General features: G+C 68.8%; 99 protein-coding genes and 26 pseudogenes (2 of these 125 cut by a window edge). 63 read left to right on the forward strand and 62 right to left on the reverse strand.

Going from position 1 to position 112,790, the window contains the following annotated elements; translation table 11 throughout:
• Positions 1-97 carry the final stretch of a BlaI/MecI/CopY family transcriptional regulator gene (locus ACV7NM_RS00275; RefSeq protein ID WP_463408286.1) on the forward strand. The gene continues 281 nt to the left of window position 1, outside the view, so only the last 97 of its 378 coding nucleotides appear in the window; the start codon falls outside the window, past its left edge; the stop codon is at positions 95-97.
• Positions 94-1,032 carry a M56 family metallopeptidase gene (locus tag ACV7NM_RS00280; RefSeq protein WP_463408287.1) on the forward strand — a complete coding sequence of 313 codons (939 nt, stop codon included), beginning with the start codon at positions 94-96 and terminating at the stop codon, positions 1,030-1,032. Before ACV7NM_RS00275 ends, ACV7NM_RS00280 begins: the two co-directional genes overlap by 4 nt.
• A 1,765-nt stretch (positions 1,033-2,797) precedes the next feature.
• Here the strand turns inward: ACV7NM_RS00280 and ACV7NM_RS00285 are convergent.
• Positions 2,798-4,042 carry an APC family permease gene (locus tag ACV7NM_RS00285; protein ID WP_463408288.1) on the reverse strand — a complete coding sequence of 415 codons (1,245 nt, stop codon included), beginning with the start codon at positions 4,040-4,042 and terminating at the stop codon, positions 2,798-2,800.
• Here ACV7NM_RS00285 and ACV7NM_RS00290 point away from each other — a divergent pair.
• Positions 4,043-4,237, forward strand: a pseudogene (locus ACV7NM_RS00290) (VOC family protein); the annotation flags it as partial.
• A gap of 69 nt (positions 4,238-4,306) precedes the next feature.
• Here ACV7NM_RS00290 and ACV7NM_RS00295 read toward each other — a convergent pair.
• The 7 genes and pseudogenes from ACV7NM_RS00295 to ACV7NM_RS00325 all read right to left on the reverse strand — a co-directional run.
• A pseudogene (locus tag ACV7NM_RS00295) lies at positions 4,307-4,636 on the reverse strand (transposase family protein); the annotation flags it as partial.
• Positions 4,627-4,932, reverse strand: a pseudogene (locus ACV7NM_RS00300) (DUF6415 family natural product biosynthesis protein); the annotation flags it as partial. The pseudogenes ACV7NM_RS00300 and ACV7NM_RS00295, both read right to left, overlap by 10 nt.
• A 44-nt stretch (positions 4,933-4,976) precedes the next feature.
• A complete protein-coding gene (locus tag ACV7NM_RS00305; RefSeq protein ID WP_463408289.1) occupies positions 4,977-5,159 on the reverse strand; it encodes a hypothetical protein in 183 nt (60 codons plus the stop codon).
• A 96-nt stretch (positions 5,160-5,255) separates the two neighbouring features.
• The gene (locus tag ACV7NM_RS00310) at positions 5,256-6,104 is read right to left on the reverse strand and encodes a Scr1 family TA system antitoxin-like transcriptional regulator (RefSeq protein ID WP_463408290.1); all 849 of its coding nucleotides are present in this window, start codon (positions 6,102-6,104) and stop codon (positions 5,256-5,258) included.
• 8 nt (positions 6,105-6,112) lie between these two features.
• Positions 6,113-6,667, reverse strand: a complete 555-nt coding sequence (locus ACV7NM_RS00315) for a DUF6879 family protein (RefSeq protein WP_463408291.1) — start codon at positions 6,665-6,667, stop codon at positions 6,113-6,115.
• Positions 6,624-6,901: pseudogene (locus ACV7NM_RS00320) on the reverse strand (hypothetical protein). Before ACV7NM_RS00320 ends, ACV7NM_RS00315 begins: the two are co-directional and overlap by 44 nt.
• Before the next feature lie 134 nt (positions 6,902-7,035).
• The gene (locus tag ACV7NM_RS00325) at positions 7,036-8,004 is read right to left on the reverse strand and encodes a hypothetical protein (protein ID WP_463408292.1); all 969 of its coding nucleotides are present in this window, start codon (positions 8,002-8,004) and stop codon (positions 7,036-7,038) included.
• A 395-nt stretch (positions 8,005-8,399) separates the two neighbouring features.
• Between ACV7NM_RS00325 and ACV7NM_RS00330 the strand changes: the two are divergent.
• Positions 8,400-8,695 (forward strand): annotated as a pseudogene (locus tag ACV7NM_RS00330) (SMI1/KNR4 family protein); the annotation flags it as partial.
• Between the two features lie 464 nt (positions 8,696-9,159).
• Positions 9,160-9,987: a hypothetical protein gene (locus ACV7NM_RS00335; protein WP_463408293.1), complete on the forward strand. Its 828-nt coding sequence runs from the start codon at positions 9,160-9,162 to the stop codon at positions 9,985-9,987.
• Between the two features lie 108 nt (positions 9,988-10,095).
• Here ACV7NM_RS00335 and ACV7NM_RS00340 read toward each other — a convergent pair whose 3' ends face one another.
• A complete protein-coding gene (locus tag ACV7NM_RS00340; RefSeq protein ID WP_463408294.1) occupies positions 10,096-10,833 on the reverse strand; it encodes a nucleoside/nucleotide kinase family protein in 738 nt (245 codons plus the stop codon).
• 273 nt (positions 10,834-11,106) lie between these two features.
• Between ACV7NM_RS00340 and ACV7NM_RS00345 the strand changes: the two genes are divergently transcribed.
• Positions 11,107-12,018 (forward strand): IS5 family transposase, encoded by a 912-nt coding sequence (locus ACV7NM_RS00345; RefSeq protein ID WP_463408295.1) that lies wholly within the window; start codon positions 11,107-11,109, stop codon positions 12,016-12,018.
• Here ACV7NM_RS00345 and ACV7NM_RS00350 read toward each other — a convergent pair.
• Both ACV7NM_RS00350 and ACV7NM_RS00355 read right to left on the reverse strand, forming a co-directional pair.
• The gene (locus ACV7NM_RS00350) at positions 11,981-12,517 is read right to left on the reverse strand and encodes a hypothetical protein (RefSeq protein WP_463408296.1); all 537 of its coding nucleotides are present in this window, start codon (positions 12,515-12,517) and stop codon (positions 11,981-11,983) included. The genes ACV7NM_RS00345 and ACV7NM_RS00350 overlap by 38 nt on opposite strands.
• A gap of 278 nt (positions 12,518-12,795) precedes the next feature.
• A pseudogene (locus tag ACV7NM_RS00355) lies at positions 12,796-12,957 on the reverse strand (antibiotic acetyltransferase); the annotation flags it as partial.
• On the opposite strand from ACV7NM_RS00355, the pseudogene ACV7NM_RS00360 reads away from it, so the two are divergent.
• Positions 12,941-13,340, forward strand: a pseudogene (locus ACV7NM_RS00360) (TetR family transcriptional regulator); the annotation flags it as partial. The pseudogenes ACV7NM_RS00355 and ACV7NM_RS00360 overlap by 17 nt on opposite strands.
• A 181-nt stretch (positions 13,341-13,521) precedes the next feature.
• On the opposite strand, the gene ACV7NM_RS00365 reads toward ACV7NM_RS00360, so the two are convergent.
• Entirely contained in the window at positions 13,522-14,400 is an 879-nt protein-coding gene (locus ACV7NM_RS00365; RefSeq protein WP_463408297.1) for a helix-turn-helix transcriptional regulator, read from the reverse strand.
• 104 nt (positions 14,401-14,504) lie between these two features.
• Between ACV7NM_RS00365 and ACV7NM_RS00370 the strand changes: the two genes are divergently transcribed.
• Positions 14,505-15,260 carry an alpha/beta fold hydrolase gene (locus ACV7NM_RS00370; RefSeq protein WP_463408298.1) on the forward strand — a complete coding sequence of 252 codons (756 nt, stop codon included), beginning with the start codon at positions 14,505-14,507 and terminating at the stop codon, positions 15,258-15,260.
• Between the two features lie 242 nt (positions 15,261-15,502).
• Positions 15,503-15,730 carry a hypothetical protein gene (locus ACV7NM_RS00375; protein ID WP_463408299.1) on the forward strand — a complete coding sequence of 76 codons (228 nt, stop codon included), beginning with the start codon at positions 15,503-15,505 and terminating at the stop codon, positions 15,728-15,730.
• Between the two features lie 19 nt (positions 15,731-15,749).
• Here ACV7NM_RS00375 and ACV7NM_RS00380 read toward each other — a convergent pair whose 3' ends face one another.
• From ACV7NM_RS00380 to ACV7NM_RS00395, 4 genes are all read right to left on the reverse strand, one after another.
• Positions 15,750-15,929 (reverse strand): hypothetical protein, encoded by a 180-nt coding sequence (locus ACV7NM_RS00380; protein ID WP_463408300.1) that lies wholly within the window; start codon positions 15,927-15,929, stop codon positions 15,750-15,752.
• Between the two features lie 18 nt (positions 15,930-15,947).
• Positions 15,948-16,277, reverse strand: coding sequence for a hypothetical protein (locus ACV7NM_RS00385; protein ID WP_463408301.1), 330 nt, complete (start codon positions 16,275-16,277; stop codon positions 15,948-15,950).
• A gap of 289 nt (positions 16,278-16,566) precedes the next feature.
• Positions 16,567-17,697 carry an IS630 family transposase gene (locus tag ACV7NM_RS00390; RefSeq protein ID WP_463408302.1) on the reverse strand — a complete coding sequence of 377 codons (1,131 nt, stop codon included), beginning with the start codon at positions 17,695-17,697 and terminating at the stop codon, positions 16,567-16,569.
• 73 nt (positions 17,698-17,770) lie between these two features.
• Positions 17,771-18,499: a dienelactone hydrolase family protein gene (locus ACV7NM_RS00395; protein ID WP_463408303.1), complete on the reverse strand. Its 729-nt coding sequence runs from the start codon at positions 18,497-18,499 to the stop codon at positions 17,771-17,773.
• A 314-nt stretch (positions 18,500-18,813) separates the two neighbouring features.
• On the opposite strand from ACV7NM_RS00395, the gene ACV7NM_RS00400 reads away from it, so the two are divergent.
• Together ACV7NM_RS00400 and ACV7NM_RS00405 are read left to right on the forward strand one after the other, a co-directional pair.
• Positions 18,814-19,470: a class I SAM-dependent methyltransferase gene (locus ACV7NM_RS00400; protein WP_463408304.1), complete on the forward strand. Its 657-nt coding sequence runs from the start codon at positions 18,814-18,816 to the stop codon at positions 19,468-19,470.
• A 52-nt stretch (positions 19,471-19,522) separates the two neighbouring features.
• Positions 19,523-20,605: an IS630 family transposase gene (locus tag ACV7NM_RS00405; protein ID WP_463413795.1), complete on the forward strand. Its 1,083-nt coding sequence runs from the start codon at positions 19,523-19,525 to the stop codon at positions 20,603-20,605.
• Here the strand turns inward: ACV7NM_RS00405 and ACV7NM_RS00410 are convergent.
• Positions 20,594-21,185: pseudogene (locus tag ACV7NM_RS00410) on the reverse strand (IS30 family transposase); the annotation flags it as partial. The gene ACV7NM_RS00405 and the pseudogene ACV7NM_RS00410 sit on opposite strands and share 12 nt — an antisense overlap.
• A 586-nt stretch (positions 21,186-21,771) precedes the next feature.
• Between ACV7NM_RS00410 and ACV7NM_RS00415 the strand changes: the two are divergent.
• Positions 21,772-22,961: pseudogene (locus tag ACV7NM_RS00415) on the forward strand (IS110 family RNA-guided transposase).
• Positions 22,962-23,115: 154 nt separating this feature from the next.
• Here ACV7NM_RS00415 and ACV7NM_RS00420 read toward each other — a convergent pair.
• A protein-coding gene (locus tag ACV7NM_RS00420; RefSeq protein WP_463408305.1) for an IS3 family transposase occupies positions 23,116-24,326 on the reverse strand; the annotation gives its coding sequence in 2 pieces (ribosomal slippage) (positions 23,116-24,035 and positions 24,035-24,326; 1,212 coding nt in all).
• 212 nt (positions 24,327-24,538) lie between these two features.
• Between ACV7NM_RS00420 and ACV7NM_RS00425 the strand changes: the two genes are divergently transcribed.
• The 3 genes from ACV7NM_RS00425 to ACV7NM_RS00435 all read left to right on the forward strand — a co-directional run bounded on the left by ACV7NM_RS00425 (position 24,539) and on the right by ACV7NM_RS00435 (position 26,915).
• Positions 24,539-25,720, forward strand: a complete 1,182-nt coding sequence (locus tag ACV7NM_RS00425; RefSeq protein WP_463413796.1) for a PP2C family protein-serine/threonine phosphatase — start codon at positions 24,539-24,541, stop codon at positions 25,718-25,720.
• Positions 25,721-26,331: 611 nt separating this feature from the next.
• A complete protein-coding gene (locus tag ACV7NM_RS00430) occupies positions 26,332-26,664 on the forward strand; it encodes a DUF6233 domain-containing protein (protein WP_463408306.1) in 333 nt (110 codons plus the stop codon).
• A gap of 23 nt (positions 26,665-26,687) precedes the next feature.
• Complete coding sequence (locus tag ACV7NM_RS00435) at positions 26,688-26,915, forward strand: hypothetical protein (RefSeq protein ID WP_463408307.1); 228 nt, start codon at positions 26,688-26,690, stop codon at positions 26,913-26,915.
• A gap of 19 nt (positions 26,916-26,934) precedes the next feature.
• On the opposite strand, the gene ACV7NM_RS00440 is transcribed toward ACV7NM_RS00435, so the two are convergent.
• Complete coding sequence (locus ACV7NM_RS00440) at positions 26,935-27,114, reverse strand: hypothetical protein (protein WP_463408308.1); 180 nt, start codon at positions 27,112-27,114, stop codon at positions 26,935-26,937.
• Positions 27,115-27,297: 183 nt separating this feature from the next.
• Here ACV7NM_RS00440 and ACV7NM_RS00445 point away from each other — a divergent pair, with 183 nt between their 5' ends.
• The 5 genes from ACV7NM_RS00445 (at position 27,298) to ACV7NM_RS00465 (ending at position 32,319) form a co-directional block, all read left to right on the forward strand.
• The gene (locus ACV7NM_RS00445; protein WP_463408309.1) at positions 27,298-27,567 is read left to right on the forward strand and encodes a hypothetical protein; all 270 of its coding nucleotides are present in this window, start codon (positions 27,298-27,300) and stop codon (positions 27,565-27,567) included.
• 101 nt (positions 27,568-27,668) lie between these two features.
• A complete protein-coding gene (locus ACV7NM_RS00450) occupies positions 27,669-28,004 on the forward strand; it encodes a hypothetical protein (RefSeq protein WP_463408310.1) in 336 nt (111 codons plus the stop codon).
• Positions 28,005-28,253: 249 nt separating this feature from the next.
• Positions 28,254-29,213: a terpene synthase family protein gene (locus ACV7NM_RS00455; protein ID WP_463408311.1), complete on the forward strand. Its 960-nt coding sequence runs from the start codon at positions 28,254-28,256 to the stop codon at positions 29,211-29,213.
• Positions 29,214-29,269: 56 nt separating this feature from the next.
• Positions 29,270-30,889 carry a prenyltransferase/squalene oxidase repeat-containing protein gene (locus ACV7NM_RS00460; protein ID WP_463408312.1) on the forward strand — a complete coding sequence of 540 codons (1,620 nt, stop codon included), beginning with the start codon at positions 29,270-29,272 and terminating at the stop codon, positions 30,887-30,889.
• Positions 30,886-32,319 carry an SDR family NAD(P)-dependent oxidoreductase gene (locus ACV7NM_RS00465; protein WP_463408313.1) on the forward strand — a complete coding sequence of 478 codons (1,434 nt, stop codon included), beginning with the start codon at positions 30,886-30,888 and terminating at the stop codon, positions 32,317-32,319. Before ACV7NM_RS00460 ends, ACV7NM_RS00465 begins: the two co-directional genes overlap by 4 nt.
• 890 nt (positions 32,320-33,209) lie before the next feature.
• On the opposite strand, the gene ACV7NM_RS00470 is transcribed toward ACV7NM_RS00465, so the two are convergent.
• Positions 33,210-33,599: a hypothetical protein gene (locus ACV7NM_RS00470; protein ID WP_030773773.1), complete on the reverse strand. Its 390-nt coding sequence runs from the start codon at positions 33,597-33,599 to the stop codon at positions 33,210-33,212.
• Between the two features lie 182 nt (positions 33,600-33,781).
• On the reverse strand, positions 33,782-34,003 hold the full coding sequence (locus ACV7NM_RS00475) for a hypothetical protein (RefSeq protein WP_463408314.1): 222 nt from the start codon (positions 34,001-34,003) through the stop codon (positions 33,782-33,784).
• 373 nt (positions 34,004-34,376) lie between these two features.
• On the opposite strand from ACV7NM_RS00475, the pseudogene ACV7NM_RS00480 reads away from it, so the two are divergent.
• Positions 34,377-34,748: pseudogene (locus tag ACV7NM_RS00480) on the forward strand (transposase); the annotation flags it as partial.
• 139 nt (positions 34,749-34,887) lie between these two features.
• Here ACV7NM_RS00480 and ACV7NM_RS00485 read toward each other — a convergent pair.
• The 5 genes from ACV7NM_RS00485 to ACV7NM_RS00505 all read right to left on the reverse strand — a co-directional run bounded on the left by ACV7NM_RS00485 (position 34,888) and on the right by ACV7NM_RS00505 (position 40,693).
• Complete coding sequence (locus tag ACV7NM_RS00485) at positions 34,888-35,457, reverse strand: lytic polysaccharide monooxygenase auxiliary activity family 9 protein (protein WP_463408315.1); 570 nt, start codon at positions 35,455-35,457, stop codon at positions 34,888-34,890.
• 370 nt (positions 35,458-35,827) lie between these two features.
• Entirely contained in the window at positions 35,828-36,925 is a 1,098-nt protein-coding gene (locus tag ACV7NM_RS00490) for a hypothetical protein (RefSeq protein ID WP_463408316.1), read from the reverse strand.
• A 7-nt stretch (positions 36,926-36,932) separates the two neighbouring features.
• Complete coding sequence (locus ACV7NM_RS00495) at positions 36,933-37,211, reverse strand: hypothetical protein (RefSeq protein ID WP_463408317.1); 279 nt, start codon at positions 37,209-37,211, stop codon at positions 36,933-36,935.
• A gap of 154 nt (positions 37,212-37,365) precedes the next feature.
• A complete protein-coding gene (locus tag ACV7NM_RS00500) occupies positions 37,366-38,376 on the reverse strand; it encodes an arabinan endo-1,5-alpha-L-arabinosidase (RefSeq protein WP_463408318.1) in 1,011 nt (336 codons plus the stop codon).
• A gap of 226 nt (positions 38,377-38,602) precedes the next feature.
• The gene (locus ACV7NM_RS00505) at positions 38,603-40,693 is read right to left on the reverse strand and encodes a pectinesterase family protein (protein ID WP_463408319.1); all 2,091 of its coding nucleotides are present in this window, start codon (positions 40,691-40,693) and stop codon (positions 38,603-38,605) included.
• 481 nt (positions 40,694-41,174) lie between these two features.
• On the opposite strand from ACV7NM_RS00505, the gene ACV7NM_RS00510 reads away from it, so the two are divergent.
• Positions 41,175-41,441: a hypothetical protein gene (locus tag ACV7NM_RS00510; RefSeq protein ID WP_463408320.1), complete on the forward strand. Its 267-nt coding sequence runs from the start codon at positions 41,175-41,177 to the stop codon at positions 41,439-41,441.
• 360 nt (positions 41,442-41,801) lie between these two features.
• Here ACV7NM_RS00510 and ACV7NM_RS00515 read toward each other — a convergent pair whose 3' ends face one another.
• The 3 genes and pseudogenes from ACV7NM_RS00515 to ACV7NM_RS00525 all read right to left on the reverse strand — a co-directional run bounded on the left by ACV7NM_RS00515 (position 41,802) and on the right by ACV7NM_RS00525 (position 44,706).
• Entirely contained in the window at positions 41,802-42,566 is a 765-nt protein-coding gene (locus ACV7NM_RS00515) for a hypothetical protein (RefSeq protein WP_463408321.1), read from the reverse strand.
• A 247-nt stretch (positions 42,567-42,813) separates the two neighbouring features.
• A pseudogene (locus ACV7NM_RS00520) lies at positions 42,814-43,399 on the reverse strand (alpha/beta fold hydrolase).
• A 242-nt stretch (positions 43,400-43,641) separates the two neighbouring features.
• Positions 43,642-44,706, reverse strand: a complete 1,065-nt coding sequence (locus ACV7NM_RS00525) for an ABC-2 transporter permease (RefSeq protein ID WP_463408322.1) — start codon at positions 44,704-44,706, stop codon at positions 43,642-43,644.
• A 79-nt stretch (positions 44,707-44,785) separates the two neighbouring features.
• On the opposite strand from ACV7NM_RS00525, the gene ACV7NM_RS00530 reads away from it, so the two are divergent.
• From ACV7NM_RS00530 to ACV7NM_RS00545, 4 genes and pseudogenes are all read left to right on the forward strand, one after another.
• Positions 44,786-45,250: a MarR family winged helix-turn-helix transcriptional regulator gene (locus ACV7NM_RS00530; protein ID WP_463408323.1), complete on the forward strand. Its 465-nt coding sequence runs from the start codon at positions 44,786-44,788 to the stop codon at positions 45,248-45,250.
• 395 nt (positions 45,251-45,645) lie between these two features.
• Positions 45,646-45,954, forward strand: coding sequence for a hypothetical protein (locus ACV7NM_RS00535; protein WP_463408324.1), 309 nt, complete (start codon positions 45,646-45,648; stop codon positions 45,952-45,954).
• A 397-nt stretch (positions 45,955-46,351) separates the two neighbouring features.
• Positions 46,352-46,437: pseudogene (locus ACV7NM_RS00540) on the forward strand (hypothetical protein); the annotation flags it as partial.
• Between the two features lie 36 nt (positions 46,438-46,473).
• Positions 46,474-46,962, forward strand: a complete 489-nt coding sequence (locus tag ACV7NM_RS00545; RefSeq protein WP_463413797.1) for a sensor histidine kinase — start codon at positions 46,474-46,476, stop codon at positions 46,960-46,962.
• A 225-nt stretch (positions 46,963-47,187) separates the two neighbouring features.
• Here ACV7NM_RS00545 and ACV7NM_RS00550 read toward each other — a convergent pair.
• Positions 47,188-47,564, reverse strand: a pseudogene (locus ACV7NM_RS00550) (MarR family winged helix-turn-helix transcriptional regulator); the annotation flags it as partial.
• 275 nt (positions 47,565-47,839) lie between these two features.
• Here ACV7NM_RS00550 and ACV7NM_RS00555 point away from each other — a divergent pair.
• The 4 genes and pseudogenes from ACV7NM_RS00555 to ACV7NM_RS00570 all read left to right on the forward strand — a co-directional run.
• Positions 47,840-48,913: an alkene reductase gene (locus ACV7NM_RS00555; protein WP_463408325.1), complete on the forward strand. Its 1,074-nt coding sequence runs from the start codon at positions 47,840-47,842 to the stop codon at positions 48,911-48,913.
• Positions 48,914-48,999: 86 nt separating this feature from the next.
• Positions 49,000-49,893 (forward strand): Rossmann-fold NAD(P)-binding domain-containing protein, encoded by an 894-nt coding sequence (locus tag ACV7NM_RS00560; protein ID WP_463408326.1) that lies wholly within the window; start codon positions 49,000-49,002, stop codon positions 49,891-49,893.
• Between the two features lie 322 nt (positions 49,894-50,215).
• Positions 50,216-50,383 (forward strand): annotated as a pseudogene (locus ACV7NM_RS00565) (SDR family oxidoreductase); the annotation flags it as partial.
• A gap of 546 nt (positions 50,384-50,929) precedes the next feature.
• A pseudogene (locus tag ACV7NM_RS00570) lies at positions 50,930-51,115 on the forward strand (hypothetical protein); the annotation flags it as partial.
• A gap of 337 nt (positions 51,116-51,452) precedes the next feature.
• Here the strand turns inward: ACV7NM_RS00570 and ACV7NM_RS00575 are convergent.
• From ACV7NM_RS00575 to ACV7NM_RS00585, 3 genes are all read right to left on the reverse strand, one after another.
• The gene (locus tag ACV7NM_RS00575; protein WP_463408327.1) at positions 51,453-52,067 is read right to left on the reverse strand and encodes a DUF7134 domain-containing protein; all 615 of its coding nucleotides are present in this window, start codon (positions 52,065-52,067) and stop codon (positions 51,453-51,455) included.
• 125 nt (positions 52,068-52,192) lie between these two features.
• Positions 52,193-52,459: a hypothetical protein gene (locus tag ACV7NM_RS00580; protein ID WP_463408328.1), complete on the reverse strand. Its 267-nt coding sequence runs from the start codon at positions 52,457-52,459 to the stop codon at positions 52,193-52,195.
• Between the two features lie 522 nt (positions 52,460-52,981).
• Positions 52,982-53,680 (reverse strand): alpha/beta fold hydrolase, encoded by a 699-nt coding sequence (locus ACV7NM_RS00585; protein WP_463408329.1) that lies wholly within the window; start codon positions 53,678-53,680, stop codon positions 52,982-52,984.
• 360 nt (positions 53,681-54,040) lie between these two features.
• Here ACV7NM_RS00585 and ACV7NM_RS00590 point away from each other — a divergent pair.
• A pseudogene (locus ACV7NM_RS00590) lies at positions 54,041-55,250 on the forward strand (IS3 family transposase).
• Positions 55,251-55,518: 268 nt separating this feature from the next.
• Here ACV7NM_RS00590 and ACV7NM_RS00595 read toward each other — a convergent pair.
• Positions 55,519-55,953: a winged helix-turn-helix transcriptional regulator gene (locus tag ACV7NM_RS00595; RefSeq protein WP_463408330.1), complete on the reverse strand. Its 435-nt coding sequence runs from the start codon at positions 55,951-55,953 to the stop codon at positions 55,519-55,521.
• A gap of 137 nt (positions 55,954-56,090) precedes the next feature.
• Here ACV7NM_RS00595 and ACV7NM_RS00600 point away from each other — a divergent pair, with 137 nt between their 5' ends.
• Complete coding sequence (locus ACV7NM_RS00600) at positions 56,091-56,981, forward strand: enoyl-CoA hydratase/isomerase family protein (RefSeq protein ID WP_463408331.1); 891 nt, start codon at positions 56,091-56,093, stop codon at positions 56,979-56,981.
• 447 nt (positions 56,982-57,428) lie between these two features.
• On the opposite strand, the gene ACV7NM_RS00605 is transcribed toward ACV7NM_RS00600, so the two are convergent.
• Entirely contained in the window at positions 57,429-57,875 is a 447-nt protein-coding gene (locus ACV7NM_RS00605) for a phospholipase (protein WP_463408332.1), read from the reverse strand.
• Positions 57,876-58,290: 415 nt separating this feature from the next.
• Here ACV7NM_RS00605 and ACV7NM_RS00610 point away from each other — a divergent pair, with 415 nt between their 5' ends.
• The 4 genes from ACV7NM_RS00610 (at position 58,291) to ACV7NM_RS00625 (ending at position 64,041) form a co-directional block, all read left to right on the forward strand.
• Positions 58,291-58,950 (forward strand): hypothetical protein, encoded by a 660-nt coding sequence (locus ACV7NM_RS00610; RefSeq protein WP_463408333.1) that lies wholly within the window; start codon positions 58,291-58,293, stop codon positions 58,948-58,950.
• 335 nt (positions 58,951-59,285) lie between these two features.
• Complete coding sequence (locus tag ACV7NM_RS00615; RefSeq protein WP_463408334.1) at positions 59,286-60,443, forward strand: PucR family transcriptional regulator; 1,158 nt, start codon at positions 59,286-59,288, stop codon at positions 60,441-60,443.
• A 1,053-nt stretch (positions 60,444-61,496) separates the two neighbouring features.
• On the forward strand, positions 61,497-63,158 hold the full coding sequence (locus ACV7NM_RS00620; RefSeq protein WP_463408335.1) for a glycoside hydrolase domain-containing protein: 1,662 nt from the start codon (positions 61,497-61,499) through the stop codon (positions 63,156-63,158).
• A 145-nt stretch (positions 63,159-63,303) separates the two neighbouring features.
• Positions 63,304-64,041 (forward strand): D-Ala-D-Ala carboxypeptidase family metallohydrolase, encoded by a 738-nt coding sequence (locus ACV7NM_RS00625; RefSeq protein WP_463408336.1) that lies wholly within the window; start codon positions 63,304-63,306, stop codon positions 64,039-64,041.
• Positions 64,042-65,003: 962 nt separating this feature from the next.
• Here the strand turns inward: ACV7NM_RS00625 and ACV7NM_RS00630 are convergent.
• Positions 65,004-65,836, reverse strand: a pseudogene (locus ACV7NM_RS00630) (IS5 family transposase).
• A gap of 248 nt (positions 65,837-66,084) precedes the next feature.
• Positions 66,085-66,731 (reverse strand): annotated as a pseudogene (locus tag ACV7NM_RS00635) (IS5 family transposase); the annotation flags it as partial.
• Positions 66,732-66,867: 136 nt separating this feature from the next.
• Here ACV7NM_RS00635 and ACV7NM_RS00640 point away from each other — a divergent pair.
• From ACV7NM_RS00640 to ACV7NM_RS00650, 3 genes and pseudogenes are all read left to right on the forward strand, one after another.
• Positions 66,868-67,599, forward strand: coding sequence for a hypothetical protein (locus ACV7NM_RS00640; RefSeq protein WP_463408337.1), 732 nt, complete (start codon positions 66,868-66,870; stop codon positions 67,597-67,599).
• A 167-nt stretch (positions 67,600-67,766) separates the two neighbouring features.
• A pseudogene (locus ACV7NM_RS00645) lies at positions 67,767-68,746 on the forward strand (IS5 family transposase).
• Between the two features lie 7 nt (positions 68,747-68,753).
• Positions 68,754-69,375, forward strand: a pseudogene (locus ACV7NM_RS00650) (IS110 family transposase); the annotation flags it as partial.
• Between the two features lie 82 nt (positions 69,376-69,457).
• Here the strand turns inward: ACV7NM_RS00650 and ACV7NM_RS00655 are convergent.
• Positions 69,458-69,694: a cold-shock protein gene (locus ACV7NM_RS00655; RefSeq protein ID WP_463408338.1), complete on the reverse strand. Its 237-nt coding sequence runs from the start codon at positions 69,692-69,694 to the stop codon at positions 69,458-69,460.
• A gap of 1,347 nt (positions 69,695-71,041) precedes the next feature.
• Between ACV7NM_RS00655 and ACV7NM_RS00660 the strand changes: the two genes are divergently transcribed.
• Complete coding sequence (locus tag ACV7NM_RS00660) at positions 71,042-71,380, forward strand: helix-turn-helix domain-containing protein (RefSeq protein ID WP_463408339.1); 339 nt, start codon at positions 71,042-71,044, stop codon at positions 71,378-71,380.
• A gap of 589 nt (positions 71,381-71,969) precedes the next feature.
• Positions 71,970-72,260, forward strand: coding sequence for a chaplin (locus ACV7NM_RS00665; RefSeq protein WP_463408340.1), 291 nt, complete (start codon positions 71,970-71,972; stop codon positions 72,258-72,260).
• 368 nt (positions 72,261-72,628) lie between these two features.
• Here the strand turns inward: ACV7NM_RS00665 and ACV7NM_RS00670 are convergent, their stop codons facing one another.
• From ACV7NM_RS00670 to ACV7NM_RS00680, 3 genes are all read right to left on the reverse strand, one after another.
• Positions 72,629-72,802 carry a hypothetical protein gene (locus tag ACV7NM_RS00670; RefSeq protein WP_463408341.1) on the reverse strand — a complete coding sequence of 58 codons (174 nt, stop codon included), beginning with the start codon at positions 72,800-72,802 and terminating at the stop codon, positions 72,629-72,631.
• A 566-nt stretch (positions 72,803-73,368) separates the two neighbouring features.
• Complete coding sequence (locus tag ACV7NM_RS00675; RefSeq protein ID WP_463408342.1) at positions 73,369-73,671, reverse strand: winged helix-turn-helix domain-containing protein; 303 nt, start codon at positions 73,669-73,671, stop codon at positions 73,369-73,371.
• Positions 73,671-73,796, reverse strand: coding sequence for a hypothetical protein (locus ACV7NM_RS00680; RefSeq protein ID WP_463408343.1), 126 nt, complete (start codon positions 73,794-73,796; stop codon positions 73,671-73,673). Before ACV7NM_RS00680 ends, ACV7NM_RS00675 begins: the two co-directional genes overlap by 1 nt.
• Before the next feature lie 512 nt (positions 73,797-74,308).
• Between ACV7NM_RS00680 and ACV7NM_RS00685 the strand changes: the two genes are divergently transcribed.
• Entirely contained in the window at positions 74,309-74,899 is a 591-nt protein-coding gene (locus ACV7NM_RS00685) for a GNAT family N-acetyltransferase (protein ID WP_463408344.1), read from the forward strand.
• 197 nt (positions 74,900-75,096) lie between these two features.
• Here ACV7NM_RS00685 and ACV7NM_RS00690 read toward each other — a convergent pair whose 3' ends face one another.
• Positions 75,097-75,678 (reverse strand): RICIN domain-containing protein, encoded by a 582-nt coding sequence (locus tag ACV7NM_RS00690; protein WP_463408345.1) that lies wholly within the window; start codon positions 75,676-75,678, stop codon positions 75,097-75,099.
• Between the two features lie 495 nt (positions 75,679-76,173).
• Here ACV7NM_RS00690 and ACV7NM_RS00695 point away from each other — a divergent pair.
• Both ACV7NM_RS00695 and ACV7NM_RS00700 read left to right on the forward strand, forming a co-directional pair.
• Positions 76,174-77,153 (forward strand): annotated as a pseudogene (locus ACV7NM_RS00695) (IS5 family transposase).
• 80 nt (positions 77,154-77,233) lie between these two features.
• Positions 77,234-78,040 (forward strand): class I SAM-dependent methyltransferase, encoded by an 807-nt coding sequence (locus ACV7NM_RS00700; RefSeq protein WP_463408346.1) that lies wholly within the window; start codon positions 77,234-77,236, stop codon positions 78,038-78,040.
• Positions 78,041-78,116: 76 nt separating this feature from the next.
• Here the strand turns inward: ACV7NM_RS00700 and ACV7NM_RS00705 are convergent.
• Together ACV7NM_RS00705 and ACV7NM_RS00710 are read right to left on the reverse strand one after the other, a co-directional pair.
• Positions 78,117-78,673: pseudogene (locus tag ACV7NM_RS00705) on the reverse strand (transposase); the annotation flags it as partial.
• A 19-nt stretch (positions 78,674-78,692) separates the two neighbouring features.
• A pseudogene (locus ACV7NM_RS00710) lies at positions 78,693-79,672 on the reverse strand (IS5 family transposase).
• Between the two features lie 661 nt (positions 79,673-80,333).
• Here ACV7NM_RS00710 and ACV7NM_RS00715 point away from each other — a divergent pair.
• The 3 genes and pseudogenes from ACV7NM_RS00715 to ACV7NM_RS00725 all read left to right on the forward strand — a co-directional run bounded on the left by ACV7NM_RS00715 (position 80,334) and on the right by ACV7NM_RS00725 (position 83,353).
• The gene (locus ACV7NM_RS00715; RefSeq protein WP_463408347.1) at positions 80,334-80,510 is read left to right on the forward strand and encodes a hypothetical protein; all 177 of its coding nucleotides are present in this window, start codon (positions 80,334-80,336) and stop codon (positions 80,508-80,510) included.
• A 286-nt stretch (positions 80,511-80,796) separates the two neighbouring features.
• Positions 80,797-82,017 (forward strand): glycosyltransferase 87 family protein, encoded by a 1,221-nt coding sequence (locus ACV7NM_RS00720; protein ID WP_463408348.1) that lies wholly within the window; start codon positions 80,797-80,799, stop codon positions 82,015-82,017.
• Between the two features lie 199 nt (positions 82,018-82,216).
• Positions 82,217-83,353, forward strand: a pseudogene (locus ACV7NM_RS00725) (glycosyltransferase family 4 protein).
• A gap of 111 nt (positions 83,354-83,464) precedes the next feature.
• Here ACV7NM_RS00725 and ACV7NM_RS00730 read toward each other — a convergent pair.
• Positions 83,465-84,136 (reverse strand): response regulator transcription factor, encoded by a 672-nt coding sequence (locus ACV7NM_RS00730; RefSeq protein ID WP_463408349.1) that lies wholly within the window; start codon positions 84,134-84,136, stop codon positions 83,465-83,467.
• Positions 84,124-85,401 (reverse strand): sensor histidine kinase, encoded by a 1,278-nt coding sequence (locus tag ACV7NM_RS00735; RefSeq protein ID WP_463408350.1) that lies wholly within the window; start codon positions 85,399-85,401, stop codon positions 84,124-84,126. The genes ACV7NM_RS00730 and ACV7NM_RS00735 overlap by 13 nt, the downstream gene beginning before the upstream one ends.
• 148 nt (positions 85,402-85,549) lie before the next feature.
• On the opposite strand from ACV7NM_RS00735, the gene ACV7NM_RS00740 reads away from it, so the two are divergent.
• The gene (locus ACV7NM_RS00740) at positions 85,550-85,696 is read left to right on the forward strand and encodes a hypothetical protein (RefSeq protein ID WP_463408351.1); all 147 of its coding nucleotides are present in this window, start codon (positions 85,550-85,552) and stop codon (positions 85,694-85,696) included.
• A 137-nt stretch (positions 85,697-85,833) separates the two neighbouring features.
• A complete protein-coding gene (locus ACV7NM_RS00745) occupies positions 85,834-86,007 on the forward strand; it encodes a CsbD family protein (RefSeq protein ID WP_463408352.1) in 174 nt (57 codons plus the stop codon).
• 668 nt (positions 86,008-86,675) lie between these two features.
• On the opposite strand, the pseudogene ACV7NM_RS00750 reads toward ACV7NM_RS00745, so the two are convergent.
• Positions 86,676-86,883, reverse strand: a pseudogene (locus ACV7NM_RS00750) (MerR family transcriptional regulator); the annotation flags it as partial.
• A gap of 23 nt (positions 86,884-86,906) precedes the next feature.
• Here ACV7NM_RS00750 and ACV7NM_RS00755 point away from each other — a divergent pair.
• Entirely contained in the window at positions 86,907-87,242 is a 336-nt protein-coding gene (locus ACV7NM_RS00755; protein WP_463408353.1) for an HIT family protein, read from the forward strand.
• Positions 87,243-87,892: 650 nt separating this feature from the next.
• Here ACV7NM_RS00755 and ACV7NM_RS00760 read toward each other — a convergent pair.
• Entirely contained in the window at positions 87,893-88,333 is a 441-nt protein-coding gene (locus tag ACV7NM_RS00760) for a hypothetical protein (protein WP_463408354.1), read from the reverse strand.
• Positions 88,334-88,904: 571 nt separating this feature from the next.
• On the opposite strand from ACV7NM_RS00760, the gene ACV7NM_RS00765 reads away from it, so the two are divergent.
• Together ACV7NM_RS00765 and ACV7NM_RS00770 are read left to right on the forward strand one after the other, a co-directional pair.
• Positions 88,905-89,258 (forward strand): transposase, encoded by a 354-nt coding sequence (locus ACV7NM_RS00765; protein ID WP_463408355.1) that lies wholly within the window; start codon positions 88,905-88,907, stop codon positions 89,256-89,258.
• Between the two features lie 386 nt (positions 89,259-89,644).
• Positions 89,645-90,205, forward strand: coding sequence for a hypothetical protein (locus ACV7NM_RS00770; RefSeq protein WP_463408356.1), 561 nt, complete (start codon positions 89,645-89,647; stop codon positions 90,203-90,205).
• 169 nt (positions 90,206-90,374) lie between these two features.
• Here the strand turns inward: ACV7NM_RS00770 and ACV7NM_RS00775 are convergent, their stop codons facing one another.
• The 9 genes and pseudogenes from ACV7NM_RS00775 to ACV7NM_RS00815 form a co-directional block, all read right to left on the reverse strand.
• On the reverse strand, positions 90,375-90,635 hold the full coding sequence (locus ACV7NM_RS00775; RefSeq protein WP_463408357.1) for a hypothetical protein: 261 nt from the start codon (positions 90,633-90,635) through the stop codon (positions 90,375-90,377).
• Positions 90,636-90,966: 331 nt separating this feature from the next.
• Positions 90,967-91,662 carry a hypothetical protein gene (locus ACV7NM_RS00780; protein ID WP_463408358.1) on the reverse strand — a complete coding sequence of 232 codons (696 nt, stop codon included), beginning with the start codon at positions 91,660-91,662 and terminating at the stop codon, positions 90,967-90,969.
• A gap of 199 nt (positions 91,663-91,861) precedes the next feature.
• Positions 91,862-92,008 carry a hypothetical protein gene (locus ACV7NM_RS00785; RefSeq protein WP_463408359.1) on the reverse strand — a complete coding sequence of 49 codons (147 nt, stop codon included), beginning with the start codon at positions 92,006-92,008 and terminating at the stop codon, positions 91,862-91,864.
• Between the two features lie 899 nt (positions 92,009-92,907).
• Positions 92,908-93,675, reverse strand: coding sequence for a glucose 1-dehydrogenase (locus ACV7NM_RS00790; protein WP_463408360.1), 768 nt, complete (start codon positions 93,673-93,675; stop codon positions 92,908-92,910).
• Positions 93,676-93,688: 13 nt separating this feature from the next.
• Positions 93,689-94,981 (reverse strand): MFS transporter, encoded by a 1,293-nt coding sequence (locus tag ACV7NM_RS00795; RefSeq protein WP_463408361.1) that lies wholly within the window; start codon positions 94,979-94,981, stop codon positions 93,689-93,691.
• 43 nt (positions 94,982-95,024) lie between these two features.
• The gene (locus ACV7NM_RS00800; protein WP_463413798.1) at positions 95,025-95,573 is read right to left on the reverse strand and encodes a cyclophilin-like fold protein; all 549 of its coding nucleotides are present in this window, start codon (positions 95,571-95,573) and stop codon (positions 95,025-95,027) included.
• Between the two features lie 20 nt (positions 95,574-95,593).
• A pseudogene (locus ACV7NM_RS00805) lies at positions 95,594-96,119 on the reverse strand (SDR family NAD(P)-dependent oxidoreductase).
• A gap of 22 nt (positions 96,120-96,141) precedes the next feature.
• Positions 96,142-96,552: a (R)-mandelonitrile lyase gene (locus ACV7NM_RS00810; protein ID WP_463408362.1), complete on the reverse strand. Its 411-nt coding sequence runs from the start codon at positions 96,550-96,552 to the stop codon at positions 96,142-96,144.
• 30 nt (positions 96,553-96,582) lie between these two features.
• Positions 96,583-97,599, reverse strand: a complete 1,017-nt coding sequence (locus ACV7NM_RS00815) for a zinc-dependent alcohol dehydrogenase family protein (RefSeq protein WP_463408363.1) — start codon at positions 97,597-97,599, stop codon at positions 96,583-96,585.
• Positions 97,600-97,815: 216 nt separating this feature from the next.
• Here ACV7NM_RS00815 and ACV7NM_RS00820 point away from each other — a divergent pair, with 216 nt between their 5' ends.
• The 6 genes from ACV7NM_RS00820 to ACV7NM_RS00845 all read left to right on the forward strand — a co-directional run bounded on the left by ACV7NM_RS00820 (position 97,816) and on the right by ACV7NM_RS00845 (position 101,753).
• Positions 97,816-98,697, forward strand: a complete 882-nt coding sequence (locus tag ACV7NM_RS00820) for a helix-turn-helix domain-containing protein (RefSeq protein WP_463408364.1) — start codon at positions 97,816-97,818, stop codon at positions 98,695-98,697.
• 405 nt (positions 98,698-99,102) lie between these two features.
• Positions 99,103-99,507: a resolvase gene (locus ACV7NM_RS00825; protein WP_463408365.1), complete on the forward strand. Its 405-nt coding sequence runs from the start codon at positions 99,103-99,105 to the stop codon at positions 99,505-99,507.
• Between the two features lie 264 nt (positions 99,508-99,771).
• Positions 99,772-100,353, forward strand: coding sequence for a DUF5994 family protein (locus tag ACV7NM_RS00830; RefSeq protein WP_463408366.1), 582 nt, complete (start codon positions 99,772-99,774; stop codon positions 100,351-100,353).
• Entirely contained in the window at positions 100,337-100,513 is a 177-nt protein-coding gene (locus tag ACV7NM_RS00835) for a hypothetical protein (protein WP_463408367.1), read from the forward strand. Before ACV7NM_RS00830 ends, ACV7NM_RS00835 begins: the two co-directional genes overlap by 17 nt.
• Positions 100,514-100,551: 38 nt before the next feature.
• Positions 100,552-100,824: a hypothetical protein gene (locus tag ACV7NM_RS00840; protein WP_463408368.1), complete on the forward strand. Its 273-nt coding sequence runs from the start codon at positions 100,552-100,554 to the stop codon at positions 100,822-100,824.
• Positions 100,825-101,549: 725 nt separating this feature from the next.
• Positions 101,550-101,753: a cold-shock protein gene (locus ACV7NM_RS00845; protein WP_463408369.1), complete on the forward strand. Its 204-nt coding sequence runs from the start codon at positions 101,550-101,552 to the stop codon at positions 101,751-101,753.
• A 686-nt stretch (positions 101,754-102,439) separates the two neighbouring features.
• Here the strand turns inward: ACV7NM_RS00845 and ACV7NM_RS00850 are convergent.
• Positions 102,440-102,853 (reverse strand): ATP-binding protein, encoded by a 414-nt coding sequence (locus ACV7NM_RS00850; protein ID WP_463408370.1) that lies wholly within the window; start codon positions 102,851-102,853, stop codon positions 102,440-102,442.
• A gap of 1,044 nt (positions 102,854-103,897) precedes the next feature.
• Positions 103,898-104,674, reverse strand: coding sequence for a PAQR family membrane homeostasis protein TrhA (trhA, locus tag ACV7NM_RS00855; protein WP_463408371.1), 777 nt, complete (start codon positions 104,672-104,674; stop codon positions 103,898-103,900).
• Between the two features lie 218 nt (positions 104,675-104,892).
• On the opposite strand from trhA, the gene ACV7NM_RS00860 reads away from it, so the two are divergent.
• Positions 104,893-105,453, forward strand: coding sequence for a hypothetical protein (locus ACV7NM_RS00860; protein ID WP_463408372.1), 561 nt, complete (start codon positions 104,893-104,895; stop codon positions 105,451-105,453).
• Positions 105,454-105,498: 45 nt separating this feature from the next.
• Here the strand turns inward: ACV7NM_RS00860 and ACV7NM_RS00865 are convergent, their stop codons facing one another.
• The 3 genes from ACV7NM_RS00865 to ACV7NM_RS00875 all read right to left on the reverse strand — a co-directional run bounded on the left by ACV7NM_RS00865 (position 105,499) and on the right by ACV7NM_RS00875 (position 108,532).
• Entirely contained in the window at positions 105,499-106,587 is a 1,089-nt protein-coding gene (locus tag ACV7NM_RS00865; RefSeq protein WP_463408373.1) for an HTTM domain-containing protein, read from the reverse strand.
• Positions 106,577-107,146: a DUF5819 family protein gene (locus ACV7NM_RS00870; RefSeq protein WP_463408374.1), complete on the reverse strand. Its 570-nt coding sequence runs from the start codon at positions 107,144-107,146 to the stop codon at positions 106,577-106,579. The genes ACV7NM_RS00865 and ACV7NM_RS00870 overlap by 11 nt, the downstream gene beginning before the upstream one ends.
• A 321-nt stretch (positions 107,147-107,467) precedes the next feature.
• Positions 107,468-108,532 (reverse strand): ice-binding family protein, encoded by a 1,065-nt coding sequence (locus ACV7NM_RS00875; RefSeq protein WP_463408375.1) that lies wholly within the window; start codon positions 108,530-108,532, stop codon positions 107,468-107,470.
• A 526-nt stretch (positions 108,533-109,058) separates the two neighbouring features.
• On the opposite strand from ACV7NM_RS00875, the gene ACV7NM_RS00880 reads away from it, so the two are divergent.
• The 4 genes from ACV7NM_RS00880 to ACV7NM_RS00895 all read left to right on the forward strand — a co-directional run.
• A complete protein-coding gene (locus ACV7NM_RS00880; protein ID WP_463408376.1) occupies positions 109,059-110,330 on the forward strand; it encodes a helix-turn-helix domain-containing protein in 1,272 nt (423 codons plus the stop codon).
• A 589-nt stretch (positions 110,331-110,919) separates the two neighbouring features.
• Entirely contained in the window at positions 110,920-111,339 is a 420-nt protein-coding gene (locus ACV7NM_RS00885) for a phage holin family protein (protein ID WP_463408377.1), read from the forward strand.
• Positions 111,336-111,824 carry a DUF3618 domain-containing protein gene (locus tag ACV7NM_RS00890; protein WP_463408378.1) on the forward strand — a complete coding sequence of 163 codons (489 nt, stop codon included), beginning with the start codon at positions 111,336-111,338 and terminating at the stop codon, positions 111,822-111,824. The genes ACV7NM_RS00885 and ACV7NM_RS00890 overlap by 4 nt, the downstream gene beginning before the upstream one ends.
• A gap of 302 nt (positions 111,825-112,126) precedes the next feature.
• A protein-coding gene (locus ACV7NM_RS00895) for a sigma-70 family RNA polymerase sigma factor (RefSeq protein WP_463408379.1) crosses the window boundary here: on the forward strand, positions 112,127-112,790 show its start. Its footprint extends 881 nt past the window's final position; the window shows 664 of its 1,545 coding nt (coding positions 1-664); its start codon is at positions 112,127-112,129; its stop codon lies off the right edge, out of view.

A 112,790-nucleotide genomic window follows, 5' to 3' on the forward strand; every position in this document is an offset into this window, starting at 1 on the left:
CCGCGGGGCCGTGCTGAGCCGCTTCGTCTCCCAGCTGAGCGGCGAGGACGAACGCCTGCTGCGCGCCCTGCTCGACGGGGAAGGAGACGCCCCGTGATCTCCACGGTCTGGCTCCCCCTGCTCGTGCCGTTCCTGGCCGCACCGGCGGGCAGGCGGCTGGCCTCGCATCTGCCGCCGCGGCAGGCGATCTGGCTGCTGACGGCGACCGCGGCCGGCCTCGCCGCGGCCAGCACCTGCGCGCTGGCCCTGCTCGTCGCGCCCGGCGCCACGCACCTCCACGCCGTCGCCGCGCTGGGCCACCTACTCACTCCTCTCAGCAACGGATCACCCGACGCCGTCATCGCGATCGCCGTCACCGCCGGGGCCCTCCTCGCCTGGTCCACCGCCAGGCTGGTACGGGGCGTTCGGCGACGCTGGACCCAGCTCCGCCGAGCCGGGAGACTGGCCGCCGAGGCAGACGGCGAGCTCGTCGTCCTGACGGACGATCACCCGGACGCCTACGCACTCCCCGGAAGCCCGGGCCGCATCATCGTCACCACCGGCATGCTCCGCGCGCTTTCGGGCCCCGAACGCGAGGCCCTCCTCGCCCATGAACGCGCCCATCTCACCGGCCGCCACCACATCTTCACCGCCGTGGTCGACCTGGCCGCCCTGTGCCACCCCGCACTGCGGACTCTGCGTGAGCCGCTCGGATACGCAGTGGAGCGCTCCGCCGACGAGTCCGCCGCCCGCGCCGTTGGCAGCCGGCGTCTGACCGCCCGGGCCATCGGCCGGGCCGCTCTCGCGGCCCACGCCCCATCCACCGGCCGTGCGCGTCCCGGTTTGGCCCTCGCGGCGACCGCCGGGCCCGTTCCCCGGCGCGTCGCCGCCCTCCTCAGCGAAGGCACCGAGGCCAGGACAACCCGGCCCCTCGCCCGACGCGCTGCGGCCGTCGCCCTCATGGCCTGCCTGGCGCTGGCCGCCGGAGCCTCCCTCCAGGCAGCCGACGACCTGCACGACGGCATCGAAGTCGCCCAGGGCGAAACTCCCTGAACAGCGATCAGACCGTCGGCAGTAGCTCCGCCGTGGGGCCGTAGGCGGTGAGGTCACCGTGCAGGCGCAGCAGGAACGCCGTCGTAGCCCTTAACCTCGCCGTAGGCGTGTTGAAGCACATCCATTGCCAGGCCCACCGCCACCCCGCCGAGGGCGCGACGACGTGGGTTCGTGTGCGGGCGCGAAGGCTGCGCGGGAGTGGGGCACCGTCGAGCAGGACCGTCCCGTCGTACGGGGTGCAGCCCGGCGAGGCAGCGGCCCAGGGTGGTCTTGCCGCTGCCGGAGCGGCCGATGGTCGGGCTGCCGGGGCCGGACGCCAACGGACGGGTAAGCAGGTGCTGCCGGCCGGCTGCGTGACGGCAACGTGCGACGGCGGCCGATGACCCAGCCGACAGCACCCCGGAGGAGAAGGCCACCGATGCGCCAGGTGGGCCCCTCGCCATGCCCCGTCCCACCTAATCCACCCGCGACGCACACCTGCGACCCGCCCCACACCTCCCGGAACCACCCGCGCAGACCCCAATACCGCGCCCGGCGGACCAGCGCAGTGAGTACGGGACCGCGGGCCGGCCAGTACGGAGGCACCAAGCGGTGTCCGGGCGGTGTATCCATGCGGGCCCGCTCCCCGGTTCAGCTGAGCGGGGTGGCTGGCTCCAAAGGAGACGCGGGACACGTGCCCGTACGCCGGACCTCGACCCGCTGGATGATTGGGCGGCCCGGCGCTACTGCCGCCAGAGCGCTCTGGTCACCGGGCCTCGCCCGCGCACGCCCTATCGACGCGGACTGAACCCGACGCTAGCCACCGCAAGCCGGCACCCGGTGGCAAAAGCACAGCGTTCGACATCCCGGGTGACATGTGCAGCCGATGGTTGACGCCCCGCGCTGACACCGGCCACTCCACAGCAGCCATTCCCCTTCCTACGACCGGCACCCTCCACGCGCCGGGCGGCAACCGCCCAGCCCTGGCGTCGCAATGGCAGAGGACAAGCGGCCGGCCCCGGCCGGGAGAGCAGCCGGTCCCGACCGCGGCCTCCTGGCGGGCCGTTGTAACTGTGCAGGCTGCAGGCAGCTCTCGCACGCGTGTGCCGGCGTACGGGCGCCCCGGAGGTGGTTGTGGGGTGTATGCGCGGAGTCGTTGCGGCGCTCGGATCCCCCGGCTTCGGGTCACAGGCCAGGCGTCCGGCTTGATGGCGGTCCTCCTGTGTGCCTGCCGCTGTGGCGCCGGGCCATAACAGCCCTCGTGCGGGTGGAGCCGAGACGGCCGGCGAACCGCCGGGCTCCGTCGTGCTGTCGCAGGGGTCATGAAGCCGATCGACGAACAGCACATCCAGTCGCTCGCCCGACTCATCTCGCACCGGGGACAAACGGCGGCTGGATCGCGGTGGCGCAGTACTCACACCCTGCGAGACCAGTGAGGACGTCCGCCAGCCGGCATCCGCGCGGGCAGCCACGGAACACTTGTCATACGGACGCTTGTGCAGCACGACGAGCAGCCGCTTCTGCTCCTCCCAGCCGTCCCCCATCACGAACCCATCAGGGAATGCACAGGTGCCGAAGCCAGAGAATGGCCGCCGGACCGGCCCATGGTGTTCGTCCGGTAGTGCGGATGCCCTCTCGGGCACGTGGGTCGGTCGGTGGAGTCACGCCCGCTCCTTGACGACCTCGAACGGGATATTACCGATGTACGCGGACTCACCCGGGGGCAGGCAGTCATACCGCGCCTTCACCCCTCGGCCGGTGAGCTTCCCGGCCTCGGGCCGCGGCCTCAGGAGCGGAAGGCCTCGCTCATGTCTCCGGGCTCGGTCTCCAGCGCCTCGCGGTCGACCGTCAGCATGACGAGGAAGAACAGCCCGCCCACCAGGAGGAGGCCGGCCACGGTCACGACGGAGACGAAGGCCTCTCTCGGCGAGACCAGCACGAACAGCGCGACGAGCGTCCACACCAGGGCGGAGATCGCGACCGGGAGCTCGAAGTGTCCGAGGTCGAACGCGCCCTTCTTGCGGTTCAGCCGCCCGCGCACCGCCAAGTAGAGGACGATCGTCGCGCCGTAGATGAGCGCCGGGAGGATCGTCGATGCCGTGATCAGCTCCAGCAGCGCTGCGCCCGGCAGCGCGACCATGAGGACGACCCCGAGGGCGAAGATCAGGACGGTCGCTGGAACCGGGGTCCGCGTCCGCGGGCTGACCTGTCGCATCAGCCGATGGGCCGGGAAGCGCCCGTCGCGCGCCATCGCGAAGACAAGGCGCGCGCACGCCGTCAGAGTTACGACCCCGGCGCCGAAGAACGCGAACGTGATGGCGACCAGTAGCGCCCGCTCCATGACCGGGCCGAGCTGGTCCCGCATGATGGCCGCGACCGGTGATCCGCTGGCGGAGATACGCGGAACGTCCTTGATCGCGACGGTGAGCGCGATCAGGAACAACATGCCCAGGACCGCCGCCGCCACGACCGATCCCACGATCGCGCGCGGAACGGTGCGGTGCGCGTCCTTGGCCTCCTCGGCCAGGTTCGCCGCGGAGTCGAAGCCGACCAGCCTGGCCAGGCCCGTGATCATCGCGAGCATCAGACCACCGCCGACGGCGAAGTAGTCGGGCGCATGCGCGGCGATCCCGCGTGAGGTGAGGTTGTCGGCCGCGCCGTCGCCGGTGACGAGAACAGCCACGGTGAGCGCGATCGACACCACCACGACCAGGGCCACTTCGATCCCGACGGCCGCCGTGTTGATGACGCTGACGATGCGGGTGGAGGCGATGGCGAGCACGGTCTGGACGAGCAGCACCACCAGTGTGATCACCCGTGCGGCGTCCTCGTCTGGCTCCATGCCGGCGAGCGGCATGAACGCCTGGCTCGCCAGCGCGTTGTCGACGGCCACCACGGCGACCGCCAGGAAGCAGAAGGAGAGCCAGCCGAACCCCCAGCCGACCTTCGGCGTGGCCAGCCGCGAGGCCCACTGGTACGAGGAGCCGCTGAGCGGGATGCGGGCCGCGAACTGTGCGACCACCAGAGCCACCGGAACCGGGTGCATCTTGATGTGCGGGTCGGCACAGGGCTCGTGGGTGACGAGCGCCTGGCCACACTCGAGGCCGAATGCGCACGGCTGATGGCGCTCGGCGCGAAACACGTGCTGACGCAGCGCGCCGATGGCGTCAACGAGTCGTGCATCACAATGCAGGACATCGAGGGCAACGAGTTCTGCCTCGCCTGATTCTCCTCCGAGACTGCGAGGGGGGGAGCCGTCTCCCGGGGACCTCTCAGGTCTCGTATGCGGCAGAAGCTATCCCGTGAGAGCGAGGTTGTGCAGTCGGGCGATGCCGAGCATGGCGTGTCGGACCCCGTCGCCCTTGAGACGGCAGTCGCGGAGGATCTTCCAGGTCTTCATGCGGGCGAAGACGTGCTCGACGCGGGCCCGGACCTGTTTGTGCGAGCTATTGTGCTCGCGCTTCCAGCCCCGCAACTCTTCGCCCGGGGTGCGGCGGTGGGGCATGAGGAGACCGGCGCCCGGATAGCCGCCGTCGGCCATCGTGAGGGTCCTGCCCACGGCGGCCTTCGCGCCAGACTCCTCCCATGCCCGGCAGACGTTGCGATTGGCGGGCAAAGGCTGCCCTCGATTGTCACGGACAGCCAGCCTTCCGCCTCCCGCAGGACGACGTCGGCGAGCGCCCGGGCGCCGCTGTCCTTCGGCAGCCGGTCGGCGCGGCGGCGGACGTCGGAGGCGACGGCGCGGGCGTGGCCGGTGAGCTGGAGGGCGATCTGTTCCACATCGCGGGTAGTGGGGGTGTCCTGGTCGGTCCAGGCGAGGACGGCCGTGACGAGGCACTCGTACGGTTCGCGATCCAGCGGGAGCCCCGCTTCGATCAGGCCGTCGGGGTCGTACAGGACCGTGTGGGTGCTGGTGTGCATGCCGGGCCTCGCTGCTCGGGCGTCATCGCGCGGGTGGCCGGCGGTCACCGCTGGGTGTCCTCGCTGCCGTCGGCGACATCGTCCTGGCCCTCGTTCTGCTGGGCGAGGAACCGGGCGAAGCCGCGGTTCGCGCGGGCCAGCAGCGCCGAGGAGGGGACGCCGTAGGCGGGCGACTGGAGGCCGCGGCCCTCCAGGGCCGAGGCGGTGCTGTCGGTGCGTGCGCGCAAGGGGGCCCCGCCTTCCGGCTGGTGGTCCGTCGGTGCCGTCGACGCTACGCACCTACGGTCCGCGCTCTCAACGAAGTTGCGCAGAATTGCGGAGGCTCACCCCAGGGTGTCGATCGCGGCCTGGATGAGGGCGCGGGCGGCGTCGCCGTGGACGGCCATCTCCGCGAGGCCGGCGAACGCCTTCGCGTAGTCGGCGAGCTCGCGCGGTTGCTTGACCTTGATCTCCGCCGTCAGCGTCTCCACCACAGCCGTGGTGTCGTCGTGGAGGTAGAACGCCTCCAGCGGCCATACGGTGCGCTGCGCGGTGAACGGGATGATCCCCAACGAGACCGAGGCGAGCGGCATCACGGCCAGGAGGTGGCGCAGCTGCCCGCGCATCGCCTCGGGGTTGGCGGTGCGGTAGCGCAGGACGGATTCCTCCATGAGGACGACGTAGCGGTGTCCGCCTTCGTAGAGGAACCGGAAGCGGGCGATGCGGGCGGCGACCGCTTCGGCGACGTCGTTGGGGGTGCCCTGGAAGGCGGTGATCTGCTCCATGAGGGCGGTGGCGAAGCCGGGGGTCTGGAATAACCCGGGCGGGACGTTGGAGACGTAGACCCGGCAGACGCGGGTGCGTTCGTGCAGGGTGTTCCGGTCCTGTTGGACCTTGCGCATGCCGGTGCGGTGCAGGCGGCGCCACTCCAGGTACATGGAGTAGACCGCGCGGGCGGTGGCGATGAGGTCGTCGGCCTGGTCGTCCGCGTCGCATGCCGCGCACCAGGTGCGGATGTCGGTGTCGGAGGGCGGGGCGTCGCCCTTCTGGATGCGAGTGCTCTTCGCGGGATGCCAGCCGCACCGGGCGGAGAGTTCCTTCCCGGTGAGGCCGGCGTCCTTGCGCAGGTGCGTGAGGCGCACGGCGAGCGCCTCACGGGCCGCTTGTGCGCTGGACGATGGGGAAGCGGGCACAGGGCTGCTCAGGGGGTCTGGACGGTGTATTTCTCGTGCGGGATGCCGCGTTCCCACACCGTCTCGAACGCCGTGGCGCACAGCGCGGCCGCGGCCGGATCGTCGGTGCGTTCCTTTCCGTCCGGCGCCCAGTCGCCGGTGCCGGTGAAGTGGTGGAACTGCACGACGCGCCCGTCCAGGAGCCAGAAGTCGTTGCCGGGCAGCGGAATGTCGCTCGCCTGGCGGCGGGGCAGCCAGCGCACGTTCTCTCCGGCCTGGAGGTTGAGCGGGGTGATGGCGTGCTCGTAGCGGATGTAGTCGGTGACCGGCTCGGAGACGATCCGCGCGCGGCGCATCACCACGCCACGGGCGACCGCGTCTTTGACGAGCGGCATCCACTGTGGCCAGAACGAGCGGCCGGGGTCGAGGTTCGGGACGCCGGTGCGCAGGAAGGTCTCGTAGTCCTCGGTTTCGTCGCCGACCGCGTAGACGTCGCGCATCTCCAGATGGACCGCCGTGCGGTGGGGGTCGGCGAGCAGCTCAGCTAACGTCGCGGTGTTCAGCTGCTGCGCGTTCAGCGACATCGCACGCCTCCCTCAGAATCGACACCATGCGGAATGGAATCCGGATCACCCGCTCGTGCGGGGGAATCCCGGTCCTGTGGCCGGCTACCCACTCGGTGGAGCCGACCAGGGATGTGAGGAGGTCGTCGGCTTCGTCGCCCTGGAGGACCAGGTCCGCACTCTCCTCTTCCACCCACACCTGGGCGATCCCTCGCCTCCGGTGTTCGGGTCGATCCCAACGAACCGTAACGTCATGGCGCTCTCCCCTGCGACGTGGTTGCGCATAGTTGCGCCCCCCGACCGTCCCGCAGGCTCGGAGAGCCGGTCAAGAGGACCGGGAACGGCGAAGGGCTGACACACGGGTCGCGAAGCGGGCCAGCCCTCGCAGGTCAGTTCCTGCCGACGGGGCGAGAGTCCAGCGCCATGCGCAGGCGCTCCGCGACGGGCTGGTGCCGCTGGACGAAGCCGGGGTCCTCCATCTGTTCGGGCACGGGCAGTTGCCTGTGCTGGTCGGGGAACCGCTCGCATAGCGTCCAGCCCAGAGGGTGCAGCCCGGCCCGGTTCATGTCCCGGTCGACGCCCGCCAGGTAGTCCCCGGCGACGGGCAGCTCATCGTTCGACTGCCAGATCACCCCGTCCAGCCGGATGGGCAGGCTTGGGAAGCCGAAGAGGAAGCCCAGGCAGCGCTCTCGCAGAACCGCCGCGCTCTGCTCGGGACTCAAGGGAACGCCCCTCTCTTCGCCTCCTGGCCCGGCAAGTGTGGTCCTGCAGTCGGCGTCCGGGAAGGCGTTGATCTCACCGAGCACCACGTGCGCCGTTGCGTTCTCCCGGTCCGGGTAGCTCCATCCTGACTTCGGCAGAAGGACGATCACGTCGTAGGCGTCGAGGGCGCCGGCCACCGCCGACGCGAGCGGACTGCGGTCCGTGCGAGGCAGGCTGCGGTCGCTCTCCCGCGAGGGGTGGCGGACCTCCCACATACAGGTGTGGTGCACCAGGACACCGGAGCTGTCCGGCGACGCCCCCAGGGTGCTGGTGGCCGGCTCTGGCGGGGCGGCCGGCGCGCTCTCCTTCTTGCAGCGGTGCCGGGGACGGCGCTCGAACACGCCGCTCATGGTCCACCGCCAGTAGTCCTCGGCTTCCTCGAGGAGCAGGACCCGCTGTCCGCTGTGCGCCCAGGCCGCCGCGATCCCGCCGACCAGGTGGTAGAGGTTCGCCGAGTGCTCGGCCAGGAACCGCAGGACGTGCGGTGTGCGCGGCGCTTCGCTGGCCTGCGCGCGGCGTAGGGCCTCGGTGTACTTGCCCCCGCTCCGGCTTGCCCGGCGAGCGGCCTGCGCGGCGGTGGACTGGTTCTTCGGCATGACGTACTCCTCTGCCGGGCCGGGCCACGCCCCCGGCTCCGGCTCGTACGACTGCCGTGGACACGACGGAACGCAAGAACAGTTGGGAGCGGGCCCCTTAAGGACCTTGACCTCCGCGTCCGGCGGCGTGGCTCCGGAGGCGGGCGGTGATCGGCAGTACGCCACTAGCCGGGCAGGATGCTAACCGGCGCAGCCACGAGCCGCCGTTTCCCTCGAACGAGCGAGATCTGCGGCGGCTAGCCGGTACTTGTACGCCTTCGGCCCGCCCGCGGAAGCAGCCGCGGCCCCGACCCGGCTTCTGGTCTGACCGGGCCGCCCGCCGCTGCCTCCAATCCAGGGCCTCTTTCCCCCGGCTATCGCGTGGGAAAGACTGGTCATGAACCCGCGCGGATAACCGGGGACACGACGACGCAGAACCCGGGGGTCACGGACGCGACCTCTTCCTCCACGTCATCGAAATGGGCCGCACCGACGTATGCGTCATCGCGGTGACCGGTCCACCGGCCGCGTCCTCATCGGCAACAGCGACGGGTTCTGGGGCCCCAACGTCTCCTCAGCCACCGACTTCCTCGACTGGTACGAACGCTGGCTCAACCACATGAGCGCCGGACGCGACAACCGGGCCCTGGAACTCACCTCACCTCAGCTTCGTGCCCATGCCGACAGGCGTCGCATGGCACCGAAGGTCTGACTCTCCGTAACCACTCCGCGAAAAGTGATCCAGAGCCATTTCCCGTGAACACCAGCGGGCTCCCGAGTGCAGCTCTGGCAGGCTCGGTGGGCTGTGCGGTCACCGGTCGGGGTGAGGCCGCAGGAGTGCGTGGTGCACGCCATCAAGGGTTCTTCGATGCCCAGCATCTAGGGGGCGGTGCCGGTGGTGCGGTGGACATGGCATGTGGCGCGGCCTCAACTTCCTTGCTCTAGGCCCTTGTAGCCCCTCACAGGCTGGCAAGCCCGGAGTGTACGGTGCACGAACTCATCCACCATCGACTCGCTGGGACTCTCATGGATCGCAGGACACTCCTGAAGGGCACCGCGGCCGTGGCCGTATCCGCTCCTCTCGCATCACTGGCGACAGCCACCAGCGCCCGAGCTGCCAGTACTTACCACGTCGCCGTATGCGAGCAGTTGCGGAACCAGATACTCATCCACCCTGTGGGACCGGTCGACTGGAGCCCGGCCAGCCGGTTGTGGAGGTGGCAGGCGCCCGCCACCTCCGACTGGGACTTGCTGTCCGACATCAAGTTCCGCGAGACGACCGCCTTTGGCTGGGTCGCCCTGGTCACCGCTTCAGGGGGCCGGGTCGGCATCGTGAACATGGGAGACGGAGACGGGCTGCTCTGGTCCGCTTCCCCCCAAGGCAACCCGCACTCCATCGAGCGCATCCCGGGCATCAGCGCGGTCGTGACTGCCTCCAGCTCCGCCTCGGCCACCAACACGTACCCGGGATTCCTCACCGTCTACGGACCCACCAACTCGGACGATCCCTCGACCCTCACCAAGGTCCAGGAGATCGGGGTCCAGGGCGCCCACGGGCTCTGGTACGACGGTAGCCACCTGTGGGCACTGGGCACGTGGACCATCACCAAGTACCAGGTCACCGGCAGCCACCTCGACACCCGACTGGTCAAGGTCTGGGGCTACACCTGGCCCACGGCCTTCAACGGGCACAGCCTGGACGCCGACTTCAGTGACCCCGCTTACCTGCTCCTCACCGGGGGAGGCTCCGTCCAGCGGCTCCACAAAGCCACGGGCGCGCTCACCAGGATGCCCCAGTCGGATTCCGGCGTGAAATCCTTCTCCCGCATCGCCTCCGGTGAATCCTTCTGGCAGCAGGCCAGCGGCAGCGGGGACCAGTGGTACAACAGCTTTATCCAGTTCTTCGACAGTGCCGGGAACAAGTCCTTCACGCGATCCCTGGAGGGCTACGGATACACGGGCCGCTTCTACCGGGCACGCCTTTCCAGCGCAAACTTCAGCTGAGACCGCGGCGCTGGCGCTCCCCAGGCCCGTGGTGGTCTAAGAAGCCGTTGTCTTTCCGATCATGGGGGACATTGGTTCGAGGGTCAGTTGGCTGGACGGCCGCGCAGGCTACTGGGGCCGTCGGAGGTCGCCGATGCGGCGTAGTTCAGGGTGGTCGACGTCGTTGTTGCCGACGACGATGCTTGCTCGCGTGGCCGGGTCGGCCTCGGCCAGGTACTGCCGACAGGCTGCGTGGTAGCGGTTGTCGAAGGCATTCTCGGCCTGTTCAAGTCCGCCGAAGAGCGCGGCGTCCCGCGTAGTGCCGCGCCGGCGGGCGACAAGGAAGCTGGTGTCGGCGAACACGACCTCGTCCCACAGGGGGGCCAGTTCGCTGCGCTGGAGGAAGCTGCCATCCACAATCAGCACCGCTTCGGCCGGCGCGGTGACTGGGGGTTCGTAGATCTGCTGGTCGCTGGCCAGGTCGATGATGCGATCGCGGTAGCGGCGGTCGCCGCCTGGGCCCAGCGGTGTGAGTACTGTCCGTGCGAACGCGGGAAAGTCGTAGGCGTCCTGGTAGTAGCCGATTGCTGAGGCGCGGCCCTGCCGGTGGCGGTGGGCGCGCGGGTGGTGGAACCCGTCCATGGACAGGTGAATCGCGGGTCGGCCGCGACTGGCGACCGCAGATGCCAGTGCACGGGCCAGGGTCGTCTTCCCTGCGGCGGTGATACCGTCCACCGCGACCCGAAGCGGATGCCCGAGGTCCCGGGCCGTAAGGTGATCAGCGATCCGCCCAATGACCTGGTCGCGGGTGGGCTGGCCCGAGCGATCGTCAGGCTGGGTCGCGCTGGTCTTGATCAGTTCTGCCACCCTGTGGATCCTATAATGTGCCGGCGTCGGCAAGCCGATCAGAAGGTCACCGCCACGGTTGAGAGGGACTTCGTTTCCCGCACACACCGCAACCCTGGCCGTGATGACCGCGGTTGTCTTCGCTGGCCTGAGAGTCGTTGTCTTTCCGATCTTGAGGGATGCGTATCGAACGCGAGTCCCGTTTGGGCGGTCGTGGGGTGTTCGGCGCATACGGACAGGGCCTCCTGAACAGCTGGTTGGTGTCTAATCACCGAGCAACATCAGGAGGCCCTGGTGCGGCAGTCTTCCGTGTCGTTGGCCGGGGAGTCCAGCCCGGTCACCTGGGAGTGTGACTGTCTGGCGCATCGGTTCGGAAACGCTGTCGACAACGGCATGCGGCAGCCGCGCTACCCGACGGACATGACGGACGCCGAATGGGCGGTCATCCGGCCGCTGATCCCGGTTCCGGCCTGGTTGCGCGGCCGGGGCGGACAGCCGGAGGCGTACTGCCACCGGCAGATACTGGACGCGATCCGCTACCTCGTGGACAACGGAATCAAGTGGCGGGCCATGCCGGCCGACTTCCCGCCATGGGACCGGGTCTACGCGTTCTTCCGCCGGTGGCGCGACCACCTGCTGGTCCAGGAGTTCCACGACCGGTTGCGCGCCAGGGTCCGGGAGAGGGCGGGGCGGGAGGCGGAGCCGACAGCCGGGGTGATCGACTCGCAGTCGGTCAAGGCGGACGCCGTCGTCGGCGCCGACAGCCGTGGCTACGACGGCGGCAAGCAGGTCAACGGCCGCACGCGGCACGTCGTGGTCGACACCCTCGGCCTGCTGCTGGGTGTGCTGGTCACCGCCGCCGACACCGGCGACCGCACCGCCGCCCAGGTCCTGCTGCGGCAGGTCACCGACGCACACCACCTGCTGGAACTGGTCTGGGCCGACGGCGGCTACACCGGCAGCCTCATCGAGTACTGCCACGCCGCGCTCGCCCTCGTCCTCGCCATCGTCAAACGCAGCGACGACATGCGCGGCTTCGTCGTGCTGCCCAAGCGGTGGATCGTCGAACGACTCTTCGCGCACCTGATGCGCACCCGCCGCCTGGTGCGCGACTTCGAGCGGCGCACCACCAGCGCCGAGGCGATGGTCTACTGGTCGATGATCCTGCTCATGACCCGCCGCCTTGCCCGGCCACGCCCTTCGTGAGCGTGAACCTGCCCGGCGCCGGCTCCGCCAGCCAGCCGCGCGCGACCAGACGCTTCGCCTTCGACCGCAGCGTCTCCACCCGCGCCGGCACCGCGTCCATGCCGAACACCTGGGCCATCTCCTGGCAGGTCAGGGGACCTTGGTGCAGCCGGACCCGGTCCGCGAGCGCCGCGAGGATGCGCTGATAGTCCACCGACAGCACCGACCACGCCAGGCCCTGACGCCACACCGGCACCTGCGCCTTCGGCTTCGCCGCATCCTGGGGCACCGGCTGCGTGGCCGTATCCAGCGGTTCCGGGGTGACCTCCGGGCCGACGGCCTCGCCGCCGTCCGGCGCCAGGACCGAATCGACCCGCCTACGGGCGATCACCCACTCCTGCCATTCCCGCTCGGCCGCGGCCAACTCGGCCTGGATACGGTCGGCCTCCTCCCGCAGCCCGTCAACCAGACGACGAGCAGCAAGCTCGTGCTGTTCCAGCAGTCCGACGACCGACGGCATTAGCGACCTCCCGGGGAACGATGACCCGACAGGCCACAACTTCCACGGAACCGCCGACCCTATGCCTGACCAGCGGAAACGCGACGATCACACTCGGAAAGACAACAGCTTCTACCGCAGTCAGCGAGCCACCACACGAACCCGTCCCGGTACGCGTCGGCGCCCGGCAGCCTCCGCAGATGGACCGCGGCTTCCCCCTCGTAGCCGTCCCAGCCGACGAACGTCGGGGACGGCTGCACTGGGGGACGGCCCTGGGCACGGGCGAGGGCGCCGCCGTGTCAGGGCCGGTCCATCTGCGCGGCGGCCTCTTCCAGGTCGGCGCCGGTCCCCGACATGATCGTCCGCACGTGTCGGGTGAGGTGCTGCACGAGCCAGTCCCACCACGCCCCGGTGAGGAGCCGGTCGATGTCCGCGGCGTCGTAGCGCGCCACGGTCAACCGGCGCCGGCGCGATGTCGGCGGTCTGCCCATCGACGTCATCGCCTCCGCCGGAGAGGTCGACTGGCAGCCGCCGGACACGGGTCTGCCGCACGGCGACCTGACGGCCCTCAACCAGGAGATCGAACAGCCGTCGTTCGCCGTCGCGCTGATGGCCGCCTCGTTCCACTCCGAACAGGCCGCGCACGCCCAGTGCGAGGTCATCGTCGATCTCGCCGTCGAGGGCGAGGAACTCCCCTGCGCTGCACACGGACGCATGGAGCCTGGTGGTCGCCGTTACGGCGTCGCTCTACCATCAGCTGGTTCTCCCGCATGCCGATCCGGCCCCGCAACTCCCCAGCAAGACCTGTCCAGCGGCCCCGGCTCGGACACCAGGGAGCACATAGCCGCGAGTCCCCTTGAGACGCCTCTACGGCAGCGGGCGGGCGGGGCGCGCTCGGCGACGTGCCGGGGCGACCGCACTCAACACCGGGGCGGCGTGCCACTCCGGGCGGCGGCTGATCGCCAGGGGGCACGAGCGTGCCGCCCACGATGCCCCGTGACCGTGCGAACCCGGCTTGGGTCTGGTCACCCGCTGGCTCGGTAGCGGCCCGGAGTCGTGCCGACCAGGTCGGTGAATGCCGCGATGAAGCCGCTGGGGTTGGCCCAGCCGCAGGCGTGCGCGGTGCGGGTGGTGTCATGGCCCTCGGCCAGGAGCACCAGCGCGTGGTGCACGCGCAGCTGGGTGCGCCACTCGTAGAAGGTCATGCCGAGTTCGTTGCGCAGCAGTCGGCTCAGGGTGCGGGCACTGGCTCCGACCTGCCGGCCGAGTTCGGTCACCGTAGTGGCGTCACCCGGATTCCCGGACAGGATCCGCTCGATCGCCCGCAGGCGGTCGTCTCGTGGGTGCGGCAGGTGCAACGGCTGTTCGTCCGCCTCACGCAACTCGTCGACGAGTACGCGCAGCAGTCGCTGACGCGCGGCGCGACCGTGACCGGGCCCCGCCGCGCCCGTATCCGCTGCGTCCTGGCGGTCCTGGCCGTTGGGCCTGTTGGGGCCGTTGTGACCGTCGTGGCCGCTGCCACGCGGGCCGGTCAGGGCGAGCAGAACCTCCCGCGCGAGCCCCGAGACGCAGAACACCGCCGGCCGCTCCGACACCAGTCGGGCCAGGGACGGCGGCAGGAAGACGATCCGCATGTCCGTGGCTCCGTGAGCGCGGTGACGGTGGGTGAAGCCCGCCGGGGTCCACGCGACCCGGTTGGCCGGAACGACCGAGGTCCCGCTCGCGGTGTGCAGGACCAGCACGCCGCTGGCCGCGTACACCAAGTGCCCGCGCGCGTGCGCCCGTTCCTCGCTGCTGCCGCCGGGCGGCCACAGATGGCGGCCGCCGGACGGCCAGATCCGTGACGTGGCTTCGGCGTCCGGATGTGCTTGGCCGGCGTGGCCGGCGTGGCGGCGAACAGGCATGGGTTGGCATTGTATCGGTGGGCCGCCACAAGCCCCCTCGACCAGACTCCTCGTCGTGAGCGGTGGCCCCCGGTGCCACTGTCGTGCGGCAAAGGGGAAGTCTCATGGCGACGTTCGTTCTCGTACCCGGCGGTTGGCACGGCTCCTGGGCGTTCGAGGCGGTGGTCCCGCTGCTGGAACGGGCCGGTCACATCGTCCACGCCCTGACCCTGACCGGTCTGCATCCCGACGACGGGCCCGCCGTGACCGCCAGCGCCAATCTCGACACCCATGCTGACGACGTGCTGCGCCTGCTGGACCGCGCCCAGCTCGACGACGTGACGCTGGTCGGCCACAGCTACGGCGGAATGGTGATCACCGCTGCCGCCGACCACGCCGGTGGCCGGGTCTCCCGCCTGGTGTACCTGGACGCCTGCGTGCCGCGCGACGGCGAATCCTGCTGGTCCCTCATGAACGAGGGCTACCGGCAGTCATTCGTCACCGGCGCCGCGGCCACCGGCTACGCCGTCCAGCCACCATGGCGGCCGGACGGCGACCCGCGCCGCCGTCCGCACCCGCTCGCCGCCTTCCTGCAGACGGTCCGCCTCACGGGTGCCCACGCCGCCGTCTCCCGCCGCGAGTTTGTGTACTGCGCGGGCTGGGAGGACCGCACGCCGTTCGCCGACCAGCGCGCCCGGCTGCTCACCGAACCGGCCTGGACCGTCCATGACCTCCCGACCGCCCACAACGCGATGCGCGAGGCCCCGCAGGCGGTCGCCGCACTCCTCCTCGACGGGGCGGCCGCGCCCGCCGACCCGGACGAACGCCTTGGCGGAGGCACCGGCTCCACCTCGAGCGGGCTGGCCCGTCCGGGGGTGTGACCCACCCCGCCGGTCCAGGGGGTACCACCTCGACATCCCCATCGTCGATCCCGTCGAACTACAGCCAGTCCCCAGAACGGCACACCGGTCCCCATGGCCGGCACCGTGACCGTCCACAGCGGGTGCTCTCCACACGCGGCTACAAGCGTTGCTCGTTCTCAAGCTCAGCTCGGGGCATGCTGCCAGGACGGTCTTGACCTGGAGCCGGTCCGGTAATGAGGGCCCGGCAGCAGGGTGGAGGGATGAGCCCCGCCCCGCACGTGATCGTCTACCCGCCCGACGCCCAGGGCGGACGCCGGGTCCGCTGCGACGGTGAAATCCTCGGCCGCGCCCTCGGCCCCCGTGATCTTCTGGAGTTCCTGCGGCGGGCCGGCCTCGACCCCGATGACGTCCGCCTGGACGAGGTCGGCCTGATCGAGTGGCGCGGCGGCGGCCCCACCGTGTGGAGCCCGGAGCCCGGCGAGGAGTAGACCCGGGGGCGGGGGTGGGTCAGACGGTCGGCGTCCCCGGGTACTCGTGGCGCTGGTAGCCGTGTCCGTCACCGTGCCAGTCCAGGAACAGCACCGAGTCCCCCAGGGCCCGGGGGCCGGCCCGGTGGCTGATCGTCGGGGTGCGATAGCTTCCGCTGCGCTTGCTGCTCGACGTGCTGTCCTCGAACCGGTCTTCCACCGAGAAATCCCCGCACGGTCACCACCGGGTCCGTGCCCACCCGGGCTGCTTGATCTGCACCCGCACCTTGGCCCCGTCGAAGATCGCCGGGTCATCCACCGGGTAGGTACTGGGGCCCTCCCACCGCACCTCGGCATAGACGTAGACCGTGCCCCCGGACCGCGCCGCGCACGTCCTCACCGTGACGTCCCAGTTGTCCGCCCACGGGCCGCTGTATCCGGCGTCGTCAATGGTCTTCGTACTGCTCGCGCACTTGTAGGCGGGCGCGGCCGTGGCGGTAGGCGCAGTGGGTGCTGCCAGCGCGACCAGAGCCAGTACCAGCGCGGCAGTGTTCTTGATCGTATCCATGGCCGGTCAATCGCCATGGACCCGGCCGCGACACGCCGTCGGCGTCGTGAACCAGATCTCCGGCAGCGGGCCCGTGCGCCTCTTCGTAGGCGGCGGCCCAGGTTATCGGCGGGCCCTAGCGGCCGCCGCAACATTGCAGCTCAAAGGGGTGCGGGATTCTGCGGGGCCGCTTTTGCTGGAGTCGATCAGAACGTGCCGGGCAACTTGACCGCCGCCGGGCTCCCGTACTGGTAGGCATTCGCGAAGCCGCTGGTGGCACCCACCTGCACCGTCAGTGCCTAGTGCCGCATCAGGCAACGTTCGCCCTGGTGACCACCTCGCGTAGCCGTTCGTCGGCGGCGTGATTGTTTCGCCAGATGATGTAGCGGCGGATCATGCTGCCCTGTTCCTTATGCGTGGCGTGATCGGTGCCGTCGAGGGTGAAGTAGCGCAGGGCGGTGAACTGGGCCTCGATGCGGTTGAGCCAGGAGCTGTTGGTCGGGGTGTAGGCGATCTCGACGTTGTTCGCGGTGGCCCAGTCGCCGCGCTGGCACTTCTTCGTGGTCAGGTGCGGGGAGAAGTTGTCGCAGACGATCGCCATGCGGACGTGGGCCGGGTAGAGGGTGCGAAGGTATCGGCAGAACTCCAGGAACTGCGTTCGCCGTTTGATCGGCTTGATGTGGCCGTAGAGCTTGTCCTTGGTCAGGTCGTAGGCGGCGAACAGGTGGCGTACTCCGCCGTAGCGGTTGTAGGTCGCGCGCCGTCGGCGGCGTGGTTCACGGTCGGAGTCCTTGTGTTTGCCGCCGCGTTCGGCCCACTGCCGCCCGGGGTGAGGCATGAGGTTGAGTGGGCTGAACTCGTCCATGCACAGGATGACCTCGGGCTCATCTTCCTCGGGAATGACCTCGCCGTCGGCGATCGCGTAGAGGTGCTCGACCCGGGCCTTCTTGGCCGCGTAGTCGGGGTCGTGAGAGGTCTTCCAGGTCTTCAGGCGTTGAAAGCAGACGCCTTCCTCGCGGAGCAGGATGCGCAGGCCTTCGTGGCTGATGTCGTCAACCACCCCCTCGGCGACCAGGAAGTCCGCCAGCTTGGTCAGGCTCCAGGCCGAGAAGGGCAGGTCGTGCTCGGTCGGCTTCGACTTCGCAATCTTCTTGACCTCGCGCCGCTCGGGCAGCGTGAAGGTCTTGGGCCGGCCGCCTTTGTACTTCGGGTAGAGGGAGTCGAAGCCGTCGGCGTTGAAGTTGTGGATCACATCCCGGACCCGGTCGTCGCTCGTGAACGACACCTCGGCGATCCTCGCCACCGGCATGCCCTGCGCGGACAGCAGCACCATCTGGGCGCGCCGCCAGGTCACCACCGACCCGGTGCCGCGCCGCACGATCCGCAACAGACGAGCACCCTCGTCGTCATCGATCTCCCGCACCTGCACCCGCTCAGCCATGCCGAACAGCCTGGACCGAACGCGCTGGCCGGGAACGGGTTCCGGCCAGCGCGCCGGGCACTGCGATCTCGTGTCAGCTCAGATGCCGGGCGAAGAACCTCACCGAGCTGTCCACCTCGAACGACGGCACATCCCCGTGCTTGCCAGGGTTGGCATGCAGCGTCTTCTCAGCCGAGGCCAGGGCATCGAACAAGGCCAGGCTCTGGTCCCGCGCCACCATCTGGTCGTCCCACTGGACCAGGAACTGCACCGGCACGGTGATCCGCGCGGCGTCCTCGGCCAGCCCGTGCACGCCGAGCAGACCCAGCACTGCGGCGCGGATCCGGGGCTCTGCGGCGATGAGCGGGATGCCGAGCCCGCAGCCCAACGACGTGCCGCAGTAGCCCACCGAGCCGACGCCGACCTGGTCGAGGCGCTGGACCGCAGTCAGGAGCGCCTGCCAATCCGCGACAGCCTGACCGGCCAGATAGCTGTGCATGCCGGCGACCAGCGCACCCGGATTCTCACCGGCGGCCATGCCGGCCCGCATCTCGGCCGCGATCCGGCCGAATTCCTCGTCCTTAGGCCGGTCACCGTGGTTGGGCGCGTCAATCGCGACGACCGCGAAACCCTCGGCGGCGAAGCGGCGCGCGCGGGAGAGGGTGCCAGGGGCCGTCTTGTGCTGCCCGCCGCCATGGCCCAGCAGAATCAGGGGACGCGTACCGGAAGCGCCTTCCGGCGTCCACAGCACGCCGGGGATCTCGTCGAGGGTGAAGAACTGTTCGGTGACGCCGTCCAACGACGTCGGGGAGGTGAAGCGCATCAGCGTTTCAAGCCTTTCGGGATGCCTTGTGCGGGCGCTCCCTAGACCATGCAAAGGAGGGAGCCCCGACCTGTGACAGTGTTGATCGGTCTCACCTCCTTGGATTCGCAGTGGTGCACGGCGACGCCGAAAGTATCACAACCATCACTCGCGTCTCGCCAGGGCGAACGTTGTCTGATGCGGCACTAGACAGCCGCTCGGCCAGGTATCCCGGCCGAGCGGCTGACGGTCGTTCCTGGCCGGGCGTCCCGGCCGGCTCACATCTGTCTCGGCTGTGGTTTCGCAGGTGCCCGAGGGGCTGATGGACTCACGCCATGACGACATTGCTGCCCCGCATCATGCGAGCACTTGAGCAGTTCCATGCCACCCACCCCTGGGACCACAACGCCCACTACCACCGGTGGATCCTGCGCCAGCTCCCCAGACGTTTCAACAGGGCTCTGGACGTCGGATCAGGCAGCGGTGACCTCGCCAGACTCCTGGCCTCACAGGCCGGAGCAGTGCACGGTATCGACGTCGATCCCACGATCGTCGATCGCGCGCGGGAGCTCACAGACCCCGCAGCCCCGGTGACCTTCACTGTCGGAGACGCGCTGAAGGAGGTGCCGCCTGGCCTCTATGACGTCATCACGTGTGTCGCCACCATCCACCACATGCCGTTCAGTGACGCCCTCACCTGCTTCCGTCAGCACCTGGCGCCTGGCGGAACCCTGGTCGTCGTTGGTGTCTATCGCCCGCAGTCTCGGACCGATTACCTGATCGACGCCGTGGCCATTCCGGCGAACGTCACCATGGCATGGATCAAGAACAAGGGCCGGAAGGTGCCACGACCAGCCTCAATGACCGCCCCGACCCGACCGGCGACTATGACCTTTGCAGACATCGTCCGTGACACCCACCAGCTGCTACCCGGTGCACGGCTGCACCGACGGCTGTTTTGGCGCTACGCGCTGGTCTGGCACCGGCACTAGTCTTCTGAGTCAGGAATTCTGTTCAGATGTGTAGGCTTGCGGTATGGCGCGGATGGGGCGACCGAAGGCCGAGTTGAGGTTGTCGGATGAGGAGCGGGCCGCACTCGAGGGGTGGGTGCGGCGCCGTTCCACGCCGCAGGCGTGGGCACTTCGTTGCCGGATCATCCTGGCCTGCGCGGAAGGCGCTTCGAACAAGGATGTAGCGGCCCGGCTCGGCTCGACCGCGCATGCGGTGGGCCGCTGGCGGGCGCGTTTCGTCGAGCACCGGATCGCCGGCCTGGGCGACATGCCGCGATCCGGCGGTCCGCGGTCGGTCACGGACGAGCAGGTCGCCGCTCTGGTCGCCAGGACACTGGAGTCGACACCGAAGAACGCGACGCACTGGTCGACGCGGTCGATGGCGAAGGAAACGGGCCTGTCGCAGTCGACCGTGTCGCGGATCTGGCGGGCGTTCGGCCTGCAGCCGCACCGCTCTGAGACCTTCAAGCTGTCGACCGACCCGTACTTCGTCGACAAGGTCCACGACGTCGTCGGCCTCTACCTCGATCCGCCGGAACGGGCCCTGGTCTTCTGCGTGGACGAGAAGTCCCAGATCCAGGCACTGGACCGCTCGCAGCCCGTCCTGCCGATGATGCCCGGCGTCCCGCAAAGGGTCACGCACGACTACGTCCGGGCCGGCACCACCACCCTCTTCGCCGCCCTGGAGGTCGCCACCGGCAAGGTGATCGGCTCACTCCACCGCCGCCACCGCGCCGAGGAGTTCAAGAAGTTCCTCATCAAGCTCGACAAAGAAGTCCCGGCCGGCCTGGACGTCCACCTGGTGCTGGACAACTACGCCACCCACAAGACCCCGGCCATCAAGACCTGGCTGGTGGCCCACCCCCGGTTCCACCTGCACTTCACACCCACCGGGTCGTCCTGGCTCAACCTCGTGGAGCGGTGGTTCGCCGAGCTGACGAACAAGCAGATACGACGAGGCGTCCACAAGACCGTCCAGGCCCTGGAGCAGGACATCCGGGCCTGGATCGCCGCATGGAACAGTGACCCGAAGCCCTACGTCTGGACCAAGACCGCAGATGAGATCCTCGAACGCCTCGCCAGCTATCTGAACAGAATTCCTGACTCAGGAGACTAGGAGATCGGCCTCACGGCTTGGCCTGGGGACCAAAGGCACCGCGCGGAAGGCCCCTTGGGCTGTCAGCATTGCTGGACCCATCAGATTCTGCAGGCGCTCGGCTGGGGTGTCCCAGCCGAGCGTTTTGCGTGGGCGGCTGTTGAGTTCGACAGCCACCGCGTCCAGGTCCTCGCGGGTGTGCCGGGACAGGTCGGTTCCCTTGGCAAAGTACTGCCGGAGAAGGCCGTTCGTATTCTCGTTCGAGCCGCGCTGCCAGGGACTGCCCGGGTTACAGAAGTAGACCGACATGTTCGCAGCGACGGAGAAAAGCTCATGGCCTGCCATCTCGTTGCCCTGGTCCCAGGTCAGTGACCGTCGCAGATGGGGCGGACTGGCTGAAGGTGGCGGTGAGCGCCTGGTGGAAGTGCTCTGCTCGGTGCCCGTTGGGCAGGTGCACCAGCATGGTGAAGCGGGTCGTGCGCTCGACGAGCGTGCCGATAGCGGAACGGTGGCCAGCGCCGACGATGCAGTCGCCTTCCCAGTGGCCGGGTACGGCGCGATCAGCCGCTTCAGCTGGCCGGTCGCTGATCATCACCATGGGGGCGGTGGGGTGGTGCTGCGCAACACGGCTGACAGGCCGGTGTACTTCCCAGGGGCCCTGTTCGAGTGGCCCGGCGGGAAGGTCGGACCTTGGCCGTTTGAAGTGGACGTTGTGGAGCCGGGATGCACAGTCGAGGTCCGGGTTCCGCGGTTCCTGGACGGGAAGAGGATCTCCATCACTGGCATCGTCTTCCATGATGGCTATGGCTGTATCTGGGCTCGCGACTTTGGCTCTTTCAGGCTGATCCGGAAGGGGGCCTATGCGGGGGTTCCGGGCGCGCGCCAGCGGCGGCGCAGGCGGGCCATTCGCCGCGCCCGAGTCACCGCCGCCTGAGGGAGCGGGACGACCGGTCAAAGTTCCCTACGTTGTCTGCGGGACCGGGCGAGCCCTTCGTATGGTTGGCCCACCCAGGGGCGTCGGGTGTGGCTTTTAAAGTTCTGCCGCTTGTGGCTTGCACTGATTGGCCGCCCGGCGCCCCACGACGACTCGGCTGCCAATTAGGAATTGCGAATGATCGCTCCGTAGGGAATCGACAGCGAGGTCGTCCGTCGGGAGGCACCCAGCACACCCACCGCACGGAGGCACCATGGCCGCGATCTGGGCTGGCATCGACGCAGGCAAAACCCACCACCACTGCGTCGCGATCGACGAGAGCGGCCGCCGGCTGCTGTCTCGACGCGTCGCCAACGACGAGCCCGAACTCCTCGAACTCCTCACGGACGTCCTGGCCCTGGGCGACGAGGTGATCTGGGGAATCGACCTGGCCGACGGCGGCGCCGCCCTCGCCTTCTCGATCCTCCTCAACCACGATCAGCCGGTGAACTACATCTCCGGCAGGGCCATCCACCGCGCCTCCGAGAGCTACCGCGGTGAAGGAAAGACCGAGCCAAGGACGCGGCCGTCATCGCCGACCAGGTCCGCATCCGCCGCGACCTGAACCCTTTACGCACCGGCGACGAAGCCGTCACCGACCTCAAGATCCTCACTGGCCGCCGCATGGACCTGGTCGCCGACCGCACCCGCACCGTGAATCGGCTCCGGGCCCAGCTGACCGGCATCTTTCCCGGCCTGGAACGGGCCTTGGACCTCACGAACAAGGGCCCGCTGACTCTGCTGACCGGCTACCAGGCCCCTGTGGCGATTCGCCGTCTCGGCGCCAAGCGGTTGGAGACCTGGTTGCGGAACCGCAAGGTTCTTCGCGCCGATCAGCTCGCCGAGACTGCAGTCGACGCAGCAGAGCGCCAGCACACCAGCCTGCCCGGGGAGAAACTGACCGCGCAGATGGTGCACACCCTCGCGAAGGAGGTGATGGCCCTCACCGAGCAGGTCTCCGAGCTCGACAAGCTCATCGAGGCCCGGTTTCGCGACCACCGCCACTTCGAGGTCATCACCAGCATGCCCGGCCTCGGCATCATCCTCGGCGCCGAATTCCTGGCCGCCACCGGCGGCGACATGACCGTCTTCGGGACCCCGGATCGTCTTGCCGGCTTCGGCGGAGTCGCACCAGTCCCTCGCGACTCCGGAAAGATCAGCGGAAACCTCCGGCGTCCTCAGCGATACAACCGCCGCCTGCAGAGAGTCCTCTACACCTCCGCGCTGTTCAGCATCCGCCGGTCCGAGGAATCCCGCCGGTTCTACGACCGCAAACGCGCCGAGGGCAAACGGCACACCCAAGCCGTCCTGGCCCTCGCGCGTCGTCGCGTCAACGTCCTATGGGCCCTCTTGAGGGACGGACGGTGCTACGAGCTCACGCCACCGACAGCCCTCGCGGCTTGACAGACCGCATTAGGAATCAGTGAGATCGGTCAGGGTTCAGAGCCTGTTCCTGAACCTCGAACCCGCAGGTCACAGCATGGATGGCGGACAGATTGCAGCAGCGGCGCCATTCGCTTGGGCTCGAATGGGCCTTGACCCCGGATTTTGAACACGTCTATGCGGCTTGGGTCAGGGTAGTTGCAGCTGGCTGGAGGTCGCTCTCGTAGGCGATCGGGGACCGGTGGCCGAGGCCCGAGTGCCGGCGGCGGGTGTTGTATCGGGTCAGCCAGCGGAACGCGTCGAGCCTGGCCTCGCGCTCGCTCGACCAGGCTTTGCGGCCTTTCAGCGTCTCCCTCTTGAAGGCGGCGTTGAAGCTTTCTGCGGCTGCGTTGTCGGCACTGGATCCGATCGCGCCCATGCTCTGCCGGATCCCGGCTGACCTGCAGATTTCAGCGAAGGCCCTGCTCGAATATTGGGATCCGTGGTCCGTGTGCATGATCGCTCCGGCCAGGTTTCCACGGGTCCGCTCGGCTGCCGCCAGGGCGTCAATGACGAGCTCGGTTCGCAGGTGATCGGCGATCGCCCATCCGGCCAGCCGGCGCGAGCACAAGTCGATGACGGTCGCGAGGTAGAGCGGCTTCGCGCCGCTGACCGGCAAGTATGTGATGTCGCCGACGTACTTTCTGTTGACGTCGGCTGCGGTGAAGTCACGGCCGATCAGGTCCGGTGCCTTCGCCGCGGACTGGTCCGCGACGGTGGTGCGGTGCCGGCGGCGCAACCGGACTCCCTCGAGCCCGATGGTCCGCATGATCCTGGCGACTCGTTTGTGGTTGACCACAGGACCCTCCTCGTCACGGAGTTCCGCGGTGATTCCGGGGGCCCCGTAGGTGCCGTCGGAGTCCTGGTGGATCTTGCGTATCCGGGCCGCGAGCCCGGCCTCGACGCTTTGCCTGGCCGCTCTCGCGGCCGCGGTGCGACGCCAGTAGTAGAAGCTCGAGCGGGCCAGGCCGAGGATATCGCAGAGCCGCTTCACGCCGTGACGGCGCTGGTGATCGTCAACGAACTGGTAGCGGTTCACCAGCGCGTCTCCGTCGCGAAATACCGGGCCGCCTTGCGGAGAATGTCCCGTTCTTCCTCGAGCTCGCGGATCCTCTTGCGGGCGGCGGCCAGCTCCGCCTGAACGGCGTCGCCGACGGCCTGCGAGGTGGCCGGCGGTGCGGAGTGGGCGCCGGGTCGGCGGCCGTCGGCGGCCCGGATCCAGTTCCTCAGCGTCTCGGTGTTCACCCCGAGATCAGCGGCGACCGACTTGATCGTCGCTCCCGGCCTCGAGCGGTACAACGCGACGGCGTCCGCCTTGAACTCGGCGGGGTAATGCTTCATCCCCACAGGGACTCCGTTCTCCTGGACCATCAAGATCCAAGTGTCTCCGGTGTCCAAAATCCGGGGTCAAGGTCCAATCGCCCGTCTTCACTTACCGTGACGGGCGGCGATTGACGTTCACCGTGGCGGTATTCAAGCTGGTGGCAAGGGGCCGGTGAAGGGATCGTGACGTGAGTGGTGGGCGGAGTGAGCTTCCCCGGCTGCTGACGGCTGCGGAGATGGCGTCGCCGGTGGAGGCCGTCGACGTGTTCGCGGAGGAGCTGCGGCGGCACTTCGGCGCCACGAAGGTGTCGTTCCTCATCGTCGATCTGACGGGGAAGGCAGTGGCGCGGCTGTCCACAGCCGGGGCGGTGGAGGAGGGGCGGGAAGCGGAGCGGATCGCTCTCTTCGGCAGCGTCTACGAGGTCGTGATCCGGACCCAGCGGCCCTATCAGGAGCTGACGGACACGGGGCAGCGGGTGATCGTGCCGGTCACCAACCGCGGAGACGCCATCGGGCTGCTGGAGCTGCTTCTGCCGACCGCCCCCGGCAAGGGCGTCCTGGAAGCGGTCGGGGAAGCCGCCCACGTGCTGGCGTACGTCGTGATCGCCAACGGGCGCTTCACCGATCTGTACACCTGGGGCAAACGCTCCCGGCCTCCCACCCTCGCAGCGGAGATCCAGTACCAACTGCTGCCCCAGTCGCTGTCGTGCGAGGCGGCCCAGTTCACCCTCTGCGGGAGCTTGGAGCCCTCCGCAGCCCTCAGCGGCGACACCTTCGACTACGCCCTGGACCGTGACACCCTGCACGTGTCGGTGACCGATCCCATGGGCCACGACATCGACGCCGCCCTGGCAGCCACGGTCCTGGTGGGTGCCCTGCGCGGCGCCCGCAGGGCAGGAGCCGGCCTCGCCGAGCAGGCCCACCTGGCCGACCAGGCCCTGGCCGACCACAACCGCGGTCACGCCACCGGGCAGCTGCTGCGCATCAACCTCCACACCGGGCGGGCCCAGCTCGTCAACGCCGGCCATCCCTGGCCCCTGCGCATGCGCGACGGGATCGCGGAGACGCTCATCTGCGAGGTGGATCATCCCTTCGGGCTGTCCGTGCGCCTGCCCCACCCCTACCGCGTCCAGGACATCGACCTGCGCCCCGGCGACCGACTGCTCATGCTGACCGACGGCATGCTCGAACATCACGGAGAGAAGGTCGACCTGCCCGCCCTGCTGGAGAGGACCCGGGATCTGCACCCGCGGGAGGCCGCGCTGATGTTGACCTCCGCAGTCCTGGACGCGGCCGGCGGCCGGCTCGAAGACGATGCCACCGTGATGTGCCTGGACTGGCACGGGCCTCAGGAGACCCAGCGGCACGTCAGCTCCGGCGCGGACACCCGGCAAGCCTCAGCCGCCCGTACGCAGTAGGCCATGTCCAACGCGCTCTCCAGGACGCTGCCAGGCGGTCGATAGGTAACCATCAGCACGAGCGTGGGTGCTCGGTAGCCTGGAATCCGGCGGGCCCTGGGCCAAGTTCACCGTGGTGAACTTGAGAACGATCAAGCTCGCGGCCACCTGGTGGCTTCTCGGTGACGCTGACGACGGTCAGCGTCACGGCGTTCGCAGCGCCTTTCGCTCGCGCCCCGCCAGCCACACCAATTGCCGCTCGGGGATCGGTCACAGTGACCGATCCCCGAACGCTCACGCAAAGCTCTGATTTCAGGCAGATGGCTTTTGACCTGCCGATTCGAGATTCAGAAACAGGCACTCACTGAGACGGGACACACGCCGCTCGACAGCAGGTCAGAGCTGGGCAGAGAAATCGAACACGTGATGGAATAAGAGAGTCCGCCGCACCCAGGAGCCCGCCATGACCTCCCCCACCCCCACACCCCGACCACAGGTCGTGACCTGGGCCCCCGAGCCAGACCGGACCGTGTGCCGCCTGCCACCGGCCGTGTGCACGCTACGGCGCTCCCGCCAACCCCGTGTGCGAGGCGTGCAAGGCCGCACGGCGGGCGCAGCACGGGGCCTGAACCGTGTCTGTCCTGCCGCCCGACCTGCCACGCCTGCGGACGCTGGTCACCTACCTGCGCGGCGAACTCAGCCGCACCGAGCGAGCACTGAACGCCGCCGAGGAGGCCGAGGCCGCCGCCGCACGGCGCCGCCCACCGGCGGAGCCGCCGGCGTGGCTGGTCGAGCGCGAGATCGGCACCGGCCGACCCCCGGGCCGCGTCCACGTCGGAACGTGCTGGGACACCGGCAAACGGTGCGCTCCCGCCACCGCCGACCAGATACGCGAACTACTCGGCCAGGGCGTGCCCGCATGCCCCCAGTGCCGCCCGGACACCGCACTCGGAGTGCTGGAATGACCACCCGGCAGCAGGGTGGAGGGATGAGCCCCGCCCCGCACGTGATCGTCTACCCGCCCGACGCCCAAGGCGGACGCCGGGTCCGCTGCGACGGCCAAATTCTCGGCCGCGCCCTCGACCCGGGCGATCTCCTGGAGTTCCTGCGGCGGGCCGACCTCGACCCCGACGACATCCGCCTGGACGACGACGGCCTGATCGAGTGGCGCGGCGGCGGCCCCACCGTGTGGAGCCCGGAGCCCGGCCAGGAGTAGACCCGGGGGCGGGGGTGGGTCAGACGGTCGGCGTCCCCGGGTACTCGTGGCGCTGGTAGCCGTGACCGCCACCGTGCCAGTCCAGGAACAGCACCGAGTCCCCCAAGGCCCGGGGGCCGGCCCGGTGGCTGATCGTCGGGGTGCGATAGCTTCCGCTGCGCTTGCTGCTCGACGTGCTGTCCTCGAACCGGTCTTCCACCGAGAAATCCCCGCACGGTCACCACCGGGTCCGTGCGAGGTAGGCCCTCGACCGCGAACAGACCCGCGCCGCCATGGCCTGGGTCAAGCAACGCGCCTACCGCACCGGCAAGGCCGTGATCGAGGACACGACGTTCGCCGACTACCTCGACGGCCTCACCCACCACCGCACCGCCGGAGAAGCATGATGAGCAGCGACACCGCCACCACACCCCACGGCACGGTGGACCTCGACGGCGCCCGGCAGGCCGTACGCTCGGGTGCGGCCGTGGTGCTGCCCAACCCGGCCCCGCTGACCCACGTCGTCACCGCCACCACCCCGCACACCGTGAACGACGCCAAAGGCCGGCCCGCCGGCCAGCCGGCCAGCCGGTCGCCCTGTGGGCCCACCATTCCGAAACCCTCCACGCCGTCACCGCCTACACCGGGCTCGACGCGGCGGGCATCACCCTGACCGGCCGGCTGCTCGCCGAGGAACACCTCACCCTGCTCCTGCCCCTGCGTACCGGCGCCCGCCAGCCCGCCTGGCTTCCGCCCGCGTGCAAAGACGGCTGGGTGCTGCTCTTCGGCGCCCGCTGGCAGCCACTCGTCCCGCTCCTGGACGAAAACCCGGTGCTGTATGTGAGCAGCGCCAACCGCACCGGTCACCCGCCCGCCGCCAACCCCGCCGAAGCGTTGGCCATGTTCCCGGCCACCGTCCCCGTCCTGCACCTTCCGCACCCGGGCGACGAGTCTGCGGACGATGCCGCCCGGCGGGCGACGACCACCGTGGCCCTCCACCCCGACGGCCGCCTCACACTCCACCGCCACGGCGCCCAAGACCAGCCCTACCCCCACCCGGACCACTACCTCGACCACCTGCGGGCGCGGTATACACCCCCGCCTGCCTGAGGCAGGCGGCCCAATGGCGCGGAGAACTCTCACCGGGCCGTCCCAAGAGGAGGTGGCGGCGATGGTGCTGTCGACCAGCTTGTGGCCGCTGTCCTGCATAGGTGGTGCGGATGACGGCCTGGTCGGGAGCGGCTTCGTTGATGTCACACGCAGCATCGTCTCTGTCCTCGCTCGGGGTTCGTCGGGGGATCTTGCGGGGTAATGAGGTACAGGCCAGCCATTGCGTCCCTTGGAACAGGGAGTTGCCGCATGCCCGAACGCGAGTCGGATGCGCCGCCCAGCTCACTCGGACGGGTGGTGCTCTGGGCCAGGCGGTGGCGACTGGTGGCCGGTCCGAAGGAGGAACAGCGCCTGGCGGCCATGGGGCTGGAGCGTTTCGCGGCACTGATCCTTGCGGGGGCGAGTGAGGAGGACGTGGCTCTGACCGCGCAGTGGGCGGCCTTCATCTGCCTCGTAGACGACCAGTTCGACCGAGGCGCTCTGGCTCGGCGCCCTGAGCAGGTCCGCGCGATGGCCGACGGGCTGGTGCGGGTTCTGGAAGGGGAGCCGCCGGCTGCCGGCGTGCCGGCCGAGGCCGCTCTCGCGGACCTGTGGACGCGCACCGCGCACCGCGGGCCCGAGCAGTGGCGGGCCCGGTTCGTCGCCGACTACACCGACTTCGCCCGCGCCAGCCGTGAGGAGGCCGACCTGCGCCGCGCGGGAACCCCGTTGCCCCTGGACGTCTATCTGGCATTGCGCCGCCGTACCATCACGCTGCTGCCCATGACGGATGTGCTGGAGTGCACCGCCCACGCTCCGATGCCGGGGAACCCAGCACTGTGGCCCGCTCTGACCGAGTTACGGCTGGCCGCGGCGGACGTGGCCGGATGGAGCAACGACCTGGCCTCCGCCGCGGCGGACCGGCACCAGGGCCACGACAATCTGATCGCAGTGCTGGAACGTGAGCGCGGCTGCTCGGCGCAGGCGGCTTACGAGCAGGCCGTGTCCATGCGGGACACCCGTCTGCGGGAGTTCCACCTTCTCGCGGCCGGCCTGTGCGGGGAGGGTGGCGCCGTCCCCGCAGGCGAGCGCGAGCACGTGAAGCGCTACGCGGCAGCCCTGTGCTCCTTCCTGGACGCGACGCTGCACTGGCTCGGCGACACGGGACGGTTCGAAGCACGATGGCTTCCGACCGGCGAAAACAGCCTCGCCGGCAGCCGTGAAGGCTGACGTTCAGACAGCTGTGACCCCGTTCGTGCCGCATCCTCGAAGGAGCCCACATCCCGATGCGTCCCCCTGACGGCCCGCCCCCGTTCCCCGCGTGGCCCACGACGGCCTTCCCGGCCGGCTTGGACGCCGGGCGCGAACGTCTGCTGGCCCGGCTGCTGGAACGCATCGGGCCCGACGGTGCGCTTCGTGATCCGTGCCGCAGCCGGGTCCTGGAATCCGCCCTTGCCCTGGCGCTCCTGAACCGCCGCGCACTCCCCTGCGACCGCGTACGCGCACGGCTCACGCGGTTCCTGGAGCACCACCGCCGCGGTGGGGACCCGTGGGACGCCGCCGTCGCGCGCGCCGCCCTGGAGCGCAACCCCGAGGAGCCCTTACGCCGCCAGGCGATCGAGGAGTTCATCGCCCAGGCCCCGGACTTCACCGGACCTCGAAAGCGTGCCCTCATCCACGCGATCTGGACCATGCTCGGCGCAGCCCCCGCGAGTTCCGCCCCCGGCGCTGATGCCTTCGACCTTGACGGGTTGCACTCCTGGGCGGCCGTGCAGGTCACCGCCGTCAAGGTCGTCGAGGCCCACGCCGCAGGCCACCCGCAGCCGGCCAGTGCCGACGAAGTCGCGCTGCTGCTCTCCACCCAGTGCCCCGGCACAGTATGGGAGGGCAACCTCCTGATCCACCTTTCCGTTCTGCATGCCCTGGCACGAATACCCGGCACGGACGCCACTGTGACGGAAGGCATCCGCACGGCGCTCCTGCACCAGCGCGCCGACGGCGGCCTGCCGTTCGTCACCGACACCGACACCTGGTGCACCGTCACCGCCGGACTCGCCCTGCACACCGCACGGGCATCCAAGCACGTCCTGCACCGGATCGCCTCCCATCTGGTCCGCGCCCAACAGAGCGGCGGCGGCTGGTCGTATACCGACCGGGCCCGGCTCTGCGACACGGACTGCACGACCGTCGCCGTGGAGTTCCTCCACCAGCTCGACCCGCGCACCTACCGCATCCCGATCCGACGCGCCCTCGCCGCCCTGATCGAGGTCCGGGGCACCGACGGCGGGTTCCCCACCTACGGCGCCGGCACGCCCTCCGAAGCGTGCATGACCGCCGCCGCGGTCAACGCCCTCAGCACCCAAGGACACCGCCACGAAGACCTCATCCAGGACGCCCTGCTCTTCCTCGCCGGTCGGCAGCGCCCGGACGGCTCCTTCCCACCCGGCTGGAGCAACAGTCACCCGCACACCCTCTTCCGGGCCCACCTCGCCGCCGGCCGGCCGCGCCCGCCACTGCCCGACCCGGTCCGCTCGATGCACCAGCGGATCCTGCACCAGGTGTGCTCCAGCCAGAACCCCGACGGCGGCTTCGGCCGACAGGACGGCGCAGCCAGCGACGCGATCAGCACCGCCTACGCCCTGATCGTCCTGACCGGGCAACCAGACCCGGCCCCGGCCGCCCGCGCCAGCCACTACCTGCTCGACCGGCAGCGCCCTGACGGCGGCATCAACTCACCCCCCGACATGCTCGGCCCGCGCCCCTTCCCCTACCAGGTCCCGGTGCTCGCTGACATCTTCACCCTCGTCGCGCTGGGCCACCTCACCCACCGCACCCGGCCTCATCACGCTCTCGTGCCGTGTCGGCCTCACAGCGCCGGCCGGCAGGACGAAAGGACAACACCGTGATCTTCACCCGTCCCCGGCCGACAACCGGATCGCTGCCCGGACGCGTCTGCCTGGTCACCGGCGGCGCAGCCGGCATCGGCTGGGCCCTGTCCCGAGCCCTGGCGCAGGCCGGCGCCCACGTCCACGTGTGCGACAACTCCAAACCCAACCTGGAGCGCGCCGCGAACGAGGCCGCCCTCCTACCGGGGGCGGCATCGATCGCGTTCGCCGAGGTCGACGTGAGCGACCGCGACGCCCTCGAAAACTGGATCACCGCCATCCACGCCGAGCGTGGGCGAATCGACATCCTCATCCACAACGCCGCCTACATCCACTGGGCCGACGTCGAGGAGATGAGCGTCGAGCAAGCGCAGCTGGCCATGCGCACCGGATACGACGCGCTGGTCTGCGCGGTCAAGGCGGTGCTGCCGCTGATGCGCGCGGCCGGCGGCGGGCAGATCGTCGCGATGGGCTCGGCGGCGGGGCGGATCTTCGTCAAGGGCCCCGCCGCCTCCTACGCGGCGGCGAAGGCGGCCGTCGAGGCGTACACCGAGATGCTGCGGATCGAACTGACCGGATCCGGCATCGGCGTCACCCTGGTACGGCCCGCCACGGTCGCCGGCACCGACTTCTGGAAGGTCCACGTCTCATCGGCTCGGATGCCCCGGATCGCGGACTTCCTGCCGCCCACTTCCCCGGAGAAAGTCGCCGACGCCGTCGTGCAGGCGATCCTGCGCCGCCGGCCGGCCGTCGACATTCCCGGCTACCTGCCCCCGTTCTACCGGGCCTACGCCCTGCTGCCCGAACTCACCCGCAAAGCCGCCGCCACCGGCGGCAACGGCCGCCGCGACTACGCCATCCCCCTCCCTGCGCCATCGCCCGGCACGGCAAAACGGGACAACCTCGCACTGCGGGCACTCAAGAAGGCCGGAGCCAACGCCCACTTCGTGCGCGCCATGTCCACCGTCGCGCCGAGCATCGACCGCTCCACCCACCGCCTCACCCGCGGCCGGCTGCTCCTCATGCCCGCCATGCTGCCGTCCCTGATGCTCACCACCACCGGCAGCCTGAGCGGCCGTCCCCGACAGGTCCCCCTGCTGTGCCACCTCGAAGACGACGGCAGTTACCTCGTCGTCGCCAGCAACTTCGGCAAAGCCCACCACCCCGCCTGGTCCCACAACCTCCTCGCCAACCATCAGGCCGTCATCACCCGCGCCGGACAGACCCTCGCCGTAACCGCCACCCTTCTCGACGGACCCGCGCGAGCCTCCGCCTGGAACCGCCTGGTGAAAGTCTGGCCACCCTACGAAAACTACGCCCAACGCTCCGGCCGCCACCTGCGAATCTTCCGCCTCACCCCCACTGATGAACGGACGGGAGCCCGACAGACCGGCTCCCAGCCAACCGGCCTACTCAAACCGCGCGGAACCTGGACCCGAGAGGCGCCCTGAACTCCGCCGACGCGCAGCTCGCGCGTGGCGACGGAGTCGTCCGGCGGGTAGGAGAGGCCAGTTTTCGGGAGGCCGGTGAGGGTGGCGGATACTTCGATTTGGTGGTTGACGTCTGCCTTGCCCGGCCTCGTGACAATCAGCAGTCCGTCGACAGCCCTGCGCGATCCTTGGCGGCCTTCTTCTGGAAAACGACCTGATCCGAGTTATCCCCCGCTGGGAATCGGGGGAGTTCTGGATTAGATGAGAGGTCGGGCCTCCCGAGCAAGACGGTCATCACAACGGCACCGACAACCGCCGCCGCCACTACCCACCACCGCCAGCCCCATCGTCTTCCCTTTGGCGCCGCGACCTTAGCCCGCTGCGACGCCAGACCACTGCCGGCAGGGCCACGCAACCTCAGCTGGCACACGTTCAAGGTCCGCTGGCAGGGGGCACCCACCCATACGGCGAGCCTGCGCTGTACGCCGGAAGTGGTTGAACTGGGCGTACCCCATCCCCCTGACCTAGGCGGCCATTACCTCACCTTCACTCCGGCTCACCTCGATGGCGGTGAGACAACCCTTAGCCGACTACAACCCTGCGGAGACGACCGTCCCAGCCATCCGGAGTCGCAAGGGTCGGGGACACTTGCTTCACTTCGATTCTCATCTCCATCGTCGACTCGTCGGCTTCCACGAGTCGACGATGGAGAATTGCCGCTCCGGGAATGCGTCGACAAGTCGCGCATGCCAGGACGTGACGAGAATCGACCCAAGTTCGCGATGCAGCGAGTCGAAATCCTCACTGTGCGCGGGCACCGCCCTGAACAGGTGGCCCAGCTCGAACAGGTTGAAACTGTCAACCGTCTCCGCCCAGGGGAGTTCCCGCGGTCATCCCAGAAGGCTGCGCGGTCAGCGCCGGCCGCCGCCGATGCGGCGGTCGTCGGCCAGTGCGGTAAGGGGGCCGAACTCGCGGGCAAGCTGGTTCCACGTCAGAACCTCGCCACAGCGGGCCGGGAACTCCTTCGGGTTGAACTCGGGCATGGTCCAGGTGCCAGTGCCCCGGTCCCGCAGCCACAGGTCCCCGTCACCGTCGACCACAGTCGGCGGGACCGGTACGGGCTCGGCCTGATCGGTGGGCTCCCAGGTGACCCGGCCCGGGTGGGAAACGCGGCGCAGCTCGGTGGTGGCCAGCCGCGCGGCCAAGTCACGGGTGGACTCTTCGGCGTCCTTGACCGACGTGAGTCGGAATGCGTCGTCAAGTACGGGCAGGGCTGGATTCTTGCTGCGCTTTGAACTCATACGCTGACTACCTCCGGTAAAGGGGCGGCACATCCGTCATGGCACCCCGTGGAGGAACACGGTATCCGAGGCGGGAGCCGGGCCGGCTACGACCACTGTCCAGATGGAGGCGCTGGCACACCGGGCGGTAGGGCTAGGTGGTGAGCTGGTCCTGGACGTGGCGCAACCCGTGGTGGTAGCGCTCAGATTTGGCGGTCCGGGTCTGAGAAGGTGAGGCCGCCGGGGGCGAGCGGACGTCGGGCCGGGGCGGGTGCGGGCTCGGGCTCGGTCTCGCCGGGCGGCTGGCGGAAGTAGGCGCCCTGCTCGACCGGCACCAGCCGGCGCCCACCCGCCTGGGCGGGTACGGGAGCGTCGGAAGCGGGGTCGGAGAAGGCGGGCAGCGAGAGCGGTCGACGGTCGGTCATGATCCCTAGTCTCCCAGGTCCGGCCCTGCGGTTAGGACCAGGCGGTGATCGCCTTTCCCCACAGCCCACCACACATGCCCCCTGCCAACTCCCCTGCGGCTTCAGCGTGCTGTGCTCAGCCGAGTAGGGTCCGTTGGCTGACGCAGCCTTCAAGCCGAAGAAGAACATGCACATCTTGGACGACCCTTCAGGTCGTCTCGTAGTAGGCGGCGGTCGCCTTCCGTCCGTGCCATGCCGCATGGCCTTCGTAGACGCCAGGGCGCGGGAGGGTCATTTCGCCTGCGGGTCCGTAAGTGAGCTGGTTGATGACGAGCAGACCGGTCTCGGACTCGAGGGTCACCGCGATGGTTCCCTCGGCATCTGTTGATGGCGCTTCACGGGCTGCCTCAACCTCCTGCACAAGTACATCAACCAAGGCCGCGCGGACGCCGGCCGCAGCCACATCTCCCCACGCAGACTCGCCCGGATGCTCCTGACCAGGCCAAACAATCTCAAGGCCGGATATCGCGATCTCCTCGACCAGCTGACCGCTGCCTGCCCTGAGATGACCCACCTGGCCACCACCGTCCGGATTTTCGCCCCGCTCCTGAAGCCTCAGCCCGAGAACGCCGACGCGCTCGATCACTGGATCTCCCAGGTCCGTACTGCCGACCTGCCGCACCTACACGCCTTTACCCGCGGCCTCGAGCGAGACCGCGACGCTGTGATCGCCGTGGTCACACTCCCGTACAGCAACGGCACCACCCCCCGTCACCACCGAATGTGAGACAGAGCCGTTTCTTTTACAGTCCCACCACGGGCCGCTTTGTGGCCGACGAGCGCTGTGTGCCGGCCCTGCCGTTGTGGCGGGGCCGGCATCCGGTCGCGCCCGGGGCGCGGTGGTCCTACGTGTACTGGAGGTCGATGACCTGGTAGAAGGCGTGGCCGGTATCGGCGACCTCCCACACTGCGAGCAGGACCTGGTGCCCGGCGCCGCGCTGGGGCAGGCGCATGGCGTGGGTGGTGGGCTCGCTGGGGACGAGGTCATCGGCCGACCAGTAGGGCTGTCCGCTCAGCTGGACGCTGTGGAAGGGCTCCTTGTCGAATTGGGCTCGGGACAGGGGCTGGGTAGGGTCCCAGCCGTTCTTCGTGAGGAAGTAGTTGAAGCGGCGGGTCTTGTGGGGCGCGTGGAATCCCCAGGTGAGTTCCAGGTTCTCGCCTGAGGTGACCGGGTGCTTCTTCCAGTCGGTGCCGACCTCGTCCAGGGAGGCGGCGAAGTCCTTCCCGGCGCTGGCGATCTGTCCGTCCGCCGGCGGTTGGGCGTTGACCACGTCGTCCGCGGCGAAGGGATCGCGCAGGCCCGCCTCGTTCGCCGGGAAGAACTTACCGGCCTCCAGGCCGTTGGCCTGCCAGCTCTCCAGGTAGAGCTGGGCTCGGGAGGGAGGAGAACTGACGGCTCCATGCTTGGGTTGCACGAGATACTCCTTACGCTCGGTGTGAATATGCGTACGGAATGTTACAGGCGGGTGTGCTCCTTATCCGCTCATTTCTCTCCATCTGGCCAGTCGGCCTGAAGGAGCCGACCGGGTCGAAGTGGTGCTGACTCGTCTCTTGACCTGTGACGATCCCTCTTCGCCGGCAGGGCCGGGCGCCTGGCTCAAGCTGCATCGACCTCGCCCGGTACCGCCGCCCGCGAAGGACGCGTCCTGGTCCCCGCGGCCACACCGAGGAGCTGCCGGACGGCCCGGTACGACTTGGGGCACGGCTGTCCAACACCCGCACCCGCCACGAGGGTCACCCCGGAGCAAGGCGAACGCCTGGCCGTCGTCGGCATCGATTCAAGAGTCACGAGGAAGGCGGCAACACCGGCTGGTGCTGGTAGCCGGCACACGATGGACACTGCCCCAGCCCACCATGGGACGAATTCAATGGCCGCGGTGGATGAGAGGGCCGTCCAGCGAGCAACGGCGCAAGGCAAACGCCGATCCAGGTCCATGGCGTCCCTTTGCCTACCAGCAGAGCAGACAGCGGTGTCAGTGTTCCGAACGTGAGGAGCAGCCATATCCACACAGTGACAGGCAGTCGCGTGTGCCCGATGCGGCTACTTTTGTCCGCCGCACTGATCTTGACGATGTGGTCTTTCCAAATGTCGAGGTCTACGGCGGATCCGCTGTGCACGGCACGGTAGAGGTCGTGGTCGACCACGAGGTCGGTCTCGGTCTTCCCTGATGGCCTGGTGATGGTCAGCCGGTTGGGGCCGGCGTCGTCCCCGGGCTTCATATCCGCGACGTGTCCGGTTTCCCGGCCTAGGCAATCGTCGTGAGCGGTGGCAATGACAGTGGGGGCGCATCGTGGCGTGTTCTGGGGTGCCATCGTGTCCTCGCGGAGATCGACTGCTTCGACCAACCCGAGGGCGAAGGCTGCCGGGCCGAGGATCAAGGTGGACCGCGCGTCCGGTGTAGAGCACAGCCAAGCGCATCCGACGCGAGTTCCACTGGTTCCGTTTTCGCTGGTTCTGCGGCGCCCGGGGCCGTCCTGTTCCGGCGCCGCGGGCGGCTGCCGGGTTGGCGGCCCCGGCAGGTCGAGAGCTCTGGGATGCCGCGCTTTCGGTGCTGCTGGTGGTTGTTGGCGAAGCGGAAACAAGTACATTCGGCGGATCAGGTTCGTCGTCGGGCTCGGCCTGCTGCTGCGCGTAGGCTCGGTCCACGACGCCAGTGCTTCCGCTACCGCCTGGGCGGCAGCGGCTTCGCGGTCCTCAGCGGAACGGATGCGCTCGATCTCGCTCTGCGAATCCAGCAGGCGCCCAAGGAGGTAGTCCGCCTGCTCCTCGGATTCGGCGAGGGCCCGGAGCGTATGGGCCAGCCCTTCCTCCAGAGCCTCGATCCGCTCGCGGGCCGTCGCCGACAGGCGCTCTGCTTCCGCCTGACGGACACGCTCGTGCACATCAATTTCAGTCTGCGTCGGCAATCCGCTGCTGGGCGGAGTTCAGCCGGCTCCGTTCCCGGTCGCGGGAGCGCATCAGTTGCTGCTCGACCTTCTTCATCAGCGCATCGCGCTCGTAGGCGGCACCGTACTTCTCGGCGCGGATGGGACTGACGGTTTCCAGGGCCGCCAGATGGTGGGTCCGTGTCACCACGCGGACTTCATCGGTGACCGGAGCTCCCTCTGGACGCCCTGCCCGCAGCAGCTTGTCGACGAAGCCGGCGGACGGAACCGCACGTCCGTTCACGTACAGGGAGATCTTGCCCGTGTCCTTGAGGACCGCAGCCGCTTCCCGATCCGTGGCAGCGGTGGGGCACGCAGGCCCCACCACCCGTCCCGCGCGAGGCTGGGGGCAGGCGGTCCCTGACGCGAACCGCTGCCACCCCTCCGCCGAGCCCCGGTCAGTACGCGGTGGGCCAGCCGCCGCTCCAGTTGAGCCGGTTGAGGCCGAGTTTGGGAGCACCGCCGTCCGTGCCGTCGTAGTAGTGGTAGACGAGCAGGTCCCCGTCGGCGTCGGGCATGATGTCCTGCCCGCCGGGGCCGATGACGGATCCTTGTGAGGCCATGACCACGGTGCCGCCGTTGTTGTTCATCGCGACGCCGTTGCGGTCGTAGTAGGGCCCGGTGGGGCTGGTGGCCCGGCCCACCTTGATCTTGTACGTGGAGGCAGTACCGCTGCAGCACGTGTCGTACGAAGCGAAGAGGTAGTAGAACCCGTTCCGCTTGACCACGGTCGGGCCCTCCACCGCCCTCACCCCCGTGGAGCGCGAGGCAAGCGGGTAGCGGGTGGTGTCCCCCGCGTTCTGCTTGCCGGTCTTTGGGTCGAGTCGGATCATCTTGATACCGCTCCAATGGGAGCCGAAGACCAGCCACCACTTGCCATCCCCGTCGACGAACAGGTCGGGGTCAATGGCGTTGAAGTCGCTGCCGGCCGTGGAGGAATAGACGATGCCCTGGTCCTTCCAGCTGCCCGGCGTCCCGGTCGTGGAGGTGGCGAGGCCGATGGCCGAGTTCTTGGAACCAAAGCCGGAGACGGCGTAGTAGATCAGGTACCGGCCACCGTGATAGGAGAGGTCGGGTGCCCACGGATCGTTCTCGGACGAATAGCGCGACCACCAACGGGGCGGCGAGGAGAAGGCGTTTGCGTTGTGGCTGAAGGCGACGCGGTCGGTGGAGGTGCGGTACTCCAGGTAGCCGTGGGTGGAAAGGAGCAGGTAGCGCCCGTCGGGGGCGCGGAGCATGGTCGGGTCGTGGACCACGACGTCGTCGGTGACCCTCCCGGGGCCGGGGTAGGCGGACGCGCTCGACGGCATCAGGGCCAGCATGACGGCGGCGGGCAGGGCGAGGAACGAAGATCTGCGCAGAGTGCGGCTCACGCGCTTCTCCTTCGGGTGTGCATCGGGAATGGACATGACGTTGTCGTTCGAAATAGCGGCTGCCGTCCGTGAGTTCGAGCAGCAGGTGGCAGGGTTCCCATGACGGAAGTGGCGCTCGTGGCGTGTCCCGCTCCGGATACCCACAGTGCAGGGCCCTGTGGATCCCGCGCCGGGCCTGCTGCGGACGGTTGGGGAACCTCCGTCGCGCAGTGCTTCGAGTTCCGCCCGGCTCGGGCGTCCCGGCTTACCCCCGGGCCGGGGATCAGACGCCGGTGGGCTTCCAGTCGCCGAACCAGTCCGCCGTCTCCTGGCTGGCGGCCTGGGCGTCCGTCAGGTGCGGGCGGTCACCGCCGGCGGCGCCTGCACCCGGGCCCTCGTTTCTGTACTCGGCGAAACGGTCGTTCTTCCAGGAGAAGCCGCCCATGTCCGTCCAAGGAGCGGCCTTGACGGCCGCGCCGAGGATGCTGTCGCGGATGGTGGTCTGCGGGTCGAGGCTCGCGTCACCGCCGGCGTGCCATGGGCGGCCGAGGTAGAAGCTCCGGGCGGACACGTCACCGTCGATGGTGGTGCGGGTGATGAGGAAGCCCTTGCGGCCGGCGGGGGTGCTGGACGCGGTGACGTACCCCGCCGAGGTACCGTCCCAGCGCTTCTTCAGGGAGAGCACGGATTTGTCGATGACCGCGGTGGCGCGGCCGAAGACGAAGTCGGTGTTGCCGATGACGTAGGAGTTGGTCAGGTACACCCGGCCCGTGCGGTCCTTGCCCGCCGTGTCGAGGAGCAGGGTGTCCTGGTCGCCGCTGATGATGAGGGCATCCAGGAGGATGCGGTCGGCGGCGGTGCGCAGCGCCACCGCCTGCTGGCCGTCCAGCTGCTGGTGCTTCGCCTCGTCGAAGTCGTTGGAGATGGTGAGGTTGCGGGCCTGGAAGTCGTCGGCCTCCACGGCGACGGTCGCGCTGCCGCCGGTGCCGTAGGTGCCCGAGCCGTCCGGCTTGGTCATCCCGGCGGCGTGGCCTTCGACGATGACGGTGTCCTTGCGGCTTCGGCCGACGCCCTCGAACGTGATGTGCGGCTTGTTCGCGGGGACCCTCACCGTCTCGCGGTACGTGCCGGGCGCGATGCGGATCACGACGCGCGAGGTGTTGCCCGCCGGGACGGCGTCGACGGCCTTCTGTACGCTTTTGTACTGGCCGCTGCCGTCCTTGGCCACGGTCAGGGTGCTCTGCGCGACGGCGGCCGCCGTTTTGGCGTTCACCATCGTGCCGATGGAACTCTGCGGCCCCGCGCCGGACCGGAGGAGCGCGGGGACCTCGGCCGCATTGTCGAGGCGGTAGTCGTAGTACGCCTTCGGATCGAACGCGGTGCCGCCGCTCTCGTTGCGGCCGCTGGTGCGGGTGAAGACGTTGCCGCGCTGGACCAGACCGGCCGTGCCGTCCTTGATGACGGGGTTGTTCACGCCCTCGAAGTAGCTGTTCTCCAAGAGCATCTTCGTCCGACCGCGCGCGTAGTTGCCATAGGACGACGCGATGTCGGTGCCCGGTTCAGCCTGGAGGTAGTTGTTGTAGAGGTGGGCGTGCGCGACGTTGTCGGTCGACGGATTGCGCTGCTCGGTCTCCCGGAACCAGTTGTGGTGAATCGTCAGGTTTGCGGTCACGTTCTCGGTCCAGCCGATGCCGAACGTCTTGTTGTTCTCGCTCAGCCTGTTCCAGGACACCGTCACGTAGGTGGTGTCCTTGCGGCTGTCTATCAGCCCGTCGGCCATGTGCCGCAGATTGTTGTGGTCGATCCAAACGTGGTGTGCGCCGTCCATTTGGATGGCGTCCCAGTCGTGTTCCTTGTCGTTCCAGATCCCCTGGTACGAATCCCGGATCGTGAGATTCCGGATGATCACATTGTGAACGCCCTGACCGAGGAAGAAGCCACCGCCCACGATGTGCCCCGAGGTGCCAGCGCCGACGATCGTCTTGTCGGAGGCGACCTTGATCTCCTTGCCCTTGGGGTTCATCGAGATCGCGGCGGCCACCACGATGACGTACGGCTCCCGGGCGGTCGCGTACTTCTCCAGATCGGCGAAGGTCCGCACGGTGACCGTCTTGCCGCCTTTGCCGCCGTCCGTACCCGCCTGCCCGAGCGCGTGGACCGACGCGAAACCGTCAGCAGTGTCGTTGGCCCAGGCCGGCACGGCGGCCGCCGCCCAGGCCGCCATGGCCTTCGGCTGCACGTCCTCTCCGAACACTCCGAAAGCCGTGCCGTAGGCCATGACTCCTGCAGCGGCCAGTGCCAGCGGGACCCCTGCCAGCAAGGTCGTCTTCTTTTTGCGGTGCCGCGCCTTGCCGTGGTCTTGCAGCTCGGTCATGCGTGTATTCCCAATCTGTGCATGCATGCGTGGGGGCGCCCGTAAGAAACGGGCTGCTCAACAGTTGCCGCAGAGTCGAGAATGGTTGCCGTCCCGCCGAAACGCTTGCCTTCGCCGCTGCCCGGGGCACAGGTACACCAGTACGTACCCGGCTACCCGACGTGCAGTTCAAGTGATGTCGGACCGGGCGAGGGCAAAGGAGCACGCCGGCCCTGGCGAGGTCCTCGGGAACCGCCGGGCCGGCCATGAGGTACCGCCTCTACGAGCCGGCCCATGACTACGCTGCCATGGCCCTGGACCACTTCAGACCCCCAGGTGCAGTCGGGGGTGGGCGGCATCCCTGTGCGCCCGCGGTCTGGCCTCTTCGCACTGCCCCGTCAGGCTGCTTGGGCGGGAGGCGGCGCCTCAAGCGGCCTGACGCCCAGTGCGGTCAGCCGTTCCTGCTGCTCGGTCGACAGCTGAGCCCGGGTGCTCGGCTGTTTTGCCGTGCCAGCCACTTGCCCAGGTCGTCGCCTTCGAAGAGGAAGCCGGGCTGGATTTCGGGCAGCACGTCACCGACCTCGGCGTCGACGAGGTCCGCGAGGACGCGGTGGTGGCGTTGCCCGTTCAGTGGCCAGGGCAGTCCCAGTCCTGGTCGGTCGCGAGCTCGACCAGGCGCAGCGACTCCTACCACCGGGCCACCCGCCACCTCGCACCCCCACACGACGCCGTGTGGGACCGAGGCGACAATGGTGGTCAGTCCATATAAACGAAGATGAGACACAGAGCCGCACCGGACAGGTGTCAGGATCAGGAACCAGAAATCCTGCCGCGACAAGTGGTGCCCGTAGGGCAGCACATGTCCAACCTCCGGCGGACGGGCGTCAAGACGGCCTGCGCAGGGGTCCGGCATCCACCAAGGGGGCGACCTTGCTTCCACAGGCGCATCCAGACCCTCACCGGGTGCTGCAGGCTCTGCATCACGACAACCGGCGCCCTCACCCGCCGGTAACTGTGCCACGGTGCCGACCGACCGCAAGCACCGCCGGGCCTGGGGGGCGCGACAATGCGGGCCGAGGACGGCGGGGGGCTCGCTCTGGTGGTCGGGCCCGTCATCGTGCGGGCTCGATCAGCCTGCCACGTGCTTTTGCCCTTCGTCATCGAAGGACCACTCTTGCGCAGCCAGTGCCCAAGCCCGGTACTGAAACCGCATCAGCACCGCCAGTACGGCGATACCCACCACCCCGCCCGTGGCGAATCCGGCGACGGCCGAGTGGTCGGATACGAGCACGGCGAGCAGGCCCGCAACCGAGCCGGCCAGGACCGCGGTGACCACGCCGATCATCCCGGCGATCGTCCGGAAGACCTGCCAGTACCCGCCGTGCAATCCCTGGAGGGCAAAGCGTTGCGAGGGCGGGACACTGGCCAGGTAGTCGGTCAGCTCGGGGGCTACCTCGAAGTAGTAGGCACGCAGCCGAGCGATCCGTTGGGCGTAGCGGAGGTCTTCGATCCCGGACTGGAGGACCCTGTCGAAGGTGACGACCCCGACGAACGACAACGTGGACAGCAAGATCAGGCCGAAGGCGTAGAACGCGGTGCCGATGCCGGTCGCCGTGGTGATCAGCCCGAGGGCCACCATCCCGGCGGACACCGAACCGATGAACATCGTCGCCCGGCTGGTCGATTCGCTGGTCGTCGCGGCTCGCGCTCCCTGCAAGGTGAAATGCTCGGTGGTCACGAATGTCACGGCGGCCTGCCGCGGCACTCGGTCATGTGCCCCAGTCCCTGCGTTCTCGTCGGCGCTCGTAAGACCACCAGCCTTCTGGAAGCGAACCACATGTCTTGCCGATGATCTCCTCGGACAGGACCGGACATCCAGCACCACCTGCCGCATGTCGAGGAGCGCAGGGGCTCTCTCCTTGGGCCTCAGGCGGCACTCAACCGATGCGGGATACCTCGTCCGATGAGCTGCGTCCATGTGAAAGTCGGGGTGTCGGTATCTGTGGGGTTGCGACGCGTGCCGGCGCGCCGAGGGCCGGTTCGGCGGTGTCCTGGGTTCGTCGGTCGGCTTCTGCCGCGAGAACGGCCCCGGCCCCCGCAGGATGGTGGTGGCGGAGGGCCGGTCGGCGGCCGGGTACGTGTCAGCCGAAGAACTGCTGGAGTTCGCGGGTGAGGTCTTCGGGTCGCTCCTGGGAGAGGAAGTGGCCGGCGCCCTTGAACTCCACGTAGCGCACGTCGCTCGCTTTGCCGTCGAGGAGGGCGGGGACGAAGGCGAAGTTCAGGCCGCCCGTGGCCAGGACGGGCATGGTCAACTGACCGTAGGTGCGGGCGTCTTCGATGTCCTGGCTGAAGGGTGGCTCGGGGTGATTGGCGGCGAAGGCGTAGGCGACCATCGCACCGATGTCCTCACCCGCGATGTTGACCTTCTCGTGCCCGAGGTGACGGACGAGTTCGTAGATGTCGCGAGCCATCGTCTTCTTGTTGTAACCATCGGCGGGGCTTGGCCGAGGCGGCCATGCCGCAGTAGTCGACGGCTATCACATGGTAGTGCTCGGCGAGGGCGGGCATGACTTGGTGGAACTGCCACCACGTCTGGGGCCAGCCCGGCAAGAGCACCAAGGGCTCCCCCTGGCCGCCGGTCACGTAGTGCAGGCGGGTGCCGTTGACGTCGGCGTAGTGGTGCGCGAAGCCCTCGAGAGCTGGTTCGGTGATGGGGGTGGTGGTCATGTCCGTCCTTCGTTGTTCCCGGCTAGTAGGGCGGTCCGGGAGGGGACGTGTGCCGGCCTGGCGGGGAACGCAGCACGAGCCGGTCGAGGCTGATTTGTTCGCCGTCGCCGTACAGCTTCTGCCGGCGGCCTGGGCGGGGGCCTCGTCATGAGAAGGACCTGTTTCGAGGCCGAGGCCGACCCCGCAAGCCCCGCGAACTTCGGCAGTTCGCGGGGCCGGTGAGGGCAGGCGGCAGACATCCCTCAGGCGGTGCGCAGCCGGGCCTTGCGGGCGCTGCGGGTATCGCGCAGGTAGAGCAGGGCCACGCAGGCGATGATCCAAGCGGCCAGCACGGCGAGGCCGGACCACAGGCCGTCAGCGTGGAAGTAGGACATCCCCTGGAGGGCGCGCACCCCCGCGCCGACGGGCAGCACGCCGGACAGCGGATGCAGCCAGTCGGGCAGGTAGAAGGGGGGCATGACGCCGCCGCTGGTGGCGTTGCCGAAGATCAGCAGGATCACCGAGGCGATGGCGGCGCCCGCGGATCCGGTCCATTTCACGATCGCCATGGTCGCGCCGCCCGCCGCCATGGCCATCAGACCGGTCACCGCGGCCGTGCCGGCGAAGGAGCCGGGGAGGGCGCCGAAACCGGTGTCGCCGGCGAGGAGGGCGACGATGATGCCGCCGAGGGCGCCGAAGAGGGTCAGGCTGGCGATGCGCTGGCGAAAGCGCAGAGCGGGCGCGGCCTGGTAGGTCATCATGCCGAAGAGGTAGCCGGCCAGGACCAGGCCGAAGGCGGCGTAGAAGACCGACAGGCCTCGGGTGTCGCCGGCGGACACCGGCAGGATGTCCTCGCCGGCCGGGGGCGGGCCGTCCTGCGCTGCGGCTTGGCCGAAGGCGGCGGTCAGGGTGCCGGTCACGGAGGGCCCATTGGCGCCGGCGTAGAACAGCTTGCCGCTGCCCTGACCGAGGTCGGGGAGGTAGGCGGCGTAGACCTCGCGGTGCTCGACCGCCTCGCGGGCTGCGGCTTCGTCGCCGTAGGGCCGGACCTCGAAGCCTCCGGGCAGGGCCCGCTCCAAGTCGGCTTCCAGGCGGTGCGCCTCGGCGGCGGTGCCTACGGCCGCGACGGGGAGGTCATGCGGGCGGGGAGCGTGGAAGGCCGCGAGGTAGACGCTCACGAAGATCGTCCCGATGGCGAGCACGACGGCGACGGGCAGCAGAACGCCCTTCAGGCCGGAGCGAGGATGCGGTTCGGGGGCGGGATCGGGTATGTCCCCGTGGTTGGCCGGTAGCGCATCGGCAAGATTCAGGGGGGTGGGGGCTGGCATGAGGAGAACCGTCCACGAGTTGTAAGGTGCCTGATAACCGAAGCAGTAAAACATAAGTTGCCTTACAAGTGCAGTCCATGTGAGCGAGCAGCCCATCCACACCGGCTATCTGGCCTGGCACTTCGCCCAGGCCATGGCCACCCGCCTGGAGAGAGAACTGCGCACTCTCGAGCTGAACCTCGCGCAGTACAACGCCCTCCAGCACGCCGAGCGCCAGCCGGGGATCTCCAGCGCCGACGCCGCCCGTCACGCCGGCATCACCGCCCAGTCCATGGGCTCTGCCGTGGCCAGCCTCACCGACCGCGGGCTGCTCACACGCTCGCCCCATCCCACCAACCGCCGCATCCTGTGCCTGCACAGCACTCCCGACGGCTCCCGCCTGCTGGAGCAGGCGAGAGAAGTCGTCCGGCAGGTCAACGAAGAGGCGCTGGCCGTTCTGGAACCTCCGGAGCAGACCGCGGTCCACCGCCTCCTCCACCGCCTGGTCGCCCACCTCAACCCCGACGCACTGCCCCCCACCCCCGGCCCCGAACAAACACCCTGACCGTGAGCCCGCCGTCCACTTCGTTGCCGTGGAGGGCCTACGACGTCCCACCGCCCGCCCACCGGTGGGCATGCGCCACACATCTGGGAGTGCCGGGCCAGCAATACTTCAGAGCTACGCGGAAATGCGGCTCCGCAGGGTGACGACGGCCACGACCGGCAGGCCCTGACTTCGGTCCGAGACCCCCCAACCCCCAAGCCAGGAACCACCCAACGGGTCACGCCGCGCCTGTTCACCGGTCGTCACCGTCGCGGTGCCGCCCCGTGCGGTGCACAGCGACGCCTCCTGCCCCTTCCATTCGGCGGCCACAGCCGACGCAGCGCTCAAGCCATGAACACTGCTCCCCCGGCCCGCCCCCGCGCCCGGGTGACAGCCGTACTCCATACAGGGACGCCGTGAACGACATACCCCCGGCCGACCAGCCCCGGGCCGTGAAGGCGATCCGGAAGGCGACGCGCCTTCTGCGCCAGCACCTCCTGACGCTCAGGTCCGCCCCACTTGCGCCCCTCGCGCGGACCCGGCTCGGCCGGCTGCCCCACTCACTCATCTCCGTGGCCGCTGTAGTCATCCTCATCGCCGACAGCGACCAACTCGGCCACCGCAACGAACTCGGCCGGGCTACGGCATCCTCCTCGCCCTGCTGCAAGGCGGCGCCCTGCTCCTCGCCCTCGCCCACCCCGCGCCCGCCTCGTGGCTGTCCCTGACAGGGGCCGGCATCGCAGCCGCTGCCAATACTCCCCACCTCGTCGACAACACGCCCTGGCCCTGGACCGTCCCCGGCCTCGTCGCACACGCCGCGGTACTCCTCCTGCTCTCCCTACGCGTCCGCGCCCCCGCAGCATGCGTGGCCCTCGCCGCCTCCGTCGTCATCCCGCCGTGATCGAGCTCGCGGCCACCGGCCCGCACCAGACCAACACCTTCCTGACGCTGGTGCTGTTCTCGCTCGCCGTCGTTCTCGGCGCCACCCTGCGCGGCCGACACACAGCCCGAACCCAACTCGCCGAACAGTCCGCGCTCACCACCATGGAACGAGCCCAGCGCACCCTGCTCCGGGAACGCGGACGCATCGCCCGCGAACTGCACGACGTCGTCGCCCATCACATGTCGGTGATCTCATCCAGGCCCACGTCGCCCCCCACCTCACCCACAGCCCGGCCGAGCTGGCGGAAAGCCTGGCGGGCATCCGGCAGAACGCACTGGACGCCCTCACCGAACTTCGCCGCATGCTCGGAGTACTGCGCTCCGACGACACCGACAACCCCCACGGCCCGCAGCCCAACCTCGACGACCTCGATGCGCTCGTGGCCAACGTCCGCGGAACCGGACTGACCGTGACCACCGAAATCACAGACCGCCCCACACAGCCCCTCGATCCCGGCGCGCAGCTTGCCCTCTACCGCATCGCACAAGAAGCGCTCAGCAACTGCCTGCGCCACGCCCCCGGCGCCCACGTCCACCTGCGCCTCGCCCACACCGACGATGTCCTCGAACTCGACATCACCAACACCGCCTCCACTTCACCCGCTCCACCCTCCCCCGACTCCGGCCACGGACTCCTCGGCATGCGCGAACGCACCACCATGCTCGGCGGCCACCTCACCGCCGGCCCCGATGACATCGGCGGCTACCGCGTCAGCGCCCGCATCCCGCTCAACGGACTCCTCACCGCCCACCGCGACGACGACATGTGCACGGAGAAACGCACCACATGACACCGGTTCGCGCGGCGACGTCCGACCGCGGGGGCTCTATGTCCTTCGTCAAGGGCCACGGGGCGAGGCATCGGTCACCGCTTTGCACCCTGGGCGCCGCTGCATGTGACCGGCCTGACCCTCGGGTGGTGCCGCCTGGCCGCCGGCTTCCTGTTGCGCGTGGCGGGCCGTGGCGAGGGCCAGATTTGCCTCGATCTGCTCCAGGATCTGGACAGCCTCGGCCTACCGCTCACCGGGCAGTTGCCCGGCGGTACATTCCTCCAGCTCCGCCCAGACCTCGTCGACCTGGTGCCGCAGGACGAGGCTGGCCTCGGTCGGCTCGATGATGGCCGCCCGCTTGTCGGTGGGGCTGGGGCGGCGGCGAACGAAGCCGGCGTGTTCGAGCCGCTTGACCGTGCGGGTCATGGTGACGGCGTCGGAACCAGCAGCCGGACCAGGTCGATCTGACGCTGAGGCCCCAGGTCCCACAGCTGCATCATCACCAGTTCCTGGCCGGGGTGGAGGCCGACCCGGCGCAGGAGCTGCCCGGCGAGCATGCGGTGCAGCCGGGCCACCCGGATGATCGCATGAGCCAGCAGCCCGGCCTGGACCGAGGGCGGCATCGGCATACCGGCCGCCTCGGCAGCATCAGGTCCGGATGCCTCGGAGGCTGGGCCGATCATGTGATGCTGCGCTCCTTCAGGTAACTGCTCGAACATCTATGTCCGAGCCCTGCCCTCTATAGCGACCAGGACCGAGCGCTGACAGAGTACAAAATCCGTCCTCTCCAGTCGAGTCGCATGGGGCGGGAATGCCCGGGCGACTTTACTTGTTCGAACAGGTAATGTGATGCATGTCGGCGGTCCTGCGAGGGGCCCGTACGAACGAGGAACGAGACATGAACAAGGCTTTCGCCCCCCACGACCTGGCCGGCACGCGTCTGGCCAACCGCATCGTGATGGCGCCGATGACACGCAGCCGCGCCTACGGGCCCGGCCAGTCAGCCACTGATTTGATGGCCACCTACTACGGGCAGCGCGCCAGTGCCGGCCTGATCGTCACCGAGGGCACCCAGCCGTCAGCGGTCGGTCAGGGCTACCCGAACACCCCGGGCGTCCACTCCGCCGAACAGATCGAGGCGTGGAAGAAGGTCACCGACGCCGTCCACGAGCGTGACGGGGTGATCTTCCTGCAGCTGATGCACACCGGGCGGGTCGGCCACCCGAGCCTGATGGGCCTGACCCCCGTCGGCCCCTCTGCGGTCAAGGCCGCAGGCCAGGTCTACACCCACCAGGGCCCGCGGGATTTCGTCACCCCGCACGCGCTGACCGAGGCCGAGATCGCCCAGACCATCGCCGACTACGCCACCGCCGCCCACAACGCGGTCGAGGCCGGCTTCGACGGCGTGGAACTGCACGGCGCCAACGGCTACTTGATCCACCAGTTCCTCGCCCCGAACTCCAACACACGAACCGACGGATGGGGCGGTTCTCCGGAGCGCCGCATCCGCTTTGCGGTGGAGACGGCGAAGGCGGTCGCCGAGGCGATCGGCCCGGAGCGGGTCGGTTTCCGCATGTCGCCCGGCAACCCCTTCAACGACATCTCCGAAACCGACCAGGACGACGTGGAGGTCACCTACTCCGCCCTGGTCGAAGCCCTGGCCCCCCTGAAGCTGGCCTATCTGCACCAGATGGAGTCCCCCGGATCCCGCGAGCTGACGGTTCGGCTGCGCCGCCAGTGGCCGGGCACCTTCATCCTCAACCCGTTCACCGGCAACGAGCCCACCGGCCCCCAGGAGCTGGACCTGATCGAGGACGGCACCGCCGACCTGATCGCCTACGGCGCCCTCTTCCTGGCCAACCCCGACCTACCCGAGCGCCTCGACCGCAGCGGCCCCTTCAACACCCCCGACCCGGCCACCACCTTCGGCGGCGACGAACACGGCTACACCGACTACCCCGCCCTGCCCTGACCCGACACACGCAACCGGACCAAGGAACGAAGGCACCCGCAATGAAAGCTGGCCCCCACAGCCCGGCAGCGCCGAAGAAGCCAAAAATGCGGCTGAACGGCACCGTCGACCGCACGACCACCATCGACACCCCCTCCCTCGAGCAGCTGGAACTCACATCCAGGCGCGTACTCGTCGTCGGCGGGACAGGCGGCCTGGGCCGGGCCGTGGCCCAGCAGTCCCTGGCCCTCGGCGCCCAGGTGACCGTGGTGGGACGGACCCTCCGCGACCACACCACGGACCGGCTCACCTTCGTCCAGGCGGACCTGTCCTCGATGCGCGAGGCGGTCCGGCTGGGCAGGGACCTTCCCGCGGAAACCTACGACGTCGCCTTCTTCTCGCTGGGGATCATGGCGGCCAAGACCCGCGAGGAAACCCCCGAGGGCATCGAGCGGGACCTGGCCGTCAGCTACCTCAGCCGCCTCGCGCTCCTGCACGGCCTCGGCCCCAGGCTGGGAACCGCCCGCCCGAACAGCGCGCCCCAGCCGCGGGTGTTCATCATGGGAGCACCCGGTACCGGCAACACCGGCCGGCTCGACGATCTGAACTCCGAGCACGGCTACAAACCGATGGCCGCGCACATGAACACCGTCGCCGGTAACGAGATCCTCGTGCTCGCGGGCGACCGCAGACTGCCTGGCCCGGCGTACTTCGGCCTGAACCCTGGATTGATCAAGACCGATATCCGCTCCAACTATCTGGGGGAGGGCAGCCTCCTGCACCGACTGGCCGAAGCCGTGGTCGGGCTGGCCGGCCCCTCCCCACAGACCTACGCGGCGAGGATCGTCCCCCTGCTCTTCACCGACGACCTCAACGGCCGCACCGCCCTGATGTTCAACAACAAGGCCCAAGTGATCCTGCCCAGCGCCGGACTCGACCCGGACTACAACGACCGCTTCCTGGACGCCTCCGAAGCACTCCTGCGCCGCACCACCCGCTGACCTCAGGAGGCGGAGACGGCCCCTTCACGGAACCGGGCGGCCGGCCTCCGGTCACCACCGACGACATGCTGCACACCGTGCTGGGACGCCGGGCCGCAGGCGAGACCGTCGAGACCATCCAACCTGATCACCGGCAAGCGCCGGGGGCAGTCCCCGAGCGTCGCCAGCGTCTACCGGGCCCTGGTCGAGCACGCGGACCCAGCGCCAACTCGCCGGCCTGTAGTAGCCGATCAGCGGGTCGGAAATCACATCGAAAGTCATATCGGAAGGTGAGCTAAACCCACATGTCACGTGCCACCTTCATTGAACGCAAGGCCGTCTCGGAGCGAGCAAGGGTGCCCTGGACCGGATCACGCTGGCCGCTGCCTGGGAACTGGCCGCACTCGGCGTGACCGCCAACGCCGTCAACCCCGGCCCGGTCGACACCGGCTGGATGACCGACCGCGCTCGCGAGACGCTCCAGGAACACCTCGCCGACGCGCCGACCGGTGGGCGCGCACCACACGTCGCCGCCGCGGGCCTGACGGCCGTGGCTGCCGGCAGCACGCCGCCGACCCGGAGGACCGCCCGGGCCGCGTTGCCCGGCACCGGCCATCATGTACCTCAGGTCGGCCAGCGCTTTCAACGCCACCATCGGCGAGCGCACCGCCGTCTTGGACAGTTCCTGCGCCAGCTAGGCCAGGAGGGCGGTCAGCGGCTCGGGCAGGGGAACGGCTGCGTCGCGGACCACGCCGAGGTGGGCGGCGGCCTCGGCTTCCGGACCGCTCAGATCGACCGCCGCCTCCCACAACGGACCGTCCTCGTCGAGCTGTCCCAGGCCAGCGGGTACTCGGCGCGAACCGCACCCCGACCCAGGGGTACCCGGGGCCGGCGGCCGTCAGATGCTCGGCGACCAGGCGGGCCGCCTCCGTGCGCAGCCGGCCCGCCTGGTCGTGGCGGCCGAGGATGAGGAGCTGCGGGCGGGTCAAGGTGCCGGTGACGGCCCCGATGCTCGCCTCGGCGGTATCCCGGCGGCGGACCTTGATCTGCCCGACGCCTGATCGTCTACCCGCCCGACACCCAGGGCGGGCGCCGGGTCCGCTGCGACGGCGAAATCCTCGGCCACGCCCTCGACCCCCGTGATCTTCTGGAGTTCCTGCGGCAGGCCGGCCTCGACCCCCACGACATCCGCCCGGACGACGTCGGCCTGATCGAGTGGCGCGGCGGCGGCCCCACCGTGTGGCGAGTGGCCTGCGAGTTTGCGGAGATCGAAGTCACCCCGCTTTGGCGGGCTCCTCGGAGTCTCCTTCGCGGCCGTGCTCTTCGCCGATGTCGTCCTCTCGATGGTCGTCTTCGCCGCGGGCAGGCCGTGGACTCCGGCGTCAGGTCCCTGCCCCGCCGCGGCTGGATCCGGCCGATCTTCGAGGACGACAGCGAGCCGTCCTTCGAGCGCTGGCTCGTCGGACGTCTGGAAGGGCTCGCACCCGGCATCCGTTCGCAAGCCGTGGCCGCCCGCTTCCTCCCGAGCGTGCGGCCCAGCGGCCTACCCTCTAGTTCCCGCTCCCGTCGCAGTTGTGCGGTCAGTTCGGCGAGTTGGACATTGCGCTGGGCGAGGTGGCGGCTTCCGGTGGCCCACGCCCAGACGACGCCGACACCGATGACGGTCTGCGCCAGCGACATTTCGATCGACAGGTGGGCTGCCAGGCCGGCTCCGATCCAGGCTGCCGCGGTGGCGGGTGCGGCCCACGCCGCCCGGCGTGCCGGGTTGCGCACGATGACCGTGTAGCAAGCGAACAGCGGTGACCACACGTTGACGACGGCTGGAACCCGGCCGCGGTGTAGGCGATGAGCGCCCCGCAGGAGAGGATGAGAGCCACCCAGGGGGCTCGCCGCCGCATCACCAGGGGAAGAGTCACCGCCAGGCTGAGGGTGATGGCCATCAGGCCGAAGGGCGGCCAGCCCTCGTCCTGGTATCGGGCGGCGAAGCTCTGCCGTCCGTAGACGATCGTCACTACCGCCATGCCACACGCCAGGACCGCGTCGACCACCCACGGATCCCACGCGCATCCGCTTTCTGGCCGCCTGCATTCCCGCAGAGTAGAGGCGGCCCGGCGTGGCGTCGTCCTCCCCCGGGTTGACCCCGCGAGGGCGGCGGCCGCCGCCCGTGGACAGCCTGCAGCAGGGTGAGGCCGCACGACAGCCCTGCTCCTAGTTCCTTGCCGGGGGCCCTCCCGCGCCGGGTCGGGCGTACACCGTGGGTATGAGGCGTGGCTGCTCTGCTGTGCCCGTTGCAGAAGCTAGGCCCACCCCCGGGTGGACATCACCGCCTTTCCCGCACCCCTGGACTGGGCAGGCCGGGTGCGAAGGTCGGGCTTTGCGCCAGACGGCTCGGGCGGAAGGGGAGGTTGTCCATGGAATTGGTCTTCGTCGTGGTGGCGTTCGGTCTGCCGATCGCAGCCTTCGTGGCCGTCATCGTGGTGGTGGCCGTTCTACCTGCCGCGCCCATCAACATGCGGCCGGGGCTCGCAGGCAGGGTGACCTGCAGAAGGAACCGCCGGGCGGTGTCTTCGCCGAGCCCGATGATCACGGATTGGGACGCTCGCGCGGTGGGTTCACCACCAAGCTGCACCTGGCTGTCGAGCAGGGCCAGAAGCCGATGTCGATCGTGGTGACGGCTGGGCAGCGTGGGGACTCGCGCAGTTCGAACGGTGCTGGAGAAGGTCCGCGTGCCACGCATCGGGGTGGGCCGGCCGGTCCGTCCGATCGAGTGGGCGCCGACAAGGTGTAAGCCTCCCACAGGAACCGCTCCTACCTGCGCCGCCGGGGGATCCGCTGCACCATCCCCGACAAGGTCGACCAGGTCCGTAACCGCAGGAAGCTCGGCTCCCGTGGCGGCCGGCCGCCGTGTTTCGGCCCGGTCGACTACCGCGAGCGCCACGCGGTCGAGTGCGGAATCAACCGCCTCAAGAGGCACCGGGCCGTCGCCACGCGATACGACAAGTTGGCGGTCCGCCATGAGGCGACCGTCCTCGTCGCGGCCATCAACGAATGGCTGTGAACGGCGCTCGTGAAACACGCCGACAAAGAGTCCGCAAGCGTGGAACTACGATCACTCCCCGACTGTGTCGAGGAGAATCTGCGCCAGCTCGCGCGGCTGGGAGAACATCGGCCAGTGGCCGGTGACCATCTCGATCAGCCGCCAGCGCTCGCTGACCAGTAGCTTTGCCATGTCGTCGCTCGGCTCGGGGTAACCGAGCGTGCACTTGATGTACGTCGCCGGGAGGTCACTGAGCGGCCGTTCCAGCACGGCGGGTTCGGTCAGCGTGGCGCCCGGGTGCGGCGTCGAGCCGCGAACGATCCGCGCGACCTGCTCATCGGTGAGACCGCGACCCTCGAAGTGGGCCGCAGGCGCGACCGGCCAAAATCCCCCGTTCTCGGCGATCGACGCCCTCAACACCACCCCACCGTCCGGCCAGGAGGAGACGAACGGTTCGCCATCGGCCGGAACACTGGAGTCGACGAAGACCAGGCCTGCCAGCCGGTCGCGGACCCGCTCGGCGGCCCGACCGACTGGGATGCCCGAGTAACTGTGACATACCAGGACGACCTCACGCAGATCGTGACGCTCGACCTCGTCAACGATGTCCTGAACGTGGATCTGCTGCCCGGCCGGCACACCTTGCTTCTCGGCGAGACCGGGCAGCGTCAGCGGGTAGACGCCGTGGCCGGCCGCTTTCAGATGCGGCACCACCTCATCCCACGCCCACGATCCGAGCCGCGCACCTGCAACCAGCACGTAGTTCGCCATGGCCGCACCAGGACGAAGCGACCGAAAAGCCGCTCCAGAAATACTTTCGATACATGCCCTACTGATCTTTTCGTAAGTTCGGTGGGTGTGGTGGGCGGATGGTCAAGCCGGTATGGGCGAGGAATGACCATGGCAGTCGGGGGTTGGTGTTGATGCGAGCCAGTCCTGTTCGGCGACCCAGGCCCGCATCGCCCGGCTCCAGTGGGCGGACAGGCCGTCCCAGACCAGGACCACTCGCTCGCCGCGGCAGAACACCTTGATTTGCTCCAGGACCTCGATGAGTCCGGCGGTGGACCTTGACCCCGGATTTTGGACACCGGAGACACTTGGATCTTGATGGTCCAGGAGAACGGAGTCCCTGTGGGGATGAAGCATTACCCCGCCGAGTTCAAGGCGGACGCCGTCGCGTTGTACCGCTCGAGGCCGGGAGCGACGATCAAGTCGGTCGCCGCTGATCTCGGGGTGAACACCGAGACGCTGAGGAACTGGATCCGGGCCGCCGACGGCCGCCGACCCGGCGCCCACTCCGCACCGCCGGCCACCTCGCAGGCCGTCGGCGACGCCGTTCAGGCGGAGCTGGCCGCCGCCCGCAAGAGGATCCGCGAGCTCGAGGAAGAACGGGACATTCTCCGCAAGGCGGCCCGGTATTTCGCGACGGAGACGCGCTGGTGAACCGCTACCAGTTCGTTGACGATCACCAGCGCCGTCACGGCGTGAAGCGGCTCTGCGATATCCTCGGCCTGGCCCGCTCGAGCTTCTACTACTGGCGTCGCACCGCGGCCGCGAGAGCGGCCAGGCAAAGCGTCGAGGCCGGGCTCGCGGCCCGGATACGCAAGATCCACCAGGACTCCGACGGCACCTACGGGGCCCCCGGAATCACCGCGGAACTCCGTGACGAGGAGGGTCCTGTGGTCAACCACAAACGAGTCGCCAGATCATGCGGACCATCGGGCTCGAGGGAGTCCGGTTGCGCCGCCGGCACCGCACCACCGTCGCGGACCAGTCCGCGGCGAAGGCACCGGACCTGATCGGCCGTGACTTCACCGCAGCCGACGTCAACAGAAAGTACGTCGGCGACATCACATACTTGCCGGTCAGCGGCGCGAAGCCGCTCTACCTCGCGACCGTCATCGACTTGTGCTCGCGCCGGCTGGCCGGATGGGCGATCGCCGATCACCTGCGAACCGAGCTCGTCATTGACGCCCTGGCGGCAGCCGAGCGGACCCGTGGAAACCTGGCCGGAGCGATCATGCACACGGACCACGGATCCCAATATTCGAGCAGGGCCTTCGCTGAAATCTGCAGGTCAGCCGGGATCCGGCAGAGCATGGGCGCGATCGGATCCAGTGCCGACAACGCAGCCGCAGAAAGCTTCAACGCCGCCTTCAAGAGGGAGACGCTGAAAGGCCGCAAAGCCTGGTCGAGCGAGCGCGAGGCCAGGCTCGACGCGTTCCGCTGGCTGACCCGATACAACACCCGCCGCCGGCACTCGGGCCTCGGCCACCGGTCCCCGATCGCCTACGAGAGCGACCTCCAGCCAGCTGCAACTACCCTGACCCAAGCCGCATAGACGTGTTCAAAATCCGGGGTCAAGGCCCCACGGCCACCACACCCACCGAACTTACGAAAAGATCAGGTAGTCCCGGATGCCGGTCCGTTCGCGCAGCCGCTGCCACGGCTCGTCGAACGGGGTCGCCGAGACCGTTCACTGGGCGGCGTATGAGCCGTGGGTCGGGCCATGCCACCCTCGTAGTTCGCGTCCTTCTCGGACCGACGCTGGAGCCGTGGATGACCGCCTGGGCCCGGAAATTCCAATAGACCGCTGGATCGCTGGCGGGCTATGTCGCGTGGTAGTGGACGTCCCTCGCGTCGAGGTAGGTGCCGCAGTCCGAGCAGCGCAGGATCTGTTCGATTGCGCCGCCGTCGGCGCGGTGCGTCAGGGTCAGGGGTGGCTCATCGGAGAGCCACCGGTCTCCCCAGCTCATGAGGGCAACGGTGACGCCGTACAGGTCACGCCCTTTGTCGGTCAGCAGGTATTCCTCGCGTGGCGGGCGCTCGCTGTACGGGCGGCGGTTCAGGATGCCGTGTCCGACGAGCTTGTCCAGACGGTCGGAGAGCATGTTGCGGGCTATGCCGAGGTTGCGCTGGAAGTCGGCGAAACGCCGCACGCCAAAGAAGCACTCACGCAGGATCAGGAAGGTCCAGCGGTCTCCGACCTGGTTCAGGGCGGCCTCGACGGAGTCGCGTCGCGTCAGCCGATCCTGCTCAGCCATCCCCAAGCCCTTCCCTGTGATTGCTTGAGTCATCACCCTACGCCGGTCGGTTGCAAATTGCGACCGTGTCACTCTATGGTCGGTAGCGAATTGAAACCGACTGCCCAGGAGTATCAGTGACCGATCCGGATGGACTCATGTCAGCCCCACATGCGGGAGCTCCCACATCCCACAACGTCAGTGCGTACGAACAGCTCCTCGTCGAGGAGGACGGTCCGGTCGCACGGATCACCCTCAACCGGCCGCTGGCACGCAACGCCCTGTCGATCGCCCTCTCCGACGAACTGATCCACGCGCTGGAGGTGGTCCGGGACAGCCGGAACATCAAAGTCCTGGTGATCCAGGGCGCCGGCGGCACGTTCTGCGCGGGTGACGACATCACGGAGATGCACCGATGGGGCGACGCCAACGACGTCATGCGCCGCGTCACCGGCTACCAGCACATGGCCGACACCCTGGAGGAGCTCGACAAGGTCACCATCGCCAAGGTGAACGGGTTCGCGGTGGGTGGCGGGCTGGAGATCACCATGGCATGCGACTTCGTGGTCGCCGCCTACAGCGCGAAGTGGGGCATGCCAGAGGTCGACGTCGGCATCACCCCGGGATGGGGCGGCACCACCCGAATGGCGCGGCTCATCGGGCGGCGGCTGACCAAGGAGATCAACCTCCTCGGTGCCCTACACCCCGCCTCCCGGGCTGCGGAGCTCACCTTGTGGAACCGGGTCGTGCCCGACGACCGCCTCGACACTGAAGTGAACGAACTGGTGGAAGTGCTGCTGAACAAAAATCAGCAGGCAGTCCGACAACTGAAGTTCATCATCAACAGCGGCGTCGAAGCAGACCTGAAAACCGCTCAGGCCTTCGAAAAGCTCAGCGCAGGACTGACCGGAGCCGTCAACGGCGGCTGGCAGGTCAACGACGCCGACCAGGCAGCCGGAATACTCGCCTTTCGCGACAAGGACACGCTCTGGCAAGAACGGCGCGCACTGGCCAGGAACTTCTGGACCGACGGCCCCGTCACCGCCTGAGAGCTCGTATCGCGATCACGGGTGGCTCTTCTCGCGGCGACGGCGGCAGATGAGGCTGCCGGCGCCGAAGACGGGGGTGCAGGCCGCGCACGGAGTCCGGTCCTGCATTCCCAGCGGACAGCAGGGCGTTTGAAGTGGTGGGGCAGGGACGGCAGGGTCTCGTCACCACGTACTGGGCTTGCCCACAGCCCTGGACGGTGGACCGTCACCATCAAACGACCGGCTTCCGTGTCCGATCTTGGCGACTGCCGACTCTTCTGGTCTGTTCCTGAAGTCGGGAACAGGCGTGGGCGCGGTTCATGTCGTGCCCCACGACGCCGTTGGGCGTTGCGGTCTGTCGGGGTGGGCGAGGAGCGCGGCGCGACGCGTGGCGCATCGGCCGCTCTCTGCTCACTTTGCCGGCCCACTGACTACGGCTCTTGGTGCAACGCGGGTCGGCCGGGCGGGTCAGCCGAACTGCTTGACTGCCTTGTAGTACGTCCAGGCGAGGCTGTTGCAGGACGCCTTCTTCGAGGTGCTGTATCCGTGTGAACCGCACACCCGCTTGAGGTCCTCGTAGAGCATGCTGTCCAGCCGGGGCTTGTTGGCGTCGAACTGTCCGGCGGCTCTGTAGTTGCGGTAACCGAAGTCGTGCCGAGCGCAGGAGAGGTTGAACGGGAAGCCCAGCGGATTGTCGGGCGACGAGGAGCAGTAGTCCGTGGACCAGTTGAAGCCGTACGCCGACCAGGACCCCTCGTTGTTGCGCGCCGACATGAAGGCGTTGTAACTGATGGCGCTGGTCTGGGTCCAGCTGGACAGGACATGCGATTTGTCGGCGGGAGCTGCCGAAGCCGGTGCTGTGGCACCGGCCCAGGCAAGCAGAGTGGCGGCCGGAATGGCCAGGATTGCGGACATGCGACGTATCACGCGCTACCTCCGGGAGCTGGCGGCCCGCGATTCGGCGGCCGCGCATCGGCAGGAGTGCATCACGTATGGCGGCGTCGGCCTATGCGCAACGAGGAAAACCTGGCGGCCCGACAATTGCCCTTCTGCGCAAAGCACCTTCGAGTGCGGATATTGTTGCCTGCAGCCCTTGCTTGTCGCGCCCACTGTGATGAATGCTTGGCTCGCCTGTCAGGTGCACGGCACGTGCTCTGGCGGAAGAGAGGTGTACCGGCTCCCGGTCCCTCTTCCGCAGGAGTGTGCATACGGTCGCTGCGGGCGCCGGCAGGATTGACGCTTTGACCGCTGCTGCGCAATTCCGAGCCTGCGTAACCATGCTGCCGACTCGTCACCGGGTAACCATTTCATGCCAAGGGAAGGAATTTCCATGTCGAGACGAGTTCGTGCCTCGCTCATCGGGTTGTCATTGGCGGCCGCGGTGGGTGTGGCCGTGCCCCTGCTGGTGCAGGGGCCCTCCGCCGAAGCCGCGGTCCGTAAGCATGTGTCGGCCGATTACACACTGTTGCGGCGGGCCCCGCACTCGTACGTTCTGGGTACGGCGTACCGCAACTGGACGATCGACGTGCAAGGCGAGCAGAGCGGCGGGTACCGGTGGGGCCGGGTGTACGGGGACCTCAACGCGTGCCTGTGGACGTTCTCGGGAGCGGTCGCCGGAAGTGCGTCCGCCGCCGACGGTTGTGGCGCTGCGGCCACGCTGCCGACCTCGCTGTTCACCAACGGCCAGATCGGGGGCTCCGCCGATGACGGAGCGACCGTGGCCACCGTGGCACGGGCCGGCTGCGGGACCTGGGACGGGTCGCACATCAAGGGGTACGGCAACGTGCAGCCCTGGAAGGTTCCCGCGGTGGCCAGCACGCCGGTGAACGGCCGGATAGTGGTCGGCCAGACCGTCCTGTGGCGCTACGTCTCGCGCGACGGCAAGTGGGTGATGATCCGCGACCCGCGGGCCGACAGCACCGATGGCGTCGGCCAGCAGGGGTGGTACTTCATTCCCCGCGGCTGCCTTCCCGCCGCCCTTCCCGGATAGGGCGCCAGGCGGCTAGCATCGCCGTCGAAATGATGCGGAACCACGCTGTGTAGTACCCGCACGTCTGGGCCCTTCCGGGACTGGTATGGACCGCCACGTCTGCGCCAAGGCCCGGAAGGCCCTTGAGCCTCTCCCGCAGGTCGGTGATCACCCCATCGACGTTCGCGAATTGGGCATCCACACGTTGGAAATGAGCAGTCAGAGCTCGGGCCGCCCATCCCGGTGCGATTCGGGCGTTCCTTCGGTTGTCGATGGAGGTGTGTCACATCAACGATTCCCAGCTCGTCAGGCAGTTGAAGGCCCGACGCGACGTCACTGTCTCAAAGATCCTCGACATGACGGCGAGCGAGATTCCCAAGGTGGCGCAGCTGCATGCGAAACGCCCCAAAGAGATTCCGGGTGAACTGCATTTCGTGACGGTCCGCATGCTCGACTTGTTCGACAACGGCCAAGCTCCCTTCCTCGACTCCGATCTGGAGGTCTTCCGGAACATGGGGTCGCGTCGGTGCCTGTTCGACTCGTTCTCCGCGTCCGACGTTCGAGACGGATTCGAGGTGGGACACCTGGCCGGCCTGCGAGACATTTTGTCGGTGGCGAACTCCAAGAACTACGCAGAGTTCGCGAAGCTGATCACGTACGGGGCCCAGGAGAACGCCCGAATCCTCGCGGCCGCCATGGCGGGCTACCACGATACGGCGCGCGTCGAACGGGGAGAGACCCTCCAAGCCCGCCGACAGCTGCTTGCCGAGTTGCTACGCGCGTCGACCGAGTCCGCGGCGATGGCCGCGGCGGCGGGCATCCTCCTCCCGGAGAGCTATCTCATCCTCGTCTGCAGGTTCTTGCAGGAGGAAGGAGCCCTCCACCGGGCGCTGGACGGGAGCCGGGGCCTGCTCCGGTCCTGGCCCGGGATCCTTTGGTCCACACAGGCGCGACGAGACGAAATGATGGTGCTTCTACCGGTGAACGGGGACGAGGACGCTGCGGAAGCCCTGTCCGCCGAGCTGGTGACCGCAGCGTCTCGAAAGGTGCGGTCCGTACGTGCCGCCCATGCCCTGGCCACCACTGTGGGATCGGTACCCGAAACGCTGCGAGAGCTGCAGCAGACCATGTCCGTGGTGGTGGCGATGCCCGATGCACAGGCACGCCCCTACAAGGCGGCCGAACTGGTGATAGAGCTCGCCATCTCCCGACAGGCGGCACTGCAGAACCGGCTCGTCGACTTCCTGGCACCGCTCGAACAGGGGACCGATCTGCGTCTCACCCTCGACGAGCTGTTCTTCCACGAGCTGGACCGGGAAAAGACCGCCAAAGCCTTGAACATCCACCGAAGAACCCTAAGTTACCGCCTTCAGAAAATTCGGGAGTTCAGCGGGCTCGATCCCAGCACTCCGCACGGCATCCAACTCCTTCGGGCAGCGATGACGGCAGCGAACCTCTCCTCTTCCAGGGTTGACGACTCCGAAACTCATCTTGCTCCCCACAGCATGCCCTGACGGAGGAGAGCCCTGCGCGCCACCGACTTCCGGCGGCGTCGACAACCCCGTCTCCGCCCTCGAGGCCCCTATACCTCTCACGATCCGAGATCCGCCTGTCTGGAAGGCGGGGGTAGCAACGCCCAGTCGGCACGGCGGCCTGGGTGCCGCGGCGCTGGTGTAGACGGCGTTGTTCGCCGGAACGGCCCATGCCGAACCCGGTCCCGGCGGAAAAGCCCCCGAAGCACGATGTGTTCGTCTGCGACTCCGCCACCATGCATACCGACATCACCGGCCGTCGGCCGGTGGTCGCCAAGCGTGCGCTCCACCGGGGGGGGACAAGGTCGGTCACACCATGGCGGCGCACACACGGGCGGTCGGCGATGCACGGCTTCGGCCCCAACGACTGGCGCCGCCTGCGTCGCGACTGCATCGGCGGCTTCGTTTCATGGTAGCCCGCAGGCTACTTGAACCCACCTGTCCACTCGAACAAGGAAAGATAGGGCGTGAAGATTCCACGTGATGCGCCACTGGACCGACCGCCAAAGGGCCGGTCGTGGCGGTGATCCTCGGCACGACCTCCTCCGCAAGCGCCGACAACGGCCACGTCGGGCGACCAAGACCGTCTGCGCGACCGACCTGTGCTTCAAGGTCCCAAGCCGACCTGGCACTTGGATGGGCCACCTGCACCGCGGCGACAGGATGAGCCTGGAGCAGCGCAACGGCAACCAGGTCCGCGGAAACTCCGAGAAGCACAACAGGACCAGCTGGGTGGAGGACTGCTGGTTCTGCTGAGCCCGCTCGACAGAAGGTCGAAGTACATCAGCCCGTCTCGCAATGACGTTCGCCACTGGCCACCGTTCGTCTGCCCGTCCGGTCCGCGCAGCAGCGATGTGACGAACATCGCTGAAACCGGGCTGGGCCGACAACCCTGCCCCGGCGGCCGCCCTCGTGTCCCCGTGACACGAACGCATCTGCCCCCTCAAGGAGACTCCCCCCATGCACGTTGCTCCGGTCAGACCCCTGTACGCCTGGATGACAGCGTTATCGGTCATCGCCGCCGGCGGATCGACCGTGTCTTCCGTCCATGCCGAAAGCGGCACCCGCACGGTCGTGTATCACGGCTACGAGGTGGAGATACCGCAGACGTGGGAGGTCATCGACCTCGTCGAGCACCCGCGGTCATGCGTCCGCTTCGACCGTCCGGCGGTCTACCTCGGCCACCCCGGAGACCAGACGGACTGCCCCGCCGGCCTCGTCGGCCGCACCGAGGGCCTCGTCATCGAACCCCTCGACGTCACCTCCGCCGCTCGCACCGACAACCTCACCGCCCGGGCCCGACCAGGCACCGCGACCGCGCCGACGGCCTCGTCCCGCAACGACCACATCCAAGTGGCCGTCGAAGACGCCGGCATCCTGGTCACCGCAGCCCATACTCCCGCCACCACGGTTGACGTGCGCCGTGTCCTGGACTCAGCCACCCTCACCGAAGCGGCCCGACATGTTCCCCTGCCCCCCGCCCCGCAACCGCCCCAACATGCTCAGACAGCCACTGGACCCCAGCCAGGCAACTTCACTGGCAAGGGCTTCGACACCTGCGCCGCACCGTCCCAGTCCACCATGGACACCTGGCTCGCCCGTTCCCCCTACCGCGCGGTCGGCATCTACATCAGTGGCGCCAGCCGTGCCTGCGGCCAACCCCATCTCACCCCCGCCTGGGTGGGCAACCAGACCGTCAAGGGCTGGCACCTGATCCCCATCGACGTCGGCCGACAAGCCCCCTGCTCCCCGCTCGGCAACAAGATGTCCAACTACCCGGACACCGCCCGCGCCCAGGGCACCGAAGCCGCAGACGTGTCAGCCGCCGCCGCACAAGTCCTCGGCATCCCGGCCGGCAGCGTCCTGTACAGCGACATCGAGGGTTACACCTCGACGGCCTCCTGCAAGGCGGCCGTCCTGTCGTTTCTGTCCGGATGGACGACCCGACTCCATGGCAGGGGCTACCTCTCCGGTGTCTACTCGAGTGCCTCTTCGGGCGTCAAGGACGCCGCCGCCGAGTACGACAACCCCGCCTATACCCGCGTCGATCACATCTGGTTCGCCTGGTGGAACAACTCGGCCGACATCAAAGCCGGTAGTTACGCGCCCTCCGCCGCATGGTCGAACCACCAGCGTATCCACCAATACGCCGGCAACGTCAGCGAGACCTGGGGCGGAGACACCATCAGCATCGACCGCAACTACCTCAACGTGGTCGAAAGCACTCCGGGAACTGTCACTTGTGCCTCCACCAATCTGAACTCCGCCGCCTACTCGACCGTGTCCGCAGGCTCCAATGGCGGCCTGGTCGACACCGCCCAGTGTTTGCTGGAACGGGCCGGCCATACCCCGGGCCCGTCCACGCCCACCGGCACGTTCGACGCTGCGACCGAGGCAGCCACCAAGTCCTTCCAGGGCAGTCGCGGCATCGCCGCCGACGGTGTCATCGGAGCGAAGACGTGGACGGCGCTGCTCTCCCAGGGCGCCACCCCCACCCTGCGGACCGGCTCGAACGGAGAAGCCGTCACGCGGCTGCAGCGCTCGCTGACCGCTGCGCTCGGCCGAACCGTCGGGATCGACGGGACCTTCGGCCCCGCCACGGAACAGGCCGCACGCGACTACCAGACATCGAGGGGTTTCGGCCCGGACGGCATCGTGGGCCCCGGCACCTGGTCAGCTCTGCACGCAGGAAAGTAGGGAGCGCACCGGATCGGCCCAGTGCACCGGGGACCACATCGCCCCGGCAGTCCCGCCACGTACGCCACGTCAGCCACGCGCACCCTGCTCAAAGCCCCCCGCCTCGATCGAATCCCCCCCGTTCCACGACCCAAGGAGAAACCCTGTGCTCCGTCGACCCTTCAGACCTCTCCTAGCCATGATCCTTTTCGCCGGGAGCCTGTTCGCCAGCACCGTGGCCACGGCGGGGGCAGCCCACGCCGACGGCTGCTTCACCTGGACGCGCACCCTGTCGCAGGGGGCCTCTGGCGCAGACGTCACCCAACTGCAGATCCGGGTCGCCGGCTACCCCGGCTCCGGAGAGGTCCTCGGCATCGACGGCGCCTACGGCCCCGCGACCGCCGCCGCTGTGACCCGCTTCCAGAAGGCCTACGGGCTGCCCGCCAACGGCGTCGCCGACAGTGCCACCTTCAGCAAGATCTACGCCTTGCAGGACAACGACTGCACGCCCGTCAACTTCTCTTACGCGGAACTGAACGACTGCAACACCACCTGGGCCGGAGGCGCGGTCTCCGCCGACACCGCCAAGGCCAACGCCCTGCGCACCATGTGGAAACTCCAGGCCATGCGCCACGCTCTCGGCGACGTGCCGATCACGATCACCAGCGGCTTCCGCTCACGCGCGTGCAATGACGCGGTCGGCGGCGCAGCCGACAGCCGACACCTGTACGGAGACTCGGCTGACCTCGCGTTTGGACCGCACTCCCTGTGCAAGCTCGCCCAGCAGGCGCGCAACCACGGATTCGGCGGCATCCTCGGGCCGGGCTACCCCGGCCACGACGACCACACCCACGTCGACCACCGACCCAGCCGCTTCTGGTCGGCGCCCTCCTGCGGCATCTGATGCGCGCCCCTCTCCCTCGGCCGCGGTCGGGGAAGAGGGGCCCCCGGGTATCCCTCGATCGCACGGTGGCCGACAGCGTGGACTGAGATCATTCTGTTCACCAACCGGTGAACAGGCTCGTTGAATATCCCCACCTGGCGCTCACCGGTTCCCCAGACCTGCTGCTCACCTTGATTCCCCACCCCGGCGCGGTGACCTGCGGACGGGCGTCACTCGGGAGGGGCCAGCCGCCCTGACCGTCCTCACACTCCACCACCGGCTCATCCCCCCAACCGCCAACCTCCACCACCAAGACCCTGACCTCCGCCTCAACATCGTCACCGGCCCGGCCCGGCACACACCCCTAACCTCAGCGATCACCAACGCATTCGGCCTCGGCGGCCACAACACCGTCCTCGTCTTCAGCACCCCCTGAACCCCGCCCCAACCCAGCGCAGGTCTCATCATCCTGCCGCCCAGCCGACCCCGCCCTCCCCCTGCCCCACCGAGCCCACCCGGGCAACAGACCAGAGACCCGCACCCGCAGGCGTCGTGCATGGGCCGCCAGGCCAGCGGCCAAGTGACGCGGACCAGTCCGCTCGTGGACATGGAGAGGGCGTGGTGCAGCCGGGTGTGGTCCGGGCCCGCGGGCAGCACGGCCAGTTCGTGGTAGCCGTGGAAGCCCTGTGGCCCGGTGAACTCGAAGCGGATCCAGCGTCCGGGCGCGTACCCGGCCACGGTCTAGCGCACCGGGCCGTGGCCCCCGTCGCATCGAGCCCCAGCAGCCGGTCGAACTCCATCGGGGACCAGTCCCGGCCGGCCCACAGCCGGTCGCCGTCCCCACTCGCCAGTGTGTCGATGAGCGCGCCCACCTCGCTCCCCTTCGCGGACAGCCGGCGCTCGTGCACGTTGTGGACGCCCATGCGTCCTCCCCTCACCACTATTAGAGGTTGTTTTATCCCGCTGTTTTATCTCGGGATCGGCTATTTAGTCTGGTGTGTCGTGTCGCGCCAGGAGATGGTGTTCTCGCCGGTGAGGCGGCGAGCCATGAGGTCGGTCATGGCGGGGTGGGAAGGGTTTCGTAGTCACGGGCCAGGCGGCGGTGGAGCATGAGCCAGCCGTAGGTTCGCTCGACCGCCCAACGTTTAGGGATCGGGGTGAATCCTCTGCTCCCGGGCTTGCGGGCGGTGATCTCCATGTCGATTCCGAGGGTGGCGGCGTGTTCGACGAGGTGCTGGCGGTAGCCTCCGTCCACCCAGACCTTGCGGATGCCGGGGTGGTCGGCGGCGACCTGGTCGATGAGCCGGGTGCCGGCGACGGAGTCCTGCACGCTCGCCGCGGTGACCAGCACCGCGAGGAGAAGGCCGAGCGTGTCGGTGACGATGCTCCGTTTGCGGCCCACGATCTTCTTGCCCGCGTCGATGCCCTGGCCGGAGGCGTGGACGCTGGTGGAGGTCTTGACGCTCTGGGCGTCGATCACACACGCCGAGGGCTCCGCGTCCCGTCCTTCCTTCTCACGGAGAAGCTGCCGGAGAAGTCCGTTGAGCTGGGCGAACACGCCCTCGTCCGCCCATCTGGCGAAGTAGCCGTAGACGCTCTGGTGCGGCGGGAAGTCATGCGGGAGGTAGGCCCACTGACAGCCGGTGCGGTCCACATAGAGGATCGCGTTCATGATCTCGCGCAGGTCGTGCCGCGGAGGCCTGCCGAAGTCCAGGGCCCGACCACGACGCTCGAAGCGCCACGCGGACAGCACCGGCTCGATCAACTTCCAGCGGGCGTCGGAGAGATCACTCGGATACGGGCGTCGCGTCGTCATGATTCCGGCGTACCGCCGCGGACCGAGTGCGCCCAGGCGCGCGGCCGTGGCACCGGAAGCACGCGGGCCGCCAAGGGCCGGACACCCTGGGATGAGACAAGAACAAGAGCCATCCCGCCCCACCCGCCACACCACCCGGCCCACAGGCACCGACTCCACCCATGGTCACGACCGCACCGCGATCGGCCACCTTGAGGATCACATCAATTTCGGGCAATCCAGATGGAAACGACCTCTAAGACGTCGTTTCATTTGGTGAGGCGGCGGTGGCAGATGAGGGCTGCGGCTATGCCGACGAAGGCGAGGAAATGTTCTGCCTTGCGTTCGTAGCGGCGGTGGAGCTGGCGGCAGCCGGCGAGCCAGGACACGGTCCTTTCGACAACCCATCGGTGGCGTCCCAGCCGTTGTGTGGACTCGATGCCGCGGCGGGCGATGCGGTGGCGGATACCGCGCATGCGGAGCCATCTACGCAGGTGGTCGTAGTCGTAACCCTTGTCGGCGTGAAGCTTGCCGGGTCGCCGTCGACGAGGTCCTCGCCTCGATCGGATCGGGGGAATCCCGCGCACCAGCGGCTCCAGGCCCTGACTGTCGTGCATGTTGGCGCCGGAGATGCCCAGCGACAGCGGCAGTCCGTTCCGGTCCGTGATCAGATGGATCTTCGATCCCAACTTGCCGCGATCGGTCGGATTCGGTCCCGTCAAAGGCCCCCTTTTGCGGCCCGGAGACTGACGGAGTCGATCGCGCACCGGGACCAGTCAAGCTCACCGCGGGCGCCGAGTTCATCGAGGATCACGCGGTGGAGCCGGGCCCAGACCCGGGCCCGGCTCCATTGGGCGAAGCGCCGGTAGACCGTCTGCCAACTCGGCCCGAACACCGGCGGTAGCTGCCGCCAGGTGAAGGATCGAAAACGTCGCCGTCTACCTCACCTACACCTCCCGGCACGGTCACGCTGGCATTGACCGCACCCTGTACCTGCCAAGTCATGGACCGGCGACGAAGACCGCCGCCAGGAGGCCGCCGTCCCAGACGAGTTGGGCTTCGCGGCCAAGCCGCAACTGGCCGGGAAGATGATCGAACGCGCCCTGGACGCCGGAGCTCCGGCCGCAGGGGCAGCAGGCGACGAGGTCTACGGGACGACCCGAAACTACGCGCAGCCCTGGAAGCACGCGGGCTCGGCTACGTACTGGCAGTCTCGTGCACCCACCGCGTCCCCACCGCAGCCGGCCCGCAGCGCGCCGACCACCTTGCCAAGAAGATCCCGCGCAGGGCCTGGCAGAAAGCTGTCCGCAAGACGCGGCTCGAAGGGCCACCACTGGTACGACTGGGCCCAGGTCGCGATCACCACCGGTTCCCCGACGGGGCATCAGCACCTGCTGATCCGCCGCAACCGTGCCACCGGGGAGCTGGCCTACTACCGCTGCTACTCGCCCTGTCCGGTTCCGCTGTCCACGCTGGTGAGGGTCGCGGGAAGCCGCTGGACGGTGGAGGAGATGTTCCAGAGCTCGAAGGGACTGGCAGGGCTCGACGAGCACCAGGTGCGGCGCTGGGACTCCTGGCACCGCGGGGTCACCCTCGCCCTGCTCGCCCATGCCTTCCTCGCCGTCACCACCTCCCTCGAACGCCGCGCACAGACCCCCACCGACGACGGGACCAGCCCCGACCGACTGATCCCGCTGACCTGCAACGAGATCCAGCGCCTATTCACCGCTCTCGCCGCCCAGCCCATCCGTGAAATCGCCCACCACCTCCGCTGGTCGACCTGACGCCGACGCCACCAAGCCCGCGCCCGCCACAGCCACTACCAGCGACAAACCGCCTTTCAACCATGAAGATCACGATCTACGGCTGGAGTACTGGGGCCTGTGTGATGTCGTGATCAGGTGTGGGGTATTGCCTTCTTCGTCGGGCGGAACCCGGTAGGACATTGGTCGTGACGCGTAGGCAACTCACCCATGCCCAGTGGAAGTTCATCGAGCCGTACCTGCCGATCGGTAGGTACGGCCCGTATCCCGAGCGGTTGCGGGAGCAGTTCGAAGGGGTGATCTGGCGGTTCAGGTCCAGTGGTCAGTGGCGGGAGATGCCTGCCGAGTTCGGCCCCTGGGCAACCGTCTACGGACGCTTCCGGGTCTGGCGGAACGCCGGTGTCTTCTCCGCCCTGCTGGAAGGTTTGATCGCCGAGGCTGCCGGTGCGGAGCAAACGGACTTGTCACTGGTCAGCGTGGATTCCACGACGGTCCGCGCTCACCACGACGCTGCCGGGATGCGCGTCAGCAAGCACCTCATGGATGCTCTGGAAGAAGCCGCGCAGGAGCAGGAGACAGCCCGACAAAAAGGGGCGGCCAAGAGGAACAGAACGGACATGCCGAGCGCCGGCGCATCCGGCGCCGACGAGCGCTCCGCCTGAAGCAAGCCCTGCTCGGAAGGTCACGGGGCGGGCTGACCAGCAAGATTCATCTCGCTGCGGACCGCAGATGCCGCCCGCTCGCGCTGGTCCTGACCGCCGGACAGGTCGGGGACAGTCCGCAATTCATCCCCGTGCTCAAGAGAGTGCGGGTCCGCCTGCCTGCCAGCCGTCCCCGAACCCGGCCCGGCGCGGTCGCTGCGGACAAGGCCTACTCGTCCCGCGGCAACCGCTCCTACCTGCGCAGACGCGGTATCAAGGCAGTCATTCCGGAGAAGAAGGACCAGGCCGCCAACCGGACAAAGAAGGGCGCCCGAGGCGGCCGGCCCGTCAGCCACGACGCCGACCTCTACAAGGAGCGGAACACCGTCGAACGCCTGATCAACAAGCTGAAAGCCTGGCGAGGGATAGCCACCCGATACGACAAGTCGCCCGACAGCTACCTCGCCGGCCTCCACCTCCGCGCCGCAATGATCTGGATCGACGACCTCCTGAAGAGCACCGAATGATCACGACATCACACAGGCCCTAGACGACGCTGGCGGAAAGCAACTCGCCAAGGTGTGGATTTGCGATGACGCTGCAGGGTTTTCCCAACTCACGGACCTGCTGGCCGAGCATGGCGACAGCGAGGATGCCCCGATCCCGGTGGCGATCGAGACGTCACGGGGACTGCTTGTCGCCTGCCTGCGGGCCACCGGCCGACCGGTCTTCTCGATCAACCCGCTGGCAGTCGCCCGCTACCGGGACCGCCACTCCGTCGCCCGCAAGAAGTCAGACGCCGTCGACGCTGCGGCCCTGGCCAACATCCTGCGAACCGACATGGCCGCCCACCGCCCGCTGCCAGCGGACTCCGAGCTCGTCCAGGCCATTGCCGTGCTCGCCCGGGCCCAACAGGACGCTGTCTAGCCCTGCGGCCGGGCCCACAACAAGCTTCGCTCCCAGCTCAGAGTTCTACCCAGCGATCCTCGACGCCTTCGCCCAGCACAAGCACGGGCTGTGCTCAAGGGAAGCCCGCAGGTTCCTGGCCGCAGCACCGACCCCCACCACGGCTTCGAAACTGACACGGCGGCGCCTGCAGTCGCTGCTCAAGCAGGCCGGCCGGGTCCGCGGAAGCGAGGCCGAAGCCGAAAGGCTTCCACCGTCGAGGCTGAGACGGCGATGGACGGCGGCGCGGGCCGAGACCGGTAGCCGGGATGAGGTCTAGGCGGCCGAAAACCTCAGCAACAAGCCCCATCGCGGCGGAGGTTCTCGGCTCGGACCCCCTGTAGGTCCTCGGTGATGTCGAAGACGACCGTCTCGCCCGCCACCAGCCCCCGGGCACGGCAACACCCCAGAACAGCTGAGGACTCCACGACGGCGTCCGGCTCACCAGCGTCCCGCGCGATGACGCCATGGCCTTCCCCCTGATCGAACCACTTCACAACACCCCTGGGCACGCTGCTCACCTCTCTCACGAGCTGGTGATCCCAGGACTGCTGTCCAGGGCCTCGCGGTTCGTGCAACCGGCGCCATCCCCCGATGTGAGCGAATGCCACCCCAACCGGGAACCGCCGGCGACATCGACGCAGCGTCACCGAACGTGGCAGGGCTCCGCCTTAGGCGGAGCCCTGCCACCCGGACCTTCAAAAACGAGTGTGCCCTGCCCCAAGGTGGGCGGCCCCCTCCAGTCGCTGTCCAGTGACTGACCCTGCGTAGCTCTGGTTTGCTTGCCGCTTCTTGCCGCTTCTTGCCGGTGATGCTGTGGCCGGCTACCTGGCCCGGCCCGATGCCGGAGCCGGCGGCCACCCCGAGGCCCGTCGGATCGGGCCCTTCCAGGCACACCCCTCGCCCACCCATGTCACCGTGCGTGTCCGCGTGCACCACCGAACGGCTGCCTGCACCGACCGGTGGTGGGCGCGCCGCAGTAGCAGCCGCCGTGTTCCCTGTCATGTTCGAGTGCGTCTACCTCGCTTTCGAACAGGCAGAAATCTGTGCCGGCCGGAGTAGACATTGGACGCTTCGGTGGTTATGGTTTCTCTCGTAGCCGAGATCAGAAGGGCCCGGCAGAGATGAACTGCCGGGCAGCAGTACACGCAGTACCGGCAGTTGCAGTTCGCAGGACGGTGCGGTGGTGGAGTGTCGAAGCCAGAGCAGTCGTATGACGGCGACGGGACTGACGACCGGACCGGGTGGCCCGCGGTGATCAGGGGCCGCCATGAGCAGTACCAGCAGTAAAGTATGTGAGTGGTACCTCGGTGAAGGCGTCGGGCTGCGGGCGCGCGCACCGGGAGGTTCGGCAGTGGGGTTCTAAGCCAGAGCGGACGCAGGATGGGCGACGGGGCTGGCTGCCGAAGAGGTGGCGCTGTGTGAGGCCACCGGCAGTACGCAACACCAGCAGTACAAGCAGTTCGCAGTACAGCAGTAAGAGCAGTAAGAGCAGTAAGAGCAGTATCCGCACCACCAGTAGTACGGCAGTACCCGCGTTACAGCAGTTCGCAGTATCGGCAGTATGCAGTTCCCGTTTTGGTAAGTGAGTGATTCAGAGGGAAAGAACGGAGGAGCCAGGCGCCATCAGGATCGCCCGGACGGAAGCATTGAGTTCGGGTACCGCAGGACATCGATAGTGAGGTGGTCTCCGGTCACGCATCCGCGATCCCCGCATCCCCGGCAGCGTTCAGGCCGGCCGTGCGGAAACAGAGGGCCGGCGCAGTATCAGGGCCGGCAGATGGTGTGAGTAGTTCCTTCGGGGCCCGGGTGCCGGTACGGCACCCGGGCCCCTCAGCGTGTGCGACTCCGGCGCGTTCAACCGACAGAGAGGTTCGATGACAGCAGACGACACGTTCGGCCGTCTCGATGACGACGACTACCCCGCCTACACGATGGGCCGGGCCGCCGACATGCTCGGCACCACCCAGGGCTTCCTCCGCGCCATCGGCGAACACCGTCTCATCACCCCCTTGCGCTCCCCGGGCGGCCACCGCCGCTACTCCCGCTACCAGCTCCGCATCGCCGCCCGAGCCCGCGAACTCGTAGACCAGGGCACCCCCATCGAGGCGGCCTGCCGCATCGTCATCCTCGAAGACCAGCTCGAAGAAGCCCAACGCATCAACGCCGAACATCGGCGCACCACCGGATCCCCGACCCCACCGGCCGCAGCCTGACGACAGCGGTCGACGTTCGGTCCCGCATCGCTCCCAGGTGTGCCGGCCGTGTCGCGGAACCGATTCTGCTCCGGCTTGCCGAGGATGGAATGCATGCGCTGCCCCGGATGTCCCGAGCTCCGGGGCAGCGCATGCGTCTGGGCTGCTCAGCCACGGGCGGGCGCTTGGTCCGCACGGCCCTGGACCCGTGTCCCCGTCTCTCGCCCGGCCGCGGTGTCGACCTCCCGTGTGGCGAACAGGTCAGACGGGGGCGCAACCTGTCAGATGTCAGGACCGGGGCCCGCCTTCCCCGAAGCTCGGTACTCGGCGAAGGGTGTGCGGTTCCGCGCTCAGCCGGCTGCCACTCGGAACGACACCGCCGCCGGCCTCCGGCTCACCCTGACGGTGTTGGGACCAGTCACGTGGGCTACCGGGTGTGCCCCGTTCGCGGCGTGTGATCGTCCCCATCCAAACCTCCTCCGGTTCGGCGGTCGGATGTCTGTCGGGTCACTGGTTCGGCCCATTGCCCGTGACGGATGGGCGGTTGGGGCGGTTGTGGGGTGCGTCGTCCGAGCAGTTTCCCGGTAATTGAGAGTTCAAGGAGATTTTGATGTCGCGTTTCACCAAGGCCGTGGCCGTTACCGCCGCCGCCGGTGCTCTTCTGGCGGGCGGGGCCGGCATGGCTGCCGCCGATGCCGAGGCCGAGGGCGCTGCCATCGGCTCCCCGGGTGTCCTGTCCGGCAATGTCGTCCAGGTGCCCATCCACATCCCGGTCAACGTCTGCGGCAACACCGTCAACGTCGTCGGCCTCCTCAACCCGGCCTTCGGCAACGTCTGCATCAACAAGAGCGACGGCCGCAAGGACGACCGCTACAAGGCCGAGCACCACGACGGGTACTGACAGCACCAGGTTCTGGATGTGGCGCGCTCATCACGCCGCCACATCCAGCGTCGCGCAGCCGCCGCGACCGCCTGTACAGATCGGCCTCCCCCGCCTCCTCCGGGGGAGGCCGCTCCCATGACGGGATGCGGCACGGTGCAGCCGCACCTGTACCGATCGCGAGGCGGGGGAGGCCGCGCCGGCTGCGGGAGGCGGCGCCCCGGGCACTGCCCGGTCCGCGGGCGCACCGCCGACCGGACCAGCAGGCCGGTTCTCCACGACGGTGCCGGGAGCGGGAACCGGCGGCGTCCGCCGTCACTCGGATGGGTCGGCCGTTCTTCGGGCTTCGGGGCGGGATCAAGCGGTGGCCGCCGGGTCCCCGACCGATGTCAGCTCCTGGTGATGGCCATGCCCAGGAAGATGCCGACGATCAGGGCCGCGGAGCCGACCGCCATGACGGACCAGGTGCCAACGTGAGCGGCTGCCTGCGTGGCCTGCGGACCGGCAAGGGTGGCCTGCTGCGCGGCCATGGCCGTCTCCAAGCCTTGGACCTTGCTCTCCACGATCGTCTTCCTCCCAAGGGGTGCGGCGCCGACCGGTTCGGCGCAGTTTCGGGTGCCATCTCTACCCTCGGCCCTGTGCCGCGCTCCGCGGCCGGAAGTGATTCCCTCGTTCGCCGCAGGTTCGCCGCAGACCTGTCGTGCGCTTTCGAGGGGGCAGTCCCCGGCCAGGAGCTCCAATAATGAGTGGCGACCGGATCGCGTTCACCACGCTGGACCCAGCCGTAGACCGCCGTCCTTGTGCCTGCGTCCGTGTGCTGCAGGACGTACCCGTCCACCAGGGTGCTGTCAGGGCACTTGCGTACCAGGATCTGCAAGGGTCTATCGGCCTTCGCGGCAATGACGCCCACCGCCTCATGCTCCGGGCCGCCCCGGAAGTCATACACCCAGCCTTTCCGCATGCAGGCCATTGTTTCCGTCCCCTCGCCACCCCGCGACCGCGAAGTGCCCAAGCGGCGACGGCAGGCGTGGGATTCCACGGAGCGGGACCAACTCTGGTCGGTTCCTCGCTTGCTCCGGCCGACCATCCGTTTGGTCTGCCGGCGGCCGCCCCGGCGCGGCTCTTCCGACTACTCCACAGGCTTGCGCGCCGCTGCCACGATCCTCTCCAGCGCCGAGGCGTGCCGCTGGAATGCCTGACGCCCGTGCGGCGTGAGACGGAGGTGGGTTTGCCGTCCCTTATGGGTCCGTGATTTTCGGACCTCGACATACCCGGCGTCCGCCAACGTGGCGACCTGCCTGGACAGAGCCGAATCGCTGGTGCCCACCGTTTCCCGGACGAAACCGAACTCCACCCACTCGGCCGGAGCCAGGAGCGCGACGACCGAGAGTCGTGCCGGGACATGCAGGAACTCGTCGAAGTCGGCATCCATCAGCCTTGGCCGTTCCTGCGGAGGATGCTCTCGACGACCGGGCGCAGGCGCATGTATCCGTCGAGCGTCTGTTCCCGACGCTGATGTATGGCGTTGAGGGCGGTTCGGGTGTCGTAAGGGGTCATGTGTGGCGTCCCTGATCATCAAACGCAGGGCGTGAGCGTTCGCCCAACCGTGTGTGCGGAGCTGGTTGAGCGGCCGGCTCCGGACGGGGTGAACGACTCTGCGGGGAGCGCCTGCGGCCGGGGGAAGCGAAGCCGGTCCGCGGGGGCGATTCCTGCCACGGTCCTACGCCGGCGGCCAGGCTGCAGGCTGCACGCCTGGCAGGTGGGATGAAGCTGACACACACGCTGGCTCTCTACGGCCGTGTCATCGCTATTGATGCCAGCTCCTGACCTGTGCAGGCAGGATCTCTCCATGTCGACCGACGTCAGCGGAAAGATCGAATGGCGGCCCGGGGGTTCAAGTGGTGGCGTTCGGCAACCGTTTGGGAGGCGGGGGGGAGAGGCTGTGCCTCCGTAGATGTTGACGGGAAGCGACGTGGTTCTTGGCTGAGGAGCCTCGATCGTGCCTGGTCGGTAAGAGGCAGCTGATAATGCGTTGTCGGTCGCAGTTGGGCTGCGAGAGCATCCGGTGCATGGAAGAGCCTGCTGAAATCCTCAGTTCCGACCAGGTTGCATTGCGCCGGTGGCGCATGAGTGATCTCGACGCCTTGGAGCGGGCGATCTACGAGTCCCTGGACCATCTGGTGCCGTGGATGCCCTGGGCAGCCGACCCTGGCAGACAGCAAACCTCTGATTTTCTCGCCCGGAACCAGGAAGAGTGGAAGACCAGGCAAGCCTTCGGTTACGCGATTACGTCAGATGCTGCGGTGATCGGCAGCTGCGGCCTCATGCGCCGCATCGGTGCGGGCGGCCTCGACATCGGCTACTGGCTTCACCCTCATTGGACCGGACGGGGGATTGCCACGATGGCCGCTGCGGCTCTTGTCCACCAGGGCTTCCTGTTGGCAGGCATCGACCGCATCGAGATCCATCACGATGCCGCCAACCCTGCCAGTGGAGCCGTCGCCCGCCGCTTGGGATTCACTGAGGTTGAGCGCATACAAGCACCTGAAGGGCCCGTTGCTCCTGGAGAAGTGGGGATTGATGTCGTCTGGCGGCTGACGGCGGACCTGTGGAAGGCAAAGACAGCTGAGCACGCTCGGCAAGCAGTTGAGCAGGGGTAAGTCGGGCGCTCTCTGTCGGCGGACGCCGCCCGCGGGGGCGTCCGCCGACACGGGGCCGCCAGGTGTCAGCCGGCCTTGGCGCGACAAACGGGACTGTGCACTGACCAACGTGCACGATCGAAGCATTCTTGGCCGGCTCGCCCAAGGCCCGGAAGCATCGGCTGGTGGCGCTCGGACAGGGTCGGCCTGCGGGGCCGTCAGTAACGCCAGGGCTGGTCGTTCGGGCGCAGGGCCCAGAGCCTGTCGGAGGACGGGTACGAAGTGTCGAGGTAGAGCGTGTTCCAGCTGCCGTTGCCGTACGTGTCGATCGTCAGCGCGAGGCTCTTGTCGACAACGGGACGCCAGATCTGCCAGGGCGAGTTCGTGTCGGGGTCCGTCTCGGGCTGGAGGTTCCATTTCTGGATCTCCGACCCGTTGCAGGTCTTCACGACGACGCGCATCGCACGGGCGGGTGAATTGGTCAGCGGCTGGAGGCACTTGTTCGCCGCCACGTTCCTGAGGACGCGGTTGTGCGTGCCGTCGGGCAGTCGGCCGCTGACCACCTGTGACGTCCACTCCTCCGTGCTGTACTTCCAGTTCGGGTCTCGCAGGCTGTTGGCGAAGGCTCCTTCGGCCGCGGTGTTGTTGTCCAGCAGGGCGAGGCGCGAGCCGTCCTTCTTGTTGATGAGGTCGAAGGTGCCGGGCTCAGCTGAGGCTGGCGCGGTGCTGGCGGCGACGAGGCCGGAGAAGGTCAGTACGGCGATAGACGCGGCGATGGCAGTGCGACGAAGCCTGGACATGGATGTGCCTTCCTACTGAGGCTTGGGGCCTGAGCTACATCGCTGAGTCTGCATGGCACTCGCTGCTTTTGGAGCGGTCGCGGCGGGACTCCATTCAATGGTGTAAAAAGCAGCCGTGGGGAGGCATTAGTCTGGGCGCGCGGGGTAATCGGACTGGCTTGTAATGCTTGCGCTTGTTTCTGGGATGGCTGCTTCACCAGCGGTGGAGCAGCCATCCCAGCCGCCATAGTTCCGGTTCTCCTAGTAGTGCTTTGTTAGGTGGAGTCGCAGGGCTGCCAGGTGGTGGGTTGTCGGCAGCGCAAACACCTCGGAAGCGAACTCCTCCAGCCGACCCCGCACCGCCGCAAGTTCCCCAGCCCTCATACAGCCAGCGAACTACCAGACACCCGACGTGACAAGACCAGCTAACAAAGCACTACTAGGGCCTGTGTGATGTCGTGATCAGTTTCTGGGTTCTGTCCTCGTCGCGAGGTGGAATCCGGTACGACTGTGGTTGTGACACGCAGGCAACTCACCAATGCCCAGTGGAAGTTCATCGAGCCGTATCTGCCGATCGGTAGGTACGGCCCGTATCCGGAGCGGTTGCGGGAGCAGTTCGAGGGTGTGATCTGGCGGTTCCGCTCCAGTGCTCAGTGGCGGGAGATGCCTGCCGAGTTCGGCCCGTGGGCCACGGTCTACGGACGCTTCCGCGTCTGGCGGGACGCCGGTGTCTTCACCGCCCTCTTGGAAGGCCTGATCGCCGAGGCAGCCCGCGTGGGAAGAACGGACTTGTCGCTGGTCAGCGTGGATTCCACAACGGTCCGTGCCCACCACGACGCCGCGGGGATGCGTGTCAGCAAGCACCTCATGGAGGCCCTGGAAGAAGCCGCACAGGAACAGGAAGCGGCCCGGCAAAAGGGGGCGGACCGGAGGAACAGAACGGACAGGCCGAGCGTCGCCGCATCCGCCGCAGACGCAAGCTCCGCCTGAAGGAAGCCCTCCTCGGCAGGTCCCGGGGCGGCCTGACCAGCAAGATTCACCTCGCTGCGGACCGCAGGTGCCGTCCGCTTTCAATGGTGCTGACCGCCGGGCAGGCCGGGGACAGCCCGCAGTTCATCCCCGTGCTCGCGAGGGTGAGAGTCCGCCTGCCCGTCGGCCGTCCCCGCACCAAGCCCGGCGCGGTCGCCGCAGACAAGGCCTACTCATCCCGCGGCAACCGCGCCTACCTGCGCAAACGCGGAATCAAGGCCGTCATCCCGGAGAAGAAGGACCAGGCCGCCAACCGGAAGAAGAAGGGCGCACGAGGCGGCAGACCCGTCAGCCACGACACCGACCTCTACAAGGAACGCAACACCGTCGAGCGCCTGATCAACAAGCTGAAGGCCTGGCGAGGGATCGCCACCCGCTACGACAAGTCACCCGAAAGCTACCTCGCCGGCCTCCACCTCCGCGCCGCAATGATCTGGATCGACGACCTGGTGAAGACCACCGAATGATCGCGACATCACACAGGCCCTAGCTCCAGGGTGCATGGCGGCGCGGCAAGGAAGAGGTTTCCTGACGCGGCGCTACCGTCATGAGGGTGACAGGAAACAATGCCGACCGGCGATGGTCCGAATCCATGCCGGCGGCCTATGAGCAGTACCTCGTGCCGGTGGTCTTCCGGCCCTTCGCCGAGGACCTGACCGCCCGGGCGGCGGCGCTCCACCCTCGGCGAATCCTCGAACTCGCTGCGGGCACTGGCGTGTTGACAGCTGAGCTGCTCACAGCGACACCCTCGGCCGAGGTGACGGCCACCGACCTGAACGAGGCCATGGTCGCTTTCGGGTCAACCCGGGCCCCTGGCGCGGTGTGGCGCCAGGCCGACGCGCAGCGGCTGCCGTTCCCGGACGGCGGCTTCGACCTAGTGGTCTGCCAGTTCGGCGTGATGTTCTTTCCCGACCGCATCGAGGCATTCACCGAGGTCCGCCGGGTGCTGGCCCCGGGCGGCCGGTTCATGTTCAACACCTGGGGCCCGCTCGGCACGCACGCCTTCGAAGTCGCGCTGCAGGCCGGGCTGGAGCGGGCCTTTCCGGTTGACCCGCCACGGTTCTTCCAGACGGTTCCGCACGGCTATGCCGACCCCGCTGTCGTGGCCGCTGATCTGGCGGCCGCCGGGTTCGCTGTCGAGGACGAGCAGGAGCTGACGCTTCAGGGCCGGGCTGCGTCGACCGCCGACCTTGCCACCGGGTACCTCACCGGGACACCGGTGCGCGCGGCCGTTGAGGAACTCAGCGACGGACCGGCCTTCCGGGCCACCGTCATCGAAGAGATGACGGCCCGTCTGGGCCCGGGACCGGTCACCGCCCCGATGACGGCGTACATCTTCCGTGCCGCGGCCTGAACGCAGGACGCGCCCGCGCATAGGATGGGCGTGAGTCGACCTCGACGGGGCTCCTGACACGGACGCCTGCTGCTCATCAGGCAACGTTCGTCCTGGTGACGAGCTTGCGTAGCCGTTCGTCGGCGGCGTGCTTGTTCCGCCAGATGATGTAGCGGCGGATCATGCTGCCCTGCTTCTTGTGGCTGGCGTGGTCGGTGCCGACGAGGGCGAAGTAGCGCAGTGCCGTGAACTGGGCCTCGATCCGGTTGAGCCAGGAGCTGTCGGTCGGGGTGTAGGCGATCTCCACGTTGTTGGACGTCGCCCACGTCTCGACCCTTGGCACCGCTTCGTCGTCAGGTGCGGGGAGTAGTTGTCGCAGACGATCGCGATGCGCTTCCCGATCGGGTGCAGTGAGCGCAGGTAGCGGCAGAACTCCAGGAACTTCGACCTGTTCTTGGTCTTCTTGATGTGTCCGTAGAGCTGGTCCTTGGTGAGGTCGTAGGCGGCGAACAGGTGCCGGACCCCGTGCGGGCGGGTGTAGGTCGCCCGCCGCCGGGGCCGGGGTTCGCGATCGGGGTCCTTGTGCCTTCCGCCGCGTTCGGCCCATTGCCGGCCGGGGTGGGGCTGGAGGTTGAGCGGCCCGAACTCGTCTAGGGCCTGTGTGATGTCGTGATCATTCGGTGCTCTTCAGGAGGTCGTCGATCCAGATCATTGCGGCGCGGAGGTGGAGGCCGGCGAGGTAGCTGTCGGGCGACTTGTCGTATCGGGTGGCTATCCCTCGCCAGGCTTTCAGCTTGTTGATCAGGCGTTCGACGGTGTTCCGCTCCTTGTAGAGGTCGGCGTCGTGGCTGACGGGCCGGCCGCCTCGGGCGCCCTTCTTTGTCCGGTTGGCGGCCTGGTCCTTCTTCTCCGGAATGACTGCCTTGATACCGCGTCTGCGCAGGTAGGAGCGGTTGCCGCGGGACGAGTAGGCCTTGTCCGCAGCGACCGCGCCGGGCCGGGTTCGGGGACGGCTGGCAGGCAGGCGGACCCGCACTCTCTTGAGCACGGGGATGAATTGCGGACTGTCCCCGACCTGTCCGGCGGTCAGGACCAGCGCGAGCGGGCGGCATCTGCGGTCCGCAGCGAGATGAATCTTGCTGGTCAGCCCGCCCCGTGACCTTCCGAGCAGGGCTTGCTTCAGGCGGAGCGCTCGTCGGCGCCGGATGCGCCGGCGCTCGGCATGTCCGTTCTGTTCCTCTTGGCCGCCCCTTTTTGTCGGGCTGTCTCCTGCTCCTGCGCGGCTTCTTCCAGAGCATCCATGAGGTGCTTGCTGACGCGCATCCCGGCAGCGTCGTGGTGAGCGCGGACCGTCGTGGAATCCACGCTGACCAGCGACAAGTCCGTTTGCTCCGCACCGGCAGCCTCGGCGATCAAACCTTCCAGCAGGGCGGAGAAGACACCGGCGTTCCGCCAGACCCGGAAGCGTCCGTAGACGGTTGCCCAGGGGCCGAACTCGGCAGGCATCTCCCGCCACTGACCACTGGACCTGAACCGCCAGATCACCCCTTCGAACTGCTCCCGCAACCGCTCGGGATACGGGCCGTACCTACCGATCGGCAGGTACGGCTCGATGAACTTCCACTGGGCATGGGTGAGTTGCCTACGCGTCACGACCAATGTCCTACCGGGTTCCGCCCGACGAAGAAGGCAATACCCCACACCTGATCACGACATCACACAGGCCCCAGTGCGATGTCGTGATGGTCTTCGGCCCAGTCCACGCCACAGAACACTGGCGTCGGTAACCCGGTGATCTCCATCCGGTCCTCTTTCGTTGCGACTCTTTTCCCAGGCCATAGCCTGTGCAGGGTGCGCGTGCTCCCTAATGGAAGTGCTCAAGGCACAGCATCCCACCAGCCGTTCGCAACCCCAGCGAGTCGCGCGGCCCTCGGTCCGCGTCAGAGCTGACGGCTCAAGACAGAGCTGAGAGGTGATCCGCACAACCGGCTCGGACTACGGATAGCAAACCGCCCGGCAGCCGCAGACGGTCCAGCCCGCAGTAACACGACCGCTTCCATGCCCATGCCGACAAAACGGCACCGGGTTCTGCACGCTTCATGCCCACACTGCTGAGCGCGAGCCAGCCTCGTTTCCTCGTCCTGCGCACCCCACAGCCGGGCCCCCGGCCGGCACTCGATCATCCCGCTCACATCGGTCGACATGCCGAAATCCTGCCTGCGCCCATAGGCCATCGCATCTGCATTTCACCAGGGCAACCAGCGGCGCGAAACTCCACCTGGCCCCGCTCCACGCCACCTACCAGGGCGCGAAGGTGGGGATCTGGCTGAAGAACGCGCGGGCCGCCGCCCGGAAGGCCGCCGAGAACGAGCAGCAGCGTGCCGAGGGGCTACCGGTTGAGTCGTCGGCCCGCGCGCTGACACAGCAGCGGCGCGAGCAGCTGGAGGACATCGACCCTGCCTGGTGCCCGGCCCGTCGATCGCGCGGGTGACGTCGTGACGGCGGCCGACGCGGCCGCGTCCGGCGGGCCGAGGCCGTACGTGAGCGCCACCGTGGCACGCTCGGTGCCGTCCGCGGGACGCGGTCCCGGCTCCCGCCGGGTGAGCCCCTAGGGGAGGCCATGGTGGTCACGGACGGTGCCTGGTAGGGGAAACCCGACCACCAGGTCTCGACCTGGCCGTCATGACGGGGTCAACGCCTGCGGTTGCAATGGAAGAGTGTTTACTCATCAGGTTTCTCGGGCCGCGCAGGCCGCTCAACGGACATCGCGTGCCCGGTTGTTGGGGTGCCCCGGCTGGCTGGTCGCCGCCGTGTGGGCCGCCGGGTTCCCGCTGGTCTCCACGCTGGACACCCATCGCTTCTGGGGATTGAGTGCCGCAGCGGGCTACCTGGGCGCGGCGGCCGCCGCCCTCGCGTTGCCCCGGCATCACGCCCGGACCGCCTCCGTCACGTTCGCCCTCGCCGGGGCCGTCGTAGTGCCCTTCCTCTACTTGGTGCTGACAGGCGGTGCGCAGACCGAGGTCGCCGTCATCGAGCGGTCAGGGACACTGCTGCTCCGGCAGGCCACGCCGTACCTCGACGATCCGCGTACGGTCACCGACGTCACGCCGTACCTGCCCGCGATGGCGGTGTTCGGGCTGCCCCGCGCGCTGTTCGGCGGGGACGGCCCGCTAGTCCGGCTGCTGGGCGACGCCCGGCTGTGGTGCGCCGCCGCGTTCCTGTGCTGCCTGTGGGGCGGGCGCCGCGTGCTGGGGGCTCCGTACGCCACCGCCGCGCGGGACGTCCCGTACGGGCTCGCTCTCGGCGCGCTGATCGCCTCGCCCGTCGTGGCGCTGCCGCTCGCCGTCAGCGGGGTGGATCTGCCGCTCGTCGGACTGCTCTGCCTGGCCCTCGCCCTTGCCGCGCGGCACCGCCCGGTCGCCGCGGGCCTCGCGCTCGCCGCCGCCTGCTCCCTGAAGTGGACGGCTGTCCCCGCCGTCGCGGTCGCCTTCTCCCTGCTCGCCTACGGAGCCGGCCGCCGGGCCGCCGTACGGTGCGCCGCCGTCGCCCTGGCCGGGACGACGGCGCTGATCCTGCCGAGTGCGCTTCTCGCGCCCCGGGCCATGGCCGAACAAGTACTGGCGTTCCCCACCGGGCGCGGCCCGTTCCCGACTCCGGCGAGCAGCCCACTCCCGGGCCGCCTGCTCGTGGACCTGGGCCCGGCCGGCTGGTGGACGGCGGTCGGGCTGCTGCTGGCCGGCGGGCTGGCCGTTGCCGTCTCCCTCGTACTGCGCCCGCCCCACGACCTGGTCGCGGCAGCGGACCGGCTCGCCTTCGGCCTGAGCCTGGCCTTCCTGTTGGCGCCCGCCGGCAGGTTCGGCTACCTCGCACTGCCGGTGCTGCTCGTCGTGTGGCCCCGGCTGGCCCGCGCCGGGTACCGGCGGGACCCGGTCCCGCGCACCCCCGTACGGGCCTCTGAGCCCGCTGGCCGCCCGGTCCCCGCCGGAGCCGGCCGATGAGCCCGCGGCAGCCCCGGCGCCGCCGCGGCTGCCGCGGGTCGACTTCGTCGAGGTCGACGTCGAAGGCGCCGAACTGGCCGTCCCGGAAGGCCGATCCCGCACCCTGCCCTCCTGACCCTCCCGCCCTTCCCCGTCTTCCCGACCTGACCCATCTTCCCGACGTGACCCATCTTCCCGACGTGAGGCAGTGACGACCGCCATGAGCACCACCATGATCGTGACCAACGACTTCCCGCCCCGGCAGGGCGGCATCGACTCGTCCACGCGATGGCGACCCGCTTCCCCGACCACGACATCGTCGTCTACACGTCGAGCGAGCCGGGCGCCGCCGCGTACGACGCAACCCTGCCCTGCCCGGTGATACGCGACCCCGCGCGTATGCTGCTGCCGACTTCCCGAGTCACCCGCCGCGCCCTGGAGATCGCCCACGCGCACGGCTGCGACCGGGTCTGGTTCGGGGCGGCCGCGCCGCTGGCTGCGATGGCGCCTGCGCTGCGGCGCGGCGGCGTCCACAGGGATGGTCGCCACCACCCACGGCCACGAGATCTGGTGGGCCCGCACTCCGGGGGCCCTCCGGCTGATGCGCCGGATCGGCGAACACGTCGACGTGGTCACCTACCTCGGCGAGTACACGCGGCGCCGCATCGCCCCCGCCCTCGGGCCCCGTGCCCGAATCGTCCGGCTGGTCTCGGGCGTGGACGCGGCCGCGTTCCGGCCCGCCTCCAGCTGCGTACGCGACGTACGCGACGCGCACGGCTTGGCGGGCAAGCGGATCGTCCTGTGCGTCTCCCGGCTGGTGACCCGCAACGGCCAGGACGCCCTGATCCGGGCCCTGCCACTGATCCGGCGGACCGTACCGGACGCCGCCTTGGTGATCGTCGGCCAAGGCCCGGACAAGCAGCGGCTGCGCAAGCTGGCCGCGCCGTACGCCGAGGGCATGTGGTCTTCGCCGGCGGCCCGGACCACGCCTCGACGGCCCGGTACTACGCGGCCGCCGACGTGTTCGCGGTGCCCTGCCGGACGCGCAGGGCCGGGCTGGAGGCGGAAGGCCTGGGCATAGTCTTCCTGGAGGCCGCGGCCAGCGGGCTGCCCGTGGTCGTCGGCGACTCCCGAGGCGCGCCTGACACGTCTTCGACGGGTGACCGGCACGGTCGTCGACGGCCACGACGTACCGGCCGTGGCCGGCGCGATCTCGGACCTGTTGCTTTCCCCCGACCGCGCGGCCACGGGCGAGACCGGCCGGCAAGGGGTGGAGCGGCACTGGTCGTGGGAGGCGTCGGTGAGGCTGCTGACGGAACTGCTCACCCCGGGCGCGGACGACCGGGTGACCGCGTAGCCCCGCCCGCTGAGCCTTGCTCTCGTCCTGCCGGACGACGCGTGTCTGGGGGCACTTTTAAGTGGTAGCTGGGGCAGCAGGATCCGCAAGAGGCGGCCCGGGACGTCCCTCTCAGGCCGGCGGATTCTCCCCGCGCAGGTGGGCAAGGACCGCGAGGACCCGGCGGTTGCCCTCGGTCGGGTCGAGGTCGAGTTTCATGAATATGTTGCCGGAGTGCTTGACCACCGAGGCCTCAGTGACGGTGAGCCGCTGCGCGATGGACTGGTTGTTCAGTCCTTCCGCCATCAGGGCCAGCACCTCCCGCTCGCGCGGGGTCAGCCGCGCCAGCGGCCGGCCGGTGCTCTGCTGCTGGAGCAGGACCCGTACGACCTCGGGGTCGATGACGGTCTGGCCGCCCGCGACCCGGTCCAGCGCGTCCAAGAACTCCGAGACTTCACCGACCCGGTCCTTGAGCAGATAGCCCAGGCCGCCGCCCTCGGTCGAGGGCATCCCGCTGAACAGCTGGGTTGCGTACGCGGTCGCGACGTACTGCGAGAGCACCAGCACCGGCAGTCCCGCGTGCCGGCTCCGCAGGTCGAGCGCCGCCCTCAGCCCCTCGTCACGGAAGTCCGGTGGCATCCGCACGTCGGTGATGACCACATCGGGCCGGTCGGCGTCCACGGCGCGGGCCAGCTCCTCGGCGTCTGCGACGGCGGCGATCACCTCGTGGCCGACCCGGGAGAGCAGCTCGACCAGTCCGGCGCGCAGCAGTACGGCGTCCTCGGCGAGCACTACGCGGAGCACGGGACCTCCACACGCAGCTGGGTGGGACCGCCGATGGGACTGGTCACGATGAGCCTTCCTTTCAAAATCGCCACACGGTCCGCCAATCCTTGCAAACCGGTTCCGGCGGAGGGATCGGCGCCGCCCCTGCCGTCGTCGGTGACCAGCAGGACGAGCTTCTCGCCCTTGAGCCAGCCGACGACGGCGACCTCGTCGGCGCCGCTGTGCTTGGACGCGTTGGTGAGGGCCTCGGTGATGGTGAAGTACGCCATCGTCTCGACGGACGAAGGCAGCCGGTGCGGCAGTTCGATGTCGACGGCGACGGGGATCGGATTGCGCAGCGCCAGTTCGGCGACGGCGGCCGCCAGCCCGTGGTCGGTGAGCACCTGCGGATGCAGGCCACGCACCAGGCCCCGCAACTGTTCCAGCGCCTGGCGGGCCTCGCCCCGGGCCCGGGCGATGAACGGTGAGGCGGAAGAATCCTGCCCGCGCAGTTCCAGTTCGGCCAGCCCCAGCGTCATCGTCAGCGCGACGAGCTGCTGTTGGGCGCCGTCGTGCAGGTCCCGCTCGATCCGTCGCCGCTCCGCCTCGAAGGCGTCGATCAGCCGGGCCCGGGAGCGAGTGAGTTCGATGACCCGACTGCTGAGGTCCTCCTCGCGGGTCGAGAGCAGCAGCTGCGCCATCCGCACCTGCGCCGCGGCCAGGAGCCCGCCCGCATAAGCCGACACCAGCAGGCCGAACAGGCCGGCCGCGGTGCCCGGCAGGGCCGCCAGAGGATCCGAGATCGGCTGCCCGGGGATCAGCATCACCGTGTCGGGGGCGATAGCCCACACGATGACCGGCGTAGCCACCAGCATCAGCGAGACCCCCAGCAGTGCGGTGAACCCGATCCCGACGGGGGTGAATACCACGCCGAAGACCAGCGCGTACGCCAGCTCGCGCCACGTCGAGCGTTCCCGAAGCCGCGTCCGCAGCCACGGCACGGCCCCCGCGCCGGGCAGCGAGCCGTGCGGATCGAGCAGCGGATCCGGTTCCACCAGGCGCAGGCGGCGCCGCTCCAGGGCGGCGACCGGGATCCCGTACACGGCGCCCGCCATCAGCACCACCAGCCCGATGCCGAACACGGACAGGCCGATGCCGGCGAACAGCAGGGTGACGAAGACGAGCAGCACCAGGAAGCCCAGGACCGTACCGCTGAGCAGGAAGGCCCAGGCTCGCAAGGGCCAGGCGGAGAAGGGGAAACGCGCGGGGCGCCGTCGCAGGGCCTCCCAGACGGCGACCGTCATGGCGATGTCCTCCCGGTGATGGTTTCAGATCTTGGTCTGGTCCGACTCTAGCCGCCGCCCGCGCCGGCCCGTAGTGCGGAAAACCTTTCCTCCGCGACTGCCGGCAGACCTACTGAGCGGACCAGGCAAACCCTGTTGAACTGGGGTTATGTCACTGGTCGCCGACACGCAGCTGCCCGCCGTCCACTTGACCTCCGTCACCAGGAGCGTCCCCGGTCCCTCGGGTCCCGTCCTGGTGCTGCGCGGTGTCAGCTCGGGCTCGGTCTTCCTCGGTGACACCGATCTTGCCGCCTGAGACGAGCGCGCCGGCATCCTCCTCGAGGCGCACGCACACACAGCGCCATTTCTTTCGCGTCGGGCGTTTCACAGTCCGCAGACGGGCCAGATGAGTCCGTGAGCAAAGCAATTTCCTATGTGTGGGGAGTGATGGTTGTGTCGGCTGACGAGAAGACCCAGGCCAAGGGCGAGCAGGTCAAGGGCAAGGCCAAGGAGGCCGCGGGCCGCGTCGTCGGCAACGAGCGCCTCACTGCCGAGGGCCGCGCCGACCAGGCGAAGGGCGACGCCCGCCAGGCCAAGGAAAAGGCGAAGGACGCTTTCAAACACTGACCCGTATCCGCACGTGTGTGGGGTCCGTGACCGGCTGCCGGTCACGGACCCCACACACGTGCGGATACGGAGGAAGCGGGTGGTGGCGCAGGTGCATTGCATCGAGGCGTAGCCGATACGGCTGCAGGGGCCTCGTGTTGGGGCTCGCGCTCCTCGCCCCGGGGCCGGCGACGTGACGGCAAGCCCCGGAGCGAGGTGCGGTGCGCCGCAGACGCCCGCTCGGGGACGACCAAGGCCCCATCAGCAGACACCGACCGAACCGGATGCGGTCATCGCCGCGCCGATGTGGCGGCCCGACCACCCGATCGCCCGGGACGCCCTGGTTCCCGGAAGTGCTCCCCGGTCCGTCTGGATTCTTTGGGCAGGTGTCAGGGCATGGACGGACTGCAACTTCGTCACAGTCCGTCCCAGACTCGAACCGGAAGGCTCGGCCCACGAAGCGCATCACCCGCAGCCTCGCCTTGGCCCGTGCGATTGCCGTCATCCTCGTCCCCGCCATAGCTACCGCATTTGCCACACCTCAGGCGCAGACTGTGATGCGGATCGCCGGCGATGAGAGCAACGGACATGACTGCGACGGCCGCAACGGCTACAGCGCGTATCAGGGCAACGGCGGCTATGGCGGGGGCATCGGGCCTGGCCTCAGGGCGGCGCGGCGGTACCGCGAGCTGTTGATCGGCCGGAGCGGTGAGGGCGAAGGCGCGCGGGTCCGCGGTGAAGTCATCGGCGATACGCCGGTGCATGTAAGCCAGCGGGTCACATGGAGACGGAGGCCTCGGTCATGTCCATGGCCCGCTCGCCGTCGGCCGGTTCCCCGTCGTCGAAGACGCCCAGCTGCTCTGCCCTCCACCAAGCTGCCCCGGCTGGTGATCGCCGGCGCCTTGGCAAGGTTTGACCATATGGAATGCATCTTTTGCCGCCTGATCCGGGACGACACCGCACGGTGGGTGACGCGCGGGCCCGTGGCCGGCGCGTTCGCTCCGCTGGATCCCCTCGCGCCAGGTCACACCCTGGTGATTCCCACATCGCACTGGGCGGACATCTTCGACACTCCCCCAGAGGTCTTGGCACACACGATGGCGCTGGCCCAGCAGGTTGCCGCGACGATGCGGACCGCGTTGAAGGCCACAGGCGTGAACATCCTGAGCGCCAGTGGACCCGGCTCCGAGCAGTCAGTACCCCACCTGCACTTCCACGTAGTCCCGCGCTGGCCGGACGACGCGTTCTCCACCTGACCCACACGGCAATCCCGACACCAGATCGCCGATGACCCTGTCACGCAGCTCGCCAACACCATGGCTGCCACTCACGCGCAGTGGCCTCACCACAGAAGTGGAGCCGGAGCCACAACCCGTGAACAAGGCCAGCGGGTCGAGGGCCGCGGTCGGGCGGAGCGGCGGATGAGGTAGATACCGGTCCGCCGCTGCACGCCGGGGAGGCGCTGAAGTCGCTCGTCAAGCAGCAAGCGTCCTGCCACACGCGGAGGAGTGGTTTCGCGACTGACCGCCGCTAATCCGGGCATGTCTGCACAGGCGCGGCAGCGGCGCCCTCCGTCACCACGGCACCGCCGCTGCCGCTGCCGCACCCCCCGGTCGCCACCCGTCACCTCCCGGTTCGCTCGATACAAGGTGGCCGTAGCAGCCAGACGCAGATCCGTCAGGCGTAAGCCGCTTGCACACCACAGCATCGCTTCGTAACGCCGTCGATGTTCAGGGCTTCGCTGCCACGCAACCGGTCACTGCCCTGGACCGACCTGCCTTGTCGGCTCGATTCGACGGCGCGATGCGGCGGAGAGCCAGTAAGCAGGGCTGCGCCACAACCTCTTCCGGGCGCGGGAACGTCCCGGACTTGCGACAGGGAAAACCGCGCCGGGGCGAGGGAAGGCTCAGGCGTCCGGGCGGCAGCGGCGGCGGTAGTAGCCGTAGGTCAAAGCCAGCAGCAGGGGGCCCCACAGGGTCAGCAGGCCACTGACCGTCATCGCCAGCGTGTCCCAGCCCGGGGCGTACGGGAAACCGGGCGAACCGTCGATGCGAAAGGCCGTGAAGACCCAGTTGACCATCAGCCCCAGGAGGAGGACCCCGCCGACTGTGGCGGGAACGATCGCCGCGAAGGGTGGGATGCGGCGGCCACCCAGTTTCGGGACCCAGTCGGGCACCACCTCTCCCCATCGGCGCACCAGCCCGAACCCGAGCAGCGCGAACGCCTCCGTCAGGAGACTGAGTCCGAAGACGTACGGGATGTGCCACCACGCCGACGCAGTGTTGTCCCCGCCCATCGCGTAACCGAAGCCGATGGGCAGCCGCCACAGACACACCGGTAGCCCCACCAGCGGAATGAGGTGGGCGACTCTCTCCGCCCACAGCGGGACGGGGCGCTCCGTCCCTTTACTCGCAACTTCCGTATGCACCATGTTGGTTGACATACTGTCAGTGTTCCTGGTCTACCCCTGCCGGGGATCAACCTGCAGGTTGACGTCACTACCCCGCTCGGTTGACGACATTTGCTTCGTCTCGAAGCATCGAACGGCTCCTGGCCGCTGAACCGCACCCGCGCTCGGTCGGAGGCAGAGCGGGAAAAGCCCTGGCAGCTGTCCAGCGTCGCAATACCGGCCTCGAACAGGGGGGAAGGCCGGGCAGACCATGTGACTGGTCCTGACATCCGATACGACGCCGCCGCTCACGGTGATACCGCCCCCGCCGACAGCAGGCGGGGGCGGAACGTGTCGGATGCCAGGACCGGGGCCCCGCCCCGGAAGCTCGGGGGTACCCGGGGGGTGTGCATCCCAGCCCCTTCAACGAGCCGGCGCAAAGCCGGTTCCGCACCACCATCCGCCCAATCAGGAGGGTCGGTGACAGCCGGGGTCGTGCCCGGCAGACGGGAACAACCGTTGAAGCGCTATGACCGCATCCGATGATCTCGACGACCACGAATGGGACGCCGTGCGCACCCTGCTCCCCCGCTGTGGGCCAGGCGGCCCCGACTACCGGAACATCGTCGACGGCATCCTGTGGCAACAGACCGGCGGCCGCTGGCACGACCTGCCCACCCGCTACGGACCCTGGCACCGCCGCGCCGAACGACTACGCCTGTGGACCCTCGACGGCACCTGGCAACGCGTCCTCGCCCTCCTCGCCGCCCGTCGTCGGCCCCGTGACAGCCGCCCACTCCCCCGCGACACCGAGGACACCGGGCACCCCGAGGGCGCGAAGAGCCGTATCGCCGACGACTGGAACACCCCCTGGCTCAGCTAAGCGTGCAGGGCACCGGCGCAAAGCCGGGGACCACCTGGTCCGGATGGGCGTCGGGAACCGTCACCTCGCCGAGGTAGACCGCGAGACCGGCTTGGACCAAGCGCTCGATCACCCGGGCCGTCACACCCGACCGGCAACGCGGGAGAGGCACTGACCGCCGAACACACACCCGTGAACACCGGGCAGCGGAGCGGGAAAGGCGGTGGCGCGCGGCGGACCCCGACCGCCCCGCCACGCTCGAGGAGATGGGAAGACGCCTGCGCGAGCGGTGGACAGCCGCCAGCGCCGCCAGCGCTGGGGTGGCGTCACCCATGGCGCCACCCCAGCCGGCAACGGCCCATGTAGTGCCCGACCGGACCGATCCCGTGGGTGGGACACTCCCCGCAATGTGCCGCGGTGGCCCGGACTGCGTCGCTACGGTCGGCGAGTACGCCTACCGCTTGGAGGACGTGATGGGCCAATACAAGCGCGAGCCGCGCAGACAGAACAAGGCCGGCGGGCAGCCGCAGGACGTGCCGTTGCCCGGGGACAGCCACGCCCACGACGACTTCTACATCCCCGAGGACACCGCGCACCCGGGCAGCGAGCACCGGCAGATCGACAACCGCCTCCTCGGGCAGGTCCTCGGCACCGCCATGGACAGGTGCACCGGCTGCCAGGACCCACTCCTGACCCTCCTCGCCGAGGACCCCGCCACCACCGCCCGCCTGGTGGAGCTGGCGTGCAACGCCGTCCATCAGGCATACGGAGGGCTCCCGGCCGCGATGACCGAGGACGACGCCGGCGGCATCTGCAGCCCCGAATTCACCCGGCTGGCCCGCGCAGGCCTCGACGGCGCCAACCAGGCGATGTTCACCGAGTGCGAGCACATGACGGCCGACCAACGCCGCCAGGCCGCGAACACCGCCCTGGACACCCTCGTCGGCTTCATCAGCATCGACGCCTGACAGAAACCACCGTTGGACGACTTCCACGGCCAAAGCGCGCAGGTCGTCCAACGCCCGCCACCCGCAGAACCGCGTCGCCCCGCTCGGTCGGTCAGCGCGTGAACCCCCCTCGCAAGGCCAACGCATCCGGCTTCGGCCGTGGGTTCACAGCGGCTCGAATTGTGTGGGTTCACAGGTACTGGCCTTGCAAGGCGTGGGCGCCCGCGGCGATGACTTCGGCGAGTTGATTGGCGACCGCTGTGCTGCACCCGCCGAGCCGGACAAGACCACGGCAGCCGACCGGTCCGTCGTTGCAGAGCGAGGGAAGGGTCAAGCCGGCGAGCGCCAATGCGGCCTGAAGGTTCGTGACGGCTTCCTCGCCTGCCTGGTAGGCGGCGTCCTGGCTCCGCTTGTACCGGAGTCGTTCGGCGTGGGTGAGCTCGTGGGGCATGGTGCTGTCCTTGCGGAAGATGGTGGGAAGGGTGTGAGGGGTTTGGGCAGATGCCACCCAGGGGGCGGCGAGCGCCCCTGGTGCGGTGCCGGTTGCGTGGAGGGCGGCCGCTCACGGCGCAGACCCGTAGGGCTGAGACCGTCGGCAACCCGTGACTAATCCGTTTTGATCTTCGTTCCCCTACTGCAAGTGATCACGCTCCTTGAGCGGGAGGCGGGAGGAGCTGGATTGATCGAGAAACCACGGGCGCCTGACTGCGCCGGGCCTCGCTCCGAGGGCACCGGGAGGCATTCCTCGCTCCCTGGCCGGCGGGGCCGCGATTCCGCGACGTTCATGAGCTGTAGCGGAATCTGGGAGGGGTAGAAGCCCGGGCGGACTTTTGGTCCTTCACCGGGTAGTCGGGGAGTGCGGTGTCCGGGCCGCTGACGACGGCAGGTTGTCGCAGCAGGGAAAGCGTGCGGCCGCGGTGTCGTGGCACGGGTTGGCGGGGCGGTCGGGTAAGGGTGATCTGGCGGACGAGTTGCTGGAAACAGGCCAGCGCGGCAATGGGTGGGAGCGTGGCCGCCGCCCGGGCCGCGAACGTGCCGGGCGCCTGGGCCACGCACAGGAGCGTGGCGAGGGTGGAGAACAGCAGGACGATGGACCATGAGTGCACGGCTCGACGTTGGTGCAGGGCCGCTCGGAGGATGGACAGGGAAGCGACCACCCACGGCCCGTAGATCAGCAGCGGCCACCAGCTGACGATGTCGTCCGCGGTGCGCGGGCCGGCGCTGTGGCGCAGGGCCTCGCAAATGGCCAGACCGCTGAAGACGCTGACCACGGCGGCGATCATGGCGACCAGCACGGCGGTGAAGACGCTGCCCGTCCCGAGCAGGCTCCCCGCCGTTGATCTCGGCGAGGTGCGACGGTGCCCGTGGCCGGTCGGCGGCCGCGGCCTTTCACCGGCCCGCTGCGCCGGCTCGGCGACCAACCCGACGGGAGCGCCCGAATCAAGGGACGCGTCGATACCGAACTGGTCCAATGACATTGCTGCTTGCCCCGGCCGGCCGGTCTCCTGCAGGAGATGAGCCAGCTCTTCCGACGGATCCCACGTAGTGTCCATTCGGCCGGGCTCGATGAGCGGTTGCTGGGGGGCGGCGTGTTGCTCGAAGCCCGACGGCGGCCAGAACGCGGAGAATCCCGGGAGGGAGGGGTGGGATCCGCTGCCGTCGTCCCAGCCGTACTGCTCAAACACAGGGGGTCTCCCCGGAGTACTCGCCGACGGCGGTCTCGGACGGTCCGGTGTGCGGCGAGCGGCGGCCGAACTGGTTCTGGATCCGGTTCATCTCCTCCAGGAAGTCCTCGAAGACCGAGGACGAGTAGTGGAGCTCCACTTCACACCCCTCGTTGCGCAACGTCGCGCCCTTACTCGGGGACCATCCCGTGTATGTCCACTCGCTCGCCCGTGTGGCCCCCACAGCGACACCGTGTCCCTGGCCGTCGGCGCTCCGCGGAGAAATTTCTGCGTGGTGTGCAGTTGTCATAGTCCCTAAACGCTCCCGACATCGGGGAGGGTGTGGTCTGTTCAGGTGATGGCATGCGCAGTAAACAAGTATTGACCAGTGTCTTTAATCATTTGTGCGCTCGCGGGGACCCTCTCGTGACGCGGCCGCCATGCCGTCCCCGAAGTGGTCGTGCCAGTTCACGACAGGGGCGGAGGCAGCGATCAGGAGGTGTCCAACGGGGGGCGCGAAGGCCCTGCGCGCAACGAAGGTCGGCGCGCGCCCCGCCGTACGGGGGCGCTCGTACGCGCCCGCGCGCCCGCCCGGCCGTAAACGGCCCACAAGGTGTAACCCCCCTAGCAGTAAGCCGGTTGTCGGGGATCGACGTGTCCTGAGCGTAGGGCATGCCGCTTGCCCTTATCCGGAGTCGGCGCGCCTCCGGAGCGGAGCGGGGAAGCGCGTCGTCCCGTAAATTTGGTCACGCCCCCAGCCGAAGCATTCGTTGTCGGCGCGGAACTCAGACAGTCCGGACACCCCCTTCGTTCACGCCCGGCGCGGGTTTCCAACCGCGAGAGCGGACTCCTGTGGCCGATCGCTCGGATGCCGCACCGGGAGGAGCTGGAGCCGGTCTTGTAGCTGTCGCAGCACCCGTGTCCATCGTGCCGAGAAGACTCAGCTGAAGGTCGAGAGTAAAAAGGCGACCTGGCCGGTGAAGTCGTAGGTGGGGTTCATGGAGAGGGCTCCTCGCAAGGGCTCGACGGGCCGATCCTTCAGGCGGGGACCCTGGTGGTTCAGGTGGTCTGGCCGCCGTCGACGACGAGTGCGGTGCCGGTGGTGAAGGCGGCGTCGGTGGAGCACAGCCAGAGCACGGCGGAGGCGATCTCCTCGGGCGTACCGAGACGGCCGACGGGTTCGTCGGCGATGAGTCCTTCGCGTCCGCCGGGACGGGTGTCGCCGAAGCGACGGATCATCTCGGTGTCGATGATGCCGGGGCAGACGGCGTTGATGCGGATGCCCTGTGCGGCGTGGTCGAGGGCGGCGGAGCGGGTGAAGCCGATGATTCCGTGCTTGGCGGCGGCATAGGCGGCCTGGCCCTTGAAACCCTTGACGCCGGCGCCGGAGGAGACATTGACGATCGCGCCGCCGCCATCCTGCCGGAGCATCTGCCGGATCTGGGCGCGGGTGCAGAGGAACGCTCCGGTGAGGCTGACGCCGAGGATGCGGTCCCAGTCGTCCTTGGCGGTGTCGGCGGCGGCCTGGACAGGCTGCTCGACGCCGGCGTTGTTGAAAGCCGCGTCCAGGCTGCCGAAGCGTTCGACGGTCCGGTCGACCGCGGCTTGGACGTCTTCTTCACTGGTGACGTCGCAGGCGAGAGCGAGGGCTTCGCCGCCGTCGGCCTCAATGAGGCGGGCGGTCTCGCGCAGGCCGTCGCCGGACAGGTCGGCGAGGGCAACCTGCGCTCCGGAGCGGGCGAAAGCGAGGGCGGTGGCCCGGCCGATGCCGGAGGCGGCGCCGGTGACGAAGGCGGTCTTGCCGTGGAAGTCGTAGGTGACGCTCACGCAGGTACTCCTATCAAGAGGGGGGCCGTGGTCGAAGGGCCGGGGGGTGGGTCAGTGCCGCGAGCACCGGTGCGGTGGTGTCGCCAAGTACGCGGGCCGGGGCGGCACGCTGGGCCACGATCCGGGTCGAGTTCCGGGTGCCGGTGAGGGCGAGGGCGGTGAGCGGCAGGAGGGTGAGGGCGGCGGAGACGGCGCCGACCAGGGCCGGTCCGGTCAAGCCGAGGGAGGTGTTCAGGGCGGTTGCGGCGAGGGCGGAGCCGGCGGCGATGCCGGTGTTGTAGGCGGAGGTGGTCAGCGCCGAGGTCAGGGTGGGGGCGTCGCCGGCGGAGCGGACGGCGAGGGAGGTGACGACGGGATTGACGGTGAACCCTGCCAGGGCCATGAGGAAGACCAGGGCGACGGCGGTGACCGGGCCCGTCGACAGCGGGATCAGCAGGAGCAGGGCCAGGGCGGTCAAGGTGGCGGCGGTGATCGTGGTGGCCATCGGGTGGCGGTCGCCGAGCCTGCCGCCGATGGCGGTACCGCCCAAGGCGCCGAGACCAAAAACGATCAGGACCAGCGGGACGGCCCCGGCCGGGATGCCGGAACGGTCGGTCAGCAGCGGGGTGATGTAGGTGTAGGTCGCCAAGACACCGCCCATCATCAGAACGGCGGCGGTCAAGGCCAGCCACAGCCGGCCCTGCCGCAGAGCACGGACCTCGGCACGGACCGAGATCCCGGCCCGGTGCTTCGTCCGGGGGATGAACCGACCGAAGAAGACGGCGGCCAGAGCGGCGAGGGCGGCCAGCGCCCAGAAGGGGCCGCGCCAGCCGGTGTACTGGCCGACGAAGGAGCCGATCGGCACGCCGATGACGTTGGCCAGGGTCAGGCCGCCCATCATGACGCCCACGGCCCGGGTGGCCCGGGCCGGGCCCGCGGCGGCGGTGGCGATGACGAATCCGACGGCCCAGAACGCGCCGGTGGCCAGCGCGGTCACCACCCGGGCGGCGAGGACGACGGTGAAGGAGGAGCTGAGCGCGGCGACGACGTGCCCGAGGGCGAAGACGGCCAGGGCCCCGACGAGGGTCAGGCGCCGGGGCAGGCGCAGCGTGGCCAGGGCCATGGTCGGACCGCCGACGATCATGCCGACCGCGAAAGCGGTGATCAGCAGACCGGCGTGGGAGACACTGACGCCGAGGTCACCGGCGATCTGCGGGAGCAGCCCGGCGATGACAAACTCGGTGGTTCCCATCAGGAACGTGCCGGCGGCGAGCACCCACACGACGAAGGGCAGCTTGCCCGTGGGGGTGCCGACTGCGGAGGACATACGGGTGCCTCTCTTCCTCTGGGGGTTCAGGGGGTCGCCGGGGTCAGGAGGCGGCTTCGACGGTGATGCGCGTCGCCCGGCCGAGCTGGCCGGCGTCGACATCGAGGTTGCCGAGGACGAGCAGGTCGGCGGAGGGGGCGGGCCCGTCCTTGTAGAAGAGGGCCAGGTTGCCCCAGGGCGCGTAGTAGGCGATATCGCCGACCCTGGCCGCGGTCGGTTCGGGGGCGCCGGCGGTGTCCAGCTTGCGCGGCAGGTCGGCGACCCGTTCCGTGTTGTGGAAGTCCTTCAGGTCCAGGGTGAGCGGGAGCAGGGCGGCGAAGTCGCGGGCGGCGGGGTTGTCGTTCAAGGCGGCGTCGACGGGGCGGCCGTCGAGGGTGACCCGGATGTGCATGGGAGTACTCCTGTCGGAGGCGGACGATGAGAGGGACGGTGTGGTGGAAGCCGTCCTCTCCTGCTGCCCTGGGGACGCGGAGGCGGGGGACATGGTGGCCGGGGTGACTTCCTGCGCGTCGCTGGAGCAGGCGGTCACGGCCAGCAGTAGGGCGGCTGCCGGAACTGCGCGGACCAGAGCACCGCGGACCGGGGAGTTCATGAGGTAGGTCCTGGGGATCGTCACGCGGGCATGGGTTCGGAGTAGTGACGGAACCCACCGCGCTCGGTGTGGAGGGCGTACAGGCGCTCGGCCAGGGCCTTCGGGCTGGAGTGCTCGGCATCCGGGCGGATCGCGCCGGGGACGATCAGTTGCGCCACGTGGATGTTCTCTTCGGCGAGCGCGTCGTGGAGCATGTGCGCGTAGGCGCTCTCGGCGGCGAACGCGATCGAGGTACCCGCCACGTCGGGGTTCGGTCGCACGGCGCATCATGAAGTCGCCACGGGGCACCGGGCTGAACTGGAGGACCTCGACCGGTCCCAGCGTGTCGGCGGCTTCGCGCAGGGCGGCGGTGAGGGAGTCGGGGTCGAGGACATCGGCGGTGAAGCCGCGGGCGTGGACGTCCTCCCGGTCCAGCTCGGCCACCAGGTTGTCCTCGTGCTGGGCGCTGCGCGAGATGAGGGCGACGCGGTGGCCGGCGGTGCCGAAGCGGCGGGCGGCTGCCAGCCCCAGGCCGGGGCCGGCGCCGACGAGGGCGAAGGTGGTCACGACGCTCTCCTCCTCAGATGCTTCAGGCGGTGGCCGGGGCGGCGGTGTACTCGGCGTCGGTGACGGGGTTCAGCCAGTGCACGACGTCGTGGTCGTCGTCGCCTTCGTTGATGGCGAGGTGGACCATCAGCCGGTTCGGGGCGGCGCCGTGCCAGTGCTCCTCGTCGGCCTCGAACAGGACCCGGTCGCCGGGCCGGATGACCTCCACCGGTCCGCCGCGGCGCCGGCACAGGCCGATCCCTTCGGTGACGAAGACGGTCTGGCCCAGGGGGTGGCGGTGCCAGTGGGTGCGGGCGCCGGGCATGAAGTGCACCAGGTTGGCGGTGACCCGGGACGGGGCCGGCGCCGCGGCGACGGCGTCGATGTAGACGTCGCCGGTGAACCAGTCGGCGGGGCCCTTGACGGTGTCGATCGAGCTGCGGGTGATCTGCACGGGTACTCCTTGCGCGGGTGGCGGGAGGGGTCAGGGCTTGAGGAGGGTCTTGATGGCGCGGCGCTCGTCCATCGCCCGGTAGCCCTCGGCGACCTGCTCCAGGGGGAGGGTGAGGTCGAAGACCCTGCCCGGGTCAATCCGGCCTGCAATGACGCGGTCGATCAGATCGGGCAGGTAGCGGCGGACGGGGGCCGGGCCGCCGCGCAGGCCCACATGGGAGAAGAACAGCTCCTGCCCGTCGAGGGCGACGTCGTGCGGGACGCCGACGAAGCCGACGTTGCCGCCCGGGCGGGCGGAGTGCAGGGCCTGCTGCATGGCCTGGGCGGTGCCGACGCACTCCAGGACGCTGTCGGCGCCGATCCCGGCGGTCAGTTCCTTGATCCGGGCGACGCCCTCGTCACCGCGCTCGGTGACGATGTCGGTGGCGCCGAACTCCCGCGCGAGCTTCTGCCGGCTCTCGTGACGGGACATGGCGATGATGCGCTCCGCGCCCCTCTCCTTCGCAGCGATCACCGCACACAGGCCGACCGCGCCGTCACCGACCACCACGGCGGTCGAACCGGGCTTCACCTCGGCGGCGTCCGCCGCCCACCAGCCGGTGCCCATGACGTCGGAGACTGCCAGCAGGCTCGGCCACAGCTCCTCGCCCGGGATTTCGTCGGTGGCGACCAGGGTGCCCTGGGCGTGGGGGATGCGCACGTAATCGGCCTGGCAGGTGGACATGAACTCGCGGTGCAGGCAGTTCGACTGGAAGCCGTTGCGGCAGTTCGCGCAGGTGTTGTCCGAGGTGGCGAAGGAGCCGATGACAAACTGACCTGGCCGAACGGAAGTGACCTCGGAGCCGACCTCCTCGACGAAGCCGACGTACTCGTGGCCCATCGGGTGCGGGTCGCCGATCGGCTCCGCACCCCGGTAGGGCCACAGGTCCGAGCCGCACACGCAGGTCACGGCCGTCCGGATGATCGCATCGGTCGGGCGGAGGAGCTTGGGGTCGTCCAGCGACTCGAAGCGGACGTCGCCGGGAGCGTGGATCACTGCGCCGCGCATACGGAAAATCCTTACGTGCCGGGGCGTACGGCACCGGATGCCCGGGGCCGCCGCCGAGTACAGGAACGGGTGCGGGCTCCCGCCCCGTCGAGATGACCGGGCGGAAAACACCACGTCATCCAGGTAACCCGCTCCCGGAGCGCGCAGCGAGACACCATCAAGGGGTGTACCGGCAGTACATCCCTATGGCCGCGCGCGGGACGTACCGTCGAAGGCGTGGACAACCAAGCAGAGGCCCGTGAGTTCCTCACCTCGCGACGAGCGAAGATCAGCCCGGAGCGGGCGGGCCTACCCGCAGGCAGCCGCCGGCGGGTGCCCGGCCTGCGCCGTAGTGAGGTCGCCGCCCTGGCCGATGTCAGCGTGGAGTACTACGCCAAGCTGGAGCGCGGCCACCTCTCCGGCGCCTCCCCGGCCGTCCTCGAAGCCGTCGCCCGCGCCCTCCAGCTCGACGACGCCGAACGCGCCCACCTGCTGAACCTCGCGCAGGCCGCCGACGGCTCCGACGCCCTTGCCCGGCCCCGTCGCCGCGCCGCCCGGACGTTCACGCCACACCGGAGCCTGCAGTGGGTACTGGACGCCGTCACCGCCGGCCCCGCCTTCGTCCGCAACGGCCGCATGGACCTCTTGGCCGCCAACCAGCTCGCCCGCGCCTTCTACGACGATGTCTACGCCACGGTCGGCAACCAGGCGAACCTGGCCCGCTTCAACTTCCTCGACCCCGCCTCCCGCCGGTTCTACCCCGACTGGGACCAGGCCGCGAACGTCGCCGTCGCCATCCTGCGCACGGAGGCGGGCCGCAATCCGCACGACAAGGAACTGCACGACCTCGTCGGCGAGCTGTCCACCCGCAGCGACGAATTCCGCGCTCTCTGGGGCGCCCACAACGTCCGCCACCACGGCACCGGCACCAAACGCTTCCACCACCACACCGTCGGCGACCTCACCCTCGCCTACGAGGGCCTGGACATGGCCGCCGAACCCGGTCTCACCCTCACCATCTACACCGCCGAACCCGGCTCACCCTCCGAGGGGGCCCTGCGCCTGCTCGCATCCTGGGCCGCCACGCCCCAAACGCCCGCGTCACACCCCGAAAGCTGACGATCCCCGACCCACTGAAGCACGGACAGCGTTTGAAGACGGGCAGCGGGCACATCCTCGACACGCTCGACCTGCACCGCGACCAGGTCGCGCTGCGCGTCCACGACAGCGCGTTCTCCGCGATGGACCTCACCGCCCGACACCGGCGAACTGCTGTCCACCGTGAAGTTCACGGTGCAGACCTCGCGGCCGCCGGCGAACTCCGGTGGGACCTCCCACGGGAGCTGACGTACGACGTGCTGCGCGCCGCCGAGGAAGGGCAACAGGGGCGGGCGCCGCCCCGCCGTTACGGCCGCGAAGACCGACACCGTCCGCACTGTCCATCTGGAGGGCCGCTCGATCGCCGCCCCGGCCCGCGACCACGGCATCAGCCGGGGCGCCATCCGTACTGCTGTCGCCGACCTCATGCGCGACCACACCGCCATCGAGGCGGACGTCGCGGCACCGGGGCTGCCGGTCACCCTGGATATGCCGGGCAAGGTCGCCGACTTCCTCCGCGCGGCTGACCTGGCGCCCGCCGAGCGGGATGCGCTCGGCCGGGGGACGACCGCGCGACGCGGCCAGGGCTACACCCTGCGCGTCAGCGGCGTACCCGCCGTGCACCGGGGGCTCCTCGCCGGCTGCCGGCCGCTCGGCGGCGGCCACGGCGCTCCAGCGGTCCCGGCCCAGCGCAAAGCCGCCGCGTCAGCGTCCTCCCGCCGAGGGGACCATGATCGTTCTCAGCGCCAACGGCTGTACCATCCTGTAACTCACCGGCGAACAACCCTCGGCAAGCTTCCGCTCCTGACGGACCTGGGTCCCTCTCGGTAGTGCAGCTGTGACGGGCGCCCGGCGACGCCACGCCCTGCCTTCTACGTACGCGCCCCGGGCCTATGTGTCGCTGCTGAATGCCGACGTTGTCCACAGTGGCCGCACGCCCGGAAACTACCTGGTCGCGAAGCGGTTCGAGGCCCCCGTCCAGGCGTATGGTCAAAGCACCGGGAGCATTTCGAACACCAGCTCCGCGCAGGTGCCGTTCCCGGCGATCGCCGAACACCGCGCTGCCGACGGGCGGCGTGGGGGCAGGTCCGCGTGATGACTACGCTTCTCGACCTCACTACACTGCGCGACCTCGCCCCAGCACTCCCGGCGCGTCTGTCGCTCACCCCGAAGACCACGCTCTCAGGCCAGCTGGACGGCGCCTGGTGGCCCCGGTCCCGCGACCTCACCGCAGAGCTCCCGCCGCTCGCAGCAGCCCTCGACGAACCGTGGGAGCGCATCACCCGCGTCACCGTGAACCCCACCCGTTGGCCCGTCATCCCCCACGAGGTGCCCGCCGCCGGCCACGCCCTGCACGTCGGATGGTTCACCGAACAGGACCCCGACAAGCTGATCCTGCTCTCCTTCGGCATGGGCCGCCGGGATCTCCTGGTGGTCCCTCCCGAGACCGAGCCCGCCGCGGCCGCCCGGCTGATGGCTGCCGCCGCGATCCCGGGGAGCGTTCTCAAGGCCGGCGCCCTGCTGGCCAACGAAGCCGCCATCGGACGCGGCATGCGAGACACCCGACGCCCGGAGGACAGCTGGGAGGACGAGGGTGGCGCGTGCATCTTGCCTTACGGAGGCCCACTCGGACTCCCGGTCATCCCCTACCCCGCACCCGGTGACACATGGAGGTGAGCGTGATGGAGAACAGCGCAGCCACCCGGCCTCGCGCGGCACCACCCGCTTCCACCTCACCGTCGATACCGAAACCGCAGCCGGCCCCACCCGCTCCTGGCTGAGCAACAGCAGAGCGTCGGTGGGCAGCCGCACCGAAACCCACGCCGACGAGATCTGACGGCCACGGGCCCCCAACCCTGTATGAGAGGCGCGGACATGGCGACCCTCCGCGAGCGAAAGAGCTACCGCGAGCAGATCCTCGGGGCCCTGTACGAAGCGATCGAAGGCAACCGCCTCCTCGGACTGACCGGCACCCGGCTCGCCCACGACCTCGGCGTACCGGAACAGGACCTCGCCGCCGCCTGCACCTACCTGGCGGCCGAGGGTTTGATCAACGTCGACTGGGAACCCGGCAACATCCCCGCCATGGTCACCCTCACCCATCAGGGCATCCGGCTCCTGGAGGCCGAGGAGGAGAAGCGCGGCTGAGACCGGCAAGGCTCGGATCCGCAACGTCCACTCTCAAACAGCACGGGCGTGGAGAAATTCACGGCGGCCTCGGCCCGCGTGCGCGGAGGACCATGTCATCCCGGCGTCGTCCGGGGTATCCCCCAAGCCTGGCCGTCGGAGCGGCGAACAGCGGTCGACGCAGGTCCCGGGGTCTCGCCGAGCGCCGTTCGATGTAAGAAATGCCAGGCCGGCCGCCATGAGCCAACCAAACCTTCTCCGCCTCACCACGCCCTATGTGTACCGCGACTCGGGCAAATCCCCCGCCCGGTTGGCCTTCCGCACTGCACAAGAAAGATGGTTGGACCTGGGGTAGACGGAGAGCGCGAAGGCCCTAACCACCAGGCTCACGCTCCGATGGACTGCCCGCGTCGCAGTGGGCGAGGGCCCTCATTTTTGGAACACTGCACTCATGTCGAATCAATACCTGACCCCACGGCCTGAGAATTTAATGGACCCCGCGGCGAGAGTTCTTACCGCAGCACACAGGTAAAATCACTCGCACCACAAAAACCACTGGGTCATGCTACTGTCGATCCCGGTTGCAGTTTTGGTACCCAGAAAACTTCAAGCGCCTCCCAGCCGGCCTCCCCGCCACCGGGAAAGCGCTTAATATTTCCCGGTGGCTTTCCGGATGGGGCATCATCGCGGCGACCCAGTGTTCGCACAGTGCGGGCGCTGGTGTACTGCCCCAAAGGAGATTTGACATGGCTGCTGGCACCGTGAAGTGGTTCAACGCGGCAAAGGGTTTCGGCTTCATCGAGCAGGAGGGTGGCGGTGACGACGTCTTCGCCCACTTCTCGAACATCGCCGCCCAGGGCTTCCGCGAGCTACTGGAAGGCCAGAAGGTCACCTTCGACATCGCGCAGGGCCAGAAGGGTCCGACGGCCGAGAACATCGTTCCCGCCTGACGCTGACGCGCATCTTGCAGCTGGGGCCCGCATCCCTCGGGGTGCGGGCCCCAGCTGCACGCATTTCCCGCCGTGCTTCGCCTGCGGGGCGAAGCTCTGAAGAAATGCAGCTCTCGGGGCTGTACCCGAGCACCCGAGTCGGCCCAACCGACTCGTGCGTCCGCACGACGCCACCTCATTCCAGCGCCTACACCCATGCCGAATTCCGATAGTCCGCCCACTTTCACATTCGGTTCCTTCCAGGCGATTCATTATGCCGCTCTTCCGTTGCAGGAATCCTTGATACGTGCCGTATCAAGGAAGGTTCCCAATGAACCCGGTACGCACGAACGACCGTTCCTCTCGCTCCCGGGGCCGCACCGGCGGTCATGCTTTCGGTCCTGGAGCCGGCTCGGAGCGGCGAACCCGCTTCGGCTCGTCCGTCGCGAGCCGTTCCGGGGGGAGTGTGGACGGGCCGCTCGGGCGGCTATGGCCGCCGTCCCGCCGCAGCCCAGGGTGAGTTCGCCTTGCCGAAACGATCACTCCCGCGCTGCCCGCCATCGACGCCCTCACAAAACGCACCATCCCAGTGAGCTGCCGGCCACACCTCGGCGCGCAGAGCGCGACCGCGCCGCTCCCGATCTCCGCACGGCTGGACCGACCCGTCGGACCTGCGCCCATCGGGGCGCAAGGATGGTCCCGGGGACTCAGCGAGGAAGGGTAGCGGTGATCGCCTTGCCCGCACCGGTCCCGGCCTGGGCGATGGTGACATGCTGGGCGAGGCGTTGGATCATGGGCCAGCCGAATCCGCCGGTCCGGCCGGTGAGGTCGGGTGTGCGGTCTCGCGGCTGGGCCGAGCTCGGGTCTTCCACGGTGACCTGAATGTGGTGACGGTCGGCACGGAGCCGCAGGGAAGTGACCGCGCCGGCGTGGCGGAGCGCGTTGGTGACGAGTTCCGATACCAACAGCACCAAGTCCTGGACCTTCGGCTCGGGCGGTGGCGGGTCGAGGCCGGCCAGGAAGTCGGATGCGGCCTCGCGGGCCTGTGCCGTCCGTACGGGCCGGCAAGCGGCCTCCCGGGGGCAGTCGGAACGGCTTTCGGTCGTGCTCAGGTGGCGCATGTCCTTTAACCCCGTCCTACGGCGTCCTCGATGGCGGCCGGTGCCGCTTCGTCCCGCCTACCCCGGGTGGGCAGGCCCATACAGGCCCTTCAGGTGGTTGGGGATCGGCTCAGTCCGGCTGGGTCAGGACGTGGTCGGTGCGGGGGAGCTCGTAGACGTGAGCGGCTGCCCCTTCCAACGGCATCAGGGGACGCAGGGGACACGAGGCGGGAATGTGGTCGTGGTCGACTTCCCAGCTCGGTAGGGGTGCGGCATGGGCGCGGGTGGTGGAGGCGGCATAGAGGGTGCCGGAGCAGCCCTGCTGGAGTGGATCACGCGAGTGCCTCCGGTTGAACCCGTTCGGCCGCGCCTTTCACGCGTCGGGGCTCCCGCAGCCAGGTGAAGCCGGCGCAAGGTGCTATCCGTCTCGCGCCTGAAGTGTTCCAGGGAGGCCAGACGCCGCCAAAGCGGGTCGGGGCGGCAGGGGACGGCGGCACCGCGGGCCGACCAGTCCTCGGCGAGTCGCGCATACAGGGGCGTGTCCTGGCAAGCGGCTTCTTCGGGGGGCTGGGCGCCGGCGTGCCGGCGTGTGCACCGCGGCTGAAGTGCGCCCAGGGATCATCGGTCACCCTCGTCAAAACGATTCCGCCACCCTTGGACACCGTTTCCGATGACCTTCGCCGGCCTCAAGCCTGTTCCCGGCACTCTTCGGCTGTGGGCATCCGGCAGTCGGGGCGCCTGCGGGCCCGGGCGGTGCGGTGCAGGTCGCAGAGGTCCCGCGCCCGCGCCCCGGGCGTTACCCCCGGGGCGCGGGGAGCCGCTCCGGTCCTGGCATCCGCTCGGTCGGACGTTGCCTGAGGCGAGTGTGCCGTCGGTATCCGCGGGCTCGCCCATGCAGACCCTGCTGCCTGACCGGTTCACCCGAGCAGCAGGCACCGGCCTCTCACTCGGATAACGCTGTCGTGATCGCCGGCGCTGACGGGAGGCCGCCCGGCCACCGGCGTGAGGCACCCGGAATCCTCTGCGGACTCGGTCGCACGGCAGATGCACTTGGCATCGCCATGGTCAGTAGGCGGCGAGGAAGATCGCGATGTAGTGCGCGGTGAAGGCTGCGACGGTAAGGGCGTGAAAAACCTCGTGATAGCCGAACCAGCGGGGCGAGGGGTCGGGGCGCTGAAGGGCGTACACAACCGCGCCCGCGCTGTAAAGGAGGCCTCCGGCCACGATCAAGGCGAGTACGGCCGATCCGCCACTGTCCAGGAAGTCAGGCAGGTTACGCACCGGCGCCCAGCCCAGGGCCAGGTAGCAAGGGGTGTACAGCCAGCGGGGGGCTCCGACCCACAGGACCCGAAACGCGATGCCCACCAACGCCCCTGTCCATACGATCCACAGAAGGACGGACCGTTGGTCAGCGGGAAGCAGGAGCACGGCGAGCGGGGTACAGGTGCCTGCGATGATCAGGAAGATATTGGCGTGGTCGAGGCGGCGCAAAACGGCCTCGCCGAGTGGGCCCCACGTGCCGAGGTGGTAGACCGCGCTCGTCCCGAACAGCAACCAGGCGGTGATGGAGTACACGGCGCAGGCAACGGCGGCGTGCGGTCTCCCTGCCAGGCAGATGAGGACGATGCCGGCGGCGAGCGAGGTGGGGACCATACCGGCGTGAAGCCAGCCCCGTAGCTTCGGCTTGATCGGCTCCACCAGATCGACCGCTCGCTCGACCAGGCCGCCAGCCGGGTGCGAGTCCTCTCGCCCCGTTCCGGTTGGTGCGGAAGATACGCTGCCGGTGTCGGTGTCGTCTCGAAACACTACTTCCCGTTCTGATTCGGAGTGCTGGGCAACCATGTGCTCATGCTAGGAGCCTGTGCGGAGCAGCAGTCGCGGAGGTCTGTCACGGTCCCCCGGCGGGCGTCGCCGTGCGCGTCGAGTGCAGCCGCCGATTGCTCCCTTCGTGGCAGTCTTCCGCCAACTCGGGAAGGTGGAACTCGTGTAATCCGGCAGCCCGTGGGAACGATCAGAGCTCCCGAACGGGATCTCCGCTCCCCGACGCCCAAGGACCGCCGATGCTTCCCGAGTTCCGCTCCCACGCATCCGTTCCCCTTACCCATCAGCTGGAACAGCGGCTGGGGCTGGACCCGCGCCTCGAAGCCGGCCGAATCGACGTGGAGCGCGTCGCTGACATCGCCGTCGTCGCATCGGCCCACTCCGACGGATACGCGGCCACCGCTCACCTTCTCGGACTGCTGGCCGCGCTCCCCGCTCCCACCGAGGCCGGAGAGCACTTCTGGTCGGACTTGTGGAGGTCTTCCGGCTCTCTCTACCTGTTGCCCGCCAACATCAAGACGTGCGTGCTGAGTTCGCTGGCCGGCGAGGGTTCCGGGCTGGCAGGGCAAATCCTCTCGGCCGTGGACGAGATGACGCCGCCCCAGCGCAGCGCAGCCGGAGAAGTCATCGGCCAGGCACTCTCCGAGTCCGACCACCTCCCCGACCTCAAGACGCAGGTCATCGGCGAGCTGTGGCTCCGAGACCTCGAACTCACGGCCTGGCGGGTCCTGCACGCTGACCAGAAATCCGCCGACCCAGCCAGGCGAAAGGCGTTCCTCGACGCATGGACGAGTGTCTGATCGGCATGGTGTCTGATCAGCATGGTCACAGAAGTTCTTCGCGCCCTACGCCTGTCCTCGCTCGCCCGCGAGGATGGCGCGTTCGCGCGGCACGGCGGCCGCCTGCCGCTGCGGCACGAGTGCGGGCTTTCCACTCGCCTGCCCCGGGGACGCAGCGACCTGTGTCCGCCGGACGGTGCGCCGCCACCGTCGTCCCAGTGCTTGGTAGAAGCGATCCGGCAGGAAGACGGCGTCCGCGATGATCATCGCGCCGGAGAACAGCGGCAGGCCCATGAGCACGGCGATACCAAGGTGCATGCCCAGCAGCATGGTCAGGACGGGATACTTCAGTCTGCCGAACAGGACGAACGGGAATGCCACCTGGAGCAGCACCGTCAGGTACCCGGCGACGGCCAGCGGTACCGGGTGCGCGTCGGCCATGAGCGACAGGGCCGGCCAGGGCCGGAACAGATCGAGGTTCATGACGTAGTGGAGGGCTGTCCCGTTCCCCCAGGAACCGCCTTGCACCTTGTAGAGCCCTGCTGACCCGTAGAGGAAGCAGACTTGGGCGGCAATGACGAACATGCCGCAGTTGTGCAGCACCGTGGTCAACGTCCTGCGGGCACAGGCGAGGTGCCGCGTTCGCCGACCGGTCGGCAGGCCCGCCGGCGTTCGCAGTCGCGCCGTGCGCGCGTCGAGGGACCAGCGGCGGCCGCACGCGGTGAACACGAGGTACATCGACATGAGGAGGGTGACGTTATCCCCTCCGTCCGTCATGAAGACCGCCCTGGAATGGAACGACGCGACCACGACCGCGAACAGCACGGAGATCGCTCTGGTCCGCCAGCCGAGCATGAACAGTGCCGACGTGACGAGAGCCCCCGCGTAACAGATCTCGAAGTACACCCGACTGTCGGAGAGGGTGAGGACGCTGAGCCAGCCGGTCTGGTCGAACAGTTGCCTGGCGAGCTCTGGGGTCCACGGTGACCCGGGCCCCCAAATCTCGTCTCGGTGGGGGAACTCGCGCAGCAGGAAGACTTGGTAGAGGAATCCGTACCCGATGCGCAGCACGGCGGCCGCGTAGAGGGAGATCGGCGTCTCGGTCAGGACAGCGAACGAGACGCGACGCGCTGAAGAGGTCTGCTCAGTGCTCATGCGAGTCCACCGTCCACACGGGCAGGTATCGGATGTCGGCAGGCGGGGGAACGGATGTGGCCCGGCGCAGGCCGCCGGCTGGGGCAGGTGGGTCGATGCGGCGGGTGATCACCCGCAGCTGGATGGAGTCGAAGCGGCCACCGCCTTGGGCTGCCACACGATGCGCCGCGATGTTGCGCAGGTACTTCTGCATCATCAGAGCCCGTTCGGTTCGCGGCTGGTCGTCGCCGCCGTGCGTTTCGAGGTAGGAACTCCAGGCCCGACGGAGCATGTTCTGCGTCGTGTGGCTGGGGAAGGCGTTGTGCTCGACCGCGGCACCGTCCGGGCCGGACAGATCGAACCAGTCACTCGTGTGTGCGGTGCCGTCCGGGGTGGTGAGTACGGTCCTCGCCGAGATCTGCCGGTTGACCGACTCCGGATCGGGGGCAAACAGGCGCCAGTTCTGCTCGAACAGGGGAAAAACCCATGCGTTGATCTGTCGGCTGTACTGCTGTGAGACGGCGTTCGGGGGTGCCACATGAAGAAAGACCAGGAGGACATGGATCAGGGCCGTCGCCACGCACACGACCACACCGGCCGAGACTCCGGCTTTCCACGGGGTGGTCAGGTGTTCTGAACCGGCCGGTTCAACCAGGGGGTTCCCGTCCGGGTCCGGGCCCGGCGCCTGCCCCGAAGTGCTGCGCTGCTTCGGCTTCTTCACATCCGCCGACTGCGCTGCCTCCGGCACGGCTCCGACCGGCCCTTCCGTCCCGACTGCGCTCAACTGATCTCCCGAGCTCTCGCCGACGCCGGGCGGCGAATGCGGTGACGCTTCGCCGCCCGACCCCGTCTGGCTGCCTACTCATCGTGCCTGTGGTGCTTGTCGCGACCGGCGTTTGCCTTACTCGCCGTAGCCGTGCTCGCCCTGTTCGTCGTCCCCGGGCTTGCCGTGCTCGTCGTCCCCGGGCTTGCCATGGTCGTCGTCCCCGGGCTTGCCATGGTCATGCGGGGGCTTGCCGTGGTCGTGCGGGGGCTTGGGGTAGCCGGGGATTCCGCCCGTCACACCACCGTTGGTGCCACCCGTGGTGCTGCCCGTGGTACCCGCGATGAGACCGCCGGGAAGGCCGCCGGTGGCTCCGCCCAGGACTCCGCCCAAGAGGCCGCCGCCCGTGGTACCACCGGTCGTCACCCCGCCGAGGAGACCGCCCGCGGTTCCGCCACCCGTAGTGCCTCCGGTCGCCGTGCCGCCGGTCGCCGTGCCGCCCGTGGTCGTGCCGCCCGTGGTCGTGCCGGCGACCACGCCGCCCGTGACCAGACCACCTGTGGTCCCACCGGTACTCCCGGTGGCGCAGGTCCCAATGTCGACCGTGTCGTTGATCAAGGACACAAGGCCGTTACGAGCCAACAACCGGCCGTGGACCGACACTCCGTCAGCAACGGTGATCGAGGTCAGAGCCTTGATCGTGCCCACGAATGTGGAGCCGCTGCCGAGAGTGGCCGATGCTCCGATCTGCCAGTAAACGTTGCACGGCGAAGCCCCGTTGACGAGGAGCACACGACTGGCGGAGGCCGTCGTCAGGGACTCGGGGATCTGGAACACCCACACCGCGCTGGGGTCACCCGCGGCGTCCAGGACCAGGTCGCCGGTGAGTCCGAGACCGACCGCGGCGTGGTAGACGCCGGGGACCAGCGTGACGTTGGCGAGGCCCGCCGGAATGGCTTGGTCCACGGGCTGGCCGGCGGCCTGGTCATAGGCATTGACCAGATCGTTCTTGGCATTGAGGGCCACGGCGTCCGCCCGGTGCTGGACTCCGTTCACCGTTCCGTCCTCCGTCGCCGGTGGGCGGAACCCGGTGATGGCCGAACCGGGGTGGACCCCGATGTCTCCGGTGACCGTCGAGGGGCCGGTGTTGGTGATCTGGGTACCGGCCAGAATCGCGAAGGGGGTCGCGGTACCGAGCGGCACGGGGATTGCGATGGCATGTGCCGGTGTCGGCGACACCGTGGCCACCGCAACAGCGATCACCGCCGCGATCGCCGACGCGATCAAGGCGGGCGCTCTGCGCCATTGAGGCATGTGAGAGATGTTCGGCGTCATCGAGGGGCCAACTCCTGAGTGGTGGCGTAGGGGGAAGTTCCCCGTCGTACGGACGCTTCCATTTTCACTGGCATATTTCGAAGTAATGCGCATCGAAATGTGAATCGTTCAGGTGATTCGGACATTCAACCATTTGGCCCGATGGAAAATACGACTGCCAACAAAATAGCTTGGGAGGAATTTCCGACAGCTCGATGAGCGTGCTCCGCGTCGCACCCCCAAGGGGGCGACCGAACAAGGGCTGTGGACAGGGGGCCGTGCAGCTACGGCCGCCATCGACCCCTCTGCGGTACGACGGAAATGCACCCACGACACGGGGCCAGATAGGGGATCCGTACCCCTTAGGCCGTGGCAATCTGCTGACCGGCAGAACTCGAGTGGAGGTAGCAGTTCCGTGACGGCGTACGTCAATCCCACTATCAGAAGGCGCCGGCTCGGAGCGGAGCTGCGCCGACTCCGGGAAGCCAGCGGCCTGAAGATGCAACAGGCCGCCACGCATCTGCTGGTCTCCCAGCCCAAGCTCAGCCTCCTGGAGAACGGCCACCGTCGCATCAACCCACGCGATGTCCGTGATTTGTGCGCGCTCTACGGCGTCCGGGACCGGAAGATGGTCGACTCGCTGATGGAGATGGCCAAGGAGTCCCGCCAGGAAGGCTGGTGGAGCACGTACGGCGACATTCCCGACAGCTCCTACATCGGCCTGGAGGACGAAGCCGCGTCGGTCCGCTCGTACGAGCCGCTGGTAGTACCGGGCCTGCTGCAAACGCCCGCCTACGCCCGTGCTCTCATCGCGGCGACGCTCCCGCTCCCCACCACCGAACAGGCGGCCGCGCGTCTACAGGCACGCCTGCGCCGCCAGGACCGGATCGCGAAAGCCTCGGACCGCCCACTGCGCTTGTGGGTCGTGCTCGACGAGTCGGTGCTGTGGCGCGTCGTCGACAGCCGCGAGGTCATGCGCGACCAGCTGGAGCACCTGACCTACATGAGCACACAGCCACACATCACGATGCAGGTGCTCCCGCACTCTGCGGGAGCACATCCCGGAGTCTCCGGGCAGTTCTCGATGTTTGAGTTCGCCAATACCTCCGAACCCGGCGTGGTGTATCAGGAGAGGTTCACCAACAACCTGTACATGGAGAAACGTTCCGACGTAGAGGCCTACCAGGACATGTACGCGCACCTGCAGGCACTGGCGCTGAGTCCCGCGAGCACACGCCAATGCCTCACCGACGTCATCCGGAAGTACACGAGCACGGGCTCGGGGCCCACCGTTCCCGGATCCGGGGCCCACGCGAGCTGCGGACGCAGGCGACAGGACGTGGTGTCGGCGACTTCCTATCCCCCGCCTTCGGCGGCATGTGCGGAAAACTGGGCAATCGTCGAAGCCGGCTTGCACCTGCCCGGCACGGACGCGTGGATCATCGACCGCAACCACGGGGAGACTTGCCCTCCCTCGCCCCCTACACCGGCCGGCCTCGCCGGATCCGCGTCCACGCCCGCGACCGCGACCTCGGCAACCGGATCGAGATCACCGAGGACGACAACGACAACCGCTTCAAGCACCACCTCACCCACGTCAGGACCACCGCCACCACGGCCCTGCACATCTCGCGGCAGAGCGACGACAACTCCGGCACGACCCTGCGCTGACGACACACTGTTCTGAACGGATTCAGCGTCTCGTCACAAACGATCAGGAAGAGGTGTCAACCCCCACCATGAGCGTGGATAACCGCCGGCGGGGCGCACGGCTGCGGCTGCCGGCACCTCGGGCACGGCGGTGAAGTCGCTGTCGAACGCGGTCGCGAAATAGCGCGTCGAGTGCCCCACCCCCACGAAGTAGGTTCCGCATAGTGATGTCGAGGACCGACCCGCCAGCTCCTCCTTACCACTCCAAGCGCACGGCCGCCGCCGCGGCGTTCGACGTGCCCAGCCTGCCTCTCGTGGCCGTGGGCGGATGCCGCGTGCGGCGCGCCGACGGTGCCGACGGCGGTAGGGCGGATGCACAGCGGCGCCCCCCTACCCGCCGACGTCGCCGCCTGCAGCGCCAATCGGCGTCGCGACCGCCAAGCAGCGGTGGGAATGCCTGTGAGTGACCGTCGGGTGACCGGCACGTTGCGGGGTATGCGCGTCGTGACCCCACTGGTAGTACTGCGCTCCCGCTGACCGGTGCGGCAACCGAGGAATGAAGGCCGGGGGCCGTCATCCTGATGGGAAAGGCTTCAGACGAGCAGGTCGAGGAAGGTGAGGACGGTATGAACGTTGACGAAAGCAGCCCAGGCCACAGCAGTGCCGGCGAGTCGGTGGGCGACCTCGTCTCACGGGCGTCGCAACAGATCTCGCAACTCGTCCGGGAAGAGATGCAGCTGGCCCGGGCGGAGATGACCGAGAAGGGCAAACGCTTCGGCGTGGGCGGCGGCCTGTTCGGCAGCGCCGGCCTCCTCGGCATCCTGGCCGCCCAAGCCTTGGTGGGCGCCGCGATCGCTGCTCTGGCCCTGCTCCTGCCCGTCTGGGCCTCGGCCCTCATCATCGCCGCCCTGTTGGCGGCCGTAGCCGCGGTACTGGCGGCAAGTGGGAAGAAACAGATCACCAGGGCCGGCACCCCCGCGCCTGAGCAGACCATCGACAGCATCAAGGCCGACGTGGCCGAGATCAAGGAGAAGGCACACCGATGACCGACCACTCCCACGGCGCGGGATCCACGCCGTCTACCGAAGAGTTGCGCGAGCAGGTCGAGAACACCCGCGAGGAACTCGGGAAAACCGTGGAGGCGCTGGCGGCCAAGGCCGACGTCAAAGCCCAAGCCCAAGAGAAGGCAGCCGAGATCAAGGAGCAGGCGGCCGAGAAGGCCACACTCGCCACCGAGCAGCTCCGGGAAAAGGCGGCGCAGGCCGCTCGGCTGGTCAAGGACAAGACACCGGATCCGGTCCTCGACAAGGCAGCCCGCGCCGCGGCCCAGGTGCGCGACGGCGCGACCCACGCCGGGCACCTCGCCGCCGAGAAGGCCCCCGACCAGCTCCGCGATACGGTGGCAACCGCCGTGGCCATGGCCCGGACCAACCGCACCCCGCTACTCGCCGCAGCTGCGGCGTTCGTGGTCTTCCTGCTCCTGCGTCGCAGCCGCAGCCGCAGCCGCAGCCGCAGCCGCAGCCGCAGGTGAAGCATCCAAAATCTCCCCCAAGCCGGTCAGACTGGCGCTCGGAGCCCCCAGCGGCGTGATCACGGCGCGCCCTTCAAGCAGGCGGTCCGGGGCCGGAGTTGTCTCCTTCCGAGATCGTCGGCTTGAATGGGCCGCCGCCAATTGGCCGCCCGCGACCGCACCCGCCGTACCGGGCCCTCCAAGTCGGCACGGGCCGGTCCATTGACGCAGGGCACAGGCTTTGGGCGCATATCTTCGCCGCCGTTAGGGTGTGGCGTCGTACTCGGCGGATCGCTCCCTTGCAAAGGTTGGGAATGGGGCTCATGGATGCGGACCACGCGGGGCTGGTCGTCGCGGCGCAGGCTGGTGACGATCGAGCGCGCGAGGAGCTGATCGCCACCTACCTGCCGTTGGTCTACAACATCGTCCGGCGAGCGCTGAGCGGACACGCCGACGTCGACGACGTCGTCCAGGAAACCCTGCTGCGCGTGGTGCGCGACCTGCCTGCCCTACGCGCCCCCGAGAGCTTCCGCTCCTGGCTGGTGTCGGTCACGCTCCGCCAGATCAATACGCACTGGCAGAGGCAACGCGACTTCGCCGGCCGGACCACGGTCATCGACGAGGCACTCCGGATACCGGATGTCGGCGCCGAACCCGAGGACGTGACGATCCTGCGTCTGCACGTGTCGGACGAGCGCCGCCGGGTTGTCGAAGCCGGCCGGTGGCTCGACCCGGACCATCGGATGTTGCTGTCACTGTGGTGGCAGGAATGCGCCGGCTTGCTGAGCCGTGACGACATCGCCGCCGCGATGGGGCTCACGGTCGCCCACGCCGGAGTGCGTCTGCAACGCATGCGCGAGCAGCTGGAATTGTGCCGGACGATCGTCGCCGCGCTGGAGGCCGACCCGCGCTGCCCGCAGTTGGACGAGACCGTCGCGGGCTGGGGCGGTCTCCGTGCATCGGTGTGGCGCAAGCGAATCGCGCGAC

It is taken from the genome of Streptomyces sp. Tek67B01 (assembly GCF_055231995.1).

Bases quoted from the DNA above. Each gene is read 5' to 3' on its own strand.
- ACV7NM_RS00605 (WP_463408332.1), bottom strand. From the start codon at position 57,875: ATGTCCGCAATCCTGGCCATTCCGGCCGCCACTCTGCTTGCCTGGGCC.
- ACV7NM_RS00825 (WP_463408365.1), top strand. From the start codon at position 99,103: ATGCGCGACCACACCGCCATCGAGGCGGACGTCGCGGCACCGGGGCTG.
- ACV7NM_RS00350 (WP_463408296.1), bottom strand. From the start codon at position 12,517: ATGCCGTCGGTCGTCGGACTGCTGGAACAGCACGAGCTTGCTGCTCGT.
- ACV7NM_RS00370 (WP_463408298.1), top strand. From the start codon at position 14,505: ATGGCGACGTTCGTTCTCGTACCCGGCGGTTGGCACGGCTCCTGGGCG.
- ACV7NM_RS00475 (WP_463408314.1), bottom strand. From the start codon at position 34,003: ATGACCGACCGTCGACCGCTCTCGCTGCCCGCCTTCTCCGACCCCGCT.
- ACV7NM_RS00865 (WP_463408373.1), bottom strand. From the start codon at position 106,587: ATGAGCACTGAGCAGACCTCTTCAGCGCGTCGCGTCTCGTTCGCTGTC.
- ACV7NM_RS00775 (WP_463408357.1), bottom strand. From the start codon at position 90,635: ATGCCCCACGAGCTCACCCACGCCGAACGACTCCGGTACAAGCGGAGC.
- trhA (WP_463408371.1), bottom strand. From the start codon at position 104,674: ATGGTTGCCCAGCACTCCGAATCAGAACGGGAAGTAGTGTTTCGAGAC.
- ACV7NM_RS00435 (WP_463408307.1), top strand. From the start codon at position 26,688: ATGAGCCCCGCCCCGCACGTGATCGTCTACCCGCCCGACGCCCAAGGC.
- ACV7NM_RS00840 (WP_463408368.1), top strand. From the start codon at position 100,552: ATGGCGACCCTCCGCGAGCGAAAGAGCTACCGCGAGCAGATCCTCGGG.
- ACV7NM_RS00460 (WP_463408312.1), top strand. From the start codon at position 29,270: ATGCGTCCCCCTGACGGCCCGCCCCCGTTCCCCGCGTGGCCCACGACG.
- ACV7NM_RS00795 (WP_463408361.1), bottom strand. From the start codon at position 94,981: ATGTCCTCCGCAGTCGGCACCCCCACGGGCAAGCTGCCCTTCGTCGTG.
- ACV7NM_RS00365 (WP_463408297.1), bottom strand. From the start codon at position 14,400: ATGCCTGTTCGCCGCCACGCCGGCCACGCCGGCCAAGCACATCCGGAC.
- ACV7NM_RS00560 (WP_463408326.1), top strand. From the start codon at position 49,000: ATGCGGCTGAACGGCACCGTCGACCGCACGACCACCATCGACACCCCC.
- ACV7NM_RS00515 (WP_463408321.1), bottom strand. From the start codon at position 42,566: ATGCGGCAGGTGGTGCTGGATGTCCGGTCCTGTCCGAGGAGATCATCG.
- ACV7NM_RS00610 (WP_463408333.1), top strand. From the start codon at position 58,291: ATGTCGAGACGAGTTCGTGCCTCGCTCATCGGGTTGTCATTGGCGGCC.
- ACV7NM_RS00425 (WP_463413796.1), top strand. From the start codon at position 24,539: ATGGCGTCGCCGGTGGAGGCCGTCGACGTGTTCGCGGAGGAGCTGCGG.
- ACV7NM_RS00860 (WP_463408372.1), top strand. From the start codon at position 104,893: ATGCTTCCCGAGTTCCGCTCCCACGCATCCGTTCCCCTTACCCATCAG.
- ACV7NM_RS00770 (WP_463408356.1), top strand. From the start codon at position 89,645: ATGTGCCGCGGTGGCCCGGACTGCGTCGCTACGGTCGGCGAGTACGCC.
- ACV7NM_RS00600 (WP_463408331.1), top strand. From the start codon at position 56,091: ATGTCAGCCCCACATGCGGGAGCTCCCACATCCCACAACGTCAGTGCG.
- ACV7NM_RS00755 (WP_463408353.1), top strand. From the start codon at position 86,907: ATGGAATGCATCTTTTGCCGCCTGATCCGGGACGACACCGCACGGTGG.
- ACV7NM_RS00700 (WP_463408346.1), top strand. From the start codon at position 77,234: ATGAGGGTGACAGGAAACAATGCCGACCGGCGATGGTCCGAATCCATG.
- ACV7NM_RS00815 (WP_463408363.1), bottom strand. From the start codon at position 97,599: ATGCGCGGCGCAGTGATCCACGCTCCCGGCGACGTCCGCTTCGAGTCG.
- ACV7NM_RS00845 (WP_463408369.1), top strand. From the start codon at position 101,550: ATGGCTGCTGGCACCGTGAAGTGGTTCAACGCGGCAAAGGGTTTCGGC.
- ACV7NM_RS00615 (WP_463408334.1), top strand. From the start codon at position 59,286: ATGACGGCGAGCGAGATTCCCAAGGTGGCGCAGCTGCATGCGAAACGC.
- ACV7NM_RS00850 (WP_463408370.1), bottom strand. From the start codon at position 102,853: ATGCGCCACCTGAGCACGACCGAAAGCCGTTCCGACTGCCCCCGGGAG.
- ACV7NM_RS00830 (WP_463408366.1), top strand. From the start codon at position 99,772: ATGACTACGCTTCTCGACCTCACTACACTGCGCGACCTCGCCCCAGCA.
- ACV7NM_RS00445 (WP_463408309.1), top strand. From the start codon at position 27,298: ATGATGAGCAGCGACACCGCCACCACACCCCACGGCACGGTGGACCTC.
- ACV7NM_RS00505 (WP_463408319.1), bottom strand. From the start codon at position 40,693: ATGACCGAGCTGCAAGACCACGGCAAGGCGCGGCACCGCAAAAAGAAG.
- ACV7NM_RS00780 (WP_463408358.1), bottom strand. From the start codon at position 91,662: ATGTCATTGGACCAGTTCGGTATCGACGCGTCCCTTGATTCGGGCGCT.
- ACV7NM_RS00595 (WP_463408330.1), bottom strand. From the start codon at position 55,953: ATGGCTGAGCAGGATCGGCTGACGCGACGCGACTCCGTCGAGGCCGCC.
- ACV7NM_RS00800 (WP_463413798.1), bottom strand. From the start codon at position 95,573: ATGAACTCCCCGGTCCGCGGTGCTCTGGTCCGCGCAGTTCCGGCAGCC.
- ACV7NM_RS00690 (WP_463408345.1), bottom strand. From the start codon at position 75,678: ATGTCCAGGCTTCGTCGCACTGCCATCGCCGCGTCTATCGCCGTACTG.
- ACV7NM_RS00585 (WP_463408329.1), bottom strand. From the start codon at position 53,680: ATGGCGAACTACGTGCTGGTTGCAGGTGCGCGGCTCGGATCGTGGGCG.
- ACV7NM_RS00735 (WP_463408350.1), bottom strand. From the start codon at position 85,401: ATGACGGTCGCCGTCTGGGAGGCCCTGCGACGGCGCCCCGCGCGTTTC.
- ACV7NM_RS00375 (WP_463408299.1), top strand. From the start codon at position 15,503: ATGAGCCCCGCCCCGCACGTGATCGTCTACCCGCCCGACGCCCAGGGC.
- ACV7NM_RS00325 (WP_463408292.1), bottom strand. From the start codon at position 8,004: ATGCCGAAGAACCAGTCCACCGCCGCGCAGGCCGCTCGCCGGGCAAGC.
- ACV7NM_RS00545 (WP_463413797.1), top strand. From the start codon at position 46,474: ATGCTCGGAGTACTGCGCTCCGACGACACCGACAACCCCCACGGCCCG.
- ACV7NM_RS00470 (WP_030773773.1), bottom strand. From the start codon at position 33,599: ATGAGTTCAAAGCGCAGCAAGAATCCAGCCCTGCCCGTACTTGACGAC.
- ACV7NM_RS00740 (WP_463408351.1), top strand. From the start codon at position 85,550: ATGTCACTGGTCGCCGACACGCAGCTGCCCGCCGTCCACTTGACCTCC.
- ACV7NM_RS00500 (WP_463408318.1), bottom strand. From the start codon at position 38,376: ATGTCCATTCCCGATGCACACCCGAAGGAGAAGCGCGTGAGCCGCACT.
- ACV7NM_RS00555 (WP_463408325.1), top strand. From the start codon at position 47,840: ATGAACAAGGCTTTCGCCCCCCACGACCTGGCCGGCACGCGTCTGGCC.
- ACV7NM_RS00385 (WP_463408301.1), bottom strand. From the start codon at position 16,277: ATGGATACGATCAAGAACACTGCCGCGCTGGTACTGGCTCTGGTCGCG.
- ACV7NM_RS00405 (WP_463413795.1), top strand. From the start codon at position 19,523: ATGGGGCGACCGAAGGCCGAGTTGAGGTTGTCGGATGAGGAGCGGGCC.
- ACV7NM_RS00400 (WP_463408304.1), top strand. From the start codon at position 18,814: ATGACGACATTGCTGCCCCGCATCATGCGAGCACTTGAGCAGTTCCAT.
- ACV7NM_RS00390 (WP_463408302.1), bottom strand. From the start codon at position 17,697: ATGGCTGAGCGGGTGCAGGTGCGGGAGATCGATGACGACGAGGGTGCT.
- ACV7NM_RS00395 (WP_463408303.1), bottom strand. From the start codon at position 18,499: ATGCGCTTCACCTCCCCGACGTCGTTGGACGGCGTCACCGAACAGTTC.
- ACV7NM_RS00525 (WP_463408322.1), bottom strand. From the start codon at position 44,706: ATGCCAGCCCCCACCCCCCTGAATCTTGCCGATGCGCTACCGGCCAAC.
- ACV7NM_RS00455 (WP_463408311.1), top strand. From the start codon at position 28,254: ATGCCCGAACGCGAGTCGGATGCGCCGCCCAGCTCACTCGGACGGGTG.
- ACV7NM_RS00660 (WP_463408339.1), top strand. From the start codon at position 71,042: ATGACAGCAGACGACACGTTCGGCCGTCTCGATGACGACGACTACCCC.
- ACV7NM_RS00315 (WP_463408291.1), bottom strand. From the start codon at position 6,667: ATGTCGCTGAACGCGCAGCAGCTGAACACCGCGACGTTAGCTGAGCTG.
- ACV7NM_RS00765 (WP_463408355.1), top strand. From the start codon at position 88,905: ATGACCGCATCCGATGATCTCGACGACCACGAATGGGACGCCGTGCGC.
- ACV7NM_RS00665 (WP_463408340.1), top strand. From the start codon at position 71,970: ATGTCGCGTTTCACCAAGGCCGTGGCCGTTACCGCCGCCGCCGGTGCT.
- ACV7NM_RS00890 (WP_463408378.1), top strand. From the start codon at position 111,336: ATGACCGACCACTCCCACGGCGCGGGATCCACGCCGTCTACCGAAGAG.
- ACV7NM_RS00680 (WP_463408343.1), bottom strand. From the start codon at position 73,796: ATGACCCCTTACGACACCCGAACCGCCCTCAACGCCATACATCAGCGT.
- ACV7NM_RS00675 (WP_463408342.1), bottom strand. From the start codon at position 73,671: ATGGATGCCGACTTCGACGAGTTCCTGCATGTCCCGGCACGACTCTCG.
- ACV7NM_RS00885 (WP_463408377.1), top strand. From the start codon at position 110,920: ATGAACGTTGACGAAAGCAGCCCAGGCCACAGCAGTGCCGGCGAGTCG.
- ACV7NM_RS00685 (WP_463408344.1), top strand. From the start codon at position 74,309: ATGGAAGAGCCTGCTGAAATCCTCAGTTCCGACCAGGTTGCATTGCGC.